This window comes from Koromonas soli (genome assembly GCF_059726265.1).
Window position 1 is genome coordinate 2527659 of record NZ_AP040872.1, and the last position, 115343, is coordinate 2643001.

Genomic DNA, 115343 nt, shown 5'->3' on the forward strand with positions numbered 1-115343 from the left:
GCAGGAGCGCTCTGGACTGACGTTTCCGGGGGCGGCGTTGTCGCCTGTTGCGCGAACATTGCGGCGCCGGTCAAGGTCATTCCTAATAGCAGTACCGATTTCTTCATCCAATCACTTTGCATTTCTCGTCCTCTCCACTCTGGGGGCTGGGAATTCGCTTTCTAGAACTTCCTGCCCGTATCAGACGAAACCCCCATGCGCGAGACTAGTTTCGTTAAGTTGTGTTTCGAGACTACAGGCGGGATTTTGGGTTTCCCCTAGACTGAGAGCGTCCACTGTGCTGCAATTAGAGAAGTCCCCTATGCGAAGTGAAGTTTTAGACATCTCTGAAGGCCTGTCGCCGGTCCCTTGTGGCGATTTCAAGGTTGCCGCGCTGCGTCCCAGCGAGACTGTTGCGTTTTCGCTCGTGATACCGACATTTAACGAGCGCCACAATCTTGCCGAGATTATCTCGTTGCTCAAACCCGCCATTGCCTCACAGGTCGGCGAGTCCTACGAAATCATCGTCGTCGATGACAACAGCCCGGACGGAACCTGGCAGGTAGCAGCGGAACTTGCGTCAAAAGATCCGCACATCATCGCTCTGCGACGCTCCGAAGAACGCGGTCTCGCCACGGCCGTCGTGCGTGGTTGGCAAGCTTCGCGCGGCAGGCTTCTCGGTGTCATCGATGCTGACCTCCAGCATCCGCCTGAAGTCACGGCCAACCTCATTGCGGCCATGAATGACGGTGCCGATCTTGCCGTCGCCAGCCGCGATGCAGAAGGCGGCGGCACCAGCGACTGGAGCGTGCTGCGACTCATGATTTCCCGCGGTTCGCGTGCCCTTGGAAGAATCTTGCTGCCCGGCGTGCTCAGTTCGGTTTCCGACCCGATGACCGGATTCTTCGTTGTCCGCCGCACAGCCGTGCAGGACGTCGCAATGTCACCCTGCGGCTACAAGATCCTGGTGGAAGTGTTGGTGCGTGCCCGTCCGAAGAATGTGGTCGAGGTTGGCTATGTTTTCCGCTCAAGGCAGCGCGATGAAAGCAAAGCCTCCATCATGGTCTTTTTCGAATACCTGCAGCACTTGTTCCGTCTGCGTGCTTCGGCTCGCGCTGTTCGCGGATAGGCACGCATGCAGTAGGCAACTGTTTACTGCGGGTCCGATGCTTCCTGCTGTTTACCGGAAGTGCTGCTCTTCTCGCGAGAATGTGCACTTGCCGCCGAAGCATCGCTCTTGGGAGCCGCATCTTTGCTCACCGCAGGCGGATCTTTCTTCACCGGCATCTGCAGCGTGTGCACGACGGAAGGATCGTCCCTCAGCTTTACATACAGCGTCTTCCCCTTCGGGCGCGGGACTTCCACCTTCTCATCGATCGCGTTTTCGCTCACTTCCGTCGCATGTTGAAACTCTTTGTCAGATGCCACGGACTCAAGCAGAAACAGGTTCGTACCGCTCAGCGAACAGGGCTCATCCTGCGCCGCCGGGCAACGCAGTTCACTCAGTTCCGGCAAGCGCACCAGCGTAATCAGCGGCTGCCAATCGCCCTTCGCTCCGTCGCCTGAAACCGGACGAAATCTCAGCGCTCCAAATGTGGACGCACCGAAGTTCTTCGGAATCTCCAGCGTCGCCATCACCGTGTGCGCATTCTGCCGCATCAATCCGCCATTCTCCAGGCTCAACTCGGTGTGGTAGAAGCCATCGGCGCTCGTCACTTCCACTTTTTCCGACTTGTCGAAGTTTCCAGGCTGCTCGGATTTCAAACGGAAGTGCAGCTTGGCATCCACCGGCAGATCATTCTCGCTATCCAGCTTGATCGGTGAAGCTGCGGGCTCAATCGACTTGCTCACCAGCGACAGCTTTGGACGCGCCGCCATCACGTTTCCGCGCACGTCGAGCACACGCCCATCCTTCAGCGAAACATGCGTAGGAAGCGCCTGCCGCTCTTTCAGAGAAAGCTTCTCCGGCTTTTCGACCTGCATCGGCAACTCGTCTTGCACGGCAGCACCTGCCGTGGTCCAGCGCGCACCGCCCGCATCGAGCGAGACTACCTGCTCGAGACACGTTCCCTTGAGCGCTCCCTGCGTGTCGCCGGCGTAAATCGAAAACTGTTCCAAACGGCAGGCTTCCTCATACACCCGCAGAGTCACGTCCGTTGGCTGCGCCACTCCGTACTGCTTTACCTGTAGCGCGCTCTCTCCCGCCCCAACGCGGGAGAGTGGCAATTGCACCTCGAGGTCTTTGCCTGTCGCTTTCCACTCAGCCTTTTTCGTATCGCCTTTGGCACCGCGGAAATCAATGCTTTCTACGCAAACGCTGTTTTCCGAATGCACGTGCAACGCCTTGTCGTGCCCGGCAATCACCGAGGTCTTCTCCTCGTCCGGGATCACCCACATCGCCGACGAGTCCGAGCGCTGCAGATTGTACGAAGGTCCCTCAAACGGCTCGAATCCCCACTTTCCATGCACCTTGCCCCGGAACGAATATGGCAGCCAGCTCAGGTCTGGAATCGGCGCTGTCGGAACGAAGCCTCCAAGCAGCGCATTCGCCACCACCGGAATCTCCACCGACTTCCCTTCCGCGTTCTCAAGATGCAGTGTCAGGTGATGCGCCAGATCCGACGAAAACACCAGAGGCGCACCCTCGGCTCCCATCACCAGCTTGGGATTCTGCACGCAATACGTCGCTTCCACGGGAACAGCCTGCAATAGCGGCCTCACCGCCGGTTGCACCACCGGGAGCCCAATCACGATCACCGACTGCGGCTTGTGAAACGACGGCGGATAATTCAAGCGCAAATGCAGCTCATCGCCTTGCGGCAGCGCCAGCGCCGAGATGTACTGATACTTCGCCGTGTGCAGGTTTTCCATCAACCGCGCAAGATCGACCACCACTCCCACATACGGACTGTACGTGCCGCCGCCAGCCACTCTCGTCGTGCTGATCGCGCCCAGCAGGTCCCCGCCCGCGCCCTGCGTCAGCGTCGAAACCATCGATTGCCCATGCCCGTCATCGAGCACGAGCTGGTCGCTGTTCTGCATCAGGCACGAGGACTGCTGCAGCAACGGTTTCGCAAAGCACTGCTCGTCCACCTTGATACTCAGGCTGCGCGCCAGGGTCAGCGCGCGGTCATGCAGCAGCTTGGAATCAAAATCGTTCGACTCGCGAATCGCAGCCAGATATTTGTCCAACCGCGCACGGTTCAGGCTTGCGAGTTGCAGGTCCTGTGCCGCCCGCACAAACGCTCCGGGCTTGCCCTGCACCGCCGAACGCAGCGTGCTGAAATCGCCACCCGTCTGCGGCGCCAGGAAGATCAGCGCCTGCTGCGCGTCCTTGGGAACGGTGACCACCGTTCCCTCCTGCCGCACGTTCTTGCTCCAGGTTTCGATCCGCGTGAACCAGTCGTCAGGAGGAGGATTCGTGGCACCCCGCAGGAAAGCCACCACCATCAGGTATCGTGCCCGCTGGTCATCCGGCAGCATGGGATGAATCCACAGCCTGTCTCCGGCCAGCAGGTTCGGAACCTCAGCAATCGGCAGCGTCTTGCCGTCGCGTGTCACCGTAACTTCCACGCGCGGCCCGATCAGGTCGAATGCGCCCGCATCCGCGCAGGCCACGCCCGGCAGCAGAACCAGCGCCATCCAAATCAGCCAATGCCTCAGACCCGACAACCTGTGCTTTGCCTCCATGTTTCTATGATATTCCGAGCTGTGGCTTCGCACTTGCTCCCACGACAAATTCATACAGAAATGAAAATACGTTAGTGCCAAGCACTTAGGGGTGCGCGGGCCGGCACTTCACAATCAAGCCTCAGTGCCAGCGCTATTCCCCTGCCGAAGCTGACACTTCGCTCAATTCCAGCAAATCACGTTCCCGCAACACACGCGCGCCGCACGACACCAAAAAATTCGCCAGCTCGTCAAATGGTGCAGAAGGCCGAGTTGCATCACGTACATCTCCGCGCGGCACAAAGAGGATCATTCCCTGCCTGGCGCGCGTCAGAAGCACTCTATATGTGTTCACGATGTATTCTCTGGATTGTTTCTGTCCAACTCTCTGCCATGCCGTCCCGCGGAAGCGTTTTAGCTCCCATGCCATATTTCGACGGACAAAGTCACCGCCCCAGCATACGCAAGCCCAATCTATTTCCAGACCCTGTATTTGAAATTCATTCGCGGCAAGCTCTAGCTGAAATGATGAGCGAACATCTCCCTTTTTGGACAAAAACCAGTGCTCGACTCCATCGGCTCGAGCGGGAGGAAGTTCTAGCCCCTCGGCACGGAGTCGCCTCGCTTCAGAGGAGGCGATACAACCGTAGCGCTCTGTCCCGGTAGCAGTAATTCTGAGCCAGGATTTAGCGTCATCTAATTTGCGCGTGAGATAAATTGGATAATCTGGATTTTCTCCCAGAATTCGACGACAGTCCTCTACATTGCCTTTTAAGAGTGACTCTGCCCAGAGCGCTATGGTCTTGCCGCGGAATTGCCGCGTTGGGTTATCAAGATGAAGACCGTCATAGACCTCCACGTGTAGGTCATCTGGCGGCGCTCCGCAGTGGAACAGCTTCGCACCAGCTCCGTACTCGCCGTCTAAGGCTTGCTGCGAGACGGCTATACGCCAATGCCTGAAACGGGTTTGGAGAGCTCTTCCCCATTCACCAATCCCCGCTTCACCTCGATTAATCTCTTGACCGCCTCCAACTAACGCAATCAAAACAGCCCAGTCGTGGCGATCCAGTATCGACATCATGAGTTCCGGCTCCGAATAGCCCCGAAAGGTATCCCCCTCGTCCAGATACTTTTCAGTAGTGACCGCATCCCATGCTCTTTGGGCTTCGTCGAAAACGACAATCTTTTCGTGTGGGGGCACACTGTTGCGGGTGTGCGTCTTCTTGTACGCGAGCACCGTGTCTATAGTGGTCTTGGGATCACGCGAACTTACCCGAATTCCCTGCTTCTTACGCCGAGCTGCATCCTGTGATAGAGCTGCCCGAAGCACTCTCACAAGCGGGAGATTGCCCGTAAGAAACACGGCATCACTTTTGACAAAACTCCGTAATTCTCGATCGTGAACGAGCTTCAATCCAGCTAACGTTTTCCCTGCGCCCGGGACTCCAGTCACGAAACAAACTGTCTTTTCTTTGTTTCTCATCGACTGGACGGCTATTTGCTCTATAGCTTCGATCGTGTGAGTGAGATTGATTGGGTCACAATCCGCTTTTGCAATATCTTCGACTTGCATTTCTGCAAACATCCCGATTGCCGCTTCGACAATAGTGGGGACAGGGCGATATTCTCCGCCATCCCAGTTTGAGACTAGTATCTGCGCCCCAGTAGAGTGCTTTGTAGCGATTGACCTGATTACGTCAACTAGAGTCTCAACATCAGTGAATCGCGTTGGTTGAAGTTGCCGAAATACGCTTGTCTTCCTCTCGGGAATACAACTGCACTCAACGCCGACCACTACTGGATACATAACCCGATTGTGACTGGGCTCATGAAAGTGCAACAGATCGAGACAATAATCCTCGATTTGATCCGCAGCACTTGAGTTAACAGCCTGTGTCTTGAATTCGAGGCCAATCACGGCATCTCGAATCAGAAGCACAGCGTCCACTCGTCCCAACTTTCGAGGTATGACAAATTCCAGCGCAATTCCCCAGTTTTGAGGATTGAAGCTAAGTAACTCCCGATTAGATAATGTGCTTCTCAGCACATTTATCTCCTCTCGCCAGGACGTGATCAGAGCTGTCTTCAGGTCCTTATAGCGGTCTAGCTCATAAGCCTTGGTCAGCAGGGATACGAGATCATCGGGGGAGGTGCTTATGAAATTGCGCACAGAATCTGCGTAATATGCGGGCATTCATTCAGCATCACACGATGCGACGAAGCGGTCCAGAATTATCAATGGGCCTCTGAGCACATCAAATCGCAATAATTGGCAGCCACCCGACTGCTGTGCGATACTAATCCTGCTCAGGGCACACATGTTTACTGCCAACCGTGCTCTGGCACCACCTCAGCAGCGCAGCTTTGTAGTCGCAAGCACCCAGCCTGTGACATTTGCGTGCCGAGCCGGGATGGCGGAACTGGCAGACGCAGCAGACTCAAAATCTGCCGACCTTCGGGTCGTGGGGGTTCGATTCCCCCTCCCGGCACCAACCTCACCCAATCTCGTTTCACTGCTCAGCATCCCGGATCAGAACTCATCTCGAGTTTTGCTCAAATTAGAGGCAACAGTACCTCTTCCGTACGCATTAAGGTTCGCAGCATACCCATATGCGCCCGCCCTTCGCAGGAGGAGACAAAATGAAGAGAACTCATCTGCTGTTGACCGCCGTGCTATGCCTCGCCGTGTCCGGAGCCTATGCACAACAGAGCACGCGAATACTGCCGGGAGGCACCGAAATCAAGGTTCGTACCGACAGCGTCGTTCCTGCCAGTCCAAGGGCGGGCGCCAGCTATGCCGCAACCGTGAGCAACGATGTCATGAACAAATCCGGCAGCGTTGCCATTCCCCGCAACTCGCGCGCCCAGCTCGTCGCAACCCCGACCAGTGATGGAAAGGACACCGTGCTCGACCTTCGTTCCGTCACCATCCAGGGCCGCCGATACACAATTACAACCGCTGGTGCTTCCAATACCTCCAGCGGAGCTGGATTCGGAGCCAACCAGAAAACCGCCAAGTACGTTGGAGGCGGAGCAGCCGTAGGAGCCGTACTGGGGGCCCTGTTCGGAGGCGGTAAAGGTGCCGGCATCGGCGCACTCGTCGGCGGCGCCGGAGGTGCTGGCGCACAGGCCTACCGTGGACGCAAGAAGGACATTCCTGCGGAAACCGAACTGACCTTCAAGACCGCACAGGATCTGCAACTGCGCGCAGCCAGCGCGAAATCCGGCACTGGTTTAAAGACCAGACCCGCACAGTAACCAGCACTCTCGACGGATGCTGGCCTCGACCGGCATCCGTCACCCCTCGTACCTTGCCGCGACCTACCCGGCCTTTCGCCGAAGCCTTTCCTCGTGTTCCAACCTTTTGAAAGCGCTTGTATCGATATCTCTGACCCGGCATCTCATCTCCAGAATGCCGCCTTACATCTTCAAAGCAGAGCAAACTGTTGCACGCCCCCTGGATGAGGTTTTTGAGTTCTTTTCCAAGGCAGAAAACTTGCAGCAGATCACGCCTCCCTGGCTCCACTTCCGCATACTTACTATCGATCCAGCGCCCGTGCGGCTGGGTACGCTGATTCGCTATTCCCTTCGCTGGCGCATCTTCCCCATCCATTGGACGACTCGCATTGTCGCCTGGGAACCACCGCATCGCTTCGTCGATCTTCAGCTACGCGGGCCCTATCGCCTCTGGCGCCACGAGCATCGATTCATTCCCGTGTCCGGCGGAACCCTTATCACCGATGAGGTGCACTACGCACTGCCCATGGGAATCCTCGGTCAGGTTGCGCACACGCTGAAAGTACGCCGCGACGTCCGCGACATCTTCGCCTATCGTCGGCAGGCAGTGATGCATATATTCAACGCCTCCCAAGCACCTCAAACCTGCTCATGAGCACTGAATGATCAGCCCCGGCTCGCCATCAGTCCGCGCGCTCCAGCAGCTACGTTGACCAGCGCTCTGTTTGCGATGCTATACTCTGCCGCTTGTTGTCCGGTCCAAATTTCCATGCACCGCAAGGAGATGACATGGCATTGAATCTCAGATTAGATCGACGACGTTGGATCAAACTGGGAGCGCTCTCGGCAGCCTCGGCTTCGCTCAAGCCCTCCTTTCTTCTGGCTCAATCGGATCAGTCGTGCGAGCCCTCGATTCCGCAGAACCATGCGCCCTCTAATGGCGGAACCTGCCCCTATCCAATTCCATGGCTCGACAAGAACGGCAGTCACAATCAACCCGCAATGCCCAACGTGGAGTTGTCGAGCATCTACCACTTCAAAGGCAAACTTGGGCGATGCGCCGGATTCCACGGCATGGGAACCGATAACACAGGTAATCGTCTCGCCTGGGGCACTCCTACCACCGACTACAGCTACATGGCAGGAGAGTATTGGGCAGCGCGCCAGTCGCGTCCAGGAATCTTCGCACACACCTGACTTACGCTCTTCCAGGGACCGGCGGTTCCTGCGAATCAAGTACACGATTTCCATTCACCAATTTCATCCGAAGGCCTCTATTGGGTCACGCCAGTTCCTCCCACAGGATTGCTATTCAGCGAAGACCAGAAGACGGCCACTCTTCAGATGAGCAATCTGCCAATCATCGATCAGCCACGCTGGCCCGCGATGGATGCCGAATCTACCCCAGCGTTTCTCGACTTCAAACTCGTATTCAAGTCCACAAGCGAACCTGTTCACTACGAAGACGCTTCGCGCCAATACCGCTTTGCAGGCTTCAAAGCAATCGCGCAACTCGAGGCTACTGTTCGCGTCCCCTCGATTAACTTCACCTTCAAGACCGATCCGTTGGATACATCGAAATGCGACTTCGCAGTAATGGGCGAAGAATCCAACGGGAAATACTATGAGCAGACTAAGTCCTGACCGGCTTACTGGACCGTGGTGCTCTAAGAATGGTCAGATCAAAAAAGACCCACTCCGAAGAGTGGGTTCATAAACGCATTCCTTAAGGGCACGCCTGCGAAAGTAAGTGTGCCTATTGCGCAGCGATGATCGTCTCTTGTGGGACTATCCCCGGGAATACGTAAGCTTGCAACACAATCATGACGATGATGATCCCGAGCAGCATAACCGAATATTTCCAGACCTTGCGGAAGATATCAGTTTCGCGGCCAATCAAGCCTGTAGCAGCGCAAGCCACGGCCAGCGATTGCGGAGAGATCAACTTACCCATGACTCCTCCCGCAAGGTTGGCTGAGGTGGTCAGTACAGGGTTGATGCCAATCTGCATAGCTGTAACCTGCTGAAGCTTTCCAAACAGAGCGGCTGAGGACGTAACCGATCCGGTTAGGAACACTCCCAGCCAGCCAATCACTGGTGAGAACACAGGGAACGACTTGCCTGTGTAATGAGCAAAGGCCAGCCCCAGCGTATAGGACATGCCAGAGTAATTGGCTACGTAGGCGATACCGATTACCGACGCCAGCGTGATGAGCGCGAATCTTAATTGCTTGCAGGTCTTTGCAAATACCTTCACTCCGGTAGCTGGACTGATTCTAAGAACCACCATCGAGATCAGCGAAGAGATAAACATGGCTGTGCCCGCTGCTGTCGCGTATTCCCATCGGTAACTCGCCGCGTATTTCGCGGGCTTCGCAACAATGGGAGCGGTTCTGTAAACAATGCCGTCCAGGAACGGCCAGCTTGGAATACTCACGGCCCAGTGACGAACATTCAGGACCCAGTTCTTGAATGCGGGAATTCCCCACGTACCCATAACAACCATAAGAATGATGAACGGCAACCATGCCCTGATGATCTGGCCAGTGGTGTACTTCCTTGCCGTCTCGGTTACAACATCAGGATCGTCCGGGAAGCGCCATGTCGTACTCGGTTTCCAGAACTTCAGAAACACCACGAGAGACACGATGGAGACAAATGCAGAGAGAATTGCGGGCAGCTCTACACCCACATGATGACAAACCAGAAAGCAGGTCAGTGCGTAGCTTCCGCCCGCGACCAACGCGGCTGGCAATACATTCATTGCGTTCTTCCAGCCAGCCAGCACCACCATCATGAAGATCGGAATGATAAGCGCCATCACCACCATGTCCGAGCCGACGGCCTTGGTGAGCACGTGGTCGTTGATCTTCGTCACCGTGGCCATCATGATTGTCGGCATGCCGACTGGCCCAAATGGAACCGGCGGAGTATTGCCAACCAGGCAGATTAGCGCAGCAGGAAGGGGCGAGAAACCGAGTCCTATCAGCATCGCAGCACAAACAGCGACCGGAGCACCTTGCCCAGAAGTGCCTTCCATGAAAGCCGAGAATGAAAATGCGATAAGGAGGGCTTGTAATCTGCGATCGGTTGAAAGTGAGGAGATAGAGCTCTTGATAACTTCGAACTGTCCGGACTCTACAGTGAGGTTGTAAAAGAAGACTGCCGTTAAGATGATCCAGCCGATTGGGAATAACCCGTTTACCATTCCAAGCGCCGCTGCCGAGAGAGCGACGTGTACAGGCATCTTGTAAGTGATGATGGTAATCAGGAGGGTTAGGAGTAACGTTAGGATCCCGGCAACATGCCCTTTCATCCTCTTTACAGCAAGTGCCCAGAAGAGAAAGAAAATTGGGATCGACACCACCAGGGCTGTAAGGCCCAGGCTATTTCGAATACTTGCATAGTTATGGAACCATTGCGTAGGCACAGGTCACCTTCCGATATTTACAATTCTTCAGCGCACAGTTGTCCGATACTTCCTTCCCTGAATTTACTTCCCGTAGTACAGATGTTGGGTTGCCGCTTCTAGACCTTTGCGTGTTCACGCTTAGAAGCTGCGGTCAGCCATTGCAACCCGTCTTCTGTCTTAGTCGCCGGTTTGTACTCGCATCCAATCCAGCCGTTATACCCTATGCGGTCGAGGTGTGCGAACAGAAATGCATAGTTAATCTCGCCCGTTCCCGGCTCATGCCTGCCAGGATTGTCGGCTATCTGGATGTGCCCGATCTGCGCCAAATTCTTTTCGATCGTGTCAGCCAAATCGCCCTCCATCACTTGCGAGTGATACACGTCATATTGAACTAACACGTTGTCAGAACCGGAGTCCTTGATGATCTCTAGCGCCTGGGCAGTGCGATTCAGGAAGAAGGTCGGCATGTCGCGCGTATTGCATGGCTCGATTAAAAGACGGATGCCCCTCTTCTTCAGTTCAGCTCCGGCGAAAGCAACGTTCTTCACTGCAGTGTCATGCAACTGTTTTGTGCTAACACCCTCGGGAGCAAATCCCATCAGACAATTCACCTGCTTGCATCCAAGCGCAGTGGCATACTCGATCGCCTTCCCCACACCGTCCTGAAACTCGCCAACTCTGTCCGGAAGGCAGCCAATGCCGCGCTCGCCTTTTTCCCAATTGCCTGCCGGCAGATTGTGCAGAACCTGAACCAGCTTGTTCTTCTGCAGTTGTTCTATAAGTTGTTCCTTGGGATAGGCGTACGGAAATAGATATTCGACCCCGGCAAAACCGGCCTTTGCGGCTGCCCCAAAACGATCGAGGAAGTCGACCTCGCCAAACAGCATTGAAAGATTCGCGTCAAATCTAGGCATACCCACTCTCCACCAATTTTCATCAGTACGGGATGAAGCCAATCTCGACTTCATCCCGCTCGTTCCAGCGGAAGCTAAGGAGGAAGCATCCGCAACTATGCAGGCTGCGTCTTATACGAACTCGCGTACTGCGTTAATAGCGCCGCCCATCGAGCAATCTGCGTCACGCGACACGATCACATCGATAAGATAAGGAACCTTCGACTTCATGGCGCGATCGAATGCAGCCGAGAGGTCGCCGGGCTCAAAGACTCTCTCGCCCTTGCCGCCAAATCCTTCGATCAGCTTCACGTTGTCGGGATAGATATGGTTCTCGTCACCATCTTTGCCATACCAGAGACTGACTCCGTACTCATACCCATATGCGTACTTCTGGTTCTGGCGAATAAGTCCAAGATAACCATTGTTCACCACGACAACGATGATCGGGAGATCGTGCTGCCCGGCCATTGCCAACTCTTCCACCATGAAGAGCAGTCCCGCATCTCCAACCACCACGACGCATGGGTCGTCCGGACAAGCGACCTTGGCGCCAATCGCCGCTGGGAGTTCGTAGCCAAGAGTGCCCGCTCCACCCGAAGGAATGTAGCGGCGCGGAAGTTCAATATCCTGCAACTGACCTGACCAGATCTGAGTAATTCCGCATCCGGCGGTGAAGATCGTGTTGGGTGGGAAGAACTTGTTCAACTCGAGGAAAACGCGATGCGGACGGATCGGTACCTCGTCCGATCCCATCGGGCGATGAAGTTCAGAACGAGTCTGCGGCAGGTTCTTGACTCGCTCGGAAGCCGTCGGCTTGTACCCACGTCTCTTCGCCTCCTCCATGAGCGCGACCAGTGCTGCTTTCGCGTCGGAGACGATCCCCACATCGACAGAAATTACATTTCCTATCTGGTGCGGCTCGATGTCGATGTGGATGAACTTGCGCTGTCCCTTATACACATCAAGCTTGCCAGTGTGGCGGTCGGTAAATCGGCAGCCCACACCAATTACCAGATCAGACTCAAGGAAGGTCTTGTTACCGATCGGCTGCCCAACCTGAATGCCCGCATGTCCGGCATTCAGAGGATGCTCATAGGGCAGTCCACCCTTGCCCATGTATGTCATGATCACCGGGATCTGCAGATATTCTGCAAGCTCACGGAATTCATTGGTCGCGTCCGACAGAACCACGCCACCACCCAGAATCATAATGGGAGCCTTGGCCTGAGTGATCAGATCCATGGCTTCGCTGATCGCCTTCGGCTCCGGCGTCGGGCGTGTCCAGGGCAATGCGCTGTCCTTCTCCGGATCGTAGTCGATCTCCGCTATCTGAATGTCCAGAGGCAGATCGATCAGCACCGGGCCGGGGCGTCCGCTGCATGCCGTTCGGAAGGCTTCTCGCATGATCTTCGGCGTGTCCGCAGGATTCGTAATGCACCATGTCGCCTTTGCAACCGGCTTGGCAATCGTCGCGATGTCCACGCACTGAAACGCCTCTTTGCCAAAGGATGCTGTCGTGGCATTTCCAGTAATCGCGATCAGAGGAATGGAGTCGGCATGCGCCGTGTACAATCCGGTGACAAAGTTTGTGGCTGCCGGGCCCGAGGTGCATATCGCCATGGCGAGCTTTCCCGATACGCGGAAATAGCCATCGGCGGCATGCACAGCTCCCTCTTCATGGCGTGCGATGTAGTGCTTGATTTGCGAGTTCTGCAGGAATCCGTAAACAGGATTGATAGCGGCACCGGGAATTCCGAATGCAACCCGAATCCCCTCATCTTCGAGAATGCGAACGACAACTTCTGCAACTTTCATATGCAATCCTTTGCCAATAAGGCCAATGATTTCTGATTACGCTTTTGCCGCTTCCGTGCCGGGACGCTTCACCTCGATCTGCGCGAGCTTCTCGTAAAACCTGACGATCGCTCCGTGATCGAGTTCGCCCATACCGTCCACCTTGAGTGCCTGCAAAATCTCCATCACCGCAGCAGAGAGCGGCAGCGGAACTCCAACCTGGTGGCTGGTCTCCAGTACGTTTGCCAGGTCCTTGATGTGCAGGTTAATGCGGAATCCCGGGTTGAACTTCCGGTCCATCATCAGGGGCGCTTTTGCGTCCAGAACCGTGCTGCCAGCCAGCCCACCGCGGATCGCCTTGTACACCAGTTCAGGATCTACACCCGCCTTCGCCGCCATCACCAACGCTTCCGAGACACCCGCGATGTTCACGGCCACAATGATCTGGTTGGCAAGCTTCGTCACATTGCCCGCCCCGATATCGCCGGTAAGCACGGCCGAAGAACCCATTGCCTTGAAGATGGGAACCATCTCATCGAAGTCAGCCTGCTTTCCTCCGACCATAATCGACAGTGTGCCGTCGATTGCCTTTGGCTGGCCGCCGCTCACTGGAGCGTCAAGCATCCGAATGCCCTTGGCTGCAAGCGCTTCTGACACTTCGCGGCTCACGAGAGGAGCGATGGAGCTCATGTCCACAACCAGCGCGCCCTTCTGTGCGCCTTCAATTACGCCATCTTTGCCAAGAACCACTGCCTTCACCTGGGGAGAATTCGGCAGCATCGTGATGATGATGTTTGCTTTGCTCGCGACGTCCTTTGGCGAAGTGCCCGCTTCGGCCCCAGCATTCTTCAACTCTTCAACTGCGGCTTTGTTCAGATCGAACACGACGAGTTTGTGTCCAGCCTTGACCAGGTTCTTGCTCATGGGCAGGCCCATGATTCCTAGACCAATGAATCCGATTGTGCTCATTGCTACTGTTTTCTTTCTGCCTTACAGGCCGAATTGCCATCCTTAAAATCCGGACGACGGTTATAGCTTTCCGGTATTTGCGAGTTCAGTGAGACTTTCCGTGATGCTCTGGTCTTCATTCAGCGCCAGGCCGCTGACTCCCATGGCTCCCAGCACTTTGCCATTGGCGTCCTTCAGCAGATTGCCGCCTGCTAGCGGGGTGAGATCAGGACCGAAATAACTGGCTTCGAGATGATCCTGCTGCAGACGGGCGAAAAACTTATCCGTCGGAACGCCCATGCGAACAGCGGTAAATGCCTTGCTTTGCGAGATGTGAATGCTGCGGATTGGCGCACCTTCCATGCGCGCGAATGCCACCAGAAATCCGTATTGGTCGCAGACCGAAACACAGATCGGGCGATGAAAATCGGCTTCTGCTTTGGCGACTGCGCGTGAAATGAGCTTCTGCGCCAGGTCGAGGGTAAGCGTTCCTGAGGTCTCCATGAAGAACCTCCTTGGATGGGTTTTGGGAGCAAACGTTAGATAGATATCCCACCTGTATGCATGTTGTCCACAACAATAATTCACACGTGGACAAAAAAGCCAAAATGGCCCATAAGGACACTTTGTCTCCGGATGTCATGAGAAGGACTAAATCTTACTTGAGGAAGGAAATGAAGCGATTAGTCGATGGCTGTGCGTTCAAAAATCGAGGAGACGCTGGCACGCATGGAGGCTTCTCGCTTGCCCGAGTCAAAATCCTCCAGACGATCATGCATGCTGGTCCGAACGTGCTCGGCGATTAACTGCATGGCCCGCTCGGCGTTCTTCTCTACCATGGCATTCAGAAGATTCTGATGCTCGCGATAGATCTGTTCCAGGAGGGTTGCGGCATGGCCTCGGCGATAGCAGGCAAAGATCCGAATCAGAAGCCGGGTGTCATTCACCACCTTCTGAATACGCGAGTTTTGCGCCATGCTCATCAACATGGCATGAAAACTCAGATCATGTTCGATGAAGCGGTTCATCTGCTCAGGGTCCAGAGCCTCTGCACCAGAGGCATCCAGTTCCTTCCTGAGCGCCAGTAGGTCATCCACAAGGGCCTGGAGTCGAGCAATGTCATGCGAACGTATGCCCATCCGCACGATCTTGCCTACCTCATAAACTTCGAGCGCCTCGCGGAGTTCGTATAGCTCCACGATATCTTCGCGCGTGAGTTGCACGACCATAGTTCCGCCGGTCGGGCTCTGCTCCAGCAATCCCTCGGCGATGAGCTGACCAATGGCTTCGCGCACCGGAGTACGGCTGCTACCCAGCTCTTTCGCGAGTTCGACTTCGGAAATTGGATTGCCGGCCTTCAGATGCCCTGAAGCCACCCTGCGCTGAATGTACAAGTACGCCCGCTGCCGAGCCGATTGGGCTCTGCCTTTGCTCGCGCCTTGTGACCGTCTTGGCATCTCTAATTCCGAACATACTACAGCAGTTACGCTATGTCATCCATTCACAATTGGCAAATCGCCGAGCCCGAGTGAGCCGATGCCGCCGTTAGCACAGCTCAAACATGTCGTTCCACCACGTTGCAATAAGAAAGGGCGATCAAATCGCCCTTCCCTACTACCACCACCACCATCATCAATCTCCGCTTTCTTCTGTTAGCTGCATCCACTCGTTGAACCGCACGACTGGCACCGATAGCACGAGCCATTGCGAGTCATGATTGCGCCGCAAACATGACAGCTCGGGGCATCGCCCAAGTCCACCATCTCGCTCAGTGCGTCAGAGGCGTGCTGACTCTTGCTTGGCATCGGATCGCCATACAGTGATCCCTGCGTGCTCGAGGCAGCAATCGTTGTGACAGGTGCCGCAGGAGTGGTTGCCGCGTGTCCCGACGTGTGCGGACGCAGATCATCGAACAGGCTCTGCTGCTCACCCGTCAAGAAGCGCAAGTCCAGCCAGCGGAAGATGTAGTCCATGATCGAGTTGGCGTAGCCAATCTCCTGGTTCTGCGTCCATCCGCTCGGTTCAAATCGCGTATGAGCGAATTTGTTCACCAGCAAACGCAGCGGCACTCCATGCTGCAGTGCGATCGACACTGCGCAAGCGAAGCTATCCATCAATCCGCTGACCGTCGATCCTTCCTTGGCCATCGTGATGAACAACTCTCCCGGGCGTCCGTTCGGATACAGGCCCACCGTCAGGTAGCCCTCATGCGATCCAACCTTGAACTTGTGCGTCACCGAGAAGCGCTGATCCGGCAGCTTGTGGCGGCGTGCACTCGGAGGTCCTTCCAGATCCTCTTCTTCTGCCGCCAACACCGTCTTCTTCGCCTCGTCCTTCTTCGTCGTCAGCACCTGGTTCTGCTTCGAGCCGTCGCGATAGATGGCCACTGCCTTGATGCCCATTTTCCAGGCATCCACGTAAGCCGCGGAAATATCATCCACCGTTGCTTCGTTCGGCATATTGATCGTCTTCGAGATCGCGCCCGAGATGAACGGCTGCACAGCGGCCATCATCTTCAGGTGTCCATTCGGATGAATGCTGCGCGTGCCCTTCGCCGGCTTGAAAGCGCAATCGAAAACCGCCAGATGTTCCGGCTTGAGCTGCGGCGCGCCTTCAATCGTCCCGTGCTCGTCGATGTAGCTTACGATTGCATCTGCCTGCTCCGGCGTGTAGCCGAGCTTAAACAGCGCTTCAGGCACGGTGTTGTTGACAATCTTCATCATGCCGCCGCCAACCAGCTTCTTGAACTTCACCAGCGCCAGATCAGGCTCAACGCCCGTCGTGTCGCAGTCCATCATGAAGCCGATGGTGCCCGTCGGAGCCAGCACCGTCACCTGCGAGTTGCGATAGCCAAACTTCTCGCCATAGCTCAGTGCTTCGTCCCACACCTTCTGCGAAGCCTCGATCAGCGATGCCGGAACGTTGGCTTTCCCAATCTTCGCCACCGCCGCGCGATGCATCCGGATCACATCCAGGAATGGCTCGCGGTTGATGAAGTATCCGGGGCAGGCGCCATCCGTGTGTTCGACCTTCGCCGTCATCTCCGTTGCCGATGCCAGCACGGCAGCCTGCTCCGCCAGACGTGCCGATTGCAGGTAAGCTTCACCGCACATAATCGCCGTAAGGCACGCAGCATAGTCGCGTCCCGCATCGGAGTCATACGGCAGACCGGTCGCCATCAGCAGCGCGCCCAGGTTTGCGTAGCCCAATCCCAGAGGACGGTAGTCATGCGAGTTCTTCGCAATCATCTCCGTCGGATAGCCCGAGTGATCGACCAGAATTTCCTGCGCCGTAATCAGCACATCCACCGCATGCTTGTACGACTCCACGTCAAATGTGCCGGTCTGCGCGAACTTCACCAGGTTCAGCGATGACAGGTTGCAGGCCGAATCATCGAGGAACATGTATTCCGAGCACGGATTCGATGCATTGATGCGCGCCGAGTTCTTTGACGTGTGCCAACGATTGATCGTCGTATCGTACTGCATTCCCGGATCGCCGCACTCCCACGTCGCCTTGGCAATCTTGTTCATCAGGTCGCGTGCGCGGAAGTTCTTCACCGGCTTGTGTTCGCGCACCGAGCGGGTCGAGAACTCTTTGTCCTCCACCACCGCCTGCATGAACTCGTCCGTCACGCGAATCGAGTTGTTGGCGTTCTGGAAGAAGATCGAGCTGTACGCATCGCTATCCGGGCCGCTCGCGTCGTAGCCCTCGCGTGCCAGCGCAAATGCCTTGGCTTCTTCCTTCTGCTTGCACTCGATGAAGTCCACGATATCCGGGTGATCGATGTTCAGGATCACCATTTTTGCCGCGCGGCGTGTCTTTCCGCCTGACTTGATAACGCCCGCAAAAGCGTCAAAGCCCTTCATGAAGCTCAGCGGTCCCGACGCCTGTCCGCCGCCCGAGAGAACTTCGTTCGAGCCACGCAGCGGAGACAGATTCGTGCCCGTACCCGATCCCCACTTGAACAGCATGCCTTCCGTCTTAGCCAGCGTCAGAATCGAATCCAGCGAGTCCTGCACGCTGTTGATGAAGCACGCCGAGCACTGCGGATAGCTGTATCCGGTCACGCCAAACTCAATGCGCTTCGACTCCGGACTCCAGTGCCAGTTCTGCGCATCCGAGTTCGGTTCCGTGCGATCGCAACCCACGTTGAACCACACCGGCGAGTTGAATGCCGCGTACTGGTTCAGCAGCATGTGCACCAACTCGTCGTGGAAGATGTTGGCATCTTCTTTGCTGCGGAAGTAGCCATCCATGAAGCCCCAGTCGCGAATCGTCTCTGCCACGCGCGACACCAACTGGCGCACTCCGGATTCCCTCTGCTCGGTTCCAATCTGCCCATGCAGATACTTGCTGGCCACGATGTTCGTCGCGGTCATCGACCAGTCCTTGGGGACTTCTACGTTCTTCTGTTCGAAGATGACGTTCCCCTTGCTGTCCACGATCGACGCCGTGCGCAGCTCCCACTGCAACCGGTCATAGGGCGAGACACCCGCCTGGGTAAAGTGACGCTTAAAGGTCAGCCCCTGCGTCTGACGCTTCTGCTGTTGAGCAGCGGCCGTGCGCGCGCCGGCGGCATCCTGCGCGGACGCGGAAGCCGGACTAGCGGCGGAGGTCTTCTCGGTTACTTCGGCCATGTTAATGACTCCTTCGAAACTTTTGCGCAGCTATACTTGTGATCCAAACTCTGTTCACTTCATCGCCGGTCCGCTTAGGGACAATTCGACTGTGGCGATTCGCAGTAGCACGAGTCACCCGGCCTAACCGGCGGTCTTACGCTCCATGCGCACCAAAACGTGCGCTGCGAGCAAAATCTTTGAGAGATAGTGTTCCCGGCATGACGTCATTCATGACGACGGCAGCCTGCTTGATCTAGTCTTCCGAATCGGCGCCAAGCGCCTGCAGAAGCGGATGAAGCTGGACTTCCACTCGATCCCCGGAACCGCAAAACCCGGAAGATCGCAAATCAACCAACAACTGCTAGGATGCGAAACATAGCTCTTTATGTTGTGCCAGTCAAGCGCATACCGCAATATGTTGTATTTTAATTCAAAATCGCTACTTACACCGACACCCGGGCTGAGGATTTCTCCAGACTTCTGATCCTGCTTCGTCAGAGCTTCCGGCTAAATCACAGCTTCTGAAACACTTGCCTCTTTCTCGATCCAAATTCGGGGGAGCTATTGGCGAGCTACTCTTTCGTTGTAATCCCTTTGCACAAGAGTATCGGCTGGCAGATGCGAGACTAGAACGCCTTTCCAATCAGGTCAATTGCTCAAAATATGTGCAATGTGGAAACTCGTGTGGAAAAGCCAGCTACAAAGCTGACCGCAAAGTAGATAGGCTGTAACCGGATTCGCCCACAATATCTAGTGGTCGCCAATTCCCCAGCTTCGATTCCCTTTCCCGTTACCCTGAAACGTTACAATGGCCTTGATGAACCGAAACCGCGTCCTCAAACCGATTGTCTGGATCATCTGCCTTCTGCCCCTGGCCCAGCTCGTCCTTGGAGCCTTCACCGGAAACCTTGGTGCCAATCCCGTCGAGCGCATCACGCACCAGACCGGATCGACGGCGCTCATTCTGCTGTTTTCCAGCTTGGCTATCACGCCGCTGCGTAGGCTTAGCGGCATTCTCTGGCTCATTCAGTTCCGCCGTCTCATCGGACTTTTTTCGTTCTTCTACGCTTCGCTCCACCTGCTCACCTACCTCTGGCTCGATCAGGAATTCAGCATCCGCGCCATGGTTCATGACGTTGCCAAGCGTCCGTTCATCACCATCGGTACTCTCGCCTGGCTCCTGCTGTTTCCGCTCGCCGTCACCTCCACCCAGAAATCCATTCGTACCCTGGGCAAGAATTGGACGCGTCTCCATCGCCTTGTTTATGTTGCCGCTGCCGCCGCCAGCATTCATTTCTACTGGCTCGTTAAGCGTGACAAACGCGAACCCCTGATTTACATCGCCGTCCTCACCGCCCTGCTCGGATGGCGCCTTGCCGTCCGCGCCATCGCTCCGCAGAAACAGAAAGAGCAAAAAACCGTCAGCGTGAACTGATCCCATCTTGCTCACGCCGATGTACCCTTGCGCCGACGGGTTACTGTCTGCATTCTCCACAACATACCCCTGACAGCAGAAGGCATCCCGCTCGCATCCAACTGTGGAAACACCGGCCGACTGGAGATGCGATGGGGATCAAATGTGAAACCTGCGGAACCGTGAATCCCGCGATCAACCGCTATTGCGGCCAGTGTGGCAGGCGACTGGATCGCGCTGCCGCAACTGAATTCCCCGAGGACTTCTGGCGCGAGGACGAGGAACATCGCTCGGCCTCCGACATCGCTGCCGATCTGCCTCCCGAGGTGGTTGAGTACGACAACAACGTCCCTCTGATTGCCGCTGAAGGCACGGACCGGCGCATGCACACGCCTCCCGAGATAATCGAACAAGCGCAGGAAAGTCTTGAGCGCGAAGCCGAGCTTCATAATTACGCGCATCACTCCGGCGAAACTCACTTCAGCGCCCGCTCGCGAGAAGAGACCGAACGCGAAGACCTCCAACAAACGCGCGGTGAGTTCCTTCGCTGGGACATGCCCACCCGCGTCGAAGAGCGCATCGATGACAACGTCGCCGCCAACTACACAGAACCTTCGACAGCAGCTCACGAGAGCTTTCTCGCCGCCGAAGCCGAGCGCCCCCGTCGCACCGGCGTCAGCGGCCCATCATTCCTCGGCCTCACCGATGACGTTGTGTTCGAACAAGATGAGGAGATCGAGCCGCGCTCTCACACCGCGCGCAATGTCGCGCTAGCCGTGATTGCTCTTGTCGCCGTCCTCGCGGCCCTTGAGTGGCGTTCCATTCGCGACTACGGCTTGGCTTACGTGCAGAATGGCTCCATGAAGGTCGCCCGTCGCGACAAATCCACGCACAAGAATCCGCCCGCTGTCGCCGCCGATAACACCGGACTCGATCTTGGACTCCCGCCCGCTTCCGCCAAGCCCGGCATGCCTCAACCCACGCAAACCAGCCCGAACGCCGATCATCCCCTGCCAGTCAAGCAGGCCGAAAACACTCCGCCCCCGAGCGCCGCAACGACTCCTGCCACTCCAGCGCCCTCTGCTGCGAACGCAAACACCTCCACCGCCACTAACGCGACAGCACCCAACGCGCCGAGCACGACCGTCGCGAATGCCTCGAACACCACGGCTGCCCCAAACGCGACAGCCTCAAACTCCGCACCGCCAGCCACGACCGCCACCAACTCCGCCTCTGCAAATGCGAAGAACCCCGTCTCGAAAGCCGTACAACCGCCCGCGATGAGTTCACCGAACCCGGATGTCCCCGAGAGCCAGTCGCCGTCCGTCACGCCGCCACCGTCTAAGTCGTCGCGCACTCTCGCCAAGTCCACCACGTCGAAAGGCGACCGCAGCGCGTCGCGTCGCGCTCCAACCGCCGCGGCCTCAGCAAATACTGGAACCGACGAAATGAGCCGTGCCGCTCGCGCCAGCGATCCTGAAGCCCGCGCCGCCTGGCTCTGGAAAGCCGTTGGCAAAGGCAATCGCCAGGCGCCCGTCGAGTTGGCAAGAATGTACGAGCGCGGAGTAGGCGTCGTGCGCAGCTGCGATCAGGCTCGCGTCCTCCTCCGCTCCGCCTCCGCCAAAGGAAACGCCGAAGCCCGCACCGAGCTCCAGCGCCTCCCCCTCCACGGCTGCTACTAGCGGAAACAGCACCACTCTCGAGGTGCCCATCCTAAACTCGCGCTTCTCGCGAATTTAGGGTGGGTAGTTGCCTTTGCTCTTGCTGTTATTTTTGTTTTTGCTTCCGATTTGAGGTGTCATCCTGAGCGAATCGAAGGATCCCAGCCGCCGCTCATCCCTTACGTATGTTGAAGGTCACCTGCCTCAATACCGCAGATGCCCCTCATCCCATGAAGGTGATTGATTTAACGCCACCAGGTGGCCCCTCAACGCTCTTTTCGTTGAGTGGGGTAGTTGCCCCTGCAGTTGTTCTTGAATGCAGACCTTACCTCGCCAGCACCTTCTCCCTATCCTTCGCTCCCAGCCTCTCGCAAGCCGTCCTCAGCACCAGCCTCGGAGCCTTCTCCCGAATCGCCATCAGCAGCGGAATCGTCCTCGCGCCGTCAAACCGTGCCGTCTCCCTCAGCAGCCACGCCAGCCCCTTGCGCACCATGTCGTCTTCATCTTCCAGCAGCGCCTGTGTGATCTTCTGCACCTCATCCCAGAACAGCCCCTGGTTCGTCCCGCGCAGCAGCGCCACTGCCGAGGCTCTCCGCTTCCACCTATTGCCCGAGCGTGCCCAAACGAAGACCTTCTTCACTCTCCGCGGATCCGCCACCATCATCGGCCCAATGATGTATTGCACCAGCGCGTCATGATCTGCCCATGTGCTCACTCTGTCGAGCCACTGCTCAAACAGCTTGAAATGTGCGGGTGTAAATTCCGCAACATAAGGCTGCAGCAACAGCACCGCAAGCACCTTTTCTTCGAGCACGCATCCCTGGAACAGCTCATCCGCCACGGCAATCAAGTAATCGACACCTTCTTCGCCGCGAATCACGCGCCCCATGCGCCGCGCCAGCTTGCGCAATTCTTTCGTGTACCATCCGCGCGACTGTATCTCTTCCTTGAAGAACCACTGCACCTCCGCCGTATGCGGAGCGCTTCCTCCATCGATCAACACTCGCCGCAAATGATCTGCAATATAGCGAACCGGCTTTGCCATGAGCAGTATTGAAGCACACCCGTAAAGACGAAAACAGTGACTCCCACGGACGACGATACAGGTTTCCACAGCGAACGAACACAGGTGCCCACAGCGAACGAACACAGGTGCCCACAGCGAACGAACACAGGTGCCCCACCTCTGCCCGTATTTGGCAGAGGTGGGTGTTTTGCTTTTGAATTTTCCTTTTGCTTTTCGCTCTGAACCGAGCCCGATGTCCCACACATGCCATATCTTGGCATGCAATACGCGAACCTTACCTCTGCACTCTACTCGTAGAACACCGCCACCTTTTCCGCATCTGGCTTCGGAGTCACCAAACTCACCGCCACCAGTGCAAACACGCTCACAATCAGTGCCGGGAAAATCGCATCCCTCTCGCCAATCATGCGCGGCAGATGCGTTTTCACCGAATCCCACGCCACCGTGATCGCCGTTCCCGACAGCAGACACGCCACCGCGCCTTCCTTCGTCGCTCTCCGCCAGAAGAATGCCGCCATCACCACCGGAGTGATCGCCGCCGAATATATGGTGTACGCATACATCGCCTTTTCCAGCACCGAAGTCAGCTTGATGCCCTGCACCAGCGCCCACAGCCCGAGTCCCACCACGAGCACCCTCGACACCAGCAGAACATTTTTCTGCGTCGCATCCGGACGGATGAATCGCGTGTACACGTCGTTGATCAGGTTCGTCGCCGGAGAGAACAAGTAATTGTTCGCCGTCGAAATCACCTTGGCAAACACCGCTCCCATCAGCAGCGCGCCCACCATTGCAGGCAGATAATTTCTCGCCGTGTACGGAATGATCTCCCTCGGCGCAAAGTCTTCTGCACTCGCCTGCCCGTGCGCCCGCAGGAACAGCCCCGAGCCCACTACCGCCAGCGAGACAATCAGTGTCTCCAGCACCACGGTTCCAACCACCCATCCCACCACTGCCGCGCTTGCGTCTTTCTCAGTCTTCGCCGAGAAGAACTTCTGATACATCGACTGATTGCCGATCATCAGCAGGAACGTCGGGAAGAAATACTCCAGCGCCCTGATCAGCGCCTCCCCTACATTCTGCTGCCCTGCCCCATTCCTGCCCCAATCACCAAACAGCGTGAAGTGCGTCGCCGGAATCGCCCCATGCAGACCGCTCCATCCTCCCACCTGGCCAAACAACGCAGGCAGCGCAATGAACCCGATCACCGTGATCAGCATTCCGATGACGACATCCATGTACGCCACCGAAGCCATTCCCGCCAGCGCCGTAAACACAATCACAAATGCCGCAATGATCAGTGTCCCCTGCGTCTTCGCAATCGCCGGAAAGATCAGGTGCATGATGTCGCCGCCCGCACGGAACTGGTAGCTGGTGATCGCCGTGTATGCAAACAGAATTGCAATCGTTCCCAGCACGCGAGCCGCCGTGTTGTAGCGCGCCTCCAGCAGATCGGGAATCGTGAATTGCGCAAACTTCCTTGCCCGTGGCGCGACGAAGTAAATGATCAGCAATCCCGCCCAACCGCCCGCCGGCTGCCACAGCGCCGCAAAGCCATTTCGAAACGCGTTCTCCGCCCCCGCAAACAGCGACCCCGCGCCGATCCACGACGACAGCAAGGTAAACACCAGCACATAAGCAGGAAGCGAGCGTCCAGCGACAAGGTAGTCGGCCTTGGTCTTCACCTTGCGCATCTGCCACACACTCACAGTGAGCAGCGCGCTCACGATCACCGTGAGGACCACGGCATAAAGATTCAGCATCTACACTCCGAAAAAAGGCGAGATATGAGACGTGAGTAGAACGACAACTATCTTACATGCTGGCAAAACCAGTAGATAACTCCGACCGTGCAATGGTGCAAATGGTGAAATGGTGCAATGGTGAAATGGTGCAATGGTGAAATCGTGAAATGGTGCCCCACCTCTGCCCTTTTTTGGCAGAGGTGGGTGTTTTTGCCTTTGCTTTAGCATTCAGCCTTGCCACCAACGGTCCCGGTGCCCCACCTCTGCCTTCCTTTGGCAGAGGTGGGACGGAAAGCAAACAAATCTCCGAAAGCCGCTGCCCCAGAATCACCGCTCGACAGGAGTCCTACACTCCCAGCACTTTCTTCACCTGATCTGCCGTCACTCCCCGCACCGCGATCAGCTTGTTGCGCCCCGTCTCCCCCGACACAATTTCCACTGCCGACTTCGCCACCCCAAACACTTCCGCAAGATACGCAACAACAGCTTCGTTCGCCTTCCCATCCACCGGAGGCGCCGTGATCGCCAGCTTCACCGCGTCGCCCATCACTCCGGCGAATGCGTTGCGGCTCGCTCTCGGCTGCACTCTCAAAGCGAACTGCGCTCCTCGCGCCGTATCGCGAACCGCGAATGCCATCACCCGGCCACCGCAAAGAAGAACTCAAACACCGCAAGCAGCCCCGTCGCCAGCGCCGCCGGCTGATGCAGCACGTTCCCCGGATATCGGTACAGCACTCCGATACACATCCCGCCCGCCAGCGCCGTCACCAGTGCCGTTGTCCATGCAAGAAAGTGGTCATTCCTGCGCTGCGAACGCACCGCATTCATCAGCCCCATCGAGACAATCGCCACCGCTGCGCCGCCCGTCCACGGTCCGCGCAGCATCGCCACTCTCGGCACCCACGCCGCCAGAAAGTGCGCTGCTCCCAGCAGCACCAGCGCCCACGCAAATAGCGTATCGATCCACTTCATTGGCCCGGCTCCTCATAAGGTGCGGCATACGGCCGCGAACCAAAAATCGCCGTGCCTACGCGCACGCACGTCGAGCCTTCCTCAATCGCCACCTCAAAATCGTGCGACATTCCCATCGACAGTTCCTTCAATTCCACTCCGCTCTGCTTGCTCAACTTGTCCCTCAACTCGCGCAGCTTTCTGAAATACTCGCGCGCGCCCTCCGGATCTTCCGTGTACGGCGGCACTGTCATCAGTCCGCAAATCCGCACATGCTCCAGCCCGGATTGCGCTGCCAACAACTTCCCCAGCTCTTCCGACTCCGGAGCCACGCCCGACTTCGCTTCCTCGCCGCCAACGTTCACCTCAATCAGCAAATCGAGCTTGCGATTCAGCTTCCCTGCCGCTTCATTCAGCCGCTCTGCCAACCGCAGCGAATCCACGCTATCCACCGCGTCAAACAACTCTGCCGCCTTTGCTGCCTTGTTCGACTGCAAATGCCCAATCAGGTGAAATTTCGCGTTCGCCCTCTGCGCCTCCGCAGCAACCTCATCGCGCTTGCCCGCAAACTCCTGCACCCGGTTCTCGCCAAAGAGCCTTTGCCCTGCGGCAATCGCCTCCCTTATCGCCGATGTCGGATGCGTCTTCGAGACCGCCATCAGAGCGACTTCGCCCGGATCTCGTCCCGCGCGCCGCGCCGCTTCGGCCACGCGCTCGCGCACCTTTGCCAGATTCTCTGCAACAGTCATAGCTGCGAACGATTGTAACCGCACCGTGCTTTGCCCTGAACACACCTAGGGCCCTGTCCTCTTCATCAGAGTTCCGACTCCCGTGAACTAGGGGTGTTTAACGAGCTCGGTGCTGGATTCGACTACTTATCTCCAGCAACCCTGAAACGTAAGCTGTTTCCAAGCTCATGAAGAAGTCCTTGGGAACACTGTTTTCAGCAATCCTGCTGCTGGCCGCAATTTCGTGTGCACCGTTCGGCACCGATCCGTTTCACTCGCTTGTCGAGGCCAAGACCCGCAACACATCTGCTGCCGGAGCCCGATTCATCGAAGCCAAAAACACCTCTCAGTCCAGCGGCAATCGCAGCCGCACCTTCCGAGCCCCTTCCCGACCGGCAGAATCCTTCGGACGCTACGCCAACCCTCTCCCGATTTCTCTCGCCGACGGAACCAACATCGAAAGCTGCCCCGATCCATCCATCATCCGTTCGCAAACCGCCGGTGACGATGCCTGGTACATGTATTGCACCAACGACAGCTTCCACGACGGCGGCCCACTGCACTTGATGGCCATCTCGCGCTCCACCGACCTCGCCCACTGGACCTACGTTGCCGACGTCTTTCGCGCCATGCCCAGCTTCCTCCCCGCCAACAGCGGACTCTGGGCACCCGACATCCAGTTCTTCAACGGCAAGTACTACCTCTACTACTCCAGCTCGCTCAGCCCCAAGGGCCCTGCCATCTACGTTGCCACCAGCGACCGCCCTGAGGGACCCTTCACCCCCGTCCCCACTCCCGTCATCGCCCAGGAGCAGCAGCCCGACGGTCTCTGGCGCGACTTCATCGATTCCAATATCGCCACCGAAGGCGGCCAGCGCTACATCATCTATGGCAGCTTCCGCGGAGGCATCGCCGTCCGCCGTCTGTCTGACGACGGCTTCTCCACCATCTCCGGCGAAACCCAGATCTCTCCCTCCTACCGCTACGAAGGCAGCTACATCGTGCAGCACGATGGGTACTACTACCTGTTTCTCTCTGCTGGAACATGCTGTGCCGGATCTGGCAGCGGCTACGGAGTCTTCGTCGCCCGCGCGCCTCACGTCCTCGGTCCTTATGTTGATAAGGACGGAGTCTCCCTCATGGATCGCAACGTCGGCGGCACGCCTGTCGTCATGATGAATGGCAACCGCTGGCTCGGCCCCGGACACAACGCCACCTTCACCGATCCCAGCGGGCAGGACTGGATGCTTTATCACGCTGTCGATGCCAACCAGCCCACCTTCTCCAGCGGTTGGACTCGCCGCCCCGCCATGATCGATCCCATTCAGTGGAGCGATGGCTGGCCCACCGTCCGCGCCGGTGCCGGAGCCTCCGATGAGCTCGAACCCGCTCCCGCCCGCACCGCCAACACTCCGCCGCTCGCCGCCATCCCCGCTGCGCAGGAATCCATGGGCGCGGTCATGCCCTCCTACAGCGCCGACTTCCACTCCGTCAACACTCTGAGCAACTGGAGCTGGATTCACGGCTACCCCAGCGGTCTCATCGGCACCATGGGCATTCAGAACGGAGCGCTCATCTTCCCCACCCAACCCGCCGACATGCGCGAGGATCGCCACGACGCCTCCCTACTCTCCGAACCTGCTCCGTCAGGCGATTACGTTGTTGAGATCAAACTCGGCAACAACCTTCCCGCCACGGGACAACATAATTTCGTCGAAGGCGGCCTCGTCATCTACGGCGACGACACCCACTACCTCAAGCTCACCATGCAATCCATCGCCGATACAATACAGCTCGAGTTTGCGCGCAAAGATGGCCCCGGAAGCTTTGGCCGTGCTTACCTCGCCTCCTCCGCCCCTGAAACATGGCTACGCATCGCCCGCCACGGCTCCATGTACACCAGCTATTCCTCTCGCGACGGCGCCCAATGGACTCACGGCCCAAGCTGGACACTCACTGCCAGCCACACCCGCATTGCTCTCATCAGTGCCGGAGGCGCAGGCTTCATCAATCGCTTCGAATACGTTCATGTCGGAGAGCGGCAGTAGTCTCGGCGTTCTCCCGCCTTGCCAGATTGCACCTCTCCGCCGTGTAAGCGCCCCGCCCGTGACACAATGATCAGTTGCGGATTGCAGGGTCGCGTCGCATCGCCCTGCCCGCGCCCGCATCCAACAGAGACACCGGATGGCCTTTGCCATTCACGAGGCGAAACACCGAACCATGACTTCAATCATGACCCGAACCATTACGCGAATCTTTGCTCTACGAACACTCAGCGCTCTTCTGTTGTGCCTGTTGTCTGTGCCCCTCTTCGCCCAGGAAGGCGAAGGCCCCCTGCAGAACATTCCTCCCAAGGGCATCACGGTCGAGGAAGTCATTCACCGCTTCGCCACCAAAGAGAAGGAGTTCAAGACCGCTCGCGAACAGTACACCTGGACGCAGAGCGTAAAGGTTCAAACCCTCGAAGGCAGCACCGTCGATGGCGAATATCAGCAGGTGTTCGACGTTGTGTTTGACGATCGTGGCAAGCGCATTCAGCAGGTGAAGTTCGCGCCGCAAAACACGCTGACGCGCATCGACATGACGCAGGAAGACCTCGACGACATCGAAAAGCGCATGCCCTTCACCATGACCATCGACGACCTCCCCTCCTATGAAGTCAAGTACCTTGGCCAGCAGCAGGAGGACGAGCTCAACTGCTACGTCTTCGACCTCAGCCCCAAGAAGATCGAGAAAGGCCAGCGCTATTTTGAAGGCCGCATCTGGGTCGACGACCACGACTACCAGATCGTGAAAACCTACGGCAAAAACGTTCCCGACCTCGTGAAAAAGAAGGGGCAGGAGAACCTATTCCCGCGTTTCACCACATGGCGCGAACAAATCGATGGTCAGTACTGGTTCCCCACCTACACCAAGGTCGATGACAACCTGCACTTTTCCATGGGCGATGTCCACATCCGCCAGGTAGTGAAATATGAGAACTACCGCCGCTTCGGCTCCCAGACCAAGATTCTCTATGAAGGTCAGGAAGTCAAAGGCGCGGACGAAGATCAAAAGAACAAACCGCAGGACCAGGCCCCGCCGCATAAATAGCGGACAAACAAGCTAAAGCGCTGCAGCGCGGCGCTCTAGCCTTGTTTGCATCGTTTGTATTGCAAATGCCAATACTTGGGGTTCAATCGGCTTGTGCACCACCGCGCAATTTTCCGGTCTAGCTCTCCATGCCCCATTCACCCCGCCAGCACAGACGATGATCGCGCAGTTCGGATCCGTTTCGCACAGCTCGCCGATTGCCTTAACGCCCTCAATTCCGGGCGCCGGGAAATCGACCACGACCGTTGCCACCGACCTGTGAATGCCGCGATGCATGCGTGGGGCGTCCTTCCCGCTTGCCACGCTCAACCTGGAGAATCCCAATCCCTCCAGCAATCCTTTCGTTGCATTCCGAAAGACGTTGTCGTCGCTGGCAATAAGGACTACGTTCCGCTGCTTCGCCTTCCCACCATCGCTTTCACTCTCAATCACCCTCTGAATCTCCAACGGAAGGGATTGCAGTGAATCAGCGAAGCAAACGTGTAGCTCCTCGAGCCCTAAGCCCTCGTGTGCAAATCGCCCGACGATAATCTGGGAAATTTCCGGCCTCGCCTCGTGCAGCCTTCGCGCAATCTCGGCCTGCAACTCAGGTGTGGCATTCGCATACGGCAGTACTGCCGCCGCGATCCGGGGAACAGCTCTCAGCACCGCGGCCGCGCTTTCCGCTGTGGTTGCTGCAATCACTTCAAAGTGGCCCACGCTTGAGAGTTGATGACTCGCCGCAAAGCTGGACTTCGAACCTTCTACGCAAAGAATGACCGGTAATGGCATAGCGATGTATCACCGCATAGATGCCATTGCCGCTGTCACTCCAACATGTCAGGCGAAGATATTCTTATTCTCAACTGTGTATAAAGTTGAACAGTCGGGCGCCCAGCTCATGCCGCGTTTGGCAGAGATCGATCGGCAGCGGCCTGGATGAACTTCTTCATCACATTGGCCCACATCACCTTCTTGCGCACGGCGCTTTCCTTCACCGTTCTTCCTGCGGCAAACATCGAGAGCAGCACCTTCATTTTCACAACGCGCAAAATCTCTCGTTCCTGCTCCGTCGCTCCATATGCATCAAGGAAGTTCTCCTGCACCTCGGTTGTGATCGTCCGGTTGCAGAACGGATACTTTTCCAACGCCTCCACGCACGCCAGGAATGTTGCCGGGTCCGTGTACGTGCTCCCATCTTCTTCCATGCGAGCGAAATCGCTGAAGCCCACTCCGCTTTCCAGCACCGTCACATTCAGCGGAGAGAAATCGTTCAGCACCGTCGAATTCGTCAGCGGCTTCTTCGCCCTATCCAGAATCGCCCGTGTGCCGGAGAGAATCTTCCGGATCGATCCATCATCAAGGCCTTCACCCTTGCAGCTATGGCACAGCTTCTCGAGTTCCACCTGCAGCGCATCGCCATTCAGCGGCTTCGGAGGCTTCGCCGTAATCTTCTGAAAAGCCCTCAGCCACGAGCCGCTCGCCGTTGCCGCACTCTGCAGCAGCCCCACGCCCATGTATCCCGGCAGCAGTGCCGCCTTCATGATGATCGATTGCAATGGAATTCCCGCCAGCTTCTGGCTTACCACCGCGCCCAGTTCGCTGAAGTCCCCAATCGGCCTCGGTATCCCGCAGAATTGCTTCTCGATCGCAATGCTGTGGATCGAGCGCAAGTTCTCTGTCTCCGTCTGTGCCATGCTGCGTGCGCCGGTCTGTCCGCACTTGCCGGATTTGTAAAGTTTCGCCGCCAGCCGCTCGTTGCCGTTGGCAAAATCGATTACGAGTTCGTAAATGTAGTGATCCGATTTCGGCGTATGACCTACGACGCGAACGGCACGCGGCTCACCCAGTTCCGGAAACCACTGTGCGGCGTTGCTTCGTAATGATTCCGCAATCTGATCCATCGCATTTTCTGACATTGCTTCTCCAACCGCCTCGCACTCTCGACGAGAAAACGGACCGACGTAAACGGCGCTATATAGAGTTTGATGCGAATGCCTGTGCAGAGCTGGAGGTACTAAGGTGAGATTGAGGAGATTCAGGCAAAAGAGAACCGGCAGCTTCTCACGCTTGTAAATAGCGTTTCAAAGCACACCGGTCCCCGACTCATCGAAATGAATCGCCGTTCAGCCTAATAGAACAGATACTTTCGCCACTTCGCATCGCTGCGTCCCATCATGCGCATCAGGTGACGGCTCGTATGCAGCGAGAACGGACGCGGCTCTTTCATCGGACGCATGCCACACTCGTGAGGCATTGCATTTCCCTTCCTGCGATTGCACTCATGGCAGCATGCCACAAGGTTCTCCCACGTCGAGAGCCCTCCGCGCGAACGCGGTATCACATGATCGAGCGTCAACTCGCCTGCCGGCAACACAACGCCGCAGTATTGGCACGTATTGCGGTCTCTCAGCAGAATGTTCTTACGCGACAGTGCTCGTGTCTGGTGTGGAATGCGTCGATATTCGAGCAGTCGAATCACCGACGGCACTCGCATCGCAACTCTGGATGAATGCAGGAAATGTCCGTTGATTTCCTCGGTCGCCGCCACACCCTTCAGGACGAGTACGATGGCGCGCCGGGCCGCACAAATATTGATAGGTTCGTAGGAAGCGTTCAGTACAAGCACGGGAGCGTGCATCGCCGTGTATCCGCGCTCGGCGAGATCGTTATGCGAACGGATTGCTCTGTGACTCTCCATTGGCGTTAATCCCCAAGTCTGCCTGCGCACGCCCCGCGTGCCAGTCAGCTGGTTGCTCTCCAAAAAACAATTGGATGCCACGACGCTGGAGGAGGGTTCCCGGCGTCGTGCCCGCCGCCGACGGCCCCGGTACGGATGGACCCGCCAACATTGGACGGAATGACAATTGACTTGCATCTGATTCGGCTTCCAACAAAACAGCGCTGGATCGCTCCAGCGCACTCTGCTCTACCCGTCCGAGCGCCCGCGCCGGAGTCACCACCCATACTCGCGCCGCGCCCGCGTGTCGCAACTCGCGTGCGCATTCCGAGGCTGTCGCTCCGGTCGTAAGCACATCGTCCACCAGCAGAATCTCTCGCCCTTTTATGCGTTCACGCGATGTCACCTTGAACGCGCCGCGAATCTGTAGCCTTCGCTGCTCGGCCGTCAGCGCCACTTGCGATTCCACGAATCGCACCCTCAGCAGCGACGTAACATCCAGCGTCAGCTTGCGCGCGATCGCCTGCTCCATGCCGCGTTGAGCGGCCCGCGCAATCAGCTCCGCCTGGTTAAATCCTCTTCCACGCAACCTCGCCTTGTGCGCCGGCACGGGAATCATCAGCAACTCCGGAACGTCGATGTCCCCTTCCAGTTGCAGCGCCGCCTCTGCCGCCAGCTTTCCCAACACGTTCGCCACCGGACGCACCCGCTCATATTTCAGCAAGTGAACCAGTTGCCGCAGCACGCCCGTGTACGAACCGAAATTCACCGCCCGCGCAAACGCCGGACTGTCGCCTGCGCAAACCGGACAGCACGCATCGCCAAACGCCGCCTCGGTCGTGGCGAGCACGTTCCCACACACATTGCAGCGCGGCAGGTCAATTGACTTGATCGAGTCGATACAGGAGGAGCAAACCGGAACACGCGAAACAGAGAAGAGGGAGGACTGGCAGATCCGGCAATCGGAAGGAAACAAGGCCGCAAGAAGGCTTTTCACCGCATCTCCCACAACTCGCGGAGCCAGCGGTTTTGCCTTCGGTATCATGTCCCAGCTACTGCTGAAGACCGGCCTCCTTTGAAAAACCAGAAGCTCTCACGGGCACGCACCCGCAGCTTCGATGCTCTCCAGTATACCACTTTGATTCCTCCCAAGAACCCCACAAACACTCCCAACCGCAACATTCATCAGACTTTCAATAAGCTTGTCATCCTGAGCCGAAGGCGAAGGACCCCTCCCCCTCCACCAAACCTCGGGGTAACCACCACGCCCGCACCCACCACCCCCGGAGTACATTGTTCAATTGAAATGAGCCGTAATCCCCATCTCGCCCATTCCGTCCAATGGTATGAACGGCGATGGCTGAGACATACATAGTTCCGATGATGACCGAAGCGGGATGGACCGCTGCTGAATTCGACGACATCGTTCGCGAGCACCAGGCGCGCATCTACCGCCTGCTCTGGTGCGAGCTGCGTGACGACGAAGCGGCTGCCACCCTCACGCAAGATTGTTTTCTCAAGGCCTATCGCGCCCGCACCGAGTTCCGCGGCGAATCGAGTGTCAGCACATGGCTCATTCGCATCGCCGTCAATCTCGCACGCGATTACCAGCGCAACCGCCGACAGAGTTTCTGGCGCCGCATTCTCGGCACCAATGAAAAAGAAGCGGAACTGGCCGCCGCATACGCCATCGATGCAACACCTCGGGCCGACCGCAGCTTGATCGCCCGCGAAGAACTGCAACGCACCATGGATGCTGTGAAAACGCTCTCGCCCCAGCAGCAGACAGCCTTTCATCTGCGCTTCATCGAAGAGCTTTCCATCGAAGAAGTCGCCTCCGCCATGGGCGTCGAGCTTGGAACCGTCAAGTCACACTTGTCCCGGGCCGTGCAAGCCCTGCGGCAGCAAAGGAAAAAGAAATGAACCATCTCAGCGACGAACAATTCGCGCAGTGGCTGGCTGGCGAAGCCGACCACGAATCCCAGGCGCACCTCCACCTTTGCGAGGAGTGTCGAGCTGAGGCCACGGCCTTGCGCGATGGCATCTCGCGCTATGCTTTCGCAGTTCGCCACCAGGCTGCACAATCCGAAGCGGCCCACATCGCTCGCAATTTCAAGCCGCAAAAAGTCCTGGCGTTGCATCGTTTGCGCTGGGCAGGCGCTGGACTATTGGCGCTGGCGCTGGCGGCCCCCACGGCTTGGATGTTGCGTTCGCACCCCCCCGCGATGTCATCTCAGCCGGCCACCAGCGTGTCTTCCACTCCCACCGCCGCGCAGGCCGTGAATGCAGCACAGCCATCCGCGTCCACTTCTGCCGAGCAAGCTCACGCGCAGATCAGCGATGACCAGCTACTGGAAGCCGTAAACGACGACCTCAACCGTGAAGTGCCGAAGGCGCTCGCTCCCGTCAGCATGATCACCACGGAGCGCAATGAAATCGCCGCCTCGCATTTGCAAACAGGTACCAACCCAGTTTCGGTATTTGAAGGAGAAAGTAGATGATTCGAAAGTTGCTAGTTGCAAGTCTATTGTTCTGCGGACTTGCCATCGCACAACCCGCACCCCACTCCGGTCCCGGAGGCCGCGGTCTTCACGCCGGTCCGCCCCCCATGCACGGCGGCGGAGAACTTCATGGCATGTTGCCTCCCGGCCGCTGGTGGAAGGACGCTGATGTCGTAAAGAACATCGGCCTCAACGACACCCAGGTGCAGAAGATCGAACAGATCTTCCAGGACAGCCGCCTGAAACTCGTCGATGTTCACGCCAACCTGCAGCGTGAAGAGCTCAAGCTCGAGCCACTTCTCGAGGCCGACAATCCCGACGAGAACGCCGTGCTGGCTGCCATCGACCGCATCACCAGCGCCCGTGCTTCGCTTGAGAAGGCGAATGCGCAAATGGCCTTTGCCATCCGCCGCGTCCTCACCCCCGAGCAGTGGAAGAAACTTCGTGCCCAGCGTCCTCACCGCGAACACTTCCCGCCGCCCACGATGGGCCCGCAAGGCCGCATGCAGCCCCCAGCCCCCGTCTCCCCGAGCGGCCCCGCCCCTCAGGGCGACAAACCCAGCCCCGACTCCGAACGATAACCCTGTCCCACTCCGCCTGCGGTGAAGCCTCCCTCCCCGCAGGCTTTTCTTTTCTCCTGCCTTTGCCTCTGCCTCTGCCTTTGCCTCTGCCTCTGCCTTTGATTTCTGCTTTTGATTTTTGATTTTGACTTTGAGGTGTCATCCTGAGCGAAGCGAAGGACCTCGGGTTTGCTTTTGCTTTTGCTCTTGCCTCTGCTTTTGCCTGTGGTCCGAGGGTCATCCAGAGCGCAGCGAAGGATCCCAGCGCCGTCCCCATCGCCACCGCCCAGCAAGGTCACCAATAACCGCTCTAGCTTGTTGTTTGTTGTTGTAATCCTAAGCAAAGGCCCCAAGCAGTCCTCCATCCCCGCCCGCGCACTTGCTTTGTCCTTGTTACAAGGTGCCATTCCGCCCGCATGCGCGCCCCTTACCTCCTCACCGGCAAGTCAATCCCATACGCTCGGAAGCCGCCTTCCTTCACCAACAGAAAACTCAGCAGCGTTCCCGGCAGTCCGACAATGAAGGAAATAATTCTCCAGAATCCATCCGCATTGTTCTGAGCCCTCATCCCTGCATAGCTAATGTTTGCCAGCATCCACATCCCCGAAACGCCTGTTGCCTGGATCTGCGATGGGCTGAATGTCCCGTTCCCTTGCGCCCACAGCGGCGAACTCATCACGATTACAAAGATTGCCATTATCAGACTGCGACTCCCATCGAACATAGAATGCATTGACATAACCTCGATTATGATCTGTACGCATTTGAACTCTCGACGGACTATACGCGATTTTCCCGTCGCTTGTTCCCCTTGCCACCGTCCCCACGCGATGCATATACTACCCGGTTTGCTTTCGGGGCGAGGACGGGGAAAACCCTGCCTTTCACCATCGTCATCCGAAGCTGACGTTGCACAGAAGGGGAAACCGCATGGCAACCGTTATTGATCCGCATATGGAAACAAATCCCTGGGAAGCGCAGGCAGCACGATTCGAACTCGCTGCCCGCAAACTCGGCCTTGACCCGGGCCTCTGGAAAATCCTCAGCCAACCCGCACGCGAAATCACCGTCCACATCCCCGTGCAAATGGACGACGGACGCATCGAGTTGTTCACCGGATATCGCGTGCAGCACTCGATCGCGCGCGGCCCTGCCAAGGGCGGCATCCGTTACGCACCCGAAGTCAACTTGGACGAAGTTCGCGCTCTCGCCGCTTGGATGACCTGGAAATGCGCCGTCGTCAACATCCCGTTCGGCGGAGCCAAAGGCGGAATCATCTGCGATCCTAAAACCATGTCACGCGGCGAACTCGAGCGCATGACGCGCCGCTTCACCGCCGAACTCATCGAGGTCCTCGGCCCCGAAAAAGACGTTCCTGCCCCCGACATCAACACCAACGAGCAGACCATGGCCTGGATGATGGATACCTATTCCATGCACATGCGCCAGACCGTCAACGCCGTCGTCACCGGCAAGCCCATCGAGATCGGCGGCTCACGCGGGCGTCGCGAAGCCACCGGCCGAGGCGTAATGCTCGTCACCAATCAGGCTGTCAAGAAACTCGGCATGCTCCCCTGGAACACCCGCATCATCGTTCAGGGCTTCGGAAACGTCGGTTCCTACGCCGCACTTCTTCTGCACGAGCAGGGCTACCCCGTCACCGGCATCGCCGAGTGGAACTGCGGCCTTCACAACCCCAAGGGCATCAACATCCGGCAGCTATTCGAATACAAGGCTGCCAACGGCACCATCATCGGATTCCCCGGAGCCGAACCCGCCGACCCGCGCGAACTTCTCGTCTCCGAATGCGAAGTCCTCGTCCCCGCCGCCATCGAGAACGTCATCACCACCCACAACGCAGGCAAGATCAAGGCCAAGATCATCGCTGAAGGCGCCAATGGTCCCACCACCGCCGCCGCCGACGAAATCCTCCAGGAGAAAGGTGTATTCATCATCCCCGACATCCTCGCCAACGCCGGAGGCGTCACCACGTCCTATTTCGAATGGGTGCAGGACCGTCAGGGATATTTCTGGAAGGAAGACTTCGTCAATTCCGAACTCGAACACATCATGACCTCGGCCTTCAACGACGTTGTGCGCTACGCCGAGTCCCACGATGTCAACAACCGAATTGCGGCCTACATGCTCGCCATCGACCGCGTCGCCTCCACCATCAAAACCCGCGGCATCTACGCCTGACGCAATCGCTTTGGTGCCCCACCTCTGCCCTCTTTTGGCAGAGGTGGGGCTGTTGCCGTTGCACTTGCCGTTACTCTTGCCGTCGCTTTTTTACTCTTGCTCCTGCTTTTGCTTTTGCTTTTAAGGTGTCATCCTGAGCGAAGCGAAGGACCTCGGGGTTGCTTTTACCTTTGTTCTTGCGAACCGAACGCCCCTCTCCGCCCTTCCTATCCCCTCTCTCCTCCCAGCACCTCCACCGGAAACACCTGCGTCTCCTTCGTATTAAAGTCAAAACTCACCACCACCCAGGTCTGTTCCGTCCGATACACCACAAACTTCGCAAACAGCGGTCCGCGTTCGAAATTCAGAATCAAGTACACCACCCGTGTTCTCGCCGACAGGTCCACAATCGTCACCGGATCGAATCCGCGATACACGCCATAAATTTCCTGCACCTGCTGCAGATTCCTCGCCTGCACCATGACCTCGCGGCTGCCTTCCAGCGGACCGTTCTTGATCCACGACCGCACCGCCTCATCCGGCCCGTGGTCCTTATACGACTGCAAGCCCGTCAGCACGATGTACGGCACATCCTCATGCGGTCGCTTCCTGTTCACAGCAGACTCTTCTGCCAGCGTCGCCACTGCGCTCAACACAACAGCACAAAGACAAATGAAATACACCGTCTTTCGCATATCTCGCCTTTCAGTGCTGAAACATTGCGCCGAGTATATTCGCCCCCGAAATTCGTGCGTAATAGATTTGTTAACTTTGGTTTCGAACCGTAACGACGGCCTGAGCACCTGCATACGTCCTAGCATGGGAAGCTTGCGTTTCTGAATACTCACCACCTCGCACCGCCTCAGCTCTTGCCGTACTGTTTCTTGCCGCCTTTGCCATCACCGCACACGTCGCCACATCGGCAGATGCCGTTTGCCCCCGGCCCGCCTTCGCGCTTCCGCTCGGCTTTGTCTGGCTTTCCATTCCCGCATGGAAATCCAAACGCGCCATCTGGATCTCCACCATCACCTGCGCTCTCGGCTTGATCCTGCTCACTTCCGCCTGCGGAGGCAGCAGCAGTTCCAAGCCCGCGCCCATCACGCCACTCCCGTCGGAAGCTACACCGCCACCGCCACCGGCACCTCCAGCGGCGGAGCCGCCATGATCACCAACCAGATTCAGGTCGTGGTAAACGTGCAGTAGCAATCCGTCTCAAACAGAAAGCCCCACGCGTCCACGTGGGGCTTTTTCTTATAAAGCGAGACCCCTACCTGATTCCCACCACCGCCAGCATTCTTCCCGTCACCCGATCCTTCCTGTACGAGAAGAACAAATCCGTCCTGCACGAAGTACACATATTCATCGACTGAATATTTTCTTCCGGCACTCCCGCATCCAGCAGTTGACACCAGTTCGCCTTCACCAGGTCCAGATGCCGCGACATCGCTGGCTCCCCATGCCCCGGCGCTCTCTGGTTCAAGAACAGCATCGGATACTTCGTCTTCAGGCTCCAGCTATCGAACACATCCTCGAACAGTTCCTTCGAGTAGGCGAATTGCGAATCGAATCTCGCCTCCACCTCTTCGCCAATCTCGTAGCAGCAGCCGCCGATTCCCGGCCCGATCACAGCGATCAGATTCTCCGGCTTCGATCCCAACTGCCTACGCATCTCGCCAATGCCTTTTTCCACGATGCGCTGCACCGTCCCGCGCCATCCGGCATGGAACACGCCCACCGCTTTCTTTTTCTTGTCGGCCACAATCACCGGAAAGCAGTCTGCCACCTTAATCCCCAGTAGCACTCCCGCCGTGTCCGTGATCAGTCCATCGCCCGCGGTCTCGACTACATTATTCTTCTTCAGCCGCGCCCACTCCGGCCCTTTCGCGCCATACACGTGATGAATCGCCGCCGAGTGAACCTGGTTCAGCAGCACCAATGGCCACAGTTCCCCATCCTCTTTCCGCGCCTTCAGCTTGCGCAGGAATCGTTCCCGATTGCGCAGCACGTTCTCTCGGGTATCTTCTTCGGTAAATCCCAAATTAAGCTGCTGACCGCCGTACTCTATCGTCACTCCGCCCTGCCGTGTGCTGAACCCATGTACCAGCCATGGAATTTCCGCCAGCTTCTCTGACGTGAGCACCTTCACCGTCGGCGCTTTCACCGGACGAGGGCTCGAGCGTTCGCGGTCGCGCTTTGCGCGCTGGGTCTTTAAAGCAGAGGCCGTCCGGCCCCCGGATACTGTTTTCTTCTGAATTGTCATTTCTTTCGATTGTAGCCGATCAGGAGTCTTCATCCGCCTAGCGAAATCCTCTCTCACCACACAGTTTTGCTGTACGATTCTGCGTTTTTTGAGGTACGCTACAAATCCCTTGCCCGCGTCCGTTGCGGGCTTCCTCCGAGTGGGATTAGAGTTCTAAACATGTACGAAGATTTCACCACCGTCGAGCGTTGGACCGGCAGCTCGGTCCGTTGCATTTATCAGTGCATCATTGTGGCCATTGCCACCCGACATGCCGATGCAGTTGACGTGAAGTTCCTCGTCAACGGCCGCACCGTCTGGATCGCTCTCGCGCATCCCGCCTGGGCTGAGCACAAGAAGCAGACCGGACACGTCATCACCGACCCACTCGCAGTTGAAATCGCAGGACACTACCTTCGCACCATTCTGGAGAATGGCGAGGAAAGCGGGCGCGATCTTTATACCCTCTCCACGGCCGAAACACTCGAGCACCTGGACGCAGTACTCAAGGAGGCGAACTTGCTCGCCAAGTAGAAGCGCTATGTTTCGCTTCTGCCGTGCGTTGTTGTAGAGGAATTTCCAGGCTGCTGCTGTAACGAGCCGAAGCTTTTTGTAACGAGTAGTACAGCACTTATAGGAGACCTTTCTTATGTCAACAGCCACACAGTCAACCGGAAAACATGCCGTGCCCCTGAGCAAGAACAAACACCTGCTCCGGTGGGTGGAAAAGATGGCCGAGCTGACCAAGCCAGCCGCTATCCATTGGGTGGACGGATCGCAGGAAGAGTACGAAGAACTCTGCTCCCAGCTTGTCGCCAACGGCACCTTTACCAAGCTCAACGAGGAGCTCTGGCCCGGATGCTACTACGCCCGCTCCGACGCCAGCGATGTCGCCCGTGTTGAAGACCGCACCTTCATTTGCTCGCAGTCCAAGGACAACGCCGGTCCCACCAATAACTGGGAAGACCCGTTCTCCATGCGCAAGAAGCTCAAGGGTCTCTTCGATGGAGCCATGCAGGGACGCACCATGTACGTGCTGCCGTTCAGCATGGGTCCTGTCGGCTCTCCCATGTCGCAGCTCGGAGTCGAGCTCACCGACTCGCCTTACGTTGTCGTCAACATGCGCATCATGACCCGCATCGGCCTGCCGGTCTTCAAGGAGATCGACAAGGACGAGAAGCGCGTCGTTCCTTGCATTCACAGCGTCGGCAAGCCGCTCACTGCTGGTGAAAAGGACGTTCCCTGGCCTTGCAATAAAGAGAAGTACATCGTGCATTTCCCCGAAGCCCGCGAGATCTGGTCCTTCGGTTCCGGCTACGGCGGCAACGCCCTGCTTGGCAAGAAGTGCTTCGCCCTGCGCATCGCCTCCACCATGGCCCGCGATGAAGGCTGGATGGCCGAGCACATGCTCATCCTCGGTGCCGAGAGCCCCGAAGGCGAAAAGACCTACGTCGCTGCCGCCTTCCCCAGCGCCTGCGGCAAGACCAACTTCGCCATGCTGATTCCGCCCGACGGCTTCGATGGCTGGAAGATCCGCACCGTCGGCGACGACATCGCCTGGATCAAGCCCGACGCCAACGGACAGCTTCGCGCCATCAATCCCGAGGCCGGATTCTTCGGCGTAGCCCCCGGCACGTCGATGAAGACCAACCCGAACGCCATGGCTGCGCTGTCGAAGAACACCATCTTCACCAACGTCGCGCTCACTCCCGAGGGAGGCGTCTGGTGGGAAGGCATGTCCGAGCCGCCAGCCGAGTGCACCGACTGGCAGGGCAACCGCTGGACCCCGCAGATCGCGAAGGAAACCGGCAAACCCGCCGCGCACCCGAACGCTCGCTTCACCGCGCCTGCCTCACAGTGCCCCACCATCGACCCCGATTGGGAGAATCCCAACGGCGTGCCGATTTCTGCCTTCATCTTCGGCGGACGCCGCCCCACGACCATGCCTCTCGTCTATCAGGCATTCAACTGGAGCGCGGGCGTTTACACCGGAGCCACCATGGGTTCTGAAATGACCGCAGCCGCTGCCGGAACCATCGGCAAGGTGCGCCGCGACCCCATGGCCATGCTGCCCTTCTGCGGATACCACATGGGAGACTACTTCCGTCACTGGATCAAGATGGGCCGCAATCTCTCAATCACGCCGCGCATCTTCCACGTGAACTGGTTCCGCAAAGGCGAAGACGGACGTTTCCTGTGGCCCGGCTACAGCGAAAACATGCGCGTCCTCAAGTGGATCATCGACCGCGTCCACGGCAAGTCGCTCGGCAAGGAAACGCCGATCGGCTGGGTCCCCCGCTACGAAGACATCGAGTGGAAGGGCTTCGACTTCCCGAAGGAAACCTTCGATCAGCTCCAGACCGTTGATCGCGAGAACTGGAAGCGCGAGGTAATTGGACACGAAGAACTGTTCATCAACCTCCACGACCACCTTCCGCCCGAAATGATCTACGAGCGCGAACTCCTCATCTGCCGCCTCTAAGATAGGCGCGAAGAAGATAACCCTCGGTGCCCCACCTCTGCCATCCTTTGGCAGAGGTGGGTTTTTTGATCTTGCTCCTGCCTTTGATCTTGCTTTTAAGGGTGTCATCCTGAGCCGCAGGCAAAGGACCCCAGCCGCCGTCCCAATCTCCTCCACCACTCCGGGTCACCTACCTCTTCCCACAAAAACTCCCCTCAATCCTTCCGCTCTGTTTATGATGGTTGCTGAGTTTCTCTAATACCTTGTAATGGATAAAGCACGCGTGCTACCTTGCGCCATCTTGTTTCTTACGCAATCACGCGCCTTTGAGGATCCTGAATGAGCTCACAAACCGTCCGACCCCCAGCCCCCGCGTTCCGACCCTATGTACCTGCCGACCGCCAGATGCCCGAGTTCACTCTCCGGGCGGTACTTCTGGGTCTCATCATGACGGTGATTCTCGGTGCGGCCAACATGTACCTCGGACTCCGCGCCGGCATGACCATCGCCGCCACCTATCCTGCCGCTGTCATCGGCATGGCGTTGCTGAAACTGGTCAAGGGCAGCCTGCTCGAAGAAAACATGGCGCGTACCATCGGCTCTATCGGTGAATCCGTCGCTGCCGGTGCTACCTTCACCATCCCGGCCTTCGTCATCAGCCAGATGTGGCCCGCCCTCGGTGCCGCCAACTTCTGGCAGGGCGCGGCTCTCATGATGGTCGGCGGAACCCTCGGAATCCTCTTTGTCACCCTCCTCCGTCGCGTCATGGTCGAGGACCCCGAGCTCCCCTTCCCTGAATCCGTCGCTGCCTCTGAAATCCACAAAGCCGGACAGCAGGGCTCGCGCGCTGCCAAGATCCTCTTTGCCAACATGGGTGTTGGCGCAGCGATTTTCTTCGCCGGAGCCGTCAACATCTTCAACGCCAGCAAAGAAGTGCTGGTCAACATCCCTGCTCTCTCCTTCGGTCTCAAGCTCGGACGCGGCACCGCCGCTCCGGTCGTCGCCACCGGCGGCGCTACCACATTCAGCGCCCCTGCCGTCAGCCCCGCCTACCTCGGCGTCGGATACATCATCGGACCCCGCCTCGCTGCCCTCAACTTCGCTGGCGGCTTGCTTGCTTGGGGACTCATGGTTCCGCTCCTCACCTACTTCCTCGGACCGCAGATCACGGCCAGCGCCGCCGCCTCCGGAACCACGGTTGATTGGACCGCCATCTCCAACGGTGTGTGGTTCTCCATCGTCCGCCCCATCGCCGTTGGCGGAATGCTTGTCGGCGCGGGCTTCACCCTTTTCCGTATGCGCAAATCGCTCGGCATCGGCATCCAGCGCGCCGTCAGCGATCTCAAGAAGACCGGCCAGGCTAAGCAGTCCTCCCTTCGCTATGAGAAAGATCTCAGCAGCAAGGTCGTATTCCTCGGACTCGGCATCGTCTTCTGCGCCATGCTGGCTCTCTACTTCTTCTTCACCAAGGTCATCATCGGAGCCGCCGTCGCCGCTGTCGTCATGATCATCCTCGGCTTCTTCTTCGCCGCCGTCTCCGGAAACCTCGTCGGCATGATCGGCTCCTCCAACAACCCGGTAAGCGGACTCACCCTCTGCACCCTGGTCATCTCGGCCCTCCTCATGATCGCCATTGGCGTCAAGGGAACTGCCGGAGTCGTCGCCGTCCTCGGCGTTGCCGCCGTCATCTGCGTCTCCTCAGCCGTCGCCGGTGAAATGCTTCAGGACCTCAAGGTCGGACACATCCTCGGAGGCACGCCCTCCAAGATGCAGCTCGGCGATCTCATGGGAGTTGTCGTCAGCTCCATGGCACTCTTCCCCGTGCTCATGATTCTCGACCAGGCCTACCACTTCGGCAGCAAGGAACTCCCCGCCCCGCAGGCCGGACTCATGGCTTCGCTCGCGCAGGGCATCGTTGGCGGCAACATGGCATGGCCTCTGGTCATCGTCGGAATCCTCATGGGATTTGCCCTCATCATGGTCGAGGTCAAGAGCCCCATGCTCTTCTCCGTTGGCATGTACCTGCCGCTCGAAACCACCTTCGCCATCTTCGTCGGCGGCGTCATTCGCTGGGTAACCGACATCATGCGCGACAAGGGCGTCTTCAACGATGCGCAGAAAGCCCGCATCGACAACGCCGGAGTCCTCACCGCCAGCGGCCTCATCGCCGGTGAAGCTCTCTGCGGACTCTGCGTTGCCGCCGTAAAAGGATTGAAGGCCAGCGGCAAGATCACATGGGATATCCCTGTGGTCTTCGCTCACCCGCACATCCTGAGCGGCTTCATCGCCCTTGCGGTGCTCGCCGTTCTCATGGTGCAGGTCCCCTTGCGCAACGCCGGACGCCCCGACGAGCCGGCCCCGCCGACCGCAATCATGTAGTCACGCGCATATCTGCGCAAAACCAAAGGCCCGCCGACTTCCATCGACGGGCTTTTTCGTGTCTCGCCTTAATCACTCTTATCCAGTATTCAGCCTTACCCTCGGTTGACGAATTCCCTCCCGCGACCTAGCCTTAAAGGCATATTTACGGTTTTCTTATTTATTCAAGGAAGGTCCTCATGGCTACTACTTCCACCTCGACTTCCACGCGCGTGCTCAATCAGGAGCTTCGCTCGCGCATCATGTCCGCCGACGAAGCCGCCGCCCTCATTCGCAATGGCGACAACATCGGCATGAGCGGATTTACCGGATCCGGCTACCCCAAGGAGATCCCCACCGCTCTTGCCCGCCGCATGAATAAGTGCCACGAGCAGGGCGATCCACTTCGCGTCGGAGTCTTCACCGGAGCCTCCACCGGCCCCGAGCTCGACGGTGCTCTCGCTGCCGCCAACGGTATGCAGGTTCGCCTGCCCTACCAGTCCGATCCCGCAGTCCGCCAGCGCATCAACGCCGGCGACATGGAATACATCGACATCCACCTCAGCCACGTGGCGCAGTACATGGAATACGGATTCCTCGGCAAGCTCGACATGGCCGTCATCGAGGTCGCAGCAGTTTATGAGGATGGCCGCGCCATCCCCTCCACCTCGCTCGGTAACAACAAGGCCTGGCTCGAGTGCGCCGACCGCGTCATCCTCGAGGTCAACTCCTGGCAGTCCATCGACCTCGAAGGCATGCACGACATCTACTACGGACTTGAAGCTCCCCCGCGCCGCGAGCCCATTCCTCTGCTTCGTGCCGGACAGCACATCGGCAGCCCCTACCTCCACGTTCCCATCGAGAAGGTAGTCGCCGTCATCGAGACCAACGCTCCCGACCGCAACACTGCTTTCAAGGAACCCGACAAGGCTTCGCAGCAAATCGCCGGTCACATCCTCGACTTCCTCGATTGGGAAGTGAAGAAGGGCCGCATGCCCGTGGACCTTCTGCCCATCCAGTCCGGTGTCGGCAACATTGCCAACGCCGTGCTCTTCGGCCTCAAGCAGGGCAAGTTCCAGAACCTCACTGCCTACACCGAAGTCATTCAGGACGGCATGATCGAGCTGATCAAGTCCGGCAAGATGGTCTCCGCCTCTGCGACGTCCTTCTCGCTCGGCCCTGACATGATCAAGGAGGTGTACGGCAACCTGCGCGAGTATCGCCGCAACGTCGTCCTCCGCACCCAGGACATCTCCAACAACCCGGGCATCATTCGCCGCCTCGGAGTCATTTCCATGAACGGCATGATCGAGGCCGACATCTACGGCAACGTAAACTCGACCCACATCATGGGCTCCAAAATCATGAACGGCATCGGCGGCTCTGGCGACTTCGCCCGCAACGCCTACCTGTCCATCTTCATGGCCCCCTCCCTCGCCGCCAAGGGAACCATCTCCACCATCGTTCCCATGGTCAGCCACGTCGATCACACCGAGCACGACACCCAAGTCCTCGTCACCGAACGCGGCTTGGCCGACCTGCGCGGGCTCTCTCCCAAGCAGCGTGCGCGCCTAGTCATCGACAACTGCGCCAGCGAGGAGTTCAAGCCGCTGCTCTCCGACTACTTCGACCGTGCGCAAAAGCAGTCCAGCGGACAGCACACCCCGCACATCCTCTCCGAGGCTCACGGCTTCCACGAGCGCTACCTCAAGACCGGCACCATGCGCCCCTAGCCTCAAACTGAAACACGAAAGCACAACAAAACCCCACATCCTCCGATGTGGGGCTTTCTTCTGGCTGCGCGAACCTTAAGCACCGCGGGTGTGCGGGTGCCCCATATACGCTTGCCTCTTTTGGCAAGCGCATGTGGGTTCTATTAAAGAAGCGCGAAGCGCCCTCCAAAGGTTCTTCTCTTGTTCTCGTTCTTTCTTGCTTCTGCCCTTGTTCGTTTCCCTACGAAGCCTTCGCCTGCTCTATCACCCCAGTGTCCGGCAAGAAAATCAGAAACACCGTCCCGCTCTTCCCCGGCTCCGTACAGCTTTTAACTCTCAACCACCCACCATGTTTTCTCACCACATCGCGCACTACCGCCAATCCCAAACCTGACCCACGACTTCCCTTCTTACTAAAAAACGGTTCAAAGATCGCCTTCAAATCTTCTTTTGGAATCCCACATCCATCATCGGCAAACGTGATTCTCAGCCCGCTCCTCTGCTTTCCCGACCACTCTCGTCCTGCAACCGCCCGGGCATGCATCCGTCCGCCGTCCGGCATCGCATCCGCTGCGTTCAGCAGCAGATTGCTGAACACCTGCCGCAGCTCACCTGGATACACCGGCAGTTCCGCCTCCGTTCGATATTTCGTATGTACAGATATTGATCGCGACTTCAGCCGTTGCGCGTAGAGACCCAGCACCGAATCCAGCAGCTTTGGCACATGAGCCATCTTTAGCGTCGGCTCATCTCTGTACCGGGAAAGCGCGCTCCGGGTAATGTGTGATAACCGCTTCAGCTCTTCTACCGCCATCGTTAGACACTCGCGCCCTTGGTCGCTCAGTCTCGCGTCTTCCTCCACGACGTACAGCAGACTCAGCACCGACTCCAGCGGATTGTTGATCTCGTGCGCTAGTGAAGCTGCAACCTCGCTCTGCGCTATTTCGTTGTTGTTTTGCAAACGCCACCTTGATGCACAGCAGGCCAGCGTGCGACCTCTAAGTAATCTGTGGATAGTAGTGTCCGATACCGCCGCAATTTCAATGGTTGCTTGAACCTGCGGGTGTTACCCACAAACGCGCTCCGCCCCATTCGGGCCACCGTGCGCCTGATTTGCAAGTTTCAATACTGCTTCCCGATTGCTTCGCCGCGCACGCACTTTGTGAAAGCACTACAATGTTTTGCCGAGAGAGGAATTCATGATCGCATTGAGCCGTGTCGCGCACACCCGTCTGGCCCGAGTGCTTCCGCTGCTCCCCTTCATTCTTTTCTGCACGTCATGCTCGGACTTCTGGGTATCTGACAGCTCCACTGGCTCGGTCACCATCAGCCCCACTGCGCTCATGCTCAAGGCAGCAACCTCGGCGGACACCCCTGGAGACAGCTCCACCGTCGCGCTCTCCGCCACAACCGTCGGCGGCGTCACCTCTGACCAGACCTCAGCCGCCACATGGACCAGCAGCGCACCCGCCGTAGCCACGGTCAATGCGGGCAAGATCACCGCTGTCGCCGCTGCTGCCGACCAGACCGCCCAGATCACCGGAACCTTCGGAGGACAGAGCGGCACTGTGAACGTCCTCACCTACACCGGCGCTGAACCCACGACCATCGTCGTCAGCTTCCCAAGCTCCGTCTCCCCCAGCATCATCAGCCCCGGACAGAAGTTCCGCGTCACCGCCACGGCGGCCCTCAGCGGCAACTCCAACCACGACATCTCCAACTACGTCACCTGGACGAGCAACACTCCCACGGTCGCCACCGTCGATGCCGCGGGCAATGTCACAGTCCTCACCACGGCCACCGCCGGAAACACCTTCGCCATCACTGCCACAGCCACCTTCGCCAACGGCACCGCCCAGGGCACCTCCACCACCTTCAGCATCCCCACCATCATTTAGCCAGCGGCATACCTGCACATAGCTAGCGGCATACCTGCACACCCTCGCTTGCGGTGAGGGTGTCGCTCCTGCCTTCGGTTTTGCTGCTGTTTGTTTTCGGTGTCATCCTGAGCCGCAGGCGAAGGACCTCGGGGTTGCTCTTGGTTCTGAGGTGTCATCCTGAACGAAGTGAAGGATCCCAGCGCCCTCTCATTCTCCACTGCCGCCTGAGGTCACCAACCACCGCACCGGGTTCCCATCCTTGAATTGCTCTTAGCCAATCGAACCTTCGGTGCCTCCTTCGCTGCATATGCGGCCCCCAATCCCATTCCGGTTCCAGCACATCATTCGCCAATGCTTCGCAGCCGTTCCCCTTACCTCTGCTGATGTACAATTTCCATGACGGCTCTAGGGCCAAATTCGCAATCATTCCAGAAAACTACATAAATGTCTGAAATCAGGAAAATTGGCATCTGTACCGGCGGAGGAGACTGTCCCGGACTCAACGCAGTCATCCGTGGCGCTGTAAAAACCGCCATCCTCAAGTATCGTTACGAGGTTATTGGCATTCGCGACGGCTTTGACGGCCTCATCTGGCCCGAAAAGAGCCGCCCCCTGCTGCTCAGCGATGTAAGCGGCATTCTGCCTCGCGGCGGAACCATCCTCGGCACCACCAATCGCGGCAATCCCTTCGCCTACCGCATGGGCGATGGCGAAGACTCTATCCGCGACATGTCCGAAGAAGTCATCCACAACGCCAAGGTGATGGGACTCGACGCCCTTATCGTCATCGGCGGCGACGGTACCCAGAAGATCGGCCTTGAGTTGGCCAAGAAGGGACTCCCCGTCGTTGGCGTCCCCAAGACCATCGATAACGATCTTTCCGCTACCGATGTAACCTTCGGCTTCGACTCCGCCATCCACGTCGCAACCGACGCAATCGATCGCATCCACACCACGGCCGAGTCGCACCACCGCATCATGATCGTCGAGGTCATGGGTCGCGACGCGGGATGGATCGCCCTGCACGCCGGTATCGCAGGCGGCGCACACGTCATCCTCATCCCGGAAATTCCGTTCACCATCGAGAACGTCTGCTCCTACATAAACCAGCGCCACATCTTCGGCAAGAAGTTCACCATCATCTCCCTCGCCGAAGGCGTAAAGGTGCCTGACGAGATCCTTCAGGACGCCATCCAGCGTTACGGCTCCGTCCCCAAGGGCATCAGCGTCGGCAACCTCATCGGCGAAGCCATCGCTCAGTGCGCCAAGAAGGAAGTGCGCGTCACCGTTCTGGGACACACCCAGCGCGGCGGCTCGCCCTCTCCAGCCGATCGCATCCTGAGCACGCGTTTCGGTGTCGCTGCCGTCGATCTCATCGCACAGCGCGGATTCCTCAAGATGGTCGCCCTTCGCGGAGGCCGTATTGAGTTCGTGGACATCGCGGAAGCCATCGGCAAGATGAAGGCCGTCGATCCCAAGGGCGACCTCGTCGCCACCGCCCGCGCCGTCGGCATCCGTTTCGGCGAAGAATAGTTCGTATGTAAGGTGCCCCACCCTTAAACTCGCCCCACGAGTTTAGGGTGGGGCAGTCACTAACCAAGCATTAATTTCCTCCCAAGCATTACCTTCCCCATCACTCTCTCAACACTCGCAATTTACTCCCAAAGTAATACCTGCCCTTCAGCCTCGATCTTCGACTTCCGAAAATTCCTCACCATTGCCCTTCTCGACACTCCGCCGCCACCTCCTATTTACCTCCAAGGCAATCCTTGCCATCCGCGCAACCATGTTTCCCAACTGTTCACTACCCCTTCGGAAGCCGTTCACTCTCGGGGCAACGTTTCGTCCCGCAGCGCCCGTGAGTTATAGTGGAGACTCATCCAGAAGAGAAGCCCTTGTACTCCCTGAAACATCGTTCCCGTTCGCTCGCCCAGCGCCTCTCGCTCGCTCTCGCGCTCGTATTGCCGCTGTTCTTCGCCTCCTGCAAGCACTCCGGCCCCGTCAGCGCCGGCGAAGTCATGTATGTCTCCGCTCCGCAGGGCAATCTCCGCGATCACGTCGCCACCGTTTATAACCGCGTGGGCACTGTAAAAAACGGCGAACGCGTCGAAGTCCTCGAGCGCCAGAAGCGTTTTGTCCGCGTCCGCACTGCCGATAAGCAGGAAGGCTGGATCGAGCTCCGTGCTCTCGTCGCACGTGATACCTACGATCAATTTCAGAAGCTAGCCAAAGACAACCACAACACTCCCGTCGAAGGCCGCGCCGTTACTCGCACCGAGTTGAACATGCATGTCACGCCCGGCCGCGAAACTGACACGCTCTACCAGCTTCCCGAAAATGCCAAAGTAGAGTTGCTCAAGCGCTCCACCGCTGAGCGAGCGACGCCCGAAGAAATCGCGGCGAAGAAGACCGAAGCCATCGCGAAAGCCGCAGGCGAGCCAACAAAATCAACCCCCAAACGCACCAAGCCCGCGCCGCCTCCTCCATCGAAGGCAAAGAACTCGCTGCCTCTCCCTCCGCTTCCGCCTACGCCTGCGCCGCCTCCCGATGCGTTGACCAAATCATCGTTGCCGCTGGAAACATCGAAACCCGGCACTCCCCCGCAGGAGCCCAAACCGAAGCCGTTCGATGATTGGTGGCTCGTGCGCGATCAGCAGGGCCGCGTAGGATGGGTCATCGCGCGCATGGTCGATATCGACATTCCCCTCGAAGTGGCTCAGTACGCTGAAGGCCAGCGCATCCAGGCCGCATTCGTGCTCAACACTGTTCAGGACGAAGAGAAGGGCGCGGTTGCGCAATACCTCGTTTTGCTCAATGAAAACAAGGATGGCATTCCTTACGACTTCAATCAGGTTCGCGTCTTCACCTGGAATCTCAAGCGCCATCGCTATGAGACCGGCTATCGCGAAAAGTACATCGTCGGCTACTTCCCTGCAAAGGTCTCAACCGAAGACTTCGGCAAAGAAGGCGTCATGCCCGTGTTCGCCATTCGCAAGCAGAACGTCGATGGTTCCATCTCCGAACGCAAGTATCGCGTCATCGGCAACATCGTACGGCAGGTTTTTGCCCCCGGCGAGCAGCCGGCGCAGAGTGCTCAATCGCCCGATGCCCCGAAAAAGAATCCGCCCGACTCCAAGTCTTCAGCACACGGAAAATCCATGGCACATCGCAAGAAGAAGGGTTGATCAGCAGGGCAACAACTCCAACTTATCTCCCAGTCAAACCATCCTTGCAGGGCCAAAACGAATCTTACTCCCTAGTTGTAATTTCGGAGGGTATGCCGTTATGGCCGAGAAGATCAAGAAACTGGACCTCCAAAGGGACTATAAGAAGTACCTGTATTTCATAGATGGTCAGGGAAATGTCTGCCACAAACCCAAAAACGGGGAAGGCGAATCGAAGGTTCTGGTAGAGCACGCGGTCGATCGCGACAACCAGTACCTTTACTTCATCGACAAAGAAGGCGACATCTCCCGCTCGCCACGCGGACAGAAGAAGAAGGCGGCATAGTCGGAGCACCTTTTGCAGAATGCGCCTATGTGCTCCACCACTGGTTCGGGTTGGAACATGTATGTGTTCCGCGACGGCAGACGAAGGATTGCCGGGGCTGAGCTGGTTTCGCACTTAGTCGATGCGCTTGTGCGTTGGCTCGGCTCTAGTGAGCACGATGAACAAGAGTTAGCGCTGGCTTCCTTGATTGCAGCAGGCGAACTCGAATGTGCTCTCCTCGACAGTTCCCAATCAGGTTCGAGTACAGCCTCGGAGATTACCGAGGCTGTTGCATTTGCTTTCCTTACCGGGGAGAAACATTCACTTCCATCAATCTTGCAAAAGGCTGAATTGATCTCTGCTACTGGCGATTACGAAATCGCGGTGCAGGAGGGTTTCGCCTACTACGCTCTTCATCCGCTGAAAATCAAGATGCTTTTGGACGGACTCAGCTTCCCGGGCAATACTGCAGTGATCGGCATCCGAAGCATCGGCGTGACTCTGAGTGCCGTGGCTTGTGCGGCTCTGCGGTTGCGCGGCTTCGAGTGCCCGCGGACCACCGTCCGCCCGACAGGCCATCCATACAACCGCAAGTTGCAGCTGACTGAACCGCTTTGTGAGTGGATCGCGAGTTCGCAAGATGCCGAGTTCCTGATTGTCGATGAGGGCCCGGGCATCAGCGGATCTTCCTTTCTTGCGGTTGCGGAAGCGCTGGTCGAATGTGGTGTAGATGCCAATCGCATTCACATGATCGGTAGCCGCAACGTACATCCCTCAGCACTGCGGGCCGACAATGCGGCCGAACGCTGGACGCGATTTCACTCCCACGTACTGCAGAATGCGCCCCTCCCTCCCGCTGGAGCAGACGAAGGTCTCTCTGGCGGAATCTGGCGGCAACATTTCTCATGCAATGAGAATTCAATTCCCGCAGCGTGGCCCACGCTCGAACCGGCAAAGTTCCTCGCCTGTGATCAGCAAAGCCTCTTCCGCTTCGAGGGCTTTGGACATTTTGGCGCGGAGATCGGCGAACGTGCAAAAACACTGGCCGCGCGGGGCTTTGCTCCTTGCTATCTCGGCAATTACTGTGGCTTCGGTCAATACTCGTTGGTCCGCGGCCGCATGCTTTCTGCTGACGATTGGTCATCAGAGATGTTGGAGAGAGTTGCCGATTATCTGGCGCTGCGATCTAAGGCATTTGTTACGGAGCGCGAGCAAACTCCAGAGTTGGAGAAGATGTTGCGCTGGAATTGGAGCCTGGAGTTTGGGGCCGAGTTAGACGAATCAGAATCGCACTTGGTTCAGCACCGGGTCGTATTTTGCGACGGCCGCATGATGCCGCACGAGTGGATTCGCTCTGACAATGGAAAGCTGCTGAAACTCGATGCAGGCTCCCACGGGGATAATCACTTCTTCCCTGGCCCGTGCGACATTGCATGGGACGTCGCTGGAGTAATTATTGAATGGGATTTGCAGGACGAGGCTCGTCACAGCTTTGTTCGCGAATACGAAGCGCGCTCGGGAGATGCAGTATCCGAAAGACTCGCGCCTTATCTGCTGGCCTACACGATCTTCTCTCTTGGCTGGTCCAAGATGGCATCTGTAGCGATGGCGGGAGAGTTTGATGAGGCGCTACTTACGCGCGACTATTGCCGCTACCGCGCTGTTGCGCTGCGATTGCGACCGGCTCCGACCAGCAATGTTGAGATTCCCGAAATCCCCCTGTCGAAAGAAAAGGCGGAGCCATCTCTGGGCTCCGCCAAAATTACATAACAGCGATATTCTTCTACTTCGAATAAAACTCCGCAATTGCTTCCACCACTCGGTGTTGCTCCTCATTCGTGAGTTCCGGGAAGATCGGCAGCGCGAGCACTTCTTTACAGGCGCGCTCGGCTTCCGGAAAATCGCCTTCCTTATATCCGAGATAGGCAAAACACTGCTGCAAGTGCAGCGGCACAGGATAATAAATTTCGCAGCCAATCTGGCGCTCCTGTAGAAATGCTCGAAGCTCATCACGGCGGTGAGTCCGGATGACGTACTGATGGAAGATATGTTTTGCCTGCGGAGCCGTTGTAGGCAGCGCCACGGGATGCGACTGATCGACATGTGTCGATGTGCCGCGAGTTTGGCTCAGTCCAGCTTTCTGCAGCATTTCGTCGTAGGCGGCTGCAATCTCTCGACGACGATCGTTCCACTTCTCGATGAACGTCAGCTTAATCCGCAACACCGCTCCCTGGATGCCGTCCATGCGGGCATTCCAGCCGATCTCTTCGTGATAATAGCGGCGAGCCGCGCCATGGTTGCGTAGGCGCTTCATGTGCTCGCCGATCTCAGAGTCTACGCTCGTTGCCGCTCCTGCATCTCCGAAGGCGCTCAGGTTCTTCGTGGGATAAAAGCTGAAGGCAGCTGTGCGGCCCAGTGTTCCGGCATGACGACCATTCCATGTAGCTCCGAATGCCTGCGCCGCGTCCTCGACAATTGTCAATCCACGGGTGGCAGCAACCGCGTCGAATGCGTCGGCATCGACACACTGGCCATAGAGGTGGACGGGCATGATGCCCTTGAGCTTCTCCGGACGCTGCTGGTCAATGGCATGCTCAACAGCTCTGGCGGACAGGTTGAATGTTGCTGGATCGATGTCAGCAAAAACCGGACGCGCCCCGCAGCGTGTGATCGAACTGGCCGAGGCAAAGAACGTAAATGGCGAGGTCAGGAATGTGTCACCTGCACCTACGCCAACGCCAGCTAACGCCAGCCACAAAGCGTCCGTTCCCGAAGAACATGCCACGGTCGCAGCAGCCCCGAGGTACACTGAAATTTCGCGCTCCAGTGCGGCCACTTCATCGCCGAGCACCAGCGACTGCGACTCGCAGACCTGGTCAATGGCAGCACGCACCAGCTCACGAATGGTGACATACTGGCGCTTAAGATCGAGCATAGGAACTGGCGTAAGTTTTGTGGCAGAAGTAGTTGTCATGAAGGGAAAGAACTCCGGATGAACGTAAATCGATTCTAACATCCGACTGGGTGGTGACGCCGCTTGGGCGCGGGCTGTGACTCTCGTCACAGCTTTACGTGACTCTATTTTCTACAACTATAGTACTTAGAACTTTCAGTCTGGGGTTGGGAATCGGTCCTTCGCTGCATGCGAGGAAAGAGGAAGATTGGCCACTGCAGATCAGAGCGCGTTGGGCAGAGCGCAGAGCCACGCTCCAGTGTCGCGTCTGAAACTCATAATTCGCGGTGCCGTCCAAGGCGTAGGCTTTCGTCCGTTCGTTTATCGACTGGCCACCGACCTTTGTCTGAACGGCTGGGTCAACAATACCGCGAACGGCGTTTTCATTGAAGTGGAAGGCGCACGAGATCGAGTCGAGCAGTTCCTGCTTCGGGTAGAGCGTGAGAAACCTGCTATCTCATTCATCCAAAGTCTTGAAAGCAGTTTTGCCGACGCGGTTGGTTATACAACATTTGAGATTCGCAAGAGCGAGGGCGGAGAGAAGACTGCACTCGTCCTGCCTGACATTGCGACCTGCCCTGAATGCCTGAGTGAGATTCTCGATCCCGCGAATAGGCGATTCCGATATCCGTTTACGAACTGCACCAACTGCGGTCCCCGCTATACGATCATCGAATCTCTTCCCTATGATCGTCTGCGCACGACGATGAAGAAATTTGCGATGTGTCCTACGTGCAAACGCGAGTACGGCGATCCCACCAATCGCAGATTTCATGCGCAGCCCAATGCCTGCCCTGAGTGCGGACCGCAATTGGAACTGTGGAGCACATTGGGGGAAGTACTCGCGCATCGCGAGAGTGCACTGCAATTGGCCGCATCAGCTATTCGCGAAGGAAAGATCGTTGCCGTAAAGGGATTGGGCGGCTTTCATCTGATGGTCGATGCTCGCAATGAACAAGCGGTACAAACGCTTCGCCAACGCAAGCATCGTGAAGAGAAACCTTTCGCACTGATGTTCCCAACCGCTGAAGGCGTATTAACGGAGTGCGAACTTTCGACTCTGGAGGAGCGACTGCTGCGCTCGCCGGAGTCGCCAATTGCGCTGGTGCGGCGTAAGACGAGCGACAGGTCAGAGTTAGCCCCATCCGTTGCGCCAGGAAATCCGATGCTCGGAGTCATGGTCGCCTACACGCCACTGCATCATCTGCTGATGCGGGAGTTGGGCTTCCCTGTGGTTGCGACCAGTGGCAACCTGAGCGATGAACCGATCTGTATTGACGAGCAGGATGCGCTCGAAAGATTACGCGGGATCGCAGATTTGCTGCTTGTACACGACAGGCCCATTCTGCGCCATGTCGATGACTCGATCGTACGCGTGATGGCCGGACGCGAAATGGTGATGCGTCGGGCTCGCGGATTTGCTCCGCTCCCCGTGCGACTTGAACAAGAAATGCCAAAACTGCTGGGCGTGGGCGCGCACCAGAAGAACACTATTGCACTCTCGGTGGGGCGGCAGGTATTCGTCAGTCAGCACATAGGCGATCTCGAAACCGAACAGGCCAGTGCGGCATTTGAGCGAGTGATCGATAGCCTCAAGAATCTCTACGAAGCTACACCCGAAGCTGTCGCCTGTGATCTTCATCCGAACTACATCTCCTCCGAATACGCGCATCGCGTTTGCGAAAAGCCAAGCGGGGTGCAACATCACTACGCGCATGTGCTGGCATGTATGGCCGAAAACGAAGTGCACGCACCAGCTCTCGGTATCGCATGGGATGGAAGCGGCTGGGGTCCGGATCAGACGGTGTGGGGCGGCGAATTCCTGAAGATCGATGAATATGGATATACTCGCGCGGCCCGGCTGCGCCCGTTCCGGCTGGCAGGAAGCGAACGCGCCGTACGCGAGCCACGCCGATGCGCGCTCGGCATGCTGTTCGAAGCGCAAGGCTGTGACGTCTTTGCCAACGACGAACTCCACGCGGTTCGCACCTTCCCTGCTGCAGAGCGCAAGATCATCTCGAAGATGCTGGAACAAGGACTGAACAGCCCATGGACCTCGAGCGCAGGACGGCTGTTCGATGCTGTTGCTTCGCTGATTGGAATGCGGCAGTTTGCGCGTTTCGAAGGACAGGCTGCGATGGAACTGGAGTGGATGGCTGCTGAGAGCGATGAATGCGGAGCTTACCACTTCGATGTCGTCGAACCCTCAACTTCAGATGCGCCTGCCGAGTTGGATTGGGCACCCATGCTAAGTGAGATTCTTGAAGAGATCTCGCAAGGCGCTACGCAGGCAACCATGGCGCGAAAATTCCATAACACGTTGGCAGAGATGATCGCTCGCGTAGCGGCTCGGCATGCAGGAATGCCGGTGGCACTAAGTGGCGGATGTTTTCAAAATCGACTGCTCACCGAGCTGACGGTAGCGCGGTTGCAAGCGGATGAGATTAAGGTTTATTGGCATCAGCGAATTCCTCCGAATGACGGCGGAATCGCGCTGGGGCAAGTGGTGGCGGCAGCACGAGAGTTGAGATTCCAGGAAAGCGCGAAGGAGCGGATATGTGTCTAGCGGTGCCGGGAAAGATTGTCAGCGTGAGCGGCGAGGATTTGGCGCGACAGGCGCGAGTGGATTTCGGCGGAGTGCTGAAAGAGGTGAATCTAGCGTACGTTCCCGAGGCCAAAGTCGGTGAGTACGTACTGGTGCACGTCGGCTTCGCCATCAGCGTGGTGGACGAAGAAGAGGCCGGCAAGGTCTTTGGATATTTGAAAGAAATGGGCGAACTGGGCGAACTCGCCGAATTGTCGCCGGATCCAGGAGCAAAGCAGTGAAGTTTTCATCGGAATATCGCGACGCAAATGCTGCAAAGGGATTCGCGCAGGAAATTCGGCGAATCACGACACGGCCATGGACGCTCATGGAAATATGCGGCGGACAGACCCACGCCATCGTGAAATTTGGGATCGATGAATTGCTGCCAAAGGAGATCGAACTGGTGCACGGTCCGGGCTGCCCGGTGTGCGTCACTCCTCTGGAGTTGATCGACAAGGCAGTGAAGATCGCTCAGCGCAAGGATGTGATCTTCTGCTCTTTCGGCGACATGCTGCGTGTGCCGGGGAGCGAGGTCGATCTATTCGGCATCAAGGCGCGCGGCGGAGACGTGCGAATCCTCTACTCGCCGCTTGATGCCCTCAAGGTCGCGAAGGAAAACCCGACGAAGGAAGTTGTCTTCTTCGCCGTGGGATTCGAGACAACTGCTCCCGCTCACGCAATGGCCGTGTTTCAGGCGAAGCAGCAAGGGATCAAGAATTTCTCCGTACTGGTCTCACACGTGCTCGTGCCTCCGGCGATGGAGGCGATACTCGGTTCACCGACCAATCGCGTGCAGGGCTTCCTCGCCGCGGGACACGTCTGCGCCATCATGGGTTATGACGAGTACATTCCAATCGCCGCGAAATATAAGGTCCCCATTGTGGTCACCGGATTTGAGCCGCTCGATATTTTGCAGGGCATCGCGATGTGCGTTGCGCAACTCGAGCAGGGCCGCCACGAAGTCGAGAACCAGTACACGCGAGCGGTAACGGAAGCGGGCAATCGTCCGGCGCAGCATTATGTCAAGGAAGTGTTCACCATCGTGAACCGCAAGTGGCGCGGCATTGGCGAAATCGGCTCGAGCGGCCTGGGACTGCGTCCCGAGTATTCTGAGTACGATGCCGAATTGAAGTTCAACGTGGAGAACTATACCGCCGAGGAGAGCCCGCTGTGCATCAGCGGCCTGATTATGCAGGGGCAGAAAAAACCGCATGAATGCTCGGCTTTCGGCAAACAATGCACGCCGGAGAAACCGCTCGGTGCACCAATGGTCTCGAACGAAGGTGCCTGCGCCGCGTATTATCGGTATCGGCGCGCCGAGTTGGCCGCAGCAGGGAAGGTATAACGATGAGCACCATCAAAGACTTCACGCTGAGCTGTCCTATGCCAATCACCGACTATCCCACGGTGACGCTGGCGCATGGTGGCGGCGGCAAGCTGATGCATCAACTGATCGAAAAGATGATTTTGCCGGCCTTCAACAGCCCGCTGCTCGAAACGCGGCATGACGGCGCGGTATTTGACTTGGGCAACACGCGGCTGGCGTTTACGACCGATTCCTATGTGGTCAATCCTCTGTTCTTCCCGGGCGGCGACATCGGCTCGCTGGCCATCAACGGTACAGTGAATGACCTCTCGATGTGCGGCGCGAAGCCCGTCTATCTGAGCTGCGGATTGATCCTTGAAGAAGGGCTGCCGATGGAAACGCTCTGGGCGGTGGTGCAGAGCCTGAAGCAATCGGCTGAAGCCGCAGGCGTGCAACTGGTCACGGGCGACACAAAGGTCGTCGATCGCGGCAAGGGCGATGGCGTTTTCATCAATACGGCCGGAGTCGGATTGATCGATCACCAACTGACGATCGGACCGGCAAGCGTGAAACCTGGAGACGTCATCCTGCTGAGCGGCGACATTGGCCGCCACGGCATTGCCATCATGGCAACGCGCCAAGGATTGGAATTCGAATCGGCAATCGAAAGCGACTGCGCTCCGCTGAACGGAGCGGTGCAGGCGCTGATCGCAGGAGGCGTAGGCGTGCACTGCCTGCGCGACCTTACCCGCGGAGGGCTGGGCACGACATTGATTGAGATTGCCGAAGCCACCGGAACGCAGATCATGATCGACGAGATGAAGATTCCTGTACGCGACGACGTAGCGGGAGCCTGCGAAGTGCTGGGATTTGATCCTCTGTACCTGGCCAACGAGGGACGCATGATTGTCTTTGTGCCGGAGGAGCAGGCTGCACGTGCATTGGAACTGTTACGCACGGATAAGCACACGGCAGGCGCAGTGGGGATTGGGCGCGTGACCGAAGAGCGCGGCGGCGTGGTGAAGATGAAAAGCCGCATTGGCACCACTCGCGTCATCGATATGCTGAGCGGAGAGCAATTACCTCGAATCTGTTAGCAGGGTTGGTGAATCAAATCCTTGTCGTCTCCTGCGGCCCTTGCGGGCCGCTTTTTTATTGCGCGAACAGATGAGTGCCGACTGCGATACTCTGATCACGAGGACAAATCTATGACCGGGATTCGGCTCTACTCCTACGTACTGCTCGATGTATTCACGAGAAACGCACTCGAAGGCAATCAGCTGGCAGTCTTCACCGATGCCCGCGGCCTGAGCGATACGGAGATGCAGCGATTGGCGAAAGAGACAAACCTGTCGGAGACGACGTTTATTCTGCCGCGTTCGGCTGAAAAAGAACGTGAGAGAGGCGTGCGGGTTCGCATCTTCACCACGCAGGAAGAACTGCCTTTTGCCGGACATCCAACGTTGGGAACCGCCTGGGTTCTGCACCAGCAACGTGGGAAGCAAACAATTGAACTTGATCTGAACGTCGGCAAGATCCCCGTCGAATTTACCTCCTCCGCTGAAGGTTCTCTCACTGGCGAGATGCGCCAGCGCGACCCTGAGTTCGGCGAGGTTTACGGCGCCGCCATGATTGCGAAAGCGACTGGCGTGCCGCTGGAATTCTTCGACACGGAACTACCGATTCAAACCGTATCGACCGGGACCCCGTTCACCATGGTTCCGCTGAAATCGCTCAATGCGATGCGCCAATTGCACGTGGATCAACGCTCTGCCGCAGAGTTCACGAGCGAGCACGATGGCAAGTTTTTCTACTTCATTACGCGAGAGACAGTCACTCCCGGAGCAACCCTGCACGCACGGATGCAGTTCTACAACGGCGAAGACCCCGCGACCGGCTCTGCCGCCGGATGCTGCACCGCATGGGCCGTGAAGCACGGCGTGCTCGCGAGTGAGGTGCAGGGTTTGATCGAACAAGGGCTCGAAATCGGTCGGCCAAGCTTCATACGCATGCGCGGGCGCAAAACCGCCGATAGCGTGACCGATGTGCGCGTCGGCGGCGAAGTGGTGGAAGTCGCGCGCGGGGAGTTTCTACTCAACAGTTAAGGGCACGATGATGCTGCCCAGTTTGCCGCTAAGATTGTCGCGCACCGCCAGGCGCAGAATATAAACGCCATGAGCAAGTTGGAGGACGCCTCTGTAGAGCAAACCATTCTGGCGGAGATTGGCAGCTTCTTGAGAATTGAGTTTACGGTGGATGATTTGCTCGACCGTCGCCGCCGTGTTCCCGGATCCATCCTGAGCCACACCATGAATCTGAAGATCGACAGTCACGAGGGCGTGCGCGAACGCCCGCAGCGCGAATTCAATCGAAAGAGGTAAACCTGCTGTCACCCAGACCAGAGCCTTGCGCCCTGGAACTCCCGCGTAAGCATTAGCAATCTGCCGCAGGCAAGCAGTTGTGTCCATGACGTCGAGGCGATGGGCCAGATCGATCTCGCCAGGTGTGGGCAGCACGAAGCCACCGACTTCGAACCTGGCAAACTTCGCAACCTAGCAAAGCCACGGGGTGAAGGATATCTGTGTGGATGGCGAGGTGGTCGAGGTCGCGCGAGGCAAGTTTGCGTTGCAATCAACAGGGCGGCCTTAGTTTTCAACGTATTTCGTGGGGTTGCCGTTCGCGGCATCATGACCGAGTTGCAAATGGCTAACTGGGCACTTGTCAGAGTTACAGCTTCTTCGTAGGATTCCTGACACCGCTTAACCTGACGATGCGCCACGTCGTAACGATCCATGCAGTCTGGGTCGCAGGAGAAATTGAGCTATTCCCGATGACTGTAAAGAAGACGATTCTGTGTGTGGATGATGAGCAAAGCCTGTCCATCCAGAAGCTAACGCTTGAGACACGCGGGTATCGCGTGATGACTTGCAATACGGCGCTGCAAGCGATGGAAATTTTCAATCATCGCAGCGTGGATCTGGTTTTGAGCAGTTTAAGTCTTCCTGATACTTCTGCAACTGACCTGGTGAGCCGCATCAAAGCGCGCGCGCCGGAAGTCCCCATCATCCTGCTGAGCACACAAATGCGCGCTTTCGACACTGATGCCCCGGCCGATCTTCTGCTGCGGAAAGGGACTTTCGCTCAATCAGAACTTTTGGAGCGCATACGCCTGCTGCTGATCAAGCGCCGCGGTCCACGTCGCGCGCTGCCGTCGTCAGTCGTAGCCAACGCGCAGGCCTGCTGAAAAATCCCTGAAATCCTCATCTAAGGTGTTCCTAGAGGAGTGCCTGCCCTTAGAAGCTGCTCCGTGTCAAAGCATGGAAAGAGCTTTATGCGGCTGAATTGATCAGTCTTTCTAACCATCTTCTCCTCAGCAACTTGCAAGCATCAAACCGGCTGACACACAACTCACAATTCAGAAAACAACCTTAGACGCTCTAAGGTAAAACACCGTTGAAGAATAGGACTTTCTGCGGCTATCGAAGGGTACTTCGGGCCTTTAGTCTCTTCCGCGTTGCTCGACATCATTCCGCAGGGAGTTTTCATCTTGAAGAGACAATTAGCAATTGCAGCGAGCGTAATCTTCTCGGCTGCCGCCGCGTTTGCAGGGGTGTCGGTCTCGTCTCCGACTTCCGGACAGACGGTAGCATCACCCATGCATGTGGCCGCCTCTGCGACGATGTCGTATCCGGTTACGACCATGCAGGTTTATGTAGATAGCAAACTTGTGGATCAAAAGAGCGCGACATCGCTGAACGACTACATTTCCGTTACAACCGGAACGCATTACGTCGTCGTGCAGTCGTGGGATACCCACGGTAATACCACAAAATCCGCTTCGATCAAGGTAAACGTGGGTTCCAGCACGAGTGGCGACACTGTGACTTCCGGAGGCACGACTTATTCGAACATCGACCAGTTGAGCGGTTGGTCTAATTGCGGAGCTTGCGCCGGCATCGGCGGCAGTGGCCCAACGGTTCCCTACTCCGTGACACAAAATATCAGTTCGCCTTCGATGGACGGACGATCTATGAAGTTCTGGATCGGAGGAACCACTCCCTATGGAAACGCTCTGTGGTGGAAGCAGCTCGGAGCTAACTCCGGGACGTCGCACTTTAGCTACGACGTTTACTTCTACTACACCAACGCGGCTGCACCTCAGGCGCTGGAATTCGACGTCAACCAGTCTGTGGGCGGACGGAAATACATCTTTGGCACGCAATGCAATGTCGCAGCCAAGCAGTGGGACGTGTGGAACACCTCAGGCGCGTACTGGATGCACACCGGTGTGGCCTGCACAGCTCCGCCGACATACCAATGGAATCACCTGGTGTGGCAGATGGAGCGAGTGAACGGCCAGACTCACTTCATTTCGGTCACACTGAACGGCACGACACACTACATCAACAAGTATGGTGGCTCGAAGAGCTCGGGCGTGAGCGAGTTGAATGTCGCATTCCAGATGGACCTGAATGGAAAACCGACGCCTTACACCGTTTATCTGGACAAGGTCACGCTGAAAGCCTGGTAAGCGTAACTGATCGCCAGCACGAGGGCGGAGCAACGGCTCCGCCCTTTGCTTTTGCCCGCTGTTTCGGGGCTACAAATGGCGCTCGTGTAATATGGATTAGCAAACTCATGGCAGCCATCATTCAAGTAGAGAATGTCACAAAGACTTATCACGTCGGCAAAGTGAACGTGCAAGCCGTACGGGGAGTCTCGTTTGAGGTGGAGCAGGGAGAATTTTTGAGCGTGGTTGGCCCCTCGGGCAGCGGAAAATCCACTCTCTTTTACATCCTCGGAGGGCTCGCGCAGGCAGATTCTGGACGCGTGCTGATCGGCGGCGTTGATTTCGCGCAGACGACCGACTCGGAGCGCACACACCTGAGGCGCGAAAAAATCGGATTTGTATTTCAGAAATTCAACCTGTTGCCAACGCTCACCGCACGCGACAACATCAAGATCGCCATCAACATCGCAGGTGACAAAGGCAACCAGGACCAGGAATATTTCCGCAATATCACCGAACTGCTCGGAATCAGTAAACGCCTGGATCATCGTCCCAGCGAGCTGAGTGGCGGAGAGCAACAGCGAGTTGCGCTGGCGCGAGCGCTGATCAACAAACCGGCCATCGTACTGGCCGATGAACCTACGGGAAATCTCGACACCCAGAACTCGAATGCAGTGCTTGAGATGTTGCGTCGGTCAAATCAGGAACTCGGACAGACGGTGCTGATGATCACGCACAATCCAGAAGCGGCTCGATTTGGCAATCGCATTTTGCATTTCCGTGATGGCCAGGTTGTGGGATCCGAGGTGGTTTCGCAGTGGACAGAAACCAGCAGGAAATAGGCTTAAATCCACAGTTTCAGGGCTAAGTGTGTTTGACAGAGCAAGGTGCTTTGTCTAAGATTGAAAAGTCGAGCGGGAGTAACTCAGTGGTAGAGTGCGACCTTGCCAAGGTCGAAGTCGCGGGTTCAAATCCCGTCTCCCGCTCCAGAACTTCTAACCCTCGCCGCCGTGCGAGGGTTTGCCATGAAAGAAGGCTGCTCTCTCAGCCAGTCTCAAGTTCTGCTTTCAGTGGCGCGGTAGCCAAGTGGTAAGGCAGAGGTCTGCAAAACCTTTATTCGCCAGTTCGATTCTGGCCCGCGCCTCCAATAACCCATTCTAAAGCATTGAATTAACAGTGTTCCCCAGAACTCCTCAATCGGGGTCATTCGGGCTCAAAAGGCCGAAATCGGGCAGTTTTGGCCTCGAAAGCGGACAAATGGCGGACACGGAATTCCTGCATGTGAAGGCCGCCGAGCGAGAGGCACGTGTGTAAACTGAACCGCTAGGGCGTCTCAAGAGAGCTCTTAGCCATTCGCCGTCTCGAACCAAGGAGGAGGCGCGGTTTGACAGTCACCGATTTTGGAGTGGGCACCAACGACGATGAGCTCGACCCCTTGAGCGAGCTTCAGAACCAGCTACGTTCTTTCGACAGCAAGGGCCTCCTCGCAACAGCTGGCGCACTTCAGCTGATACCGGAAAATGCGGAGCGAACGCTCCGCTTGCAGGCGTTTGCTCATGTGGCAGTGAGCTTGCGATACGACGACCGACGCCCCCAGATAAGTATTCCACGCCTTAGGGCAACACTGAACGGGCCAGAGCTAGGAAGCCTAGCTCACGGAGAAGATCCGTTTCCGAACTCGTTTGTGGAAGAGATCGCTTTCTTCGGCGGCTCCTACGCCGTTTTCCCTGGCGTCTTTTCCGGTGCCAAACACTTTCTTGACCATTTATTGCGCTCGGTTTTCTTGTCCGGCTCGATGCCCGTGGAAATGGTGTCGAGGCTCAATGACCTATGCGTGGGATGTCTAAGGCTGAGTGATGCGGTCGCTACGAGAGCAGGGCTTGTTCGCGGAATAAACCCCGGCTCAAGCCCCGCCGGGCCAATCCTAGTTCCCGAGGGCCGGCGATTGCGGGAGCTCAAAGCTGCGGTTTCCTTCACACGCGAAGAGATGGAGCAATTCTTTGGCAGAGGAGACCTTAATGACCGTCCATGGTCGGCGCTGTCGATGACACCGGAGGCTGTGACGATTAAGAACTTCACACCGGATGAATCGCTTTTGCTCTCACGACCAATCGTCCAGTTTGGGAATAGCTTCGTTGTTTCGTGCCCGGATGCCCTCCTCTATGGACTAAACCACCACATCGTTCGCACGGTTGTCCAGAATGGACACAAGGACACTCTGGTCGAAGCCTACGCTGACGCAGAGCTCTCCTCGGTCATTCTCTGGATGCGGGCAATGGGGAACAGGCGCCTGAAAATCAGTCTGCCGGGAGCTTCTCTCATCCCAGGCGCCCGAGAATGCGTGTTCTCTTTCGACAGCGAAAAAGCAACATACGTGCTTCTCATTCCCGACTCGCTGGAAGACTTCGATCCGAATCTCGCTTCCGGTGGCATCAATCATCCGACAGGTCTTCAGGAGGCGATCACTGCGAGGCTACAAGGGATCGAGAAACACCTCTACGCCGAACTCCCGGGCCTTAACGAGCTCCTGTGCCTCACTGTTCTCGGTGGGGTCGGACGCCCACTCATGCTTGGCTTTGGCGATATAGCCGCCGCAGCTGCCGTCCAGTTCTTCCCAGCTTTTGAGCTGGAAACATTCGCAATGTTAAATCTGGGGAATCCGTTGGCGCTGTGGAGATTTGCTGCAAGTTCAGACAGACTTCATCAGCAGTGCCACGTAGTCAGCTTCAGCGCGTTGGACGAATTCGGACTGTATCGCCGGAGCAACAACAGCTTCTATGTCACTGACGAGAAGGCACCTGACCTACTGAATGTGACTACCGATTTTTCGGGAAAGCTTCGCCGCGATGTCATAGCGGCGCGGGATTGGCATGCTGTCCCGCATTATGAACGTCCCGGCTTTCTCGAAGTGACATCTCTTCACGGCGACCGCCGAATCCCTATCTATGTTCCCTCGTCCCCTTTCGCACACCGCCCAGCCGTCTTCGTGGAAGACCTTCCTTTTGGCGTTTGGGTGACTGGGCAAGAGGGGGACATGGAGCCGGAAATGAGTGCGGTCGCCACCGAGATCATTGGTGCCCTCGGTTATTGGCTCTGGCAAAGTGCAAAGGTACTGGTGCAGTTCGCCGTGGGGTCTAGGCCACGCCGCGATCCCATCGTAGTTACCCTCACGATGCCTACTGCCGATCAGTGGCGGGCACATTCACAAAACGGTGTTCCGCCGGAACGGTTCATCACTTGTAGGAGTGACGCTGAAAACTCCAGAATCGAGCTGACTCTACATCCCGGAGTATCGGCACTGTTCAATACCCCGGACAATTCTGGGGAACGCCATTGCCTTGTCGAGATCTTGCGGGGAATCGGCCACATCATAAACGCGCCCCAGCTTACTGATGCGCGAATTCATTCCCTTGTCGATGAAGTTGCTCCACTAGGATTCAAGAAGATGCTCTTGCTGATAGATTCACATGCGGTTCCTGCTCTGGACCCTAGAGACCTACCCAAGTACCGTCCGTTACAAGAAGGCGATATCGATGATGTCCTGAGCCACATCGCAATCTACCTCCGGGATCAACTCGGCCTGCTTCCTGGGCCAATCGCCGCAGACAACCGAAACAATGTTGCCAAAGCGATCGTGGGCTATTGCTATGCGGAATTAGAGAGACTTGTGCGAGCTCACAGCCGAGACGGATTTCTTGAGTTTCTGATTTCTCAACATGAGGCTGTGGTTCGCGAAGACGCCCATCGCAGACTAACGATACCGACGAGACTTGCATGTTTCAATGCTGTGGCGAATGTTGTAGAGCAGTTGCAGAAAGAGCTGCCTGAAATCTCCAGAACGGCAATCGCAAGTCGTTTTTTGATCGAATACGCGACTGCTCAGCCCCCAGAGGGAATTCGTTCTGTTAGCTTGAGCTCTTACGACGAGATGCGGGCACTGGCCAGCCACATTATCAGCTTCGGCATGTTGAGTGACGCCCTACAGTACGAACTGGACGACATTGAACTGTCCATATTGACCTCAGGCAGGCTGGGAAGGAAGGGGTTGAAATACCATGAGGCAACCAATGCTCATATGAAGCTGTTCACCAACGAACAAATTGTGACGTCCCCTGCACATTTTGCTGAGTATTGGCCTGCTCGGGGCTCGTCCCAGCCCGAGCCAAATGAACTTGTCGTGAGTTTGGACGCCGCATCCCGCGATGAGTTCGGATTCACGATGACTGAGATTTCGGAATTTCTTCACGGAATCCAGATACTCGGCGAGGAAGTCGGTCCAGGGGTATCTGGACTCGGTCTCAACGAGTTCCGGAGCAGACTTTTGGAGCCCTTAGGTTGGGAGGATGGGAGAATTGACGCTGCAATCAATCTCTTTGGTTTGTCTCCTAGACCTCAGTTCCTGATCCCACCTGCCGGCCTCTCCAATGGGGATGTATATCCTTGGAGATATAATCGAGCACTTTCTTATCTGCGGCGCCCGCTGGCGCTACGTCAGACTTCCGGAACGACGGAAATCCTGTGGGGAAACAGGCACCTGGAATCAGCACGAAAGAATCTCCTCGAGCTTTGCCTGAGCGGAAGGCTGAAAGCTAAAAGCCCCGCGATGAAGTCTCTGATAGGCAGGCTGCGCCACAAGCAGGGCGAGCGTTTCAATGATCTGGTCGCGGATGTGATGGCTGCGCAACCGAACATACGCGCGTATCGCAGGGTGAAGAAGATAGGACGCTATTCTTTAGGCAATCTTGGCGATGTCGATGTTCTTGTGTTTGATGAGAGCAAGAGGCGGATTCTCGTCATAGAATGCAAGGATCTGTCAGTCGCTCGCACCCCGAGCGAACTTGCAAATGAACTTTCAGAATTATTGAAGAGCCAATCGGGAGGGCGCTCAATCGTTGCCAAACACATGGATCGCGTGCAATGGATTGAACAACATCTTCAAGATGTGCTCGCTTTCTTTGGATATAGCAGGCCTGGAAAATGGCGGGTGAACTCATATGTAGTTGTGGACAAGGCCATCGTTACGCCGTACCTAAGAGAGTGTGCCGCCACAGTGATTACCTTTGAACAATTGAAACAGGGGGCGTGGAGGTAAGTTGGTGCAAGATACTTGGAGTTCCACGGCAGCTCAGGATCGTGCCAGTTGGAAGTCCAAGTTCCTCGCATCCCCCTCCAGAGGTGCCCGGACACGGATCAGTTCGGCTGTCCGTCCTTGCTTGCCGACTGCTGTTTCTCCACGTCTGCAAGCACGCCCTCGTAGCGTTCCATTGCAGCTTTCTTGTGCTCCGCGCCAGGGTGGACGTACTTTTGTACGACGCGGAGCGAGTTGTGACCGAGGAGAGCGGCGACTGTCGCGAGGTCAACGCCACCTTGCGCCGCCGCCCGCGTAGCGAAGGTATGGCGCCAATCATATAGAACAAACGACAGCGGCGCTCGATGTTCAGTGCCTGCACATACTGCGTCGTGCGCGCGATTGAGGCGTTGGATGTGCTTACCAGGGCACGTCGCGGAGGGAAATACCCACGGAGAGGCCTGGGCACGCTGGATGCGGGCGATGGTCCGCTTTGTCGCCTTCGGCGGGATCGTCGGCGATACACGGCGAGCGAGAATAGATTTACTTTCGGCAGTCAAGTCCAGCGTTCGTCTCGCCGCAGGCGTCTTCCCGCTGCGTACAAGCAGCGTGCCGCGTTCCAGATCGATGTCAGTTTTTCTCAGCGCAAGGACCTCCTCTGGCCGTAGCCCCTGGTTCCGCATGAGGCGCGCCAGATCCCAGAGATTGCGATTCTTTGCCGCTCGGTTGAAGTACTGCATCTCCTCCGCAGGTGTAATTACATGAATGCGGACCGCCTCGGCATCACTCGGGATATCAACATCTCGAACAGGATTCTGCCGCACCCAGTTCTGCTTAATCGCGTATCCGAAGAAGACGGAAAGAGCGTGCAAGTCGTGACGTACAGTGACGTCACGGACCTCATGCTCCTTGAACCGCCATGCCTTGTAACGCTCGATCGCGGCGTCGTCAACGAGGCTTGTGGGTCTGCTCCCAAAGAAAGCAGCCAGGCTCGTGAAGCTCGTCTTGATTCGCTTGTAGCTGTTCGGATGGGGACGGTATTCGATCTCGGCCCATGAGAGGAACTCGTCAGCCGCATCACTGAACTGCCTGACTATGAGCTTCCGCGTCGGCCTGCGTCCTTCGATGAGCGCCTGCCTGTGCTCCAGCTCGATCGCCAATGCACGACTCTCGTTTTGTCGTGTGGCGGCCAAGTCTGTGGTCCCGCTGTACTCGCGTCCGTCCACTTTGAAGCGGTAGTGCCAAATCCCTGTCCGGTTCCGTAGTGCCATTTTCTGTCTCCCGTACCTGCATATCGAGCCACTTCGCAACTCGTTCTCGCGGATACCAAACTTTCCTGCCGGCCTTCACGTATGCAGGACCTCGGCGTTGTGACCTCCAGTCAGCAAGCGTTGCGACGGCTACTCCAAGCGCAAGCGCCAATGCCTCCGGACTGACTAAACTGCTCTCTCCAAAATCCACTCAAAATCCTCAAATCGACGTCGTTTAACACCAATGACGAAATCGCAGGCAAACTGCCAATTGCCTCACAAGGGCGCATACTGCACCGCTGACGTATCACCGCAGCGCGCTCTCACTCCATACTTCCGCACACACCTCGGCCCGAATTGTCGAATGGAATCTGTCGGCTTCCGGGCGGCGGCCGCCTCGGGTACTACAGCCGTACAGTAACCGGAGGGTTGGAATCTCCGGGGAGCGCGTAGCTCCGGTCTGCGTCGGACTAATCAGCCTGCGTGCGGCCTCTCTGTCCTTGGCGATTCGTGTCCAGGGGATGGAGCACGATGGCAATGCGGATGCGCGTATTCGTCACACATCCGATGTACATCTTCTACATCATCGCAATTAATATTGCACTGTCAAAGTACCTCTGGTGTCCTCCTTTATGGATCGGATCAGGGGCGACTGCGTGAGCAGCGCCCCCTGCATTGCCTCCAGCAAGAATGGCTGCCAACGGTCGTCACTACATGGGAACGTACTCACCCTCAGTGCTGATTGCATTGAAAGCTGCGCTCGCCCGTGCAACGTGAGGATCTGGGATAGCCTCGGTGAACCCAAGCCCCTTACGCTTTGCCCGTTCTTCGCTAATCAGCTCGGAGAGCGAGTATTCCTTCATCACGCGTCCAAATTCAAGCGGTCCGTCCACGTATTCGTACAGCGTCGAGACCCATTTGTAGGGAGCCTGCCTACTATTCGTCGGAGATAAAAATCGATGTTCGATGCAACGGCGCAACTGCTCTGGAGTATAGGTCGGATTTTCCAACAGGAATCTCTTCATCTCCGACATGGTCCTTGAACGAGCAGGTAGTGGATGAAAACAGAAGTCACGATACAGGCAGTCGATGTAATCGACCAGCTCTATCTGTAACTTCTCCTGCTCTGCTGACAGAATCCGACCGCGCCGCTTCCTAACGTCGCGGCGCTCAGTGCGGGAGGATTGCTCTTGTATATTCTCTGTGCATCTCAAATCCGAAGTTTCTTCAATAGATTCAATTAGTTCAGAATCTTTTAAGGTGTTAAATTCTGATGACTCTGACGTGAAATTCTGATCCTTCGCATTACCGTAAATGATCATCCTTCCGGCTACTATTTCGTAGCGCCACGCTGGGCGCCCGCCCTGCCGAGTGCTGTTTGCACGGATGTATCCCAGTTTAATGAGCCGGTTACGAGCGAGCTTGAAGGTATTTGGAGAAAGGCCGGCCGGCGGTAACGACTTCCTGCGCCCGCGATCATTAACTCCGTGCAACAAATCGTGATCGGAGATTGTGAACTCGTCCTGATATCCAAAGTAGTGTCGTACGCCTAGCAACTGCACGAGGACACGGAGATCAGCAGGCCTGATCGCCTTACCGTCAAGAGCTGAAACAGGTACGGGCAGAAAGTCTTTCATCGTGCCACCTCCTGACCAGGAAATCCGCGCCGAGCATACTGGCGAATGTGCGCCGGCCACGTCGCCGGATTCGCACCATGAAGGTCGGATAGTCCGCGCTCGTTCTTGATGCGAAACGGGATCGACCGATATACGGGTCGCGCGCCTAACTGCTTGAAGAACGCAGAGACGTGTTGGTGTTCGCATTGATCAAGGATGCTCACTCCCCACTCAACTTCAAAAGGTCGGGCGTTGTTCCCTGACTCTCCTCCGACAATCACCCAATCGATACCGCTGAGGTTAAGCGCACCGAGATCCTCCAGCAGGGGTTCACAACTCAAGAATTTTACCCTCGCCGGGATTTCTCTGAGGGGCGTCAGGCGTTGGAGCTGACGGCGATCTTCTACCGTCGCACCGAGCCAGACATTCTCATATCCATCCCCCCAATCTGGGGGAAGAAGAGTGGAAATATTTTCTGGCCGCTTGGTGAGAAGCTGCCAATCAAGATTGGGAGTTCGCTTGATCAATTCAAACAGCCGAGCACGGGCCTTGGGCGGCGCCTCCAAGTCGAAGATATCCGCCATTGAAGAACAGAAGACCTTTGCACGCGTGCCGCTTTGTTCGGACTCTCTGTTCCACTTCAGCGGCTTTCGCCAATTCTCGTCAGTTGTAATGCGCCGGATCGCTCCCAAGCCCCAGTTACTACCTCCACAACGCTTGTTAATCCCTTCCGCATAGCAATTCGCGCAGCCTGCGCTTACCTTCGTGCATCCGATCCAGCCGTTGAACGTGTTATTCGTCCAAGCGATTGATGTGTTTTGCATAGAATTCCCTCCAGCGACGTGAGAAAAATGAACACCCTGAACACGTCGCCCCGTTGCCGCAAGACGCCTATCCCTCCTTCATGGACGGGAGTGTCAGGCAGCAGAAATGTCTGTGAGCTTTTTTTGCTCACAAAGCGTCCGTACTGAGACGCGGAAAAATAGTGAGAGCCGTCATGTACGGCTCCCGCGTGTGTCATTGCGGAGCAAAGACACGCTGCGGAGTGTGGACTGCTGACGCAACACCCCGATGCCCAATGGGCCATTTGCAGGAAAACGACGGGCCTACCGCCCCATCCTGCTCGTCGATATTTCAAAGATCCGCACTCCTGCCTGAGCAGGCTACGTACAGACACAAGGGATCATCCCCGAGCGAAAGCTCAGTGGGCCGGTCGGCAGGAGGTGAGCGCCATGGAGTTGCGCCCCGCCGTTTAAGAAGCCTCTCCGGCGAGAGACTAGAATGGGTGGTCAGTTCATCCCGACCGTTATTACCCAGCTCAATCCGGTTACTACCGGAGAGCGACTGCGAAAAATCGCAGTCCCGATCGCGCTGCGATCAGGAAATCCAGAGTAGATCGTCAATTCATATGTGTCAAGGGCTGCGACTTAGCAACCACAGGTGGCGGTCGAGATGCGATGCAAGGTAGGAATGGCAAGATATGTCCAGCGGGCTTGCGCCCTTATCAGACCGAGGAATAGAGGAATACCCAGACGACAGTGCCCCAGCTTGTACCGGGGCATTGTCGCTTCTGGAGGCATCTTCGATAAAATGAGTTATGTCCGAAATGAAGCTGGTGAAACCGGAAATCCACGCTCAGTTCAGCCAGCAAATCAATGAGCTATTAAAAGAGCAGGATGAACTGAAAAGGCAAAGCGTCTCTGCCCGCGAGACCTTCAGCCAACATCTTGCAACACTCGCCGCCGGGTCATTGACATTGGCTGCAACAGCAGCCACAGCTTTTTACAGTAAGTCGCTTCCGGACAAGAGCGTGCAGAGTTGGGTGATCGGGCTGGTGGTTGTTGCTGCTGCCTTCTTTTGGGCGTCATTGTTGTCGTCGGTAGCACACAACTATTGGACTGGAACGGTGCGAATCGGCGAGGTAGAGGGAGCCAAGTTGAGGACCGAACTGGCGGTTCTGAGTTTGCGAGTGACCGCAGGATTCTCGCCTTCAACGGAAGAGTTCAAGTCATACCTAGGGCGGAACGAAAGCAGCACAAAGACCCTGCTTGAGGCGCAAAGGAAGGCTCTTCGGTTTTACCAGTTGGGATATGGACTCTTTGTTGCAGGATACGGCTTTGTGTTCGGTGTTGTCATCTATACCGCCATTGCTTTGCGCCGACTCTGACGCTCAAGCAGACGAAGACTACCATGCCTCGGCCTCGACCGGGGCATGTCGATTTACTCACAACTCGCTACTTCGCGCCCGTGCCGATTGCTTCGCTCTCTTCTTCTTCCAATAGAACCACGGGGGAAGGGGGACGGCGGAACCGGGGGATGGGGGTGTCAACACTACAGTGTCACAGTTCGAGAATGCTTGATTGGCACGTACTCTGATGCCAAACAGCATCAGTGACAACACAACTACAATGCTGAAGTAATGAAACCACATGAGCACGTAGTCGCCCAAAAGACACACCTCTCCAGTAGCGTTCAGCGCAAGCAGGTGAAAAAAGCTCCAAAGCGGCCCGGCCTTCGCCGCTGCCGCCGAGCACATCCACTGAGCGCAGTTCGATTGATGAGCAGAAGGCTCTGCCCTTGATACCGCTTGTTCGGGTAATGCCATCACCAAGTTCAGAGGAGAATGCCTGCTACTTCTACAATCGCCAGCAATCGGACGGAATTCGATTCGTGTCTTACCACTTTGAGTCTGAAGCTGACATAGTGAAACAGTTCCCGGATACGAACGCCGCGCTGTCGGCATTGAGGGATGAGAGTGATATTCCCTCAGCAATGGAATGAGGAGGAGTCTTGCCTGTAGATCACAAAGAGAAGGCATTCGAGTCTGCCATCGAGCATCACCTGATCACCTCGTCCGGATACGCCAAGGCAGAGCAGGCGTACTTCGATCAGGAGCGCGCCGTCGATCCCACGCAGTTCCTGCCCTTTGTGAAAGAGACGCAGAAGAACACCTGGGAGAAGCTGGAAAAGCTGCTGGGCAAGGAAGCCGAGTCCACTTTGCTCGGCGAGCTGTGCAAGGCAATGGATTCGCGCGGCAGCCTCGATGTGTTGAGGCACGGCTTTAAATGCTACGGCGAGGCGATCAAGGTCGCGTATTTCCGCCCGCGTCACGGCATGAATCCGGACGAGTTGGCGCTCTATGCCAAGAACCGCCTGACCGTGGTGCGCCAGCTTCTCTTCAAGCCGACCAGCAGCAAGTCGCTGGATCTGACGCTCTGCCTGAATGGCATCCCGATCATTACCGCCGAGTTGAAGAATCCGATGACAGGTCAGAACGTGCGTCACGCCATCACGCAGTACCAGACGGATCGCGACCCTAACGACCTGATCTTCCAGTTCAAAAGGCGCACGCTGGTCCACTTCGCCGTCGATCCCGAACTGGTGTACATGACGACGAAGCTGGCTGGAAAAGGCACGTACTTCTTACCATTCAATCGCGGCGACGGCATGGGCAGCGGCAATCCCGAAGCAGCGGCGGGCAAGTATAAGACGAGTTATCTGTGGGAAGAGGTGTGGCAGCGGGATTCACTTCTGGACATCCTCGCGCGCTTCATGCACCTGGAGGTGGTCGAAAAAGAAGTCAACGGGAAGAAGATCCGGAAAGAGACGATGATCTTCCCGCGCTATCACCAGCTCGATGCCGTCCGGAAGCTGGAGGCGAGTTCGCGAGCCGAGGGCGCCGGGAATAATTACCTGGTGATGCACTCGGCGGGCAGTGGCAAAAGCAATTCCATCGCCTGGCTGGCCCATCGGCTAAGCAGTCTGCATGACGGCAACGATCGGAAGGTTTTCGATTCAGTAGTGGTGATCACCGACCGGCGGGTGCTTGATCAGCAGTTGCAGAACACGATCTACCAGTTCGAGCACCAGAGCGGTGTGGTAAAGAAGATTGACGAAGATTCGCAGCAGTTGGCAGATGCCCTGAAATCCGCCACGCCCATCATTATTACTACGCTCCAGAAGTTTCCGTTCGTGACCGAGAAGGTGGGCGATCTGCCCGACCGCCGGTACGCCGTGATCGTGGACGAGGCACACAGCTCCCAGAGCGGCGAGGCCGCGGCGGAGTTGAAGGGCGTTCTGGCAGGACAGGCTTTGAAGGATAAGGCAAAGCAGCAGGCCGAAGAGCAGGGTCTGGTTGACTACGAGGAAGAGATTCTGAAGCAGATGGCCAAGCGCGGCCAGCAGCCGAACATCAGCTTCTTTGCCTTCACCGCGACGCCGAAATACAAAACGCTGGAGACTTTCGGCCGCAAGGATGCGAATGGCAAGCCGCAGCCGTTTCATGTTTACAGCATGAGGCAGGCTATCGAGGAAGGATTCATCCTCGACGTGCTGAAGAATTACACGACGTACAAGACCTATTTCCGGCTGATCAAGTCTATAGAGGACGATCCGAAGCTCGATAAGAAGAAGGCTGCACGGGCGCTGGCCCGTTTCGTCAGCTTCCACCCGCATAATCTTGCGCAGAAGACCGAGGTAATGATCGAGCACTTCCGGACCTTTACGCGTCACAAGATCGGCGGGAAGGCGAAGGCAATGGTCGTGACCGGCTCGCGTGCGCACGCTGTCCGTTACAAACAGGAGTTCGACAAGTACATTGCGGAGAAGGGTTACGCGGACATCAAGACGCTGGTGGCATTCTCCGGTACGGTAAAGCTGGATGCGGGCGACGAGCACACCGAGGTCGGCATGAACGGCGGCCTCCGGGAAAAGCAGTTGCCCGAAGAGTTCAACAAGGACACATATCAAGTATTGATCGTGGCCGAGAAATACCAAACGGGTTTTGACCAGCCCTTGCTGCACACGATGTACGTTGATAAGCGCCTGGACGGCGTTCAGGCGGTTCAGACGCTTTCGCGCTTGAATCGAACGTGCGCTGGGAAAGAGGATACGTTCGTTCTCGACTTCGTGAATGAGGCAGGGGATATTCAGGAGGCGTTCAAGCCCTACTATGAAGTTCCGTTGGTAGATCAGCAGGCCGAGGCCAGCCAGCTTTATGATCTTCAGGCCAAGATGGCAGCGGAGCAGGTGTATTACGGGACCGAGGTGGACGAATTCGCTCGGGTGTTCTTCAAACCGAAGGCGGTGCAGACTCCGACCGACCACGCCATGATGGAGAAGATACTGGCAGCACCCAAGGCGCGTTTCGAAGCACTGGAGCCAGAAGAGCAGAAGTTGTTTCGCAGTCAACTGGTGGCATACCGAAACCTGTACTCGTTTCTATCGCAGATCATTCCCTTCCAGGACGCTGACCTTGAAACGCTGTACGTGTTCGTTCGGCTGCTCATAAATAAACTGCCGAAGACCGGCATCGGACCGGGCATCGTACTGGACGACGAGGTCGGGCTGAAGTACTACCGGCTCCAGAAGATCAGCGAAGGCAATATCTCTCTCAACCCCGGCGAGTGCGGAACTGTGAGTGCGCCTACAGCGGTGGGCTCCGGCGTGGACCGAAGCGAGGAGATCGAACTGTCCCGCCTCATCGATGTGGTGAATGATCGATTCGGCACGGACTTCAAGCCAGTGGACCAGCTCTTCTTCGACCAGATCAAAAAGGAAGCCGCGGCTGACACAGCCATTCAGCAGGCCGCCCAGGCCAACACCCTGGAGAACTTCGGCTACGTCTTTGACAAGGCATTGGAGGGCAAGTTCATCGACCGCATGGATCAGAATCAGGAGATCTTTGCACGTTACATGAACGATGACGCATTCAAGAAAGTCGTGGCGGAGTGGATGCGGAAACAGGTTTACGAGCAGATAAGGTCGGCGGGGCCATCAGAGAGTGTGTCAGCGCAGGCTCGCTAACAGCCACAGTCCGTTGATCTGACTGTGGCTGTCGTACTTGCTACGAAGGTCGGTGCGCTAAATGTCATCGAAAGGGTTATTGTTGAGACCTTTGCTGTCGAATCCAAGCGTCGATCGCGCCCACTACGCGCCTCAAGGAGAACACGTCCAGCCCAAAGATCTGGGAGAGCGCACCACGCAACGCCACAATGCCATCCAGTCCACCGTTTCTTTTTGCGAGGCTCTCCAGAATACCGACCACGACTCCGTTCAGAACTTCCGGCATTGCTACCTCTCTGCTGATCCGATGAATAGCAATGGCAGCCAGTTGCAGGGCAAAGAGTAAGTCAATACCGTCGCTGCCCAGGTATGCCAACACTTGTCGAAAGGGCTTGCGGCCTGTATTCCACGCGCTCAGTTCCCCAGCCTTCATAAAAATGTCGAGGTTTATGCCGGTGAAGGAGTACCCAGCACCAAGAAGATGTGCCGAGAGTTCGACGAATCTTTCAGATGCAACTCTCCCCGTCTCAACACCTTGCTCTAACGCGAGTTGTGTCCATACACTCTGGACCCCGAACTCGGAAGCCGCGATCATTCGCAGGGTGAACTCGTCGCTCCAGAGAACGTAGCCAGACTCGGACGCGAGCAACATCGCCTCTGCGCCATGTCTTCCAAACATAAGCGTGAGATTCTCACGCTGTTCAGCCGGAAGCGCGGCGAGTCCGTTCGCCGCCACGACTTTGCAGTACTTCTCCAGAGCATCAATGATTCCGCGCAGCCATTCGACACGGCGCTCCCACGCTTTAGGCTCTGTCTCAGCCATCGCTAGTTGAGCGTTCTGGATTCCCAAATATCCCAGTGGTTGCATATCCGAGCTGTCTCGCAGCAAGTCTTTGAATACCTGAATAGTTCCCTGAGTTACAAGAAGCGGGGCTGCTGCATTTCCGAGTTCATCAAGCCCTTCGGCGAATCCCAGCGTCGTAACTGCGGTCACGTCAACCACCACGGCCTTTGCGGTGCGTAGAGCTACAAGCGAACGTCCACGCTCTTCTAATGAGCCGACGCACACCCTTACAAAGGGCTCGTCCTGAGTCGCAAGGTAAATAAGCGTCTCAGGATCAGATTTACCGGCCATCCGAGCGATGAGATGGAGCGGAGCGGGTTGCCGGCGATACAGGGCTTCAGCCTCCAACCTGTTGGCGTGGTGCATCAGCTCCGCCTTTTCTAATGCGGAGAAATCGAACTCTCCCGGCGATCCCGGTTTGCCGACATGCACAACCTGGACGCCGGAGGCACCCGGAAACCGAGATTGGAACTCGCTCAGGGTTCGCTGATACCGATAGACGTATTTATTCAGGATTGTGGCGATCTTCGCAGTCCGCGGCACGAAGGCGCCTCGATCAAGGCTGAATGAATCGCCAACCCTTTTTCCCATCATCTCTGCTGCAAGGGCGTGTTCAGCGGAGATCTCCTCGAGACGGGCGTCGGCTTTAGAATCATCTTCAATTACAACCCAGTGCTGTGAATTGTCTGCATCTTCGATGTAGGAGATCGCAGTACCTGGTTCTGCGGTGTCCGGTATCGAGAGATCAACTTTGGGACCAATCGGGTGGAGCGCGAACATGTACGCGCGATGGGCGTCAGGGTCATCAAAATACAAATGAAGCAAACGATAACCATACCTAACTGCATCAAAAGATTTTCCGGCGTACTTCAGAACCATCACGGAAACCCTACCTTGAAGCGCCGACACACGTTCCGGTTCCGGCACATTCTCGGCATCCACTAGATCTGCCCGACCATGCACGACGCCGATATACGACAACCGAACGCGCGCAACCGCGTCGTCAGGACGAGCCGAGAGGTGTTCCTGTAACACGGCGATAGTGGCCTCTATGTCGTACTGCTCACGAACATCGACTTCAAGCTGTATAAGCTCGGAATCGTGCTTGCCCGCCTGTCGCAGAATCTGGCAGCCGTGAAGAATCGCGTCGTGTGCGTTCAACCTCACGGCACAGCGTATGTATCGCCGAGTGGAATGCTCCTTCGGCTGCTTCTCTATCGCTAGATTCCAGATCTCAAGGGCTTCCCTATACGACCCAGCGTCTTCCAACACTGTCGCAACGTACTCGAGAGTCGGTAGCGTCGCACCGCTATCGATGTGCGACTTCGCCCTGATGGCGTTCTCCTTCGACTCACTGCTGGTTCCGAACGCTATCTGCGCCCGAGCTGCTATTGCAGCTCTTAGAGCATCGGAAAATAGACCCTCGGGCAGCGACTTCATCAGAGAATCACAACTGGCGCGGTCTCCCGTTGACCTGAAGCAAGAGATTGCGCAATCAATACATGCCAGGCGGAAGTCAGCATCCGGGAATGACATCACTGCAAGTTCGGCGAACAGGGCGCCTGCTTCGCCCAGATCACCCTGCTGACTTCTGTCTCGCAGAGTTGAAGCAAGCATGTACTTGATGTCAGGTGTGTTGGCACGATCTCCTAAAGTCCGTAGAATCTGGACAGCATCCCCGAGACGGCCTTGAGCATGCATGAGTTCCGCGTACTCACGCTGAACAATAGGATCTTCTGGACTTAGTGCGAACGCCTGCTCGGCGTCTTGATTTGCACGATGCCGATGATCCTCATCGGTATAGAGGAATCGATAGAGGGACGCACGCTCGACAAGTGCTATCGCCTGTTGGCCGGTATCGTGCTTCTTTTGAGAAATTGCTATTGATTCCTCAAGGAGTGCCTCTGCTTCAACAAACGCCTTTCTTTGTTCCGCTGAAAAGAACTCGAAATCCTGTCGAACACCCATGGGCAGATTGCGCCTGATGAGAAGGCGTGCAAGGGCAAGCGGTGGAATGGGCCATTCTTTATTGAGAGATACTGCCCTTCTTGCGTATGTTTCTGCCAAGTCGTAGTCGCCGGATGTGAGGACTCGCTGGGCAAGTGCAACCAGCACTTGTACATCTTCAAACGCTTGTGGACGCAACTGACTCGTTATCGCCTCAACTTTGACGTCGTCAGGTGCTGTCGCAACCCAGACGGCGTCAGTGGTCGTCGAGTTGGGATATAGTTTGCGATAGGAAACTGCGGCCTCGTATGCTTTATCACGGTCGTTCAACCAAAACAGCGCAAGAGCCTGGTTCGCGCGTGCCCTCTCATTGGTGGGATCGTATCCAACGGCCTCCAAGATCGTCCTCGCACCTTCCTGTGTCTTGCCTTCAGCGACTAAAATGAAGCCGAGATTGGCTTGGACGCGGTACTTCTGGGTGCTGGAGAGACCATCCCATCGCTTGCTCTTGAGATCTGACAACCGCCACTTTGCGATTTTCAGATCGCCTCTCTCCATTTCGCCCCTGGCTTCAGCGATATCCAAGTCGAAGTCTCTATTCGGACTTTCTGCGACCTGCTGCACTTGAAGTTTGACCGCCACAAGCTGCTCCGTGAGCTCAGTGAGAGCCGAAGAAGGCACCGGAGGGGGGTAGAAGCTCAACGCAACTTGCGAATATTGTCGAAGCAGTTGTTCGATGTCGTCCCAGTGAAACAACGTGACCAAAAACAGACCATTCTGTTTGTGGACACGGTTTACTTCCATGAGGGCTTGCTGCGCGGCTGTCGAGGAAACTGCGGTGGTCATGACGGCCAGCTCGGACAACGAAGGCGAGTAGTCCTCCGCGGCTTTAACTGCGCTTAATAAGAGTCGGACAGATATAGGTTGGCTAGAATCATAGCGTTTGCACTGAGCACCACGGGGATGCGGTTCGCCTCCCGTGTCCACAATGTCAACACCTTGTTGTGCTTGGCCGCGTCTTCCCCAAAGCCGCAGCGTTGGACAGTCCCAATGGACCTTGAGCAGTTCGAGGCAAAGGCGCTCAAAATCGGACTCATTTTTCGGCGGAGGAAATGTGAAGATCATCGCTCTCTGTCAATCGAGCATACCCCCAAACCGATGGACTTCGCGAACGGAGGATTGAACAGCATGGCGGCCCCCTGCTATTGGCAGCAGACCGGGCCGGAGCCCACGATCAGAAATCCTTTACCAGATCCCGCACCTTCAGATCGAGTGCGACCGCGATGTCACACAGCCTGAGAATGCTGACGTTGCGTTTTCCGCGTTCGATTCCCGAAATGAAAGTCCAATGAAGGTCCGCGCGTTCCGCGAGCTGCTCTTGCGTGAGACTCAACGCCAGCCTGCGTTCCCTGATCGCTTCACCAAGCAGTTTGCGCGGATCGGTAGCCACTCATTGATGGTTCCCGTTGCGACCGTATGTGTACATAGCTTATAGTCTATGTGCTACTTTTCAAACTAAGCATATAGGTTGTGGCAGCCTGTCAGTCCTGCTTCGAGTCGTGTCGAATGCATGCGACGGGGCACATCACGATACAAGGGCCGACCCCATGGAAAGCAACCTCGGTAGCGAGCACCAAGCCACCGATCGTCCAGCCACTCTAATCGAAAAACTTGCCAAGGCGCTTCTCCTCGCTGGTATCTGTTTCGCTGCGGCCATAGCATTCTTCGCGCATCGGGAACGCGTACAGCGAACCCTGACCGGCCACGTCAGCGCGGGAGAGATCACACACATGTACCCGCAGTCCGGGCGGCGAGTCGTCACTGCCATCCGTTTCATGCCGCTCTCTGTGGATCGGAATCCGTGGTTACCAGGGGGAGAGATTATCTTTTGCGACGATGTCCAGGACCGATTCCAGGGACGCCATTGGGTAAACGTCCGGTATGAGGACGACAAGGACGGCTGCGCTGATCTGGACTCACTTGAGGATTCAGAACATCAGGAGCGCAGTGCCCGAGACAAATCCTTATGCGCGACGCTGTCGCAGGCTGACACGAATCTGCATTTGCCCGGTTGTGACGAACAGGCACCGGCAGCGGCCTGGGCCGCCGCCAACGAAAAGTTTCTCGCTGGCGCAGGCGTGCTTCCGTCACAGCGTAGTACCGCAAAGTTACACTGGCCGATTCCGGACACTCCATGCGAGTTGGTCTCTCCAGTTGAGATTGAGATCAATGGCGCAGATGTTCAGGTCACGCAGAAAACCTCACGGGTCTTCACTGCGGAACCTGTAAAGAGCGATTCACAGATCGACAGCGCGTCTCTCCGCAATGGAACGCTTTACTTGGAACTCCCCGATCCTCCCTTGAACACTGCGGCTGCTGAGATGGCTGCGCCGTTGAGCAACACCATCCGCAAAGCCGGCGTGAGGACAGCGTTTACGTCAGACCTCAAGGAGTGGACCCGCCTCCAGATGGACGACCGTGAAGTTCTGTATCACGGCAGCGACAAGGCTATCTGTATGGTTCACGCGGAGGACATTTTATCGCTCGATGACTATCGATCCCTAGCGCCCAAAAACGCAGCCTTCAAGCTGCTGACAAGGTCCGACGCTCCTAAATTAGAGGCCTATGCTCAGCATGGAGACGTGAAAGCACAACTCGCGCTCGGGTGGTTGTATTTGAAAGGTAAATGTTTCGACCGGAACTATCGAGCCGCAGAACACTGGTTCGGAGAAGCGGCGAAGAGTGGCGATCCCATCGCGGACGCAATGCTCGGCTACGTTCAGACTCGCGGTTGTAGTGAATTTCCTTACTGAGAAATGGAAGACAAAAAAACAAAATGACGAACAGAGATACAACTACAATCGCGGTTCGCGTAGCTGATGCCGCTAGGGGAGGCACATTTGGCGCGGTCCTTGGAGCGTTTTGTGCGTACCACGCCTTCGCCTTGATCAACGAGGCCAAATACGCAGGCACTAGCCCGGCCATGCTGTGGGCAACGCCTTCCCAAACTCTGCGTGATGCTGGAAACGTAATACCTATTACTGCTCTTTGGGGACTTCTCATCGGCGCTGCCTTTTGGGTCGCGAGTCTCTACTTGGGACTCCGTTTCACCAGGTGGCCATGCCGCGCTCGCTCGTTAAAGAAAATGGATATCTACCGATCTGTCACCTTCGGTGCCGTCGTGGCACCGCTCCTCGGATGGATAGCAACCGCCGGTGTGTACCACGCATTCGACATCTATTGCATTTCCCTAGCGTTTTGGGGTGGCCTTGCGGGAGCGGCATACTCGGCCGCAACCATGTCCTGGTTTTTCGGCCGTGCGATGCGGGCGACGGTGTCAACGGTTCAATCTGATCATCCAGGAAAGAGTGGCGTTGAGACCACCCGTTAGCCCCAGATGAAACATTCGCGGTCTGATCATTCAATGGGAGGATTACTTAGCGTGCGCAGTCGGGCCATTGCTGGATTTCTAGTACTTCTACTCTCACTTACCGGATGCAGTTCCAAGTCCTCACTCACGCCACGGTCAGAACCTGACGGCGTTTACGGCCCCGTGGATGCGGTGAGCCATCACAAAGACCCCAAGGGAGGCTTGTTCGGTCCCTGGTTGACAGACGTTTACTTCAAAGGGAATGACAAGCCCAGAACTTTTTGCGGGTGGCAATGGGGAATCTCCAGCAGCAAGACTGACCTCACTATCTTTTACCAATCTCAGCCAAGCACCGAGTCTAGTCTGGCCTGCGACGCAGTAATCAAGGTGACGTCCGGGCACCGCTATTGGAACGACGGTAACCCAGTGACCGCCGATGAACTCCAGAAGCGAGCGGAAGATAAGACGTATTTTGTCGCCGGCAGTGTTCAGCGGGTCGTGGCTCCTGGCCAACTTGCTGCTTATAATCTTCACCCACAATTCCCTTTTACCATGGTGTCGATGTACACGACGGACGCCGGTCCGGCACCTATGTTCGGCGCGTACAAGTCAGGGACCCACCATCTTTCATTTTGCGGTGACATAGCAGGGGCGCTGTCGCCAGGCTCTGCCGTAAGGATCGAATTTGGAGTGCATCGGCAACTGGACAGCACCGAATGCTACCAACTGAGAAAGGTTTCCGCATCCGACACTGCTCTAGGGCCAACTGTAGCGTTGCCAGTCGCCCAGATTGAGCAGGTCCGCGCGGCGATCTCACAGCAGCGTTGGTTTTCGGTACTCGGCATTCCAGGCGTGAAGCAGCGGGTTTCGGAAGTATTCGGGAGTGACATGTCAATCGTTCTCGCTCCGAGCACCGGCCAAGCATCGCTGCAAGACGATTTGCTGCTTGTAAGCGCCTGTAAGGAACATTTCTGTCCGAACCAGAGCTTCGCTTTTATCCTCGATCTTGCAGACGGAAGGGTGGCAGGACTTGTCCAGCGCAACTCGGCTGTCATTGTTCACGTCGGGGACTTCGGAACCGCCGAGGGACTCCCGAAGATCTTTCGACAACAAATCGCTGAATATGAAGGTGACCATTCGGTTCGTTACGAATAGAAACACCGAGCCTGGTGCCAGTTTGCTGCAACTCCACCTGAATCATGCGGCGCCATCCACGCCAGGGATGCTAACAATTGAGGCCCTCGTTCCGTGAACTGAGGGCCTCAACCTAACTCCAGTGCGCTATCTAATGAAGACGAAAGCTACTGGCAGCACCACGGGTTGTGGCTTCATGCGCTCCGCCATCAGGGTGCGCAAGAGCGCCACCTCCGGGAGCGAGGCAATCACCGCCTCGCCGGTCACCTTAAAACGCCCGCCAGCCCTTGCGCAGATGTTCTCTATTTTGCCCCAGAGTCGGATTCTCACATCTGAATCCAAGGAAATTTCTTGCCACGGCGCGGCATGTGCGAGTTGACGGAGTTCTTTCCGAGCAACGGCGGAAGCAGCCTTGACCCGGATGAAATACGAAGCGCGGTCGAGCGCCTCACGGACAGACGAACGAGTGTTTGAAAGCATGTGCATATACTCCAGATTGGATTCGTGGCCTCGTTTTAATGGGGGTGGGCTCGAAAGGATTTCACCCCAATCTCACGGAAAGCTCACCTAGTCCACACTGGTGGAACCCAATTTCTGAGCCCATATGGGAACCCTGACTTTCATCTGCGCAAGAGCGAATCTAAGCACAAACGCTTGCGGAGCATTGGCGCTCCCCTGCTACCATCTCCTATGGTCACCTATCTTCAAGTATTGATTACCGTCTGTCCTGAGATGGATTTCGGATGAGAGCGACGACTTGGGGCGGGTCATGAGGGGAGTCCTTTGAGAAGTCCCCAGAGTTCAGCTCTGATCTGGCGAATGCCACCAGAGAAGCACAGAACAATCGCGATTAATTGAATTCTAGTTACTAATGCCTTGATGGGTGCGGAGTTGTTCAATGGATGAAGCGGCTCTGAAAACACTACTCAACAACCTCGAAAGGTCGCGCTCATCGCTTGATTGTTGGTTGAATATCTGGACATTTCTGGTGGTCGTTGGCGTCGTGCTCGAAGTGGCTTTTGTAGTCTGGGAGTACGTTAGAGACCTACACGACTTCAAGCGTGGAGAAGTACTTCCGCCAGGAAAACCTAGCAAAGTACTATTCGTGTTGGAATTGCTCGGGGCAGCATTTGTCGCGATCGGAGTCGCTGGTGAACTGTACATAGGCGCCCAAGTTGGTAAGGTAGAAACCGAGATCAGAAAGGCCAATGATCTCCGTTCCTCACTACTCTCTAAAGAAGCTGGCAGTGCGAAGGATTCTGCTGAAGGTGCCGCATTCGCTGCGCAACGCGCAAAAGATTCCTCCGGGGACGCTATAAGCAGGTCGGACAAGGCTAGAACGGCCGCATCGAGCGCATTATCCACTGCTGGTATTGCGCGTTATGAACTGAGAGAACTGCGCACTGATATAGAAAAAGAGCGCAAAGAGACCCGAGAGGCGCAGTCAGAGCTAAGGACTTCAATGCGCAGTGGATTCCAAAGGACGGGGAACCGGACGATAGACCCATTCGCGTTTCGGGATGCATTGAAAGGCAGACCGACGGGAACTGTAACGGTATGGTTCGCTGGGGGGCTTGAGGGCGAGGTGAGCGAGCCACACCAATACGCATGGCAGATATGGAATACACTTAACCATTCTCCCGGTTGGTCGGCAACGCTAAAGAGATTGGAAGACAAACCCCGGAGAGATACTACGGACCGGCACGTCGGCATGGTCGTGCGCTGCAAAGATGAGGCGCAAGGGACTTGGCTTGTCGAACCCAAGGACGCATGTGGAGCACTTAATCGGGCCATAATGCGAGGCACGGATGAAATTGGCGCGACCGTATTTTTAATGTTTACCGAGCCAACCCTCGCAGACGACAGTTTTGAAATTGAAGTGTATCCGCAACCGAAAGCTCCACAGACTCCAAATAACAGCACGCAATAAAGGAATGCTGCTTAGGCGGGGCAGGAAAACTCCTTTGAAATGTCCCCAGAGGGTCTTTTGCTGCAACTTGCGGTGATTTTGAGAGGGGTCTGTAAGCTACAGAAAAGAATGGCTCCTCAGGTAGGACTATGCGCGCTCGTCTCGGGAATTATCTCAGTTTCAACATTTCGTTTATTTCAGTATTGAGCCCATGCCCGCACGGAAAGAATTGACACTGGATACGACAACGGTGCTCGGCAGCTCGATATCCCGATATCGCGATATCAATATATACAGCTCGATATCCTGATATCCAGATATCAGAACTCTCGCCTCGAAGACTGACATGTGTCACGGATTCCAGCGGGTCGAGTGATCTTCTGCTAGAGAAAGTAACTACATTGTTGACAGGACGTACAGAAATCGTCGATATGAGGGCAGAGTAGTTATACTACTGGATCAGTCCGATACCTTTTGCGACATGAGTGTCGCCGAAGTTCCCATTCAGAGCCATAAAACAGGGATCTTACAGCCTTTTAGCGGGGAAACGATGTACCCCAACCTACAGCCTGCAACAGACCTGAGAAATGTCGGCAAAGACGTTACTATTAAACAAGCGCATGGAAAGTCTCTCGCCTTTCTGAGCAACAGGCAATCGCAGATTAACCTAGTAGTTCACCGCTAAAAACAAATTTTCCCTCGCGCGGGCGAGGCACCCAAGTCTTCAGCGGTTTAAAACCTTCCTCGGGGGCGGCGCAGAATGAAGATTCAGGTCCAAAGCGAAGATGAGTTTAATCGCGTTCTGATGGCCGTGATCAACGACTTGGTTGATGCAGCTATCCACCTGAAGCTATATAAAGACCTGCTCGCGGCACTTCCGGAGTTCTCGCTAGAGTTTAACCAGTCCTGGACTTTCTGGTCGCTCACCATTCGATCGCACCTTGACTCATGCGTGTATCGCCTCTGTAAGAGCTATGACCAACATGGCGGTGGCAAGCCGAGTGTCAACCTCCGAAATCTACTCGATACGGTGCAAGCGAACCTGCACCTCTTCGAGGAAGCAGCCTTCCGCGAGCGGCTAAAGGAAAATCCCCATGTGGATTCCTTAGCAGCGGAACCGCGGGTGCCGACCGTCCAACAGTTAAACCAAGACCGAGACGCAGTGGCTTCGTCTGACCCTCTCGTCAGACGATTCAACATCTGGAGAAACAACTATTACTCGCACCGCAGTCCCGATCATGTGCTCGATCCTGCGGCCTTCAGCGCGAAATTTCCACTAGCGCTGCCGGACGTTGAGGGTCTCTTGGAACGAGGCTTAAAGATCGCGAATCAGTATTCTTGCCTGTACAGTGCAACAACAAACTCAACGTCGATGGTCGGCTGGGATGACTACATTTCCGTACTCAGGGCAGTTCGAGCGTTCTTGAAACAGCAAGAAGCTGAAATCCAGGACGAGCTGAATCGACTAGATGGCCACTAAACCGAGCCACGCAAAAGATCATATTGTTCTGGTTACGCCCCTCAGTTACGATCTTACTAATGAACACTGTAGGGAATGACATCCTCGACGTAGAACAGATCCGTGTGGCTGTTTCGACGAAGGCGGTTACCGATGCAGTTTCGTGTCTCAGATCACCCGAGTTAAGTCGGCCGGCACAGAGCTTCGAGAAGAATATCGCTGACGTCGCTGGCCTTCTGGCACTCCCCGCGAACATCGTGGTGTTTGGCAACATCGCTGGGGCCGCGGGACTCATTGCATCTGTGGTCGGCATGTTCACCGGCAAATCCGGCAACCGCGATACAAACGATACGCTGGCCGATGCTGATTGGTCAGGAGCAAAAGTCTTATTCCAGTCAGACGAGGCAGTGGAGACGTTTGGCAAGGATGCAGAGGAGCAGATTGCTCTGTTGCTAAAGGTCCAACCCGCTCTTCGAGAGTCATTTCAGGCTTTACTCATGGCGGCCACATCGAACCTGTGGACCGCATTCGAGTGCGTTGCTGAGGAGATGTGGGTTGAGATTCTTAATGCTCGACCGCAGACCTTTGCGAAGTGGACATTAGCTGCACTCGAACGTCGCGGCGATATCGGCGAGGAGGGTATTGGCGGCAAGGTTATCGCAGTCGGTTTGCTATCACGCCATGCTTTTGATCTGCGTCACTGCATGGGAGATTTGCTGAGAAGCAAGTTCGACTTTACGAGTGTGAATGGAATCGAAAAGGCATACAGGGCGGCATTCCAACGGTCGGTGCGATGGGACCAGGTATTTGACATGCCCCGCCTCAAGGAGCTTCAACTGGCACGAAATGTCATTGTGCATCGCGCAGGGATCGTGGACGAGGCTTTCGCGAAAACATCCGCGGTCGGCGCGGAGATCGGAACTCCTCTCCGACTAGATGGTGCAAATGTTACGGCCTTTGCAGATGCAGTCGTCTCCAGCGGGTGCGATCTGATTGCTCACCTTGATTCCTGGCTACTTGACTTTTCTGAGTGAGGCCGTGCAAAGCAAAGCGATCTCTGGATTTCAATTACATGCTATATCACTCGTTTTCTCGCCCGCATGCAGGCTTGGACTGTGAATTTTCTGGATTGCGAACCTTCCAGGTTCCATTCCGCAAGAATCAGAACCTGACCACAATGCACGATCGGTAGATCGAATCCACCCGCAGTCTTCCTATATCGAATTGGAAATGCTTTTTTGAATTTTCAGGCTACTCAGGGCGGTCCGCACCGCGAGTTTAGGCTGAGGGGATAATCGCAAAGTTTCTGATTGACTGATTTTTGGATGAAGGACTATCGTTTCGTGCCATGAAGAAACCAGCAGCGTGGAGCACTCAGATGGCCCGAAGCATTCTCTCAATGCACGACAGCGAGAAGCGCCTGCGGGACATCTGTGCCCGATACAATGTCCACCACAGCCAAGTGCAGCAATTCCTCCGTTGGAACGGCAGAACGCCGCACCCCAAGAAGTTCATCACCGGAGATGCGGTGAACGAGGTCATACGCAAGTACAAACTGGAGAAGGTTAGCGCGAGGCAGATCGCGCTTGCAATCGGTGTGTCTGATTCGACGGTAAGGAGCGTGCTGCATGAGGCAGGCGTTCGATTCCGACCACGTCAGATTCTCAGCCGTAACGAACAGATGCGCGCGTGCCGAATGTACCTCGAAGGAACTCCCTACCCTCATATCGCAAGATGTCTGGGCTGCTCTGCCGAGGTCGTCCGCGACCTTCTCCACCGCAAGGGCATCCGAATGCGTCCCAAGCGGAAGCTAGATCCGCGAGCGTTCTCACGAATACGGGCACTATATGAAGCAAAAATGACCCCTGCCGAAATAGGAAACGATTTCAAAGTGACAGGGAGCACGATCAGACGTGCGGTCGTTGATGCTGGCGGCGTACTGCGTGGAATTCGTGATGATGTTCATCGCTCGCTCCCGCTTGACATCTATGCATTCGATCACGACAGCGAGGAGGCCCAATATTGGATCGGTTTCGCGATTGCCGACGGATGTGTCAACGAGAATGGAACCTTTTCGGTGGCATTACAGATTGCGGACAGCGCCCATCTTTATAAATTGCGGAAGTTCTTGAAATCTGGCGCTCGGGTCAGGACGGGTGAAATCAACGAAGGCGCATATAAACCCGGATCTAAGTTTGCCAAGTTGTCGGTTTGCTCGAAGCACCTAATCGATTCGCTGAAGTCCTGCGGAGTAGTGCCCCAAAAAACCGGCTCTGAGGAATTGCTCAGATATCAGCATTCGCGCCATACCTGGCGCGGAGCAATCGACGGTGACGGAAGCGTAGGGTGGCACAAGCGGGGCTATTTCTGGCTCAGGCTATACGGATCAAAGAGGCTTTGCGAGCAATTCCGTGATTTTGTCCTCTCACTCGTTCCTAACTGCCGCGCTGAGGTCCGCCACTCAGGTGGAATCTTCTGTTTCGGTCTTTGCTGTGGGCCAGCAGAAATCGTGGCACGGGAACTGTATAGGGATTGTTCCCCGTATCTGAATCGCAAGTATCGGATTGTGAAGCCGCTACTGAAAGGTGAGCACGAACCAATCAGGGTTGACGTTTGAGTTTCTGTTCGCGCGTTCCTCCGCGCATTGCCGCCTCTCAGAAGAGCACCACAAGTTGGCAACTCGAAAGCCAAGCGGACAAAAAGCGGACAAAACAGAGGTGATTCAGCTACTCGCGTTGCAATCACAGGTACTTACGATTCTATTAAAAGGGTCTGCAAAACCTTTATTCGGCGGTTCGATTCCGCCCCGCGCCTCCAAATTCAAACACTTCATCACCCACTGCTTCTTCCTGGCCGTTTGGCTGCCGCTTAACGGCGAAACCGTCTTCGAATCGGCCTTTTTCTCCCGACATAGTATCGACACCCAAGATCTTGACGGCGCCCATTCAGAGCAGTTTCCGGGAAGATTACTTCCGACTTGCCGACATTTGGGCACAGTAATTGGGGCACTCCTCCTTGCCACATGTGAACACCGCAAGCATTTCTCTGCCGATCGGTACTTATAATATGGAATCTGTGAGTACCTTTATGCCCTACTTCGATATTGATTCCCTTTTTCGGCAGATCCTCAAGCCCGCGCTGGGTTGCACCGAACCCGTCGCAGTGGCATTAGCCTCCGCAGCGGCTACTTGGGCGGCAAATGGCTGGACACCGCAAATCGAGCTTTCTGGCGCGCGTAGCGATCTTGGTGAGTTGCGCGGACTGCATGTGCGGGTGAGCCGGAATATATTCAAGAACACGTTCGCGATTCTGATTCCGAATGCGGCAGGGCACAAAGGACTTCTGATGGCAGCTGCGCTGGGACATGCATGTGACCCACGCGAAGGCATGAACATCTTCGGGGAGTTGGACGAGGCGAAGGTTGGTTCGGCCAGCTTACTGGTACAGAGTGGCAAGGTGAATGTGGAGATTGCCGAAGACGCTCCGTCAGAACTGTACATCGAAGTCGAAGCTGAGTTTGCGGCGAGCTGTGGTAAATGCATTGTCCGCGATGAGCACTCCAATATTGCTTGCCTCTCGCAGAATGGCAAGATCGTCCATGGCGCTCTGGAAGCACGGGCGGAGCAGCAAGTCGCCGGCGAGGTGACCGCCTTGAAGGCGATGAGGATAGCCGACCTGCTCAAGTTGGTGGATGAGCTACCAGAGAGCGTGATGACGCTGCTGCGCACCACTGCGGAAATGAACGTGGAGGCTTGCAAAGTAGGGCTGACGCGTCCCATGGGGATTGGCACTGGTTACTTTGGAACCGTGGACGAGAATGTGAACAGCTTCTCGCAGCACCTGGCCAGCCTGACAGCTGCAGGAAGCGATGCGCGTATGTCCGGGTACCCTATTGCAGTCATGACTTCGGCGGGTTCGGGAAACCAAGGCATCGTCGCTACCATTCCGGTGGTGACGTACGCAAGAACTCACAACGTAGATGAACAGCGGATGTTGCAGTCTCTCGCACTCTCGCATTTGGTTACGATGTACATGACAGGCCACATCGGATACCTCTCCGCACTGTGTGGAGTTGCGATCAAGGCCGGCATTGGGGGTGCCTGCGGTGTGACCTACGCGATGGGCGGCGGCACGGTGGAGGTGGAGCGCGCCATCAAAATCATGGCGGCCACACTAACCGGCATGATCTGCGACGGCGCGAAGATTGGCTGTGCGCTGAAGGTGAGCAACGCCTCCGAGATGGCGGTGCGCAGCGCAGAACTTGCCATGCGCAAGGCTGAAGTCCCAGACGACAACGGAATCGTGGCCCCAACGGCAGAGGAAACAATTCGCAACCTGGCCGAACTCGGGCGCTCGATGGAGGTTGTCGACCAGAAGATTATCGAGATTATGCTTCAGAAATTGGGAAAGTCCGCCGCTCAACAGCCCTGTCGATGAATGCGGGCAACCCACGCCGTACGCAACCAGACGGCACTCCGATCTATGCAAATCAAGTTACGCTGGGATACACCGGCTTTGCGTTAGATGACGTCCAAAATGAGTAGTTCCGCGAGTGAATATTTCACCCCCTTGATTAGCCAAGATCGCGTCATCTCGCCGAAGCTTGAAGAAGCCGAGGCAGAAATGAAGGAAATCGATCACGATTTCTTCCAGCCACGTCGTTTTGCTCTCGCACCCTTGAAGTCGCGAATTGCATTGAGCGAGCAGCGCACCAATTCAGTACCAATTAAGCAAAACGCGAAGATGGCTACAGGCTGACTTGTTAACGCACAGCCACAATCAGCCCGGGGCGCCCGTCGGCATGGACTCGGACGTCTTTGCACGGTACAAGGGAGTTTGGCGGTTCGATTCCACCTCGCGCCTCCAAATGTTCGATTAACTCCTTCCACAAATCCCGCTTGTCCGGCACAGTTCTGATCGTTTCTGACTTTTCACTATGCGGCCGTTCACTGAATTCCTGACTCGAACCAATCACTTCAGCAGACCAAAGACGGCGACACCATTCGTGGTTCCGACAAAGACTTGTCCGTTCGCAATGGTCGGGGTGATGAACTTATTGCCCGCGCCGACGCTGTCGCGTGAGGCGTTCTGATTACTGTTGTAAAGCTCCTGGGAGATGTCGGCAGCATTGTAGGCATGCAGCACGGCAGCGCCACCGTTTTCTACCGCCCACACGATGCCATCCGCAGTGCCGTTGGCAGAAACGCTGGGCGTGGTGCCGGGATATCCGAAGCTTGTGCTCGTGGACGCAGAAGGGCTCGTTGCCAGTTTTGCATTTGCGATCGGGAAAGCCGTGAGTTTGTCGCCTACTGCACCGAAATACACTGTGTTGTTGAAGTATGCCGGCATGGAGAATATTTGGCCGCTGACCTGCCCTGTGATCTCTTGATAGATGTTGTTGGCGGACGGGTTGAACTTGCCAAAATTTGTACGGTCAACAACGTAGATGTGCGAGTCCTTTCCTCCGCCGAGCGCCAGTTGTCGGACAGTACCGGAAGCGTCCTTCAGGTCGGGTAAAACAATGGCACCGCCCGAGCCGAGATCCTGGTCAACAGAGGACTGCTGGACTGTGTTGAAGGGAGAGAAATAATCAGCCACGGCGAGATGGTTGTTCGCCGTCGATAGCTTCATGAATGAGTTGCCGAAATTGCCGTGACTCGGAAAGCCATTGGCGTCGAGCGTGGTGTCGAATGTACCGTTGGCATCGAGGAAGTAGATGTTTGCGCCTGCATCTGCGGCCATGGCTGTGCCGCTCATCCAGATCGAGCCTTCGCTGCCGTTGGGCGTGAGATTGAGCACGGTAGCCTGATTCAGGCTGGCTGCGTCATAGCCGATTACCCATCCTGTGTAAGGCGCAATGTCACAATGCGAGGTCCAACCGGTGTACACGATGCCGTTGAGAAGCAACAGTCCCACGCGCTCGGCGTACTGGCCGGGAGCGAACACTACATTTCCTCCGGAGCTGTTTGCACCCGTTCCCGGATAGGTGGCCTGGATCTCTCTCGGGCCGCCAAGCACTTCGGCACCGGTTGCGAGGTCGAGTGCATGCAGGCGCTGATGGTAAGCTCCGCTGGAATCCTTGGACATTGCGACGACATAGATGGTGCCGTTCGCACCGCGCGTGCGATCGATTACAGGCGTGGACGTAATGCCAATCTCGGGTGTGATCTGGCCGCAGTGGTGGTCGTCACTCGGAGTCTCATTGGAACCGAGCACGGATGTGTGCCATAACTGCTGTCCGTTGCTGGGATCGAAGGCGAAAACGCTGTCGTGCTCGGTGACGACATAGACCACATTCCGAGTCTGCCCGCCGACGCTGAGGTTCGATACGTAGAGAGGCTGTCCATCTACTTTGCCATCGACTGGAAGAAATCTGAGCTTGCCGAAGCTGGCGGCATTCACGGTGGCCAATGTAAGAGCCGTCTCTTGGAGGTTCTGGCCCGTCCGCGCGAGGTCGTTGTGGTAGGTCAGCACATCTACCGAGGTTGCTCCCGAGGGCGGCGGAGTTCCGGGACTGCCCGTGCTCGTGCCTCCGCCTGTACTGGTGGAAGTTGATTTTCCGCTGCCACATGAAACCCAGGCCGTTGTCAGACAAAAAAGGCCTAAAGCGATGACGAAGTACATCCAACGTTGCTGTTGCCGTCCAGTTTGCAAGCGGGTCTCCGTTCAGAAGAAATCAATGCCTCATTAGGGATGACGATGTAGCACTGGCGGGTTTGCACAGGGGCAGGCGGGATTCGCTTCTGACGGAAAGTCACCCTGGCGTGCAGCTCAGCTTCTGCGCAGGATCCAGAAATTGCATTTGAAAATGAATGACCCTATAACTCCGTCCGGGATGATGGGCGCAAGTTCCTGGTCTAGCCATTCGCAGGTGCTGTCGAAAGTTTCGCGTCCGGAGTTGATGGCCGCGATCGTGTTGCTGCGCGTTAGCAGGTAGGAGATGAATTCCTGACGAGAGAAGGGGACGTGATGATCGAATGCGGCATGGTGTGCAATCGCGAATCCGCAGTCGATCGCAGTCTGCTCGCTGAGGTCACGCATGCCACGGCGAGACGGACGGAAACGCTTGGCATAACGCGTACGCATCCAGCGCTTGCATTCAACTACGCCCTTGAGGTGAGCAGTGAAATGATCGTTGTAGATCATTAACACCCCGTTGCCCTGTAACGCGTGATGACATTGAGCAAAAAATCGAGGCTGGTGGAACCAGTGCAGCGCTGAGCCAACAGAGATGAGATCGTACTCTGCTTCGCCGGAAGTGAGTTCCTCAGCCGTTCCAAGCTGATAAGTGATGTTTGGGTGCGGTTGCGCATGGCGCAACATCGACTCTGAGGCGTCGATGGCCAGAACATGATCGGCTACGGAGGCCAGCGCAATCGAGGACTGTCCTGATCCGCAGCCCACGTCAAGCGCCCGGCCAAAACGAGACACGCCCGTGAACGCGCATAAACGGCTTACCACTTCCTGATGGAAGTAGGGGCGAACCTTCGCGTACCGGGCTGCTACTTCAGCGTCGGTGAAGTAATTCAAAGGCGCGGGCAGGGGCGAGGGAGACTTCGCTTCTGAAGCGGGTTGTAGCGGAGTCCACATTCCTAAGTCTTATCACATGGTAAGGGCGAGGCGAAGCAGCTTTGCTTTCCTGCGGGCGTCGCCACTGCACGATGTTGTGTACGTAAATGGCGAGGCAGAAGAGATTTGCGGGAATGAATCCTAGTTGCGCTGTTCTGAAACCAATGAAGCAGATAATAAGGCTATTGGCACCGGCAATAATCCAGCCCTGCCACATACGGCGGCCGACCAGCACGGTGGAGGCAATCGTCAGTAAACATGAGATGTAATCCAAGCGAAACATAAGCCACTACCAGAGTGGCTCGCCTGGTACTTGGAAACAATGCGGAGGAAGCCGTAGTTGACCCAGAGTTGCACCTGAGGAGAGTAGCTGCATCCTAAGCAAACGACAGAGCCGGATCCAATCCGGCCCTGCTCGTACTAGGCCATCACTACAGAAGCAGACTTTGGCGCCTCGAACTCTCGACTCGACTCCTGATTGCGAATGACTCGCAGAGCGCCTTCCACGAGCGCACGAAGTTCATCTTCACCCGGATAGATCTTTACGGGCGCGATCCACTGCACCGCATCGGTAATGGCTGAGGTCAGACGGGCGCTATGCGACATGCCTCCGGTAAGGAGAATGGCGTCCACCTGTCCATGAAGCACGCAGGCCATTGCTCCGATCTCCTTCGCAATCTGGTAGGCCATGGCGCGGAACACAAGGCTCGTACGGTCATCTCCACGGTCCATGCGCTGCTCGATCTCTCGCAGGTCGGCGGTGCCTAGATAGGAAATGAGACCGCCTTCGCGAGTGAGCATGGTCTCTACCTGCTTGCGCGTGTACTTGGCGCTAAAGCACAGCCGAACCAATTCGATGGCGGGCACCGAGCCTGCTCGCTCAGAAGAGAAAGCGCCCTCTTCGCGTGAGTTGGTGGCGTCGATCATGCGTCCGCCAGCGTGCGCGCTGATGGTGTGTCCGCTGCCAAGATGAGCTACTACAAGGCTCAGATCTTGATACTGCCGTCCTGCTTCGGCTGCATACCTGCGCGCGATGGCTTTGGAATTCAATGCATGCGAGAGACATGGGCGCTCGAGTTGCGCGCACCCGGAAAGACGCGCCTCGTCCGTCCATTCATCCACCGCAACGGGATCGACGATATATGCGGGGACGTTAATTCGGTCCGCAATCGCATGGGCGAGAAACGCGCCGAGATTCGATGCATGTTCTCCGCGCTCAGCCCGCCGCAGTTCGTCCAGCATCGCTTTGTTCACGCGATAGGTACCGCCCTGAAGCGGATGCAACAGTCCGCCGCGTCCCACGACGGCAACAAGTCCATCCAGCCGCATGCCGCTCGCTTCCAACTCATCCTGCAGGCACTGCAGGCGCAACTCCATTTGCGAAAGAATGTCGGAACCACACGACGCAAGGTCCGCCTTGGTGTGCTGCAGACTGCGCACCAGCAATGGTTCAGTGTCGCTGTAAAGTCCAAACTTCGTGGACGTGGAGCCGGGATTGATGGCCAGAAGATTCGGACGAGCGGTCATGATTGCACCTCATTCGACTTGCGATGATTATGTGCTTTGAACAGAACTCCGAGTGCGATGGCGTTCACCTTGTCATCAGAACTCTCGACCCGTGACGGAATGAGAACTGGAACGCGAGCGCCGACGACGACGTGCGCACATTGCGAGCCACCAAGATACTTCACTGCTTTGCCGAGTAAGTTTCCGGCCTCGATATTCGGTACGACGAGACAATCAGCTCTGCCTGCCACTGCACTGGTAATCCCCTTCGCCTGGGCCGCACTGAGCAGTAGAGCATTGTCCAACGCCAGCGGACCGAAGACCTCTGCGTCTCCAAACTCACCGCGCTCACTCATGGACGTCAGTTCCGCTGCGTCGAGAGTAGACGGCATGGAATCAGTGACAGCCTCGGTCGCGCTCAGTATCGCAATCCGCGGGCGCTCGATGCCGATGCAATGCAGAACATCGATTGCGTTCAGCACGATTTGTCGCTTTTGATCTAATGTGGGCAGCACGTTCAACCCGCCATCGGTGATGCCGACCAGCCGGGCCTCGCCCGCGAGCGTGTCTTCGTACAGGAGCACGTCGCTAAGAAGACGTCCGGTGCGGAGTCCTGCTGCGCGATCGAGCAATGCACGCAGCAGTTGGTCTGTGCGCAGATGCCCCTTCAGCAATATCTCGGTGTCACGAGAGGCGGCCATCTTGCACGCGAGCTTCGCAGCCTCAACGGGCTCTGGTACGTGGATGATCTCGGTTTCGAGCAAGGCCTCGTAACCGAGTTTGCGTGCTCGAGCGCGGATCTTCTCAGCATCTCCGAGCAGTTGCGGCGTGGCTATCCCGAGCGCAAGAGCGTCGGACGCAGCACCGAGCGCTACGTCGTCTTCCGCACAGACGATGGCAACACGTACGCGTCCGGCAGCACGGGCCTGCTCTCGAAGTTGAAGGAAGTTGCGAATGGCAAGTGCCTCGGGGGGCGGTGTCGAAATTCCAAGCATGAACGGGTCCCTTTTTCCGGTTGGAAAGCTTGCCCCAGCCTCAAACGAATGTCTGTGCGCTGTGTCACTTGGGAATGGAAACCCCGGGCCCAGTCTGCTGCTCAAGGGGTGAGCCATCTCACCCCAAGGTGCGGCATTTTCCCGTTTCTCGCGCTCCTGCTCCAGAAAGCTATTCATCTTTAGCTTCTGTAATCTCCTGAAATAACTATGTTTATCGCAGAATCCCAATTCAGCACAGATTGGCATGCAATTTGCATTGTCACATCAGGGAGAGTTATGCCCCGCAGTGAAGGAGAGGTTGTAATGGAGAACACATACACGCCGGAGCCTGTTTCCGCAGAGCGATTGGCGCCCCGACCAGGCGCGCCCAAGAAGATCAAGATCGGGGAAGTCGCTCGCCACTTTGACGTGTCTGTCGATTTGCTGCGTCTCTACGAGCGTGAGGGGTTACTTATTCCTCTCAAGTCGTCCAAAGGGACTCGCTATTTCACCGAAGACGACTATCCCTGGATTGCCACAGTGCTGCGCCTGGTGCGAGAAGCTGGACTGAATTTTGCCGGCATCCGGCACTTGCTTGCGCTACTTCCCTGCTGGGATATTCGCCAGTGCGGGGATCACAAGCACCACTGCAACTCGACATCCGGCGCTCACACCCCGTGTTGGAAAAACCAGAACTGCTGCAAGCCAGGCGACTGCTATGCATGCGACGTGTATCGTTCGGCTTGCCAGTGCGAGAATCTGAAGGCCTTCGTCGTAGCTGGTCCGGCATAAGGGCGAGTCTTACTGACTGCGTGGCGCGTCCGCGTCCGGTTCCTGCGAAAAGCGCACGTTGTGGCGGACATCGGCTCCGCTGATCCAGAAGATCACATCCTCGGCAATGTTCGTTGCGTGATCCGCTATGCGCTCGAGAGCACGCGTGATCAGCAGGATATCCATATAGGGCCGTATCTTGTCGGGATTGTTCTTCATCTGCTCGACGAGTACCACGAACGCTTCGTCCTTCATGCGGTCAACGATGCTGTCCATCTCCAACACAGCTTGTGCAACATCGGCTTTTGCGGAAAGAAACGACTCCAAGGCGCGACGCACCATCGTGGAGACCGCAGCAGTCATTCGCGCGATATCCACGGGGACGTCGATCTCGGGATCCTGAAGCAGATCGAGCGAGCGTTGCGCAATGTTGACGGCAAGATCTCCGACGCGCTCCAAGTCTGAGTTGATCTTCAGCACGGCGAGCACAAATCGTAGGTCGGTGGCCATGGGCTGCTGCATTGCAAGCAGATCCACCGCCATCTCGTCGATATCGCGTTCGCTCTGGTTGATCATTTTCTCGCGCTCGAAGACCTGCTGAGACAGACGTCCGTCGCGTTTGCGATATGAGTCCGCAGCGAGTTCGATGGCAGCCTCAGCCATGCCGCCCATCTTGAGCAATCGCTCCTTCAGTTCATCCAAACCATTCTGAAATCGGCTACGCATTATCCGAACCTGCCCGTGATGTAGTCCTCCGTACGCTTGTCGGAGGGAGTGGTGAAGATTCGCTCAGTCTTGTCGTACTCGATGAGCTTGCCCATCAAGAAAAAGCCCGTGTGATCCGCCACGCGCGCAGCCTGCTGCATGTTGTGCGTCACGATCACGACAGTGTACTGCGTCTTGAGTTGAAATATGAGTTCTTCGACTTTGCCAGTCGAGATTGGATCAAGCGCGCTGGCAGGCTCGTCCATGAGCAGCAGTTCCGGCTGCACGGCCAAGGCACGAGCTATGCAGAGCCTCTGCTGTTGGCCTCCGGAAAGCGATGCACCGGATTTCTTCTTCAGCACATCTTTGACTTCATCCCAGAGTGCAGCCATGCGCAGCGAGTGCTCGACGATCTCATCCAGTTCGCGGCGGTTGCTATAACCGTTGAGTCTGAGACCAGCAGCCACATTGTCGTAGATCGACATCGTCGGAAACGGATTCGGCTTCTGAAACACCATCCCGATGCGGCGACGCACATCTACGGCAAGTGTCTTGGATCCGTAAACATCAATGTCACCAACCTGCACCGAACCGCTCACGCGCGCATCGGGGATGGTTTCGTGCATACGGTTGAGGCAGCGAACGAATGTGGATTTTCCGCAACCGGACGGACCAATCACGGCGGTCACTGCATTTGCACATATCGATATATTTATTTCGTGCAGCACCTGGGTTTTGCCGAACCAGGCATTCAAATCTTTTACTTCAATTCCGACACCCATCGGTGAAGGCTCCTTGCTATCTAGGCGTGGTCCATGCGTCCACGACTCGTGACGGCGCGCACGGCGGAAACGGCGATGACGATCAAGACAATCAATATCAAAGCTCCTGCCCAGGCCTGACGATGCCATTCATCAAACGGCGAGATGGCGTAAGCAAAAATCTGAATGGGCAGTGCTGCGGTAGGTTGATTGGGGTTGAGATTCCAGAACTGGTTTCCGAAGGCCGTAAAAAGCAATGGAGCCGTTTCACCGGCAACGCGAGCGAAGGCGAGCATCGCTCCGGTTATCACACCCTTGGAAGCTGTTCTCAAAGTCACCTGCAACGTCGTTCGCCACTGCGGAATACCAAGCCCAAGCGCCGCCTCGCGAATCGTATTCGGCACCATGAGCAACATCTCTTCGGTCGTGCGCGCAATTGTGGGAATCATCATGACGCCCAGAGCTACGCCGCCGGAGAGCGCCGAAAAGTGCTGCTGCGGCAGTACAACCAAAGCATATACCGCGATACCGACGACGATAGAAGGCACTCCGTTCAACACATCGGCGGTAAAGCGGACGGCGGTTACGAAGCGTCCACGACCGAACTCCGCCAGATACACTCCGGTGCCGACCCCGAGCGGCACGCCAATAACGGATCCAAGCCCGAGGATCATCAAGGACCCGATGATTGCATTCGCCATGCCGCCTCCGGTCTCACCGACAGGACGGGGCGTATGTGTTAAGAAGTCGAGATTGATGGCACCGATTCCCTTGTAAACCAGATAGCCAAATATCGCTGCTAGTGGAGCCAGCACGAGTATTGACGCCAGTCCTGACAGGCAGACGAAAACATAATTTGAAATGCGGCGAACGAAGCTGAGTTGGTGAGAACTTTTAGGCATTGGCTCTTACCGAGTGCCCGCGAGTGATGGACCACACGAGCAGGCGCGCACATGCATTCACAATGACAGTTACGATGAGGAGAACCAGACCGATCTCGACCAGAGCGCTGAGATACAAATCATCTGTAGCTTCCGAAAATTCATTAGCGATGACCGAAGCCATCGTGTATCCGGGAGCAAACAGGGAGCGTGCGATCTCCGGGCGATTGCCGATCAGCATGGTCACGGCCATGGTTTCGCCAATGGCGCGACCGAGTCCGAGAATGATGCCACCCATGATGCCGGCGCGAGCGTTACGCAACACTGCCATGCGCACCATCTCCCAGCGTGTGGCGCCGAGAGCGAGCACTGCCTCGCGCTGACTCTGCGGCACGGCAACAAGAACTTCGCGAGTGATCGAGGCAATGATGGGAATGATCATGATGGCCAGGATGATTCCGGCGGCCAGCATGCCGATACCAAACGCCGGGCCTTCGAAGAATCCAATCCATCCCAGGTAGCGGGTGAGCAACGGTTGCACAGTATTGCGCAGGATCGGCGCAAGAACAAAGATGCCCCACAACCCGTAGATCACTGAAGGGATGGCTGCGAGCAACTCGACCGTAAACGAGATGATGCCTCGCAATTTGCGTGGGCACAGTTCAGTGACGAAAATCGAAACTCCGACAGCCAGAGGTACGGCAAGAATCAGCGCGACAAATGAGGAAACCAGCGTTCCGTAGATGAACGGCATGGCGCCAAACTCACCGGACACCGGGTCCCACACGCGACCGGTAAAGAAGGCGAATCCAAAACGTGAAATCGAAAGGCTTGAGCGCTGCGTCAGTTCATAAAAGAACAATACCAGCACCGCTATGACCGAAAGAGAACACAGCAGCAGTGAGTATCGAAATGCTACGTCAATGTACTTGCTGGCCTTGCTCGCATGAAGGTGAATTTTCGGCGCCTGAGACAGGACAGCATGAGGCCGTTTACGTTCAGCCTCATGAGCCTCTGGCACAGGGAAATTGCTTATAGGACGAAAATTCGGATTCGGACTGATGCTCACAGATTCACGGTATCAAACCATTGTTAACATCAGATGAATGCGACGCCATGTAAGGTGAAACTCTCGTCACGCTCCCGTTTCGAAACGAATGATGGCCTGAGAAAGCAGATATTCGTAACGAGCCTTGGCCGCTTCGATTTCCGCTTCGGTTTCAGACAGTTGCGCCTGGCTCACCTCCACAATCGAGCCAAGGCCAAGTTTGTACCGCGTCTGTGCAAGGTCGAGCCCCAGTTTCGTTTGCTGTAGAAGTGACGCAGTGACTGCCAGGCGATGAAATGCCGTATTCGATGCCAGCCAACTACTCCGTACATCACGGCTAATGGAATTCTTCAATGCCGTGAGCCGCTCGTTTTCTGCTTCGGCCTGCAACTGCGCTTCGTGCGTCTGCGCAGAGATGCGGAACCCTGTGAAAACAGGAATCTCCACTTGGACGCCAACGGCTCCATACCACGGCGTGATGCGGTCTTCTCGAATCGGAGCCTGACCCACTGCACCGACTGCACGGATACTGGGAAGCGACTGCTCCCAGGCTGCGGTTTGTAACTTCCGCGCGGCCGCATACTGTAACTGTTGCGCCTTCACCTCTGGACGCTGAGCATAGGCCGTAGCAATGAGCGCAGAGACATCCGCAGCAGGAGGAGGAACGCCCTGAGCATCGTCGATCAACTCGAAGCTGGGCGGAGAGGAATAGCCGAGCAACTCAGCCAAACTGGCCAGTGTCGTGTTGTACTGGTTCTCCGCATCGAGCAGAAGCAATTGCGCCTGTTCGAGATTTGTAGTGGCGAATGCAACATCGAGTGTCGATTTCAGGTTGTTTTGCGCCAGCGTACCTACCTGGTCGGCAAGCAACTTACGTGACTCCACCGTTTGACGTGCCACGTTGAGCACCGACGCCGCGCCCAGTGCTCGATAAAACTCTCGATCAACCGCAAGCTTGATCTGGTTGGCGGTAGCAATTGAATTCTGATCGATGGCTTGCGCACGATAACGCGCGCTTGCCACCAGATTCTTCGTACGCCCAAAATCGGTGATCAATTGCGCAACCGTGGCACCGTAGGCTGCACGCTCGTAGATAACAGGATTATTGAGCGCCCCGGCCGAGATGCGATTGCCGTTGTTTGTGTCCACTGCCGTGAGACTCGTGCTGGCATAGGGCAACAGCGCGGCGCGAGCTTCGCGTGTTGCTTCGCTACTCGCCATGGCGGCGAGCCTCGCCACAGTGACATTGGGATTCTTACTAACCGCTAACTGTTCGGCCTGCCCCAAAGTTAGTCGAACTGTTTGCGTCTGAGGCGCGGGGGTAGGTTGGGGCAGAGTTGCCTGTGCGGCAAGCGTTTCGCATAAGAGCTCCAGTCCTAATAAGAGGAGAAGAAATTTCGAGCCTTGCATTACGCTTTCACCTTCTCGACATTCTGATCGTGACGATGCATCAGCAGGTAGGCTGCGGGCACCAGGAACACCGTTACGACCACTGATACGGAAAGTCCTCCGATGATGGCACGTGCCAGAGGCGCGTATTGTTCACTTCCGGCTTCAAGCGCCAGTGCCATGGGGATCATGCCAAGAATTGTCGCCAATGAGGTCATGAGCACCGGACGCAGTCGCATTCTGCACGCGGCCGCAAGCGCCTGCTCGATGGCCATGCCTTCTTTTCGCAGAGTGCGAGCCACATCGACGATCAGAATGCTGTTGGACACCACGATTCCAGCCATCATGATCACGCCCATAAGCGACATCACATTGAGCGTAGTCCGAGTCACCAACAAAAACACCATCACCCCGGTGATGCCGGGTGGAATTGCGAGCAGGATGATGAATGGATCCTTGAACGACGCGAATTGCGCCATCAGGATGAGGTACACGAGCACGATCGAAAGCAGCAGCCCAATTCCAAAGCTCTTGAACGACTGCCGCATGCCCTCAACCGAACCGCGCATCACGACACGCGTATTCTCTCCGGTCTTGGTGTCGTGAATGATCTTATCCACGCGATTGGCAAGGCTGCCGAGATCTTCTCCGGAAGGCGAGACGTAAACATCGATCACGCGTCGCAGCTGGAAATGATCGACTTCGGTCGGAGTGTTGATGGTCTTTACGCTCGAAACAGCCTGCAATTCCGCAGTGTTCACTCCTTTGCCTGACCGCAACGGAATCTGCTGCAAATCGCTCATCGACTGCACCTGCGTGATGGGGTACTGAACTGTGAGCATGTAGTTGTTGCCATTCTTCGGATCGACCCAATAGCTGGGAGCGATCATTCCGTTGGAGGTTAGTGCGGTGATGACGTTGTCAACGACTTCACGCGAGTTCAGTCCCAATCGACCCGCCATTTCTCGATTCACATTCAACTGAATGCCTGGATAATCGAGATCCTGTGGAATGAGAACATCGCTTACTCCACGCACTCCTCGAATCTTCTGCGCCAGTGCAGAGGCGGTCTTGTAAGCCTCGTGTATATCGTTGTCGCTCACCTGGATGTCAATTGGTGCGGGCAGTCCCATGTTCACCACCGAATCAACAAGTCCGCCGGATTGGAAGTAGGTGCTCAATTCAGGAAGATCGTCGGCGAGTTTCGCGCGTACGCGACGCATGTATTCGTAGCTGCCGAGACTGTGTCCTTCCTTGAGGCTCACCTGCACGAACGCGGTGTGCTGGCCGGAATTGCTGGTGTAGATCGCGGAGAAATCCGGAGTGATACCGATGTTCGAAACGATCATTCCAAGATCGTGCTGGGGCACAACCTGGCGAACGTCATCTTCGACATGCTTGACATACTGCTCCGTCAATTCGAGACGGCTTCCGGTAGGCGCCTTCAAATTAATGACAAACTGCCCGGGATCAGTACGCGGAAAGAACGCAACACCAAGCAGCGGATACAAGCCGAGACTGAACAAGCACACGCCAAGAATGCTCACCACCGTCGCGACGGGACGAAGAAGAGCGCGTCCGACTGCGATGTCATACCGGGCGAGAAGCCTGTTATAGACACGATCAAATCCAAGAACGAATTTCTTGAACAATGAAACGCGGGTACCAATCTCGTGATCTGCTTCTTCGCGATGAATGAACTTGGCACAGAACAGCGGAACGACAGTCATCGCTACCAGATACGAGGCAAACAACGAGAACACGACGGAAGCAGCCAAGGCCGTGAACAGGAATCGGCTGACTCCGTAGAGAAAGATGACCGGAAAGAACACGATGGCGGTTGTGAACGTAGCCGCCAGGACTGGAAGCGCAACTTCCCGCCCGCCCAGCTCGGCAGCGACTTCCGGTGGCTCACCCATTTCGAGGTGGCGGAAGATGTTCTCAAGGACGACAACCGAATTGTCGATGAGCCGCGAAAACGCTAGTGCCAATCCACCGAGCACCATGGTGTTGATCGTTCCGCCGCTCGCGTTGATCGCCATGAACGCAGCGAGTGCCGAGAGCGGAATCGAAAGCATGACGGCCAGCGTTGCGCGCATGCTCCCAAGAAATACGAGGATCATCACCGCCGTGAGCAGCAACCCAATGCCGCCTTCACTGCCCAGATTCGCAATCGCGGTTTTCACAAATACCGATTGATCGAACACCACTTTTGAAACCAGCGAGTGAGGGACGTCGAGCAGGCCAGCAATGTCCTTGCGTATCCCCTCAACCACGGAAATCGTATTGCTGTTGCCACCCTGCTTCAGGATGGGCAGGTAGACCGAGCGCTGACCATCGACACGAACAATGTTCGTCTGAATTGCGGCATCATCTTTCGCATTTCCGACATCCGCCACCACGACCTGAGCGTTGCCCTCGGTTTTGAGTGGCAGCCGGTTGATCTCGTCCATCGTGGGCAGTTGGCTATTGGTGTAGATGTTGTAGTCCTTCGGTCCAATGCGAACGTCGCCAGCCGGGAGAATCGCATTGGCATCATTCACCGTTCGCACAACATCCATGAGGCTCAACTGGTGAGCCTGCAATTTAACGGGATCGACATACACCTGAATTTGGCGGTACTTTCCGCCAAACGGCTGAGGAACCGACGCGCCAGGTACGTTCGCAACCTGATTCCGCACATTGAACTGTCCGAGGTCATGCAACTCGGTTTCATTCAGCCCCTGGCCTTTCAACGTAATCAGGCATACAGGCAAACTCGAGGCATCAAACTTCAGCACCACGGGAGGGAGCGTTCCTGGAGGCAGACGTCGCAACTGCGCCATTGCAAGATTCGAGATCGTACTTACGGCGGCATCGGCATTCGTGCCCGGCTGGAAATAGACCTTTACCAGACTCACTCCCGTAAGCGAGCGCGACTCGATATGATCGATTCCACTCCCTAGGGTGAAGAATCGTTCAAAAGGGTTTGTGATGTTGGATTCGATCTGCTGTGGCGGCATGCCCGAATAAAACGTGGCAACGACGACGACCGGAATGTTGATGTTGGGAAACAGATCCACGGGCATGCGCGCCACGGTTGCCACACCCACAACGAGGATGATGAGGCACAGCATAATGATGAAGAATGGGTACCTGATGGAAAAGCCCGACATTACTGGTCTCCTCCAGCATTGCCCCACTGCGCATTGGCCATGCGGCTAGGCTTGGGCTGTACCTGCTGCCCGGCCTGGTATGCATCGAGGTTGCCGACAATAACGCGGTCGCCTTCGCTAAGCCCAGCGATGATTTCCACTCGGGTTGGATCTTCCACACCGGTCTGCACGGGACGGGCTTGCACATGATTGGTGGTGTCGACCAGCAAAACGCTCGCCGCGCCGCTGCTACTACGATGGACGGCATTGATTGGAACAGTCAGCGCGTTGGGATGATTCTGCGTTTGGAGAGTTACTTCGGCAAACATGCCGGGTGAGAGTTTGTAGTCCTGGTTGGGGACATCGATCTCCACTTGCATGGTGCGAGTAGTGCGATCAAGGGAACCGGTGAATCGCGCAACCTTGCCGGGGAACTTCTCTCCGGTGGCCTGTACCCGTACCTCTGCCGTATCGCCCAGACGCAAGCCAGACACGACCGATTCGGATACAGGGATACGAAGGCGAAGCACGTTCACCTGAGCTACTTTCACCACAGGCAGCGAGGAAGAATTGGACGTGCCGGCCTGGATCAATGCACCAGTGTCAGCGTAACGCCAGGTCACAATGCCGTCGAAAGGTGCCGTGATATGCGAGTAGTCCTGCATAGCTGACACTTGCTGATGGGTGGACTTGGATACCTGCAACTGCTGCAACGCCGCCGAGAGCGCTGATTTCGCCACATCGACCTGCGCTTCAGAGGTGCGATCTTTCGCAAACGCATCGTCGAGCTCCTGCTGCGCAATCAACCCAGGACGCAGTTGTGCAGCCTGATGTAGGCGATCATAGGCCGCATGTACCGAGGCATGTGCGGCCTGCGCGCGCGCCACTTCGTTCTCTGCGCGCTTTATCTCGTCTTGACTATGAAGAACGCCTGCCGCCGCGCCCCGCACCTGAGCGTTCAGTTCAGGAACTTCGAGCAGCGCCAGAGTCTCTCCTGTGCGAACGTGGTCGCCGATATCGACGTTGATTTTCTTTATATACCCAGCGACTTTGGCGTGAAGCTCGACTTCCTGCCAGGGAAGAAATTCTCCGGCCATCGACAGGGAGTTTGCGACCGGTGCGCGCATCGCAGCTACGGTTGCTGCAACAGGAATAGAAGGTTGGGACGGCGCGGCGCTCGCTTCTCCTTGCGATTTCTTCGCCGAGAACAACAAGACCGCTCCGATCACCAATGCGGTAAAGGCAACTGCTATAGCGAGCAAACGTGCTTTCGAAATTCTCATACGTGCACAATCCAGTTCTGAACCGAGCCAGTCCAGCTCGGAGAAGACTATTGGCCGAAGCCAGTCAGCAAAAAAGGAACGCAGGAACTCTCGAATTAAGCACTCCGGTAAACAAACAGCTTTACGGGAACTGCAAACATCTGAATACCTGCTGCTGCCGAAAATGATTGCGCGGAACTACTCAGGCGATGGGAGGAGGAAGATTGAAGTAGCGCCCATCGAAACATGCGGAAGGAAGATCATTGGAACAGACCAGAACCACATGGCCGTGCTCGACTGGCGTGACAGCCAAACGGATGAGCATCGGCGATGTCCATACGATGTGATCAACAAGCAACTGGCGCTGCTTGGGAGTGGTCTTCGAGAACGCCGAGGTAGCCTGTGTCGCAGTTGAAACCGGGGATGTATAGATTGTGGTGAGCGCGAGCAAAGCCAGGATGACAAACGCCACCATGGCATTTCTGACGACTCGTCCATCCCTGCTTCGTTGCATCATCTCAGATTGGTTCGGCGTTGGTTCAAGTCTGACAAAAGTGAATGGATTATAGCAAGACTGAACGGTCTTGACTGCTTCCGAAATCGTCAATCCACAAAATGGCGACACTTCCGCCCTGAACAGAAAGTTAGACGACGCTGTTACGCCAACGTAAGCAATGCCAGAGATGTTGCTCCCGAGGACCTGCAGAGTTGCACCCGAACTGCACAAAATAAAACCAGCGTGAGCTAAATGCCCACGCTGGCCAGATCGTTCCGGCAGCCATCGTTTCCGAGGGCTGCCGCCTTAGGGTTACGGGAAGATGTAACGCATGGTCGTGAAGACCGTGGTGTCGTTTCCGCGAGGCGCTCCGCCTACGCCAGCCCAGGTTCTGCGGCTGATGTAGTCGATTTCAGCGCCGTAGCGCAGCGTGCCCACGGGTCCCTTGTAAAGGTCATAGTACCCATAGAGCTTGGCGTTCCACAGGTTCTTGTTGTTGCCCGTGCAAGCCGGAAGAGTTCCGCCAGCCTGTGCAGCGGTTTCAAAGAAGCAGCCAGTGTTGACGGCCGTCGGAGATCCGTAACCGGCAACCGAGAGCGCCCCGGTCGCAGTGTTAGCCACGGCATAGGTGGTCTTGTTGTAGTATTCGTTGCCAAATATCGCGTCGATCTCAACCTTCTTCGTCGGGTGAGTCTCGAATCCACCCAATACGCTCCAGCTCATGATTGGCTGCATGTCGTTATCCCCACCGCGGAATCCCGTCGGATTCGAACGAACGACAACGTCAAACTGACCGGAGTCCTCATAACGGCTGATGCCCTTTCCCCAGAGTCCCTGGAGAATGAAGTCAACCTTCTTGGGGAGGACAGGGATTACGGCACCGGCGCCAGCGCCGTAGCCGAGAGCAGTGTTGTTGAAACCTGCAGTGGTGGCGGTCGGAACTACACGATCGCGGAAGATGCGGGCCAAGCCCTTGATTTCATAGTGCCCGAGCTTCGTGTTGTCATAGGCAATCTTGGCAACGACGTCAGGCGACAGATTCAGCGAATAGAGAGGAGTCTGGGCGCAGGTTACGACCAGCGTGGTGGCGTTCTGGGTGCAGGAGGTTACAACCGTGTTGCCATAAAGGCCAACGCCAGGCTGAGCCAGTCCAGCAACAGCAGCCGTCGCACCAGAGTTCAACACGGAAGGATTCGCCAGTCCAACAGCGACGGAAAAGTCTTTCGCAACAGTCTTCGACACGCGGAATTCAGCGAAGCGACCCCAGTCATAACCTACCGAGTACTGGGCTTCAATGATATTCGGGATCCAAAGATTGGCGTTGTCAGCATCGGTTCCCTTGCGGTTCAGGGTGATCAGGTTCCACATCTGACCGCCGGTGATCGTCCAGCCGTTCGCGAACTTCGCACGGCCCCAGGCTTGACGCATACGCGGGGTGTAGCTCGAGGTCTGGTTCACGTTCGCCGTGGTGCTGGTTCCGAAGAAGTCCATTTCGAAGTAACCAGTCAGCTTGGTGGTTCCGGCGTCGGCATCAGCGCGCAGGATGATGCGGGAGTCGCGAGCAGTGAAGCCAAATTCGTTGAGCTTGGAGTTCGGCTGGTTGGCCAAAGGAATTCCGTTGAACGGAGTCGCCTGGTCCGAGATGGTGGCCTTCTGACGATAGATTCCCGTCATTTCGATGAAGCCACCCGGGGTGATACGAACACCCTTGTAGGCAATGCTGTTCGGATGCTCAAGCTCGGCGACGCGCTTTTCTTCCTTCTGCACGGTCACGTTGGTGGTGTTCAGCGCCGTCTTCACGTCTGATAGATCGGAGCTCACCTTCTGTACCTGAAGATTGCTGTTGTTCTCAACAGCGGCGATTTTGGCATCGGCCTGCTGTGCAGTCTGCGTAGTGGTGGTCAACTGCTGCTGCGTCTGCTGCAGCTGCTGTTGTGTCTGCTGCAGTTGCTGCTGCATTTGCTGCATGGCGGCCTGCTGCTGATCGACCGTCTCTTTTAACTGGCGGAGCTTCTCGGCCGTCTCATCTCTCTTCACAGGTTTTGCGGCGTGATGCTTGGTGCTCTTTTTGGCTGGCTGACTGTCTGATGGCGCAGGCGCCGCCAAGCACATTGCGGATAGCGCAACCACCGCCACCACTTTTTGAAAGTTCCTCATGTCTCGACGCTCCAAAGTTCAACTCCCCGCATTTATCCCGCCCAGAGATTGGTGCTGGGATGCGAGTAAAGGTGTGGAAACAACAAGCCCAGAGAAGGCAAGACTCTGGACAGAATAAAGCTGAATGATTCTAGAGTAATCTGCTTACGTACGAAAGCATAAAGTTAAAACTTTACGTTTTCCCGTATCCTTCTTGCCAACAAGTTAAGGTGATACCCCGTTGAAAGTGTTTTTACCTGAATGTTGCTGAATCTCGCAAGTAAAAAGTTCTTGTAAAGAAAGAGTGCGGATGGAGGCTCCATCCGCACAGTCAGGATTCAGCTATGTGGGGTAACTATGGGATGTAATAGCGGAATGAGCTCATAACCATGTTCTCATTCGCTTTCGGGCTTCCACCGATCCCCTGCCATGTGTTCTTGTGGGTGTAGGAATACTGCATTCCATAACGAAGCTGACCGAATCCACCCTTGTAAAAGTTGTACCAGAAGCCGGTAGCGCCTTGTGCAAGGTCTTTCATATTGGCGCTGCACGAGAAGCCCGATTCTACGGCGCACTTGCTGTTATTCACCGCCGGGTTTCCATAGCCATCGGCGCCCGTGTAGTTACGGCCAAGGTACTCGTTGCCTGCATACAGGTACACATCTAGCTTCGATGTCGCATGTCCTTCGAAACCTGCGAGCAGTTGCAGATTCTGAACAGTCGAGAGGCTTCCGTCGGGACGAACAACAACGTCAACATTGGACGAGTCGCCGAAACGCGCTACGCCACGTCCTGCCAATCCCTGTGCTACAAAATCAATCTTCTTCGGCAGGATGGGAATGATTGCTGCGGCACCAATACCGCCTCCCACCTTTGTGTTATTCGAACCGCCGACAACGCGGTCACGGAAGATGCGACCCACGGCTTTGATTTCGTAATGGCCATAGCCCGGATCAAACGCTACTTTCGCGATCATGTCTGGTGCAAGGTTGGTCGAGTAAGTCGCCGAGTTCCCGAGCGATCCCGTGCCAGTACCGCCCAGAACGACGTTTGCTGGAATGATTCCACCGGACAACGTGGCGGGATTCTCAACTGAGAAAGCCACGGTGGTCTTGTCACCGGCAAACGACTTCGCAAGACGAGCGGTCATCAGGCGCGCATAGGTGAAGCCAACGACGTACTGGCCATCAATCGTTGCCGGAGTCCACTCGCCACGCGGTTCGATTCCCTTTTTGTTGAGGGTCAGCAAACTCCAGGTCTGTCCGGCGGTCAGGCTCCATCCTTTCGCTGCTACCTGCCCGAACAACTGGCGCTGACGCGGCGTAAAACTCGAGCTTTGATTTTCGTTGGCGGTCGGTGCCGCGCCGAGGAAGTCGAGTTCGTAGTAGCCCGTCAACTTCACAGATCCGGCCTTACCCTCGGCGAGCAATGAGAGGCGCGACTGACGTGCGGTGCCACGAAATTCCGTGAGATGCGAACGCGTGTCGCCATTGAACGGAATGCCGTTATAGGAACTGATGATGTCGTTGTTCTCCGCGTGCTGACGCCATAAGGTTTCGGCGGCGATAAAGCCTCCCGGAGTGATGGCGATGTTCTTATAGTAAAGCTGCTTTGGCGCTTCAAGATCTACAACGCGCTTCTGCGTGTCCTGAACAGCAATCACCGTGTTCGTAGTGGTGGACTTTAGATCCGCAATGTCGGACCTCACGGACTCAACTTTCGTGCTTGTGTCGCCGACTTGCGCCTGCACAGCGGTGGCCTTTTCTTCCGCTGCAGCGGCATTCTTCTGAGCCTCGCTGACCGCCTGCTGAGTCTGCTGGTCGCGCGCCGCCATCTGCTGCTTCAGAGCTTCTAGTTCGGCTTGCTGAGCCTTGATCATTTCCTTCAACTGCTCAACGTCTTCTGCCGATGCAGCCGCGTCCGACTTCCTCGCTGCGTGATGTTTCTTGTTCTTCGGAGAGGCGGGATCGCCGTCGCTTGGCGGCTGAGCAACACAGATTCCGGTGAGAAGAAACAACACAACTAACTTCTGGATCGTCTTCATTTCGTCCTAATCCTCTGCTTACGAATTGGAATTCAGGTGAGCAGGCAGGGATCGGGCGTCGAGTTTGAAACTCACGCCCGTCCGGCCAGGTTTAGTGGATTGTGTTGATCGTGGTCTGAAGCTTTTTGACGACTTCTTTGGGAAGTGGCGCGTAGCTGAGCGCACTTACCTGGGTTTCGCCGTCCTTCAGCATCCAGTTCAGGAAGTCGCGAAGAACGCGCCCCTTGGCTGCATCGCGCGACTGCTGGGGAACAAGAAGCCAGGTGAAGCTTGCGATGGGATACGAGTTCTTGCCATCGGCGTTGGTGATGGAAACGCGGTAATCAGCGGGCATGTTCCCAGCAGCAGCCGCAGCAGCGGCGGTCGTGGAATCAAGCGACGCCTTCACGAAGTTTCCGCTCCTGTTACGCACCGAGCCGTAGCTGATGTTGTTCTGCACCGCGTAGATCAATTCAACGTAACCGATTCCGCCTTCGACCTGACGAATCATTCCGGCGACGCCTTCATTACCTTTGCCACCGAGTCCGACCGGCCACTTGACGCTGGTTCCCTTACCTACAGATGAATTCCACTCGGGGCTTACCTTCGAGAGATAGTCGGTGAAGATGTAAGTCGTTCCAGATCCATCTGAGCGATGGACGACTACGATCGCCTGGTTCGGAAACCGGACGCCGGGATTTGCTTTGGCGATTGCCGCGTCGCTCCAGTTATTGATCTTGCCCATGAAGATGCCAGCGAGAATTTCGGACGTAAACTTCAGTTCCTGCTTTACTCCGGGAATGTTGTAGGCGGGCACAACGGCGCCGAGTACCGTAGGAATGTGCAGGACCTTGCCCTTATACTGCGAGATCTGCTCATCGGTCATTGGACCGTCGGAAGCGCCGAAATCGACGGTTCCCGCAAGCAGTTGCTTGATGCCAGCGCCCGAACCGAGCGACTGATAATTGATCTGGACGCCAGAATGCGCTGCAGAGTATTGCGTGAACCACTTCTGATATATCGGATTGGGGAATGTGGCGCCCGCTCCGTTCAACGACTGCGCCGAAGCGGTGACACACAGCAGCAGCGCGCAGAACATCAGGTTCAGAGTACGAGTCACAGATAGCTCCTTCTCGAGTTTCTGAAGGTAAGTATCCGCTTCGCACCATTACTGCATCGTTAAGCTGAAATGAATTTCTGGTTACATGGAACCCGATCGATCGAATCTGCCTGTGCTCTACAGCTTGCTCTTCATGTGATCCAGAAATAGCTGCTCGACGGGACGATCGTAGGATCGCAGGACATGGCGAACTGTTCGGCCGCTGACGAGATGGCAGACTTCTTCTGCCATATTCTTCACATGATCTCCGGCGCGCTCAATCTCCTGCGCCATGAAGAGCACGTGAAAACTGTCCAGGCGCCGCTGCCCCTCGAGTGGGTCGAGGTGGCGGAAGGTTATGACATTTCGCAACCGGTCAATCTCGGCATCGGAACGCAGGACACTTACTGCCTTGTCGAGTGACTGAGTTCGGAAAGCAATTTCAACATCGCCAAGCATCCGTTCGAGCTTCGAGCTCATAACCATGAGGTCGCGCAAGTCGTCATGATCCATCTGCGAGGCGATAGCTTCGGCACGGTTCACGAAACTCAACAGCAGGTCGCCGATGCGCTCGAGCGAAATACCGAATTTCATGCACGCAAGCAGTGTCTTCGCTTCAGTCTCGGCGACTCTCGTAATGGTTGAAGTCACCAAGTCATCGATGTCTCGATCAAGCGAATCCAGTTCCCGCTCTCGGTCGCGCACTTCGGCATAACGTTCTTTTGCTGACTTGGCAATGCCTTCCGCGGCGGCAAAGGCAGCACTATGCGCCACGCGAAAAGCATCGAGTGTGAGTTCGATGAGATGAGACCCGGAACTGGCTTCGATTTTCGGCTCGCCCATTACAAATGCTCCCGACAAGCGAATTGCAAGCAGAATCAGCACCCATCGCTGTCGCCGCACCGCAGCTTGCGTTAAGCAAACTTACGGCACTTGCTTTGGAAACACGTGAGCGCCGCATAAATATCTCATAAATTCTGCCAAGCTAGTCAGGGATCGTGCGAGCTTCGGGAAGCGAAAACACGAAGGTGCTTCCGTGGTTCAGTTCGCTCTCGGCGGTGATCGTTCCGCCATGCGCGAGAATAATATGCTTGGCAATCGCGAGACCTAGCCCTGTTCCTCCGCTCTCGCGCGAGCGTGCCTTATCTACGCGATAGAATCGCTCGAACAGACGTGACAGGTGCTCGCTTGCAATCCCCGGACCGAAGTCTCTCACATAGAACTGGACAAAGCCCTCGATATCATGCGCTCCGATGAGAATGCGTTCTCCCTGCGCGGCATATTTGCAGGCATTGTCGATCAGGTTTGAGAAAACCTGAAAGATGACATCTCGATCCGCTGAAACCATCTTCAGCGCCTCATTCACAACATCGAGTCGCATTCCCGAGTCCACGCGGTGATCCTTGAAATAGTCGGATGCGTCGCGCAGTAGTTCACAAGCCGACACGGGACGCAGTTGCAGCTTCATGTCGCCAGACTCGACGCGAGTCAGGATCAACAAGTCCTCTGTGAGCCGCGCCATGCGCGAAGCGTTTTTGCGAATGATCTCCAGGAAATCTCGCTGAACATCGGGAGACACAACTCCATCCAGAAGTGTCTCTGCGTACCCCTGGATCGATGTGAGAGGAGTACGCAATTCGTGCGAAACGTTGGCCACGAAGTCGCGCCGTGTTTTCTCCAATCGCTCAGAATCCGTGAGATCATGCAGCACGGCCACGAGTCCGCCAGAAGACATTGGAGCAACAGTCGCTCCAAAGACGCGCCCCGGGACGAAGCTCTTCACCTGTACGGTTACGAGTTTGCGCCCCTGCACCGCCTCCTGAATTGAGGCAAGGAAGTTGGGGTCCCGCACGGTCTGCACTACAGGTTGACCAAGTCGTACACCGGTTGGCGTCAGCATCTCCATGCGCCGGTTCGCCCATTGTGCACGGCCGTCTGCAGAGATTGCGATCACCGCTTCCTGCATGCTGTTAAGCACGGTTTCAAGCTCGCTGCGGCTATCCTCCACTTCCTTGAAACTGGCCTGGAGCTTGCGAGCAGTGATGTCCAATGCTTGCGCGACGCGTCCGATTTCGTCGTTCTGGTACTCCGACAAGCGCGCAGAGAAATCTCCTTCAGCGATTCTTCCCGAAAATGCGAGGATGCGCTCCAGTCGTTGGCTCACGCTTTTCGAAGCCCAGGCCGCGAGAAGGATGGAAATACAACACGCCAGCGTGGAGGCAAAAATCAATGAGCGCCACACGACTTTGTTCGTGTCCTCAATCGCGCGGAGTGGAACGGCAAGTCTGACCGCTCCGCCGGGAATTGGCTGAGCGATGTACAAAAGATCGACACCCAATGTATGACTGCGCCGTGTATCCTCGCCAATTCTCCCGGCCAGAGCTGCCTGAAACTCCGGGCGCCGCGCATGGTTTTCCATCGCGTCTGGATTGGCATCGCTGTCGGCCATTACTTGTCCACGACTGTCGATGACAGTGGCACGAGCACCCGCTGCCTCAGCTACTTCTTTTGCTATCTTCTCCAGATCGGCGCCCGCAGTTCGCGCCGCATCGATGCGCGTGGCGAACATCGCGGTCTTCTGTCGCAGGTTCGTCTGTATCTGTTGTCGTAAGGAGTCTTCCCAGGAATGAGTGATGGAT

General features: G+C 56.5%; 92 protein-coding genes and 3 tRNA genes (2 of these 95 cut by a window edge). 47 read left to right on the forward strand and 48 right to left on the reverse strand.

Annotation, left to right across the window (positions count from 1 at the left end):
* Positions 1-107 carry the 5' end (the start) of a hypothetical protein gene (locus AC6IY8_RS11050; RefSeq protein ID WP_497774515.1) on the reverse strand. Its footprint begins 496 nt before the window's first position, so the window shows 107 of its 603 coding nt (coding positions 1-107); its start codon is at positions 105-107; its stop codon lies beyond the left edge, outside the window.
* Positions 108-301: 194 nt separating this feature from the next.
* On the opposite strand from AC6IY8_RS11050, the gene AC6IY8_RS11055 reads away from it, so the two are divergent.
* A complete protein-coding gene (locus AC6IY8_RS11055; RefSeq protein WP_497774516.1) occupies positions 302-1108 on the forward strand; it encodes a polyprenol monophosphomannose synthase in 807 nt (268 codons plus the stop codon).
* A gap of 23 nt (positions 1109-1131) precedes the next feature.
* On the opposite strand, the gene AC6IY8_RS11060 is transcribed toward AC6IY8_RS11055, so the two are convergent.
* Together AC6IY8_RS11060 and AC6IY8_RS11065 are read right to left on the reverse strand one after the other, a co-directional pair.
* On the reverse strand, positions 1132-3621 hold the full coding sequence (locus tag AC6IY8_RS11060; protein ID WP_497774517.1) for a hypothetical protein: 2490 nt from the start codon (positions 3619-3621) through the stop codon (positions 1132-1134).
* Between the two features lie 181 nt (positions 3622-3802).
* Positions 3803-5818 carry a DNA/RNA helicase domain-containing protein gene (locus AC6IY8_RS11065; protein WP_497774518.1) on the reverse strand — a complete coding sequence of 672 codons (2016 nt, stop codon included), beginning with the start codon at positions 5816-5818 and terminating at the stop codon, positions 3803-3805.
* Positions 5819-6053: 235 nt separating this feature from the next.
* Between AC6IY8_RS11065 and AC6IY8_RS11070 the strand changes: the two genes are divergently transcribed.
* From AC6IY8_RS11070 to AC6IY8_RS11090, 5 genes are all read left to right on the forward strand, one after another.
* Positions 6054-6140, forward strand: a tRNA-Leu gene (locus AC6IY8_RS11070).
* A 148-nt stretch (positions 6141-6288) separates the two neighbouring features.
* Positions 6289-6906 carry a hypothetical protein gene (locus AC6IY8_RS11075; protein WP_497774519.1) on the forward strand — a complete coding sequence of 206 codons (618 nt, stop codon included), beginning with the start codon at positions 6289-6291 and terminating at the stop codon, positions 6904-6906.
* Positions 6907-7060: 154 nt separating this feature from the next.
* Positions 7061-7540, forward strand: coding sequence for an SRPBCC family protein (locus AC6IY8_RS11080; protein ID WP_497774520.1), 480 nt, complete (start codon positions 7061-7063; stop codon positions 7538-7540).
* A gap of 134 nt (positions 7541-7674) precedes the next feature.
* Positions 7675-8082, forward strand: coding sequence for a hypothetical protein (locus tag AC6IY8_RS11085; RefSeq protein ID WP_497774521.1), 408 nt, complete (start codon positions 7675-7677; stop codon positions 8080-8082).
* Positions 8083-8229: 147 nt separating this feature from the next.
* Positions 8230-8529, forward strand: a complete 300-nt coding sequence (locus AC6IY8_RS11090) for a hypothetical protein (RefSeq protein WP_497774522.1) — start codon at positions 8230-8232, stop codon at positions 8527-8529.
* Between the two features lie 112 nt (positions 8530-8641).
* Here AC6IY8_RS11090 and AC6IY8_RS11095 read toward each other — a convergent pair whose 3' ends face one another.
* The 7 genes from AC6IY8_RS11095 to AC6IY8_RS11125 all read right to left on the reverse strand — a co-directional run bounded on the left by AC6IY8_RS11095 (position 8642) and on the right by AC6IY8_RS11125 (position 18575).
* Positions 8642-10315 carry an L-lactate permease gene (locus AC6IY8_RS11095; protein ID WP_497774523.1) on the reverse strand — a complete coding sequence of 558 codons (1674 nt, stop codon included), beginning with the start codon at positions 10313-10315 and terminating at the stop codon, positions 8642-8644.
* Positions 10316-10413: 98 nt separating this feature from the next.
* Complete coding sequence (gene hyi / locus AC6IY8_RS11100; protein ID WP_497774524.1) at positions 10414-11211, reverse strand: hydroxypyruvate isomerase; 798 nt, start codon at positions 11209-11211, stop codon at positions 10414-10416.
* Between the two features lie 111 nt (positions 11212-11322).
* The gene (locus AC6IY8_RS11105; protein WP_497774525.1) at positions 11323-13008 is read right to left on the reverse strand and encodes a thiamine pyrophosphate-dependent enzyme; all 1686 of its coding nucleotides are present in this window, start codon (positions 13006-13008) and stop codon (positions 11323-11325) included.
* 36 nt (positions 13009-13044) lie between these two features.
* The gene (gene garR / locus AC6IY8_RS11110) at positions 13045-13956 is read right to left on the reverse strand and encodes a 2-hydroxy-3-oxopropionate reductase (RefSeq protein ID WP_497774526.1); all 912 of its coding nucleotides are present in this window, start codon (positions 13954-13956) and stop codon (positions 13045-13047) included.
* A 60-nt stretch (positions 13957-14016) separates the two neighbouring features.
* The gene (locus AC6IY8_RS11115; protein ID WP_497774527.1) at positions 14017-14439 is read right to left on the reverse strand and encodes a GlcG/HbpS family heme-binding protein; all 423 of its coding nucleotides are present in this window, start codon (positions 14437-14439) and stop codon (positions 14017-14019) included.
* Between the two features lie 179 nt (positions 14440-14618).
* Positions 14619-15392 (reverse strand): GntR family transcriptional regulator, encoded by a 774-nt coding sequence (locus AC6IY8_RS11120; protein WP_497774528.1) that lies wholly within the window; start codon positions 15390-15392, stop codon positions 14619-14621.
* 195 nt (positions 15393-15587) lie between these two features.
* Positions 15588-18575, reverse strand: coding sequence for a vitamin B12-dependent ribonucleotide reductase (locus AC6IY8_RS11125; RefSeq protein ID WP_497774529.1), 2988 nt, complete (start codon positions 18573-18575; stop codon positions 15588-15590).
* A gap of 790 nt (positions 18576-19365) precedes the next feature.
* Here AC6IY8_RS11125 and msrQ point away from each other — a divergent pair.
* Positions 19366-19992 (forward strand): protein-methionine-sulfoxide reductase heme-binding subunit MsrQ, encoded by a 627-nt coding sequence (gene msrQ, locus AC6IY8_RS11130; protein ID WP_497774531.1) that lies wholly within the window; start codon positions 19366-19368, stop codon positions 19990-19992.
* A 131-nt stretch (positions 19993-20123) separates the two neighbouring features.
* Positions 20124-21653 carry a hypothetical protein gene (locus AC6IY8_RS11135; protein ID WP_497774532.1) on the forward strand — a complete coding sequence of 510 codons (1530 nt, stop codon included), beginning with the start codon at positions 20124-20126 and terminating at the stop codon, positions 21651-21653.
* Positions 21654-21957: 304 nt separating this feature from the next.
* Here AC6IY8_RS11135 and AC6IY8_RS11140 read toward each other — a convergent pair whose 3' ends face one another.
* From AC6IY8_RS11140 to AC6IY8_RS11160, 5 genes are all read right to left on the reverse strand, one after another.
* The gene (locus tag AC6IY8_RS11140; protein ID WP_497774533.1) at positions 21958-22677 is read right to left on the reverse strand and encodes a DNA alkylation repair protein; all 720 of its coding nucleotides are present in this window, start codon (positions 22675-22677) and stop codon (positions 21958-21960) included.
* 269 nt (positions 22678-22946) lie between these two features.
* The gene (locus AC6IY8_RS11145) at positions 22947-24422 is read right to left on the reverse strand and encodes a sodium:solute symporter family protein (protein ID WP_497774534.1); all 1476 of its coding nucleotides are present in this window, start codon (positions 24420-24422) and stop codon (positions 22947-22949) included.
* 328 nt (positions 24423-24750) lie between these two features.
* Positions 24751-25041: a DUF167 domain-containing protein gene (locus tag AC6IY8_RS11150; protein WP_497774535.1), complete on the reverse strand. Its 291-nt coding sequence runs from the start codon at positions 25039-25041 to the stop codon at positions 24751-24753.
* Entirely contained in the window at positions 25041-25376 is a 336-nt protein-coding gene (locus AC6IY8_RS11155) for a hypothetical protein (protein WP_497774537.1), read from the reverse strand. Before AC6IY8_RS11155 ends, AC6IY8_RS11150 begins: the two co-directional genes overlap by 1 nt.
* Positions 25373-26104, reverse strand: coding sequence for a YggS family pyridoxal phosphate-dependent enzyme (locus tag AC6IY8_RS11160; RefSeq protein ID WP_497774538.1), 732 nt, complete (start codon positions 26102-26104; stop codon positions 25373-25375). The genes AC6IY8_RS11155 and AC6IY8_RS11160 overlap by 4 nt, the downstream gene beginning before the upstream one ends.
* Before the next feature lie 167 nt (positions 26105-26271).
* Between AC6IY8_RS11160 and AC6IY8_RS11165 the strand changes: the two genes are divergently transcribed.
* Entirely contained in the window at positions 26272-28131 is a 1860-nt protein-coding gene (locus AC6IY8_RS11165) for a glycoside hydrolase family 43 protein (RefSeq protein ID WP_497774539.1), read from the forward strand.
* A gap of 184 nt (positions 28132-28315) precedes the next feature.
* On the forward strand, positions 28316-29176 hold the full coding sequence (locus AC6IY8_RS11170; RefSeq protein WP_497774540.1) for a hypothetical protein: 861 nt from the start codon (positions 28316-28318) through the stop codon (positions 29174-29176).
* A gap of 12 nt (positions 29177-29188) precedes the next feature.
* Here AC6IY8_RS11170 and AC6IY8_RS11175 read toward each other — a convergent pair whose 3' ends face one another.
* From AC6IY8_RS11175 to AC6IY8_RS11190, 4 genes are all read right to left on the reverse strand, one after another.
* Positions 29189-29947: a hypothetical protein gene (locus AC6IY8_RS11175; protein WP_497774541.1), complete on the reverse strand. Its 759-nt coding sequence runs from the start codon at positions 29945-29947 to the stop codon at positions 29189-29191.
* 107 nt (positions 29948-30054) lie between these two features.
* Positions 30055-31074, reverse strand: a complete 1020-nt coding sequence (locus AC6IY8_RS11180; RefSeq protein WP_497774542.1) for a hypothetical protein — start codon at positions 31072-31074, stop codon at positions 30055-30057.
* 212 nt (positions 31075-31286) lie between these two features.
* Positions 31287-31856: an HNH endonuclease gene (locus AC6IY8_RS11185; RefSeq protein ID WP_497774543.1), complete on the reverse strand. Its 570-nt coding sequence runs from the start codon at positions 31854-31856 to the stop codon at positions 31287-31289.
* Entirely contained in the window at positions 31825-32832 is a 1008-nt protein-coding gene (locus tag AC6IY8_RS11190; RefSeq protein WP_497774545.1) for a ComF family protein, read from the reverse strand. Before AC6IY8_RS11190 ends, AC6IY8_RS11185 begins: the two co-directional genes overlap by 32 nt.
* A 359-nt stretch (positions 32833-33191) precedes the next feature.
* Here AC6IY8_RS11190 and AC6IY8_RS11195 point away from each other — a divergent pair, with 359 nt between their 5' ends.
* The 3 genes from AC6IY8_RS11195 to AC6IY8_RS11205 are packed head-to-tail and all read left to right on the forward strand — an operon-like array spanning position 33192 to position 34917.
* Positions 33192-33758: an RNA polymerase sigma factor gene (locus tag AC6IY8_RS11195; protein ID WP_497774546.1), complete on the forward strand. Its 567-nt coding sequence runs from the start codon at positions 33192-33194 to the stop codon at positions 33756-33758.
* Positions 33755-34336 (forward strand): hypothetical protein, encoded by a 582-nt coding sequence (locus AC6IY8_RS11200; protein ID WP_497774547.1) that lies wholly within the window; start codon positions 33755-33757, stop codon positions 34334-34336. Before AC6IY8_RS11195 ends, AC6IY8_RS11200 begins: the two co-directional genes overlap by 4 nt.
* The gene (locus tag AC6IY8_RS11205; RefSeq protein ID WP_497774548.1) at positions 34333-34917 is read left to right on the forward strand and encodes a Spy/CpxP family protein refolding chaperone; all 585 of its coding nucleotides are present in this window, start codon (positions 34333-34335) and stop codon (positions 34915-34917) included. Before AC6IY8_RS11200 ends, AC6IY8_RS11205 begins: the two co-directional genes overlap by 4 nt.
* Before the next feature lie 406 nt (positions 34918-35323).
* Here the strand turns inward: AC6IY8_RS11205 and AC6IY8_RS11210 are convergent, their stop codons facing one another.
* On the reverse strand, positions 35324-35593 hold the full coding sequence (locus AC6IY8_RS11210; RefSeq protein WP_497774549.1) for a hypothetical protein: 270 nt from the start codon (positions 35591-35593) through the stop codon (positions 35324-35326).
* 233 nt (positions 35594-35826) lie between these two features.
* On the opposite strand from AC6IY8_RS11210, the gene AC6IY8_RS11215 reads away from it, so the two are divergent.
* Positions 35827-37095 carry a Glu/Leu/Phe/Val family dehydrogenase gene (locus AC6IY8_RS11215; RefSeq protein ID WP_497774550.1) on the forward strand — a complete coding sequence of 423 codons (1269 nt, stop codon included), beginning with the start codon at positions 35827-35829 and terminating at the stop codon, positions 37093-37095.
* 206 nt (positions 37096-37301) lie between these two features.
* Here the strand turns inward: AC6IY8_RS11215 and AC6IY8_RS11220 are convergent, their stop codons facing one another.
* The gene (locus AC6IY8_RS11220; protein ID WP_497774552.1) at positions 37302-37769 is read right to left on the reverse strand and encodes a hypothetical protein; all 468 of its coding nucleotides are present in this window, start codon (positions 37767-37769) and stop codon (positions 37302-37304) included.
* 295 nt (positions 37770-38064) lie between these two features.
* Between AC6IY8_RS11220 and AC6IY8_RS11225 the strand changes: the two genes are divergently transcribed.
* Complete coding sequence (locus AC6IY8_RS11225; protein ID WP_497774554.1) at positions 38065-38277, forward strand: hypothetical protein; 213 nt, start codon at positions 38065-38067, stop codon at positions 38275-38277.
* A gap of 64 nt (positions 38278-38341) precedes the next feature.
* Here AC6IY8_RS11225 and pgeF read toward each other — a convergent pair whose 3' ends face one another.
* The gene (gene pgeF / locus AC6IY8_RS11230) at positions 38342-39367 is read right to left on the reverse strand and encodes a peptidoglycan editing factor PgeF (protein WP_497774555.1); all 1026 of its coding nucleotides are present in this window, start codon (positions 39365-39367) and stop codon (positions 38342-38344) included.
* Positions 39368-39493: 126 nt separating this feature from the next.
* Here pgeF and AC6IY8_RS11235 point away from each other — a divergent pair, with 126 nt between their 5' ends.
* The 4 genes from AC6IY8_RS11235 to scpC all read left to right on the forward strand — a co-directional run bounded on the left by AC6IY8_RS11235 (position 39494) and on the right by scpC (position 45865).
* Complete coding sequence (locus AC6IY8_RS11235; protein ID WP_497774556.1) at positions 39494-39847, forward strand: hypothetical protein; 354 nt, start codon at positions 39494-39496, stop codon at positions 39845-39847.
* Between the two features lie 115 nt (positions 39848-39962).
* Positions 39963-41795 carry a phosphoenolpyruvate carboxykinase (GTP) gene (locus tag AC6IY8_RS11240; RefSeq protein WP_497774557.1) on the forward strand — a complete coding sequence of 611 codons (1833 nt, stop codon included), beginning with the start codon at positions 39963-39965 and terminating at the stop codon, positions 41793-41795.
* 318 nt (positions 41796-42113) lie between these two features.
* Positions 42114-44153: an OPT family oligopeptide transporter gene (locus AC6IY8_RS11245; RefSeq protein ID WP_497774559.1), complete on the forward strand. Its 2040-nt coding sequence runs from the start codon at positions 42114-42116 to the stop codon at positions 44151-44153.
* Between the two features lie 179 nt (positions 44154-44332).
* On the forward strand, positions 44333-45865 hold the full coding sequence (scpC, locus tag AC6IY8_RS11250; protein ID WP_497774560.1) for a succinyl-CoA:acetate CoA-transferase ScpC: 1533 nt from the start codon (positions 44333-44335) through the stop codon (positions 45863-45865).
* 220 nt (positions 45866-46085) lie between these two features.
* Here the strand turns inward: scpC and AC6IY8_RS11255 are convergent, their stop codons facing one another.
* Complete coding sequence (locus tag AC6IY8_RS11255) at positions 46086-46805, reverse strand: sensor histidine kinase (protein ID WP_497774561.1); 720 nt, start codon at positions 46803-46805, stop codon at positions 46086-46088.
* Between the two features lie 238 nt (positions 46806-47043).
* Here AC6IY8_RS11255 and AC6IY8_RS11260 point away from each other — a divergent pair, with 238 nt between their 5' ends.
* The 5 genes from AC6IY8_RS11260 to AC6IY8_RS11280 all read left to right on the forward strand — a co-directional run bounded on the left by AC6IY8_RS11260 (position 47044) and on the right by AC6IY8_RS11280 (position 52983).
* The gene (locus AC6IY8_RS11260) at positions 47044-47742 is read left to right on the forward strand and encodes an Ig-like domain-containing protein (RefSeq protein ID WP_497774562.1); all 699 of its coding nucleotides are present in this window, start codon (positions 47044-47046) and stop codon (positions 47740-47742) included.
* A 426-nt stretch (positions 47743-48168) separates the two neighbouring features.
* Complete coding sequence (locus AC6IY8_RS11265; protein WP_497774563.1) at positions 48169-49257, forward strand: 6-phosphofructokinase; 1089 nt, start codon at positions 48169-48171, stop codon at positions 49255-49257.
* A 362-nt stretch (positions 49258-49619) separates the two neighbouring features.
* A complete protein-coding gene (locus AC6IY8_RS11270; protein WP_497774564.1) occupies positions 49620-50909 on the forward strand; it encodes an SH3 domain-containing protein in 1290 nt (429 codons plus the stop codon).
* Between the two features lie 100 nt (positions 50910-51009).
* Positions 51010-51234 (forward strand): hypothetical protein, encoded by a 225-nt coding sequence (locus tag AC6IY8_RS11275; protein WP_497774565.1) that lies wholly within the window; start codon positions 51010-51012, stop codon positions 51232-51234.
* 12 nt (positions 51235-51246) lie between these two features.
* The gene (locus AC6IY8_RS11280; protein ID WP_497774566.1) at positions 51247-52983 is read left to right on the forward strand and encodes a hypothetical protein; all 1737 of its coding nucleotides are present in this window, start codon (positions 51247-51249) and stop codon (positions 52981-52983) included.
* A gap of 13 nt (positions 52984-52996) precedes the next feature.
* Here the strand turns inward: AC6IY8_RS11280 and AC6IY8_RS11285 are convergent, their stop codons facing one another.
* Positions 52997-54187, reverse strand: coding sequence for a DegT/DnrJ/EryC1/StrS family aminotransferase (locus AC6IY8_RS11285; protein WP_497774567.1), 1191 nt, complete (start codon positions 54185-54187; stop codon positions 52997-52999).
* Between the two features lie 187 nt (positions 54188-54374).
* On the opposite strand from AC6IY8_RS11285, the gene hypF reads away from it, so the two are divergent.
* The 5 genes from hypF (at position 54375) to AC6IY8_RS11310 (ending at position 60164) form a co-directional block, all read left to right on the forward strand.
* The gene (hypF, locus tag AC6IY8_RS11290) at positions 54375-56732 is read left to right on the forward strand and encodes a carbamoyltransferase HypF (RefSeq protein ID WP_497774568.1); all 2358 of its coding nucleotides are present in this window, start codon (positions 54375-54377) and stop codon (positions 56730-56732) included.
* 2 nt (positions 56733-56734) lie between these two features.
* A complete protein-coding gene (locus AC6IY8_RS11295; RefSeq protein ID WP_497774569.1) occupies positions 56735-56992 on the forward strand; it encodes a HypC/HybG/HupF family hydrogenase formation chaperone in 258 nt (85 codons plus the stop codon).
* On the forward strand, positions 56989-58098 hold the full coding sequence (gene hypD, locus AC6IY8_RS11300; RefSeq protein ID WP_497774571.1) for a hydrogenase formation protein HypD: 1110 nt from the start codon (positions 56989-56991) through the stop codon (positions 58096-58098). The genes AC6IY8_RS11295 and hypD overlap by 4 nt, the downstream gene beginning before the upstream one ends.
* 2 nt (positions 58099-58100) lie before the next feature.
* Positions 58101-59156, forward strand: coding sequence for a hydrogenase expression/formation protein HypE (hypE, locus tag AC6IY8_RS11305; RefSeq protein ID WP_497774572.1), 1056 nt, complete (start codon positions 58101-58103; stop codon positions 59154-59156).
* Positions 59157-59267: 111 nt separating this feature from the next.
* Positions 59268-60164, forward strand: a complete 897-nt coding sequence (locus AC6IY8_RS11310) for a PhzF family phenazine biosynthesis protein (protein ID WP_497774573.1) — start codon at positions 59268-59270, stop codon at positions 60162-60164.
* On the opposite strand, the gene AC6IY8_RS11315 is transcribed toward AC6IY8_RS11310, so the two are convergent.
* Positions 60150-60575, reverse strand: coding sequence for a hypothetical protein (locus AC6IY8_RS11315; RefSeq protein WP_497774574.1), 426 nt, complete (start codon positions 60573-60575; stop codon positions 60150-60152). The genes AC6IY8_RS11310 and AC6IY8_RS11315 overlap by 15 nt on opposite strands.
* A gap of 314 nt (positions 60576-60889) precedes the next feature.
* Between AC6IY8_RS11315 and AC6IY8_RS11320 the strand changes: the two genes are divergently transcribed.
* From AC6IY8_RS11320 to AC6IY8_RS11345, 6 genes are all read left to right on the forward strand, one after another.
* Positions 60890-61303: a response regulator gene (locus tag AC6IY8_RS11320; RefSeq protein WP_497774575.1), complete on the forward strand. Its 414-nt coding sequence runs from the start codon at positions 60890-60892 to the stop codon at positions 61301-61303.
* 303 nt (positions 61304-61606) lie between these two features.
* Positions 61607-62590 carry a hypothetical protein gene (locus tag AC6IY8_RS11325; protein WP_497774576.1) on the forward strand — a complete coding sequence of 328 codons (984 nt, stop codon included), beginning with the start codon at positions 61607-61609 and terminating at the stop codon, positions 62588-62590.
* Between the two features lie 107 nt (positions 62591-62697).
* Positions 62698-63411 carry an ABC transporter ATP-binding protein gene (locus AC6IY8_RS11330; RefSeq protein ID WP_497774578.1) on the forward strand — a complete coding sequence of 238 codons (714 nt, stop codon included), beginning with the start codon at positions 62698-62700 and terminating at the stop codon, positions 63409-63411.
* A gap of 72 nt (positions 63412-63483) precedes the next feature.
* Positions 63484-63558 (forward strand) — tRNA-Gly (locus AC6IY8_RS11335).
* An 83-nt stretch (positions 63559-63641) separates the two neighbouring features.
* Positions 63642-63716: transfer RNA gene (locus AC6IY8_RS11340), tRNA-Cys, on the forward strand.
* A 258-nt stretch (positions 63717-63974) separates the two neighbouring features.
* Positions 63975-67661, forward strand: coding sequence for an anti-phage protein Upx-like protein (locus AC6IY8_RS11345; protein ID WP_497774579.1), 3687 nt, complete (start codon positions 63975-63977; stop codon positions 67659-67661).
* Positions 67662-67759: 98 nt separating this feature from the next.
* On the opposite strand, the gene AC6IY8_RS11350 is transcribed toward AC6IY8_RS11345, so the two are convergent.
* The 3 genes from AC6IY8_RS11350 to AC6IY8_RS11360 form a co-directional block, all read right to left on the reverse strand.
* Positions 67760-68908, reverse strand: coding sequence for a tyrosine-type recombinase/integrase (locus AC6IY8_RS11350; RefSeq protein ID WP_497774580.1), 1149 nt, complete (start codon positions 68906-68908; stop codon positions 67760-67762).
* 689 nt (positions 68909-69597) lie between these two features.
* Positions 69598-70524 (reverse strand): hypothetical protein, encoded by a 927-nt coding sequence (locus AC6IY8_RS11355; protein WP_497774581.1) that lies wholly within the window; start codon positions 70522-70524, stop codon positions 69598-69600.
* Positions 70521-71327, reverse strand: a complete 807-nt coding sequence (locus AC6IY8_RS11360; RefSeq protein WP_497774582.1) for a phage Gp37/Gp68 family protein — start codon at positions 71325-71327, stop codon at positions 70521-70523. Before AC6IY8_RS11360 ends, AC6IY8_RS11355 begins: the two co-directional genes overlap by 4 nt.
* A gap of 773 nt (positions 71328-72100) precedes the next feature.
* On the opposite strand from AC6IY8_RS11360, the gene AC6IY8_RS11365 reads away from it, so the two are divergent.
* Both AC6IY8_RS11365 and AC6IY8_RS11370 read left to right on the forward strand, forming a co-directional pair.
* Entirely contained in the window at positions 72101-72670 is a 570-nt protein-coding gene (locus tag AC6IY8_RS11365; RefSeq protein WP_497774583.1) for a hypothetical protein, read from the forward strand.
* 623 nt (positions 72671-73293) lie between these two features.
* Positions 73294-76308, forward strand: a complete 3015-nt coding sequence (locus AC6IY8_RS11370) for a type I restriction endonuclease subunit R (protein WP_497774584.1) — start codon at positions 73294-73296, stop codon at positions 76306-76308.
* A gap of 76 nt (positions 76309-76384) precedes the next feature.
* On the opposite strand, the gene AC6IY8_RS11375 is transcribed toward AC6IY8_RS11370, so the two are convergent.
* Positions 76385-79924, reverse strand: coding sequence for a tetratricopeptide repeat protein (locus AC6IY8_RS11375; protein ID WP_497774585.1), 3540 nt, complete (start codon positions 79922-79924; stop codon positions 76385-76387).
* A 388-nt stretch (positions 79925-80312) separates the two neighbouring features.
* The gene (locus AC6IY8_RS11380; RefSeq protein ID WP_497774586.1) at positions 80313-80528 is read right to left on the reverse strand and encodes a helix-turn-helix domain-containing protein; all 216 of its coding nucleotides are present in this window, start codon (positions 80526-80528) and stop codon (positions 80313-80315) included.
* A 157-nt stretch (positions 80529-80685) separates the two neighbouring features.
* Here AC6IY8_RS11380 and AC6IY8_RS11385 point away from each other — a divergent pair, with 157 nt between their 5' ends.
* Both AC6IY8_RS11385 and AC6IY8_RS11390 read left to right on the forward strand, forming a co-directional pair.
* Complete coding sequence (locus tag AC6IY8_RS11385; RefSeq protein ID WP_497774587.1) at positions 80686-81891, forward strand: tetratricopeptide repeat protein; 1206 nt, start codon at positions 80686-80688, stop codon at positions 81889-81891.
* A 779-nt stretch (positions 81892-82670) separates the two neighbouring features.
* Entirely contained in the window at positions 82671-83603 is a 933-nt protein-coding gene (locus AC6IY8_RS11390) for an Ivy family c-type lysozyme inhibitor (protein WP_497774588.1), read from the forward strand.
* A gap of 126 nt (positions 83604-83729) precedes the next feature.
* On the opposite strand, the gene AC6IY8_RS11395 is transcribed toward AC6IY8_RS11390, so the two are convergent.
* The gene (locus AC6IY8_RS11395) at positions 83730-84062 is read right to left on the reverse strand and encodes a hypothetical protein (protein WP_497774589.1); all 333 of its coding nucleotides are present in this window, start codon (positions 84060-84062) and stop codon (positions 83730-83732) included.
* A 418-nt stretch (positions 84063-84480) separates the two neighbouring features.
* Here AC6IY8_RS11395 and AC6IY8_RS11400 point away from each other — a divergent pair, with 418 nt between their 5' ends.
* From AC6IY8_RS11400 to AC6IY8_RS11430, 7 genes are all read left to right on the forward strand, one after another.
* Positions 84481-85512: a hypothetical protein gene (locus AC6IY8_RS11400; RefSeq protein ID WP_497774590.1), complete on the forward strand. Its 1032-nt coding sequence runs from the start codon at positions 84481-84483 to the stop codon at positions 85510-85512.
* A 739-nt stretch (positions 85513-86251) separates the two neighbouring features.
* Complete coding sequence (locus AC6IY8_RS11405; RefSeq protein ID WP_497774591.1) at positions 86252-86971, forward strand: AbiU2 domain-containing protein; 720 nt, start codon at positions 86252-86254, stop codon at positions 86969-86971.
* Positions 86972-87030: 59 nt separating this feature from the next.
* The gene (locus tag AC6IY8_RS11410) at positions 87031-87984 is read left to right on the forward strand and encodes a hypothetical protein (RefSeq protein ID WP_497774592.1); all 954 of its coding nucleotides are present in this window, start codon (positions 87031-87033) and stop codon (positions 87982-87984) included.
* Positions 87985-88328: 344 nt separating this feature from the next.
* Positions 88329-89567 (forward strand): hypothetical protein, encoded by a 1239-nt coding sequence (locus tag AC6IY8_RS11415; RefSeq protein WP_497774594.1) that lies wholly within the window; start codon positions 88329-88331, stop codon positions 89565-89567.
* A gap of 55 nt (positions 89568-89622) precedes the next feature.
* Positions 89623-90015 (forward strand): hypothetical protein, encoded by a 393-nt coding sequence (locus tag AC6IY8_RS11420; protein ID WP_497774595.1) that lies wholly within the window; start codon positions 89623-89625, stop codon positions 90013-90015.
* A 22-nt stretch (positions 90016-90037) separates the two neighbouring features.
* Positions 90038-91387 (forward strand): L-cysteine desulfidase family protein, encoded by a 1350-nt coding sequence (locus tag AC6IY8_RS11425; RefSeq protein WP_497774596.1) that lies wholly within the window; start codon positions 90038-90040, stop codon positions 91385-91387.
* A 99-nt stretch (positions 91388-91486) separates the two neighbouring features.
* Positions 91487-91708 carry a hypothetical protein gene (locus AC6IY8_RS11430; RefSeq protein WP_497774597.1) on the forward strand — a complete coding sequence of 74 codons (222 nt, stop codon included), beginning with the start codon at positions 91487-91489 and terminating at the stop codon, positions 91706-91708.
* Positions 91709-91921: 213 nt separating this feature from the next.
* On the opposite strand, the gene AC6IY8_RS11435 is transcribed toward AC6IY8_RS11430, so the two are convergent.
* The 4 genes from AC6IY8_RS11435 to AC6IY8_RS11450 all read right to left on the reverse strand — a co-directional run bounded on the left by AC6IY8_RS11435 (position 91922) and on the right by AC6IY8_RS11450 (position 97020).
* The gene (locus tag AC6IY8_RS11435; RefSeq protein WP_497774598.1) at positions 91922-93604 is read right to left on the reverse strand and encodes an outer membrane protein assembly factor BamB family protein; all 1683 of its coding nucleotides are present in this window, start codon (positions 93602-93604) and stop codon (positions 91922-91924) included.
* 117 nt (positions 93605-93721) lie between these two features.
* On the reverse strand, positions 93722-94540 hold the full coding sequence (locus AC6IY8_RS11440) for a class I SAM-dependent methyltransferase (protein WP_497774599.1): 819 nt from the start codon (positions 94538-94540) through the stop codon (positions 93722-93724).
* 399 nt (positions 94541-94939) lie between these two features.
* A complete protein-coding gene (gene buk / locus AC6IY8_RS11445) occupies positions 94940-96046 on the reverse strand; it encodes a butyrate kinase (RefSeq protein ID WP_497774600.1) in 1107 nt (368 codons plus the stop codon).
* Positions 96043-97020, reverse strand: a complete 978-nt coding sequence (locus tag AC6IY8_RS11450; RefSeq protein ID WP_497774601.1) for a bifunctional enoyl-CoA hydratase/phosphate acetyltransferase — start codon at positions 97018-97020, stop codon at positions 96043-96045. The genes buk and AC6IY8_RS11450 overlap by 4 nt, the downstream gene beginning before the upstream one ends.
* 303 nt (positions 97021-97323) lie before the next feature.
* Between AC6IY8_RS11450 and AC6IY8_RS11455 the strand changes: the two genes are divergently transcribed.
* Positions 97324-97791 carry a helix-turn-helix domain-containing protein gene (locus AC6IY8_RS11455; RefSeq protein WP_497774602.1) on the forward strand — a complete coding sequence of 156 codons (468 nt, stop codon included), beginning with the start codon at positions 97324-97326 and terminating at the stop codon, positions 97789-97791.
* A gap of 9 nt (positions 97792-97800) precedes the next feature.
* Here the strand turns inward: AC6IY8_RS11455 and phoU are convergent, their stop codons facing one another.
* The 13 genes from phoU to AC6IY8_RS11520 form a co-directional block, all read right to left on the reverse strand.
* Positions 97801-98496 (reverse strand): phosphate signaling complex protein PhoU, encoded by a 696-nt coding sequence (gene phoU, locus AC6IY8_RS11460; protein WP_497774604.1) that lies wholly within the window; start codon positions 98494-98496, stop codon positions 97801-97803.
* Complete coding sequence (gene pstB / locus AC6IY8_RS11465) at positions 98496-99257, reverse strand: phosphate ABC transporter ATP-binding protein PstB (protein ID WP_497774605.1); 762 nt, start codon at positions 99255-99257, stop codon at positions 98496-98498. The genes phoU and pstB overlap by 1 nt, the downstream gene beginning before the upstream one ends.
* 20 nt (positions 99258-99277) lie before the next feature.
* Positions 99278-100138, reverse strand: coding sequence for a phosphate ABC transporter permease PstA (gene pstA, locus AC6IY8_RS11470; protein WP_497774606.1), 861 nt, complete (start codon positions 100136-100138; stop codon positions 99278-99280).
* Positions 100131-101138 (reverse strand): phosphate ABC transporter permease subunit PstC, encoded by a 1008-nt coding sequence (gene pstC, locus AC6IY8_RS11475; RefSeq protein ID WP_497774607.1) that lies wholly within the window; start codon positions 101136-101138, stop codon positions 100131-100133. The genes pstA and pstC overlap by 8 nt, the downstream gene beginning before the upstream one ends.
* Before the next feature lie 114 nt (positions 101139-101252).
* Positions 101253-102575 (reverse strand): TolC family protein, encoded by a 1323-nt coding sequence (locus AC6IY8_RS11480; protein WP_497774608.1) that lies wholly within the window; start codon positions 102573-102575, stop codon positions 101253-101255.
* Positions 102575-105709 carry an efflux RND transporter permease subunit gene (locus AC6IY8_RS11485; protein WP_497774609.1) on the reverse strand — a complete coding sequence of 1045 codons (3135 nt, stop codon included), beginning with the start codon at positions 105707-105709 and terminating at the stop codon, positions 102575-102577. Before AC6IY8_RS11485 ends, AC6IY8_RS11480 begins: the two co-directional genes overlap by 1 nt.
* Positions 105709-106971: an efflux RND transporter periplasmic adaptor subunit gene (locus AC6IY8_RS11490; protein ID WP_497774610.1), complete on the reverse strand. Its 1263-nt coding sequence runs from the start codon at positions 106969-106971 to the stop codon at positions 105709-105711. The genes AC6IY8_RS11485 and AC6IY8_RS11490 overlap by 1 nt, the downstream gene beginning before the upstream one ends.
* A gap of 181 nt (positions 106972-107152) precedes the next feature.
* Complete coding sequence (locus AC6IY8_RS11495; protein ID WP_497774611.1) at positions 107153-107467, reverse strand: hypothetical protein; 315 nt, start codon at positions 107465-107467, stop codon at positions 107153-107155.
* A gap of 291 nt (positions 107468-107758) precedes the next feature.
* Positions 107759-109603 (reverse strand): hypothetical protein, encoded by a 1845-nt coding sequence (locus AC6IY8_RS11500; RefSeq protein ID WP_497774612.1) that lies wholly within the window; start codon positions 109601-109603, stop codon positions 107759-107761.
* A gap of 334 nt (positions 109604-109937) precedes the next feature.
* Complete coding sequence (locus tag AC6IY8_RS11505) at positions 109938-111626, reverse strand: hypothetical protein (protein WP_497774614.1); 1689 nt, start codon at positions 111624-111626, stop codon at positions 109938-109940.
* A gap of 91 nt (positions 111627-111717) precedes the next feature.
* On the reverse strand, positions 111718-112725 hold the full coding sequence (gene pstS / locus AC6IY8_RS11510) for a phosphate ABC transporter substrate-binding protein PstS (protein WP_497774616.1): 1008 nt from the start codon (positions 112723-112725) through the stop codon (positions 111718-111720).
* A gap of 117 nt (positions 112726-112842) precedes the next feature.
* Positions 112843-113547 (reverse strand): phosphate signaling complex PhoU family protein, encoded by a 705-nt coding sequence (locus tag AC6IY8_RS11515; protein WP_497774617.1) that lies wholly within the window; start codon positions 113545-113547, stop codon positions 112843-112845.
* Positions 113548-113689: 142 nt separating this feature from the next.
* On the reverse strand, positions 113690-115343 hold the 3' portion of the coding sequence (locus AC6IY8_RS11520) for a sensor histidine kinase (RefSeq protein ID WP_497774619.1). It continues 77 nt past the right edge of the window; 1654 of the gene's 1731 nt are visible here — the last part of the coding sequence; its start codon lies beyond the right edge, outside the window; it ends in the stop codon at positions 113690-113692.

Coding starts and splice junctions, on each gene's coding strand:
- garR (WP_497774526.1), bottom strand. CDS start 13,956: ATGAGCACAATCGGATTCATTGGTCTAGGAATCATGGGCCTGCCCATG.
- AC6IY8_RS11160 (WP_497774538.1), bottom strand. CDS start 26,104: ATGACTGTTGCAGAGAATCTGGCAAAGGTGCGCGAGCGCGTGGCCGAA.
- AC6IY8_RS11175 (WP_497774541.1), bottom strand. CDS start 29,947: ATGCCATTACCGGTCATTCTTTGCGTAGAAGGTTCGAAGTCCAGCTTT.
- AC6IY8_RS11180 (WP_497774542.1), bottom strand. CDS start 31,074: ATGTCAGAAAATGCGATGGATCAGATTGCGGAATCATTACGAAGCAAC.
- AC6IY8_RS11245 (WP_497774559.1), top strand. CDS start 42,114: ATGAGCTCACAAACCGTCCGACCCCCAGCCCCCGCGTTCCGACCCTAT.
- AC6IY8_RS11395 (WP_497774589.1), bottom strand. CDS start 84,062: ATGCTTTCAAACACTCGTTCGTCTGTCCGTGAGGCGCTCGACCGCGCT.
- AC6IY8_RS11490 (WP_497774610.1), bottom strand. CDS start 106,971: ATGAGAATTTCGAAAGCACGTTTGCTCGCTATAGCAGTTGCCTTTACC.
- AC6IY8_RS11240 (WP_497774557.1), top strand. CDS start 39,963: ATGTCAACAGCCACACAGTCAACCGGAAAACATGCCGTGCCCCTGAGC.
- AC6IY8_RS11165 (WP_497774539.1), top strand. CDS start 26,272: ATGAAGAAGTCCTTGGGAACACTGTTTTCAGCAATCCTGCTGCTGGCC.
- AC6IY8_RS11415 (WP_497774594.1), top strand. CDS start 88,329: ATGGCCCGAAGCATTCTCTCAATGCACGACAGCGAGAAGCGCCTGCGG.
- AC6IY8_RS11385 (WP_497774587.1), top strand. CDS start 80,686: ATGGAAAGCAACCTCGGTAGCGAGCACCAAGCCACCGATCGTCCAGCC.
- AC6IY8_RS11275 (WP_497774565.1), top strand. CDS start 51,010: ATGGCCGAGAAGATCAAGAAACTGGACCTCCAAAGGGACTATAAGAAG.
- AC6IY8_RS11365 (WP_497774583.1), top strand. CDS start 72,101: ATGTCCGAAATGAAGCTGGTGAAACCGGAAATCCACGCTCAGTTCAGC.
- AC6IY8_RS11120 (WP_497774528.1), bottom strand. CDS start 15,392: ATGCCAAGACGGTCACAAGGCGCGAGCAAAGGCAGAGCCCAATCGGCT.
- AC6IY8_RS11515 (WP_497774617.1), bottom strand. CDS start 113,547: ATGGGCGAGCCGAAAATCGAAGCCAGTTCCGGGTCTCATCTCATCGAA.
- AC6IY8_RS11495 (WP_497774611.1), bottom strand. CDS start 107,467: ATGATGCAACGAAGCAGGGATGGACGAGTCGTCAGAAATGCCATGGTG.
- AC6IY8_RS11210 (WP_497774549.1), bottom strand. CDS start 35,593: ATGGCAATCTTTGTAATCGTGATGAGTTCGCCGCTGTGGGCGCAAGGG.
- AC6IY8_RS11430 (WP_497774597.1), top strand. CDS start 91,487: ATGAGTAGTTCCGCGAGTGAATATTTCACCCCCTTGATTAGCCAAGAT.
- AC6IY8_RS11155 (WP_497774537.1), bottom strand. CDS start 25,376: ATGAAGTGGATCGATACGCTATTTGCGTGGGCGCTGGTGCTGCTGGGA.
- AC6IY8_RS11320 (WP_497774575.1), top strand. CDS start 60,890: ATGACTGTAAAGAAGACGATTCTGTGTGTGGATGATGAGCAAAGCCTG.
- AC6IY8_RS11085 (WP_497774521.1), top strand. CDS start 7,675: ATGGCATTGAATCTCAGATTAGATCGACGACGTTGGATCAAACTGGGA.
- AC6IY8_RS11360 (WP_497774582.1), bottom strand. CDS start 71,327: ATGCAAAACACATCAATCGCTTGGACGAATAACACGTTCAACGGCTGG.
- AC6IY8_RS11350 (WP_497774580.1), bottom strand. CDS start 68,908: ATGGCACTACGGAACCGGACAGGGATTTGGCACTACCGCTTCAAAGTG.
- AC6IY8_RS11135 (WP_497774532.1), top strand. CDS start 20,124: ATGGGGATCAAATGTGAAACCTGCGGAACCGTGAATCCCGCGATCAAC.
- AC6IY8_RS11480 (WP_497774608.1), bottom strand. CDS start 102,575: ATGCAAGGCTCGAAATTTCTTCTCCTCTTATTAGGACTGGAGCTCTTA.
- AC6IY8_RS11485 (WP_497774609.1), bottom strand. CDS start 105,709: ATGTCGGGCTTTTCCATCAGGTACCCATTCTTCATCATTATGCTGTGC.
- AC6IY8_RS11355 (WP_497774581.1), bottom strand. CDS start 70,524: ATGAAAGACTTTCTGCCCGTACCTGTTTCAGCTCTTGACGGTAAGGCG.
- AC6IY8_RS11285 (WP_497774567.1), bottom strand. CDS start 54,187: ATGACAACTACTTCTGCCACAAAACTTACGCCAGTTCCTATGCTCGAT.
- AC6IY8_RS11145 (WP_497774534.1), bottom strand. CDS start 24,422: ATGCTGAATCTTTATGCCGTGGTCCTCACGGTGATCGTGAGCGCGCTG.
- AC6IY8_RS11215 (WP_497774550.1), top strand. CDS start 35,827: ATGGCAACCGTTATTGATCCGCATATGGAAACAAATCCCTGGGAAGCG.
- scpC (WP_497774560.1), top strand. CDS start 44,333: ATGGCTACTACTTCCACCTCGACTTCCACGCGCGTGCTCAATCAGGAG.
- AC6IY8_RS11125 (WP_497774529.1), bottom strand. CDS start 18,575: ATGGCCGAAGTAACCGAGAAGACCTCCGCCGCTAGTCCGGCTTCCGCG.
- AC6IY8_RS11505 (WP_497774614.1), bottom strand. CDS start 111,626: ATGAAGACGATCCAGAAGTTAGTTGTGTTGTTTCTTCTCACCGGAATC.
- AC6IY8_RS11330 (WP_497774578.1), top strand. CDS start 62,698: ATGGCAGCCATCATTCAAGTAGAGAATGTCACAAAGACTTATCACGTC.
- AC6IY8_RS11260 (WP_497774562.1), top strand. CDS start 47,044: ATGATCGCATTGAGCCGTGTCGCGCACACCCGTCTGGCCCGAGTGCTT.
- hyi (WP_497774524.1), bottom strand. CDS start 11,211: ATGCCTAGATTTGACGCGAATCTTTCAATGCTGTTTGGCGAGGTCGAC.
- AC6IY8_RS11455 (WP_497774602.1), top strand. CDS start 97,324: ATGGAGAACACATACACGCCGGAGCCTGTTTCCGCAGAGCGATTGGCG.
- AC6IY8_RS11060 (WP_497774517.1), bottom strand. CDS start 3,621: ATGGCGCTGGTTCTGCTGCCGGGCGTGGCCTGCGCGGATGCGGGCGCA.
- AC6IY8_RS11400 (WP_497774590.1), top strand. CDS start 84,481: ATGGATGAAGCGGCTCTGAAAACACTACTCAACAACCTCGAAAGGTCG.
- AC6IY8_RS11235 (WP_497774556.1), top strand. CDS start 39,494: ATGTACGAAGATTTCACCACCGTCGAGCGTTGGACCGGCAGCTCGGTC.
- AC6IY8_RS11150 (WP_497774535.1), bottom strand. CDS start 25,041: ATGGCATTCGCGGTTCGCGATACGGCGCGAGGAGCGCAGTTCGCTTTG.
- AC6IY8_RS11080 (WP_497774520.1), top strand. CDS start 7,061: ATGCCGCCTTACATCTTCAAAGCAGAGCAAACTGTTGCACGCCCCCTG.
- AC6IY8_RS11220 (WP_497774552.1), bottom strand. CDS start 37,769: ATGCGAAAGACGGTGTATTTCATTTGTCTTTGTGCTGTTGTGTTGAGC.
- AC6IY8_RS11170 (WP_497774540.1), top strand. CDS start 28,316: ATGACCCGAACCATTACGCGAATCTTTGCTCTACGAACACTCAGCGCT.
- AC6IY8_RS11140 (WP_497774533.1), bottom strand. CDS start 22,677: ATGGCAAAGCCGGTTCGCTATATTGCAGATCATTTGCGGCGAGTGTTG.
- phoU (WP_497774604.1), bottom strand. CDS start 98,496: ATGCGTAGCCGATTTCAGAATGGTTTGGATGAACTGAAGGAGCGATTG.
- AC6IY8_RS11375 (WP_497774585.1), bottom strand. CDS start 79,924: ATGACCACCGCAGTTTCCTCGACAGCCGCGCAGCAAGCCCTCATGGAA.
- AC6IY8_RS11075 (WP_497774519.1), top strand. CDS start 6,289: ATGAAGAGAACTCATCTGCTGTTGACCGCCGTGCTATGCCTCGCCGTG.
- AC6IY8_RS11440 (WP_497774599.1), bottom strand. CDS start 94,540: ATGTGGACTCCGCTACAACCCGCTTCAGAAGCGAAGTCTCCCTCGCCC.
- AC6IY8_RS11115 (WP_497774527.1), bottom strand. CDS start 14,439: ATGGAGACCTCAGGAACGCTTACCCTCGACCTGGCGCAGAAGCTCATT.
- msrQ (WP_497774531.1), top strand. CDS start 19,366: ATGGCCTTGATGAACCGAAACCGCGTCCTCAAACCGATTGTCTGGATC.
- AC6IY8_RS11425 (WP_497774596.1), top strand. CDS start 90,038: ATGCCCTACTTCGATATTGATTCCCTTTTTCGGCAGATCCTCAAGCCC.
- AC6IY8_RS11450 (WP_497774601.1), bottom strand. CDS start 97,020: ATGCTTGGAATTTCGACACCGCCCCCCGAGGCACTTGCCATTCGCAAC.
- AC6IY8_RS11310 (WP_497774573.1), top strand. CDS start 59,268: ATGACCGGGATTCGGCTCTACTCCTACGTACTGCTCGATGTATTCACG.
- pstA (WP_497774606.1), bottom strand. CDS start 100,138: ATGCCTAAAAGTTCTCACCAACTCAGCTTCGTTCGCCGCATTTCAAAT.
- AC6IY8_RS11055 (WP_497774516.1), top strand. CDS start 302: ATGCGAAGTGAAGTTTTAGACATCTCTGAAGGCCTGTCGCCGGTCCCT.
- AC6IY8_RS11265 (WP_497774563.1), top strand. CDS start 48,169: ATGTCTGAAATCAGGAAAATTGGCATCTGTACCGGCGGAGGAGACTGT.
- AC6IY8_RS11405 (WP_497774591.1), top strand. CDS start 86,252: ATGAAGATTCAGGTCCAAAGCGAAGATGAGTTTAATCGCGTTCTGATG.
- pstB (WP_497774605.1), bottom strand. CDS start 99,257: ATGGGTGTCGGAATTGAAGTAAAAGATTTGAATGCCTGGTTCGGCAAA.
- AC6IY8_RS11195 (WP_497774546.1), top strand. CDS start 33,192: ATGGCTGAGACATACATAGTTCCGATGATGACCGAAGCGGGATGGACC.
- AC6IY8_RS11410 (WP_497774592.1), top strand. CDS start 87,031: ATGAACACTGTAGGGAATGACATCCTCGACGTAGAACAGATCCGTGTG.
- pgeF (WP_497774555.1), bottom strand. CDS start 39,367: ATGAAGACTCCTGATCGGCTACAATCGAAAGAAATGACAATTCAGAAG.
- buk (WP_497774600.1), bottom strand. CDS start 96,046: ATGACCGCTCGTCCGAATCTTCTGGCCATCAATCCCGGCTCCACGTCC.
- AC6IY8_RS11105 (WP_497774525.1), bottom strand. CDS start 13,008: ATGAAAGTTGCAGAAGTTGTCGTTCGCATTCTCGAAGATGAGGGGATT.
- AC6IY8_RS11185 (WP_497774543.1), bottom strand. CDS start 31,856: ATGGAGAGTCACAGAGCAATCCGTTCGCATAACGATCTCGCCGAGCGC.
- AC6IY8_RS11225 (WP_497774554.1), top strand. CDS start 38,065: ATGGAAATCCAAACGCGCCATCTGGATCTCCACCATCACCTGCGCTCT.
- AC6IY8_RS11205 (WP_497774548.1), top strand. CDS start 34,333: ATGATTCGAAAGTTGCTAGTTGCAAGTCTATTGTTCTGCGGACTTGCC.
- hypE (WP_497774572.1), top strand. CDS start 58,101: ATGAGCACCATCAAAGACTTCACGCTGAGCTGTCCTATGCCAATCACC.
- AC6IY8_RS11090 (WP_497774522.1), top strand. CDS start 8,230: ATGAGCAATCTGCCAATCATCGATCAGCCACGCTGGCCCGCGATGGAT.
- AC6IY8_RS11200 (WP_497774547.1), top strand. CDS start 33,755: ATGAACCATCTCAGCGACGAACAATTCGCGCAGTGGCTGGCTGGCGAA.
- AC6IY8_RS11500 (WP_497774612.1), bottom strand. CDS start 109,603: ATGAGGAACTTTCAAAAAGTGGTGGCGGTGGTTGCGCTATCCGCAATG.